This is a genomic window from Micromonospora sp. CA-249363, from assembly GCF_050950185.1.
In the GTDB taxonomy this organism is placed as follows: domain Bacteria; phylum Actinomycetota; class Actinomycetes; order Mycobacteriales; family Micromonosporaceae; genus Micromonospora.
In genome coordinates this window covers 2,333,205-2,444,380 of the sequence record NZ_CP192020.1, presented here as the reverse complement: position 1 = coordinate 2,444,380, position 111,176 = coordinate 2,333,205, and the positions used below count along the sequence as shown (strand labels likewise).

The window sequence follows — 111,176 nt, the reverse complement described above, 5'->3', positions numbered from 1 at the left end:
CGGCCACCCCGGAACGCGCGCACACTCCACCGCACGGCGTGACGACGCCGGCAGGGCAGGGATCAAACGGTCAGCAGGGCATGGACGGGACGCGGCGACAGTCGCTCCCGCGCGCCCAGAAACGCGAGCTCCAAGAGTACGGTGAAGCCCGTCACCGTACCGCCGGCGCGCTCGACCAGGTCCAACGTCGCCTCGGCGGTACCCCCGGTGGCCAGCACGTCGTCGACGACGAGCACCCGGTGGCCGGCGGTGAAGGCATCCTCGTGCACCTCGAGGGTGGCCTCGCCGTACTCCAGGGCGTACGAGACCGAGTGCGCCGGGCGGGGCAACTTGCCGGCCTTACGCACCGGCACGACACCCACCCCGGCGGCGTACGCGACGGCCGCCGCGACGACGAACCCCCGCGCCTCAATGCCGACCACCACGTCGAACGCGTCCCGCCCGTGGTACGCGACGATCCCGTCGACAACCTCGCGGAACGCCTTCCCATCGGCGAAAAGCGGCATCAGGTCCTTGAACAGGACACCGGGCTTGGGAAAGTCCGGCACGTCCAGCACCCGGCTGGCCACGAGTCGGGCGGCCTCCGGGCCGCTGTCCCCGCGCGGGGCGATGCTGTGGGTCTCCGTCACGGCTGTTGCGTTCCCTTCAACGACGACGGCGTCCGGCATGCTGCTCGCACAGCATGCCGGACGCCGTTCGGGCGTTTCCTCCCGGGTCAGGCCCAGGGGCGGTCAGCGACGCTTCACGCCCAGCCCCTGGCCCGGTGGGCACCGGCGCCGATCAGCGACGCCTCGCGCCCAGCCTCTGGCCCAATGGGTGCCAGGCCGATCAGCGACGCTTCGCGCCGAGCCTCTGGCCCGGTGGGCACCAGGGCTGGTCAGCGACGCTTGGCGCCGCCGGGCCGGTTACCGCCGCCGCCGGGGCGACCGCCCCGCGCGCCGGTCGGCCGCTTGCCCGCCGGTCGCGAACCCACCTTGGGGGCCGCGCCGGCCAGCGCTGCGGACTCCGGGTCGATCACGTCGGCCGCGTCCCCACTGACCGGGGTCGGTGCGACCTTGCCGGTGGCCTCGCCCCGACCCGACGCACCGCGACGGGCCTGCACCCGCTTGTTGTGCGCCTGGATGCGCGGATCGTAGTTCTTCAGCAGCGCCAGCAGCGGCGTCGCCACCAGGATGGAGGTCAGGAACGCCACCGCCATACCGACGAACAGCACCAGGCCGAGGTCCTTCAGCGTGCCGGCGCCGAGCAGGCCGGCACCGATGAAGAGCAGACCACCGACGGGCAGCAGCGCCACGACGGAGGTGTTCAGCGACCGCATGAGGCTCTGGTTGACGGCCAGGTTGGCCGCCTCGCCGTACGTCATGTTGTTGTTGGCGGTGATGCCCCGCGTGTTCTCCTGCACCTTGTCGAAGACCACCACCACGTCGTAGAGCGCGAAGCCCAGGATCGTGAGGAAGCCGATGATCGTCGACGGGGTGACCTCGAAGCCGACCAGCGAGTAGATGCCGGCGGTCAGGATCAGGTTCATGAACAGCGACGAGACCGCGGCGACCGCCATCCGCCACTCGAAGCGCAGGATCAGGTAGACCATCACCAGCGCGATGAAGATGACCAGGCCGAGCACGGCCCGCTCGGTCACCTGGCTGCCCCACGCCTCGCTGACCTGGTTGCCGCTGATCTGGCTCGGGTCGATGTTCAGGTCTTCGGCGATCTTGGTCTTCACGGCGTTGGTCTGCTCGGCGCTGAGCTGCGCCGTCCGCAGCTCGTAGGAGTCGCCGCCGGGGCCGCCGACCTTCTGCGCGGTGGCTACCTCGATACCCGTGTTCTCCGCCGCGAGGGCCGAGTTGACCTCACGCTCAGCGTCGTCCAGGGTGCCGACACTGGCCGGCACCTGGAACGAGTTACCGCCGGCGAACTCGATGCCGAGGCTGAAACCGCGGAGCGCGAAGCTGAGGATCGCGACCAGGATCAGGACACCGGCGACGCCGAACCAGACCTTGCGGCGGCCGACGATGTTGAGACCGGCCTCGCCGTTGTAGAGGCGGCTCGCCAAACCGTTTTCAGCCATCTCAGGCCTCCTTGGCGCGCGGGTTGCGGGGCTGAGTCTGCTGGCTGCGGGCCGGAAGTGCCCGGCCCAGCCCGCTGACCCGCGGGGACAGGAACGCCCGGGTCCGGGCGAACATCGTCATGATCGGGTGCCGGAAGAGGAAGACCACGACCAGGTCCAGCACCGTGGCCAGGCCGAGCGCGAACGCGAAGCCCTTGACCGTGCCGACCGAGACCACGTAGAGCACCACCGCGGAGAGCAACGTGATCGCGTTGGCCGAGATGATGGTCCGGCGGGCCCGGAGCCAGGCTCGGGGTACCGCGCTGCGTGGGCTGCGGCCCTCTCTGATCTCGTCCTTGAGTCGTTCGAAGTAGATGACGAACGAGTCCGCCGCCACACCGAGCGAGACGATCATGCCGGCGATGCCGGCGAGGGTCAGCGTGAAGCCGATCTGCCGCCCGAGCACCACCAGCGCGCCGAAGACCAGCAGCGCGGAGAGGATCAGGCTCAGGAAGATGACCGAGCCGAGCAGCCGGTAGTAGAAGAACGCGTAGATGATGACCAGCAGCATGCCGATGCCGGCCGCGAGCAGACCGGCCCGCAGGTGGCTGGCACCCAGGGTCGCGGTGACGTTCTGCGACTCCTGGGGCTCGAAGGTCACCGGCAGCGCGCCGTAACGGAGCTGGCCGGCGAGGGCGCTGGCGTCCTTCTGGGTGAACTGGCCGGTGATCTGCGAGTTGCCGGTCAGCACGCCCTGGATCTCCGGAGAGGAGACGATCTCGTTGTCCAGGACGACGGCGACCCGGCACTTGCCATCCTGACCGAGAGCGGTCGCGTCGCAGGCCTGGCCCTCGTTGTTGAACGACTCACGGGTCAGCGCGGTCCACTTGCCCTGGCCGTCGCCGGTGAAGTCGAGGCTGACCACCCAGGAGTTGGTCTGGTCGAGCACCGCGTCGGCGTCGTCCACGTCGGTGCCCAGCACCTTGGCCTGGTCGAGCAGGTACTTCGACGCGCCGTCCTCGCAGGAGACGACCTGCTGCTTCGGGTCGGAGATCGACGCCGGCGGGCGCTTGTCGAGCTGGGCGCACCCGATCGTCGGCACGTTGAACTGCATCTGCGCCGGCAGCACGGCCACCTCTTGCGGGCTCAGCGTGCCGAACGGCTTGAGCTTGTCGCCCAGCGACGGGTCGGCGCTCAGGTCGGCGGGGGCCTGCAGTCCGCTCGCGGCCTGCCAGGCGGCGGCCCCGACCTTCTGCTCAACGGCCTTGCGCTGCTCCTCGATACTCGCCGGCACCGGCTCGGCGCTGGCGCTCGCCGACGGCGCGGCACTCGCCGACGCCGACGGGGTCGGCGTGGCGCTGGCGCTCGGCGCGGGCGCCATCCCGCCCTGTCCGCCGCTGGCCGACGGGCTCACCTTCGCCGCGCCGGTCGCCGACGGGGTCACCTTCGGCGCGGCGCTGGCCGACGGGGCGCCGGACGGCGGCGCGGCGCTCGGGGTCGGCGCGGCGGCCGGCGGCGCGGCGGCCGTCCCGCTGCCGTCCGCGGCCTTGAGCACCTTGCGGAAGCGCAGCTCGGCGGCGCTGCCCACGTCGGTGAGGTCCCGGTTCTCACCGGGCAGGGAGATGACGATGTTCCGGTTTCCCTCGGTGACCACCTCGGCCTCGGCCACGCCGAACGCGTTGACCCGGCTCTCGATGATCTGGCGGGCCTCCTCGAGGTTCTCCGCCGTCGGAGGCTTGCCGTCGACGTTGTTGGTCGCCTCCAGCGTCAGCCGGGTGCCGCCGATCAGGTCCAGGCCGAGCTTGGGCTCGAGCCGGTCCTTGAAGCTGCCGCTGGCACCGCCCGCGAAGAACACCAGAAGGTAGAGGACGACGAAGATGAACCCGAGCACGGCGAGTTGCCGGCCGGGGCGCATCTGTCCCTGAGGTGGTGCCACGGTTGTCCTGTCTCCCTGTACGGTCGCGCCGCTGCGCGCGGCGGCGGCGGCGAGTGTCGGGCCGGGGGTCCCGGCCAACGGTCTGACCTGGGTCGGCGGCGTGCCGACACAGTGGCCGGACACGCCGGCACGGAGACGCCGACGGCCACGGGAACGTGCCGACGCCCGGCGTCGACCCAACTATCCAGTTTTCACGTCACATCCGCTGCCCCGTCGGGCGCGGCGCCCCGGGGAGTCGGCCGGCCGGCCGTACCGCCGGAGCCGTCGACCCCCTGGGGGGAAGGTCACTCCTTGACGGTGTCCGCGTCCTCGGTGACCGGCTCGTTCGGCAGCTCCGCGCGGGTGACCACCCGGGCGATGGCCGGCCGGGCGTACCGGGTCTGCACGCCCGGAGCGATCTCGAGCAGGACGGCGTCGTCCTCGACGCCGGTGACCGTGCCGTAGAGCCCGCCGATGGTGACGACCTCGTCGCCCGGGCCGAGCGCGGACTGCATGGCCTCGGCTTCGCGGCGACGCTTCTGCTGGGGACGGATCATCATGACGTACATGACGCCGAAGAGCAGGACGATCATCAGGATCGGCGTGAAGCCGCCGGCTCCACCACCCGCTGCAAGGTATTGCACGGTTACTGCCTTCCCATTGGCCCCCTCGCCGGCACGGGGAGTGCCGGAGCGGAGGCGGATTCTCACATCCTGTACAGACCGCGGCGAAGTCTAAACCCTGCACCTGAGAACACCGAATGCGGCACAGATCACGTTCACATTACGGCTGATCGGTATCCACGGAGAACAGATCGGGCACTGCCGGGACATCCGCCCCAAATGTACCATTCGGTGGAGTACGCCCCAGGTGCAGCCAGGCAGCCTCCGTGGCCACCCGCCCCCGAGGCGTACGCGCCAACAGGCCGGCACGCACCAGAAACGGCTCGCAGACCTCCTCGACCGTGTCCGGCTGCTCCCCCACCGCCACGGCGAGGGTGGACAACCCGACCGGACCACCCCGGAACGAGTCCACCAGGGCGGTCAGCACCGCCCGGTCCAACCGGTCCAGGCCGAGCGCGTCGACGTCGTACACCGTGAGGGCCTTGCGGGCGGTGCCGAGGGTGACCACACCGTCGGCGCGGACCTCCGCGTAGTCGCGGACCCGGCGCAACAGCCGGTTGGCGATCCGGGGCGTGCCCCGGGAGCGGCCGGCGATCTCGGCCGCGCCGTCCGGAGTGATCGGCACCCCGAGGATGCGCGCCGAACGATGCAGCAGCGTCTCCAGATCCGCCGGGGCGTAGAAGTCCAGGTGCGCGACGAAGCCGAACCGGTCCCGCATGGGCCCGGTCAACAGACCCGAGCGGGTGGTCGCGCCGACCAGGGTGAACGGCTCGACGTCCAGCGGGATCGCGGTCGCGCCCGGCCCCTTGCCGACCACCACGTCGACCCGGAAGTCCTCCATCGCGCTGTAGAGCAGCTCCTCCGCCGGCCGGGCGATCCGGTGGATCTCGTCGATGAAGAGCACGTCGCCCTCGGCGAGACTGGTCAGGATCGCCGCCAGGTCACCCGACCGTTCGATCGCCGGGCCGCTGGTCACCCGGATGCCCGCGCCCAGCTCGGCGGCGACGATGTTGGCGAGGCTCGTCTTGCCCAGCCCGGGTGGCCCGGAGAGCAGGATGTGGTCCGGCGGCGACCCCCGCCGCATGGCGCCCTGCAACAACAGGTCGAGCTGGTCGCGCACCCGGTCCTGGGCGATGAACTCCGCCAGCCGTCGAGGCCGTACGGTCGCCTCCGCGTCCCGCTCGGCATCGCTGACGTACGCCGAGACGAGCCCCTCGGTCTCGCTCATCGGGTACGGCCCAGCAGCCGGATGGCCTGCTTGAGCAGGACCGGCACGGGCGGGGTGGCCCCGTCGATCGTCTCCGCCACGGCCGCCACCGCCTGGTCCGCCTGCCCGGCCGTCCAGCCCAGACCGACAAGCGCCTGCCGGACCTGGTCGGGCCACGCGCCGCCGGTCACGCCACCGGCCCCGTCGGCGCCGATCGCCACCGGGCCGATGCGGTCACGCAACTCCAGCACCAGGCGCTCGGCGCCCTTCTTGCCGATCCCGGGCACCCGGGTCAGCGCGGCGGTGTCGGCGTTCGCGATGGCCTTGCGCACCGCGTCCGGCGTGTGCACGGCCAGCACGGCCTGGGCGAGGCGCGGGCCGACCCCACTGGCGGTCTGCAACAGCTCGAACAGCGCCTTGGCGTCGTCGTCGGCGAACCCGTACAGGGTCAGCGAGTCCTCCCGGACCACCAGGCTGGTCGCCAGCCGCGCCGGCTGCCCCACCCGCAGCTCGGCGAGCGTCCCGGGCGCGCAGTGCACGGCCAGACCGACCCCGCCGACCTCGATCACGGCCAGATCCGGACCCGTCGCGGTCACCGTGCCGCGCACGCTGGCGATCATCGTGCTCCTCCTCGTCGTGCCCGGTCGGCCGCGGCGGCCAGCTTCGAACGGGTGCCACCGCGCCACACGTGGCAGATGGCCAGGGCGAGCGCGTCGGCGGCGTCCGCGGGCTTCGGCGGCTCGGCCAACCGCAGCAGCCGGGTCACCATCGCGGTCATCTGCGCCTTGTCGGCCTGACCGGAACCGGTCACCGCCGCCTTCACCTCGCTCGGGGTGTACGTCTGCACCGGCAACCCGGCCCGCGCCCCCGCCAGCACCGCAATGCCGCTGGCCTGAGCGGTGCCCATCACCGTACGGACGTTGTGCTGGCTGAACACCCGCTCGACGGCGACACTCTCCGGTTCGTGCTTGGCCACCAACTCGGTCAGTGACCGGTCCAGGTGCAGCAGCCGCAACGCCAGGTCGTCGGCCGGATCGGTGTAGACCACGTAGTAGGCGACCAGCGTGCAGGGCCGGCCGGGCACGCCCTCGACGACGCCCACCCCACAGCGCGTCAACCCCGGGTCGACCCCCAGCACCCGCACGCCGCCCCCTCCCCCAGTACGTGTGTTCGACACCCTAACCCCCACCCTCCCCACCGCCCCCACGGGACACGCCCCACCGTCCCCGCGCCCCGCGCCCCGCGCCCCGCGCCCCGCGCCCCGCGCCCCGCGCCCCGCGCCCCGCGCCCCGCGCCCCGCGCCCCGCGCCCCGCGCCCCGCGCCCCGCGCCCCGCGCCCCGCGCCCCGCGCCCCGCGCCCCGCGCCCCGCGCCCCGCGCCCCGCGCCAAGATCCTCACAACATCAGGGAAGTTGCTGCCTCAGACGCGCCGGAGACAGCAACATCGGTGAAGTTGAGCGGATCTTGGCGGCGCGTGACCCCCCGATGACCGACCCGCAAGGCAGCGGGCAGACGAGCGCCCGGCAGACCTGCCCCGGCACCGCACGGCCTGACCCGCCTCGGCACGACGCGACCGGGGCGCAGCACGACGCGGGCCCAGCGCGAACCGGGCGCAGCGCGACACGGGCCCAGCGCGACACGGGCCCAGCGCGACACGGGCCCAGCGCGACACGGGCCCAGCCCGGCGGAAACCCGCACGGCCAAGGTCAGGCACGGCCACGGTCAGGCACGGCCAAGGTCACGCTAGATCCTGGATGTAGTGGCCTCCTCGACCCGCCGACACCACTACATCCTGGATGCAGCGCGATCTTGCCGACGGCCCAGCGGGCCAGCGGCCCAGCGGGCCAGCGGGCCAGCGGCCCAGCGGGCCAGCGGGCCAGCGGGCCAGCGGTCCAGCGGCCCAGCGGGCCACCGGCCGGCGGCCGGGCGGTCGGGCGGCCCAGCAGCGGACAGCGCAGCCAGCAGACGGGCAGACGTCCCAGACGTGCCTGGCAGGCCCAGCCGGCGGCCAGCCCAGGCGACGAGCGGCAGACGGGCCAGCCAGCGCGGTGGCCAGCCAGCGCGGCAGCCAGTCAGGTGGCGCACTCCGACGGGCGGGCACACAGCTTTGCCCGGGAGTATGTGGCTCCAGCCCATGTGCCGACGGACACACAGCTCGTAACTTCTTGCGCCATGACGGCAGAACCCGTGGCGGTCCCCCACGTCGTACAGGTTGACCTCTCCGGTCGGACCGCCCTGGTCACCGGCGGAGGCAGCGGCATCGGGCGGGCGTGCGCCCTGCGTCTCGGCGCGGCCGGCGCGAAGGTGCTCGTGGTGGACCGCAACCTGGAGGCGGCCAAGTCCGTGGCCGCCCAGGCCGGCGGACGGGCCGAGGGCGTGGACCTGGCCGACGCGGCGGCGGTGGACTCCCTCGACGTGGACGTCGACATCGTGGTGAACAACGCGGGGCTCCAGCACGTGGCGCCGTTGCAGGACTTTCCCGTCGAGCGTTTCGAGTACATCCAGCGGGTGATGGTGGAGGCGCCGTTTCTGCTGATCCGCCGGGCGCTGCCGCACATGTACGCCCGGGGCTGGGGTCGGATCATCAACATCTCGTCGGTGCACGGCCTGCGGGCCTCGCCGTTCAAGGCGGCGTACGTCTCGGCGAAGCACGCCCTCGAGGGGCTCTCGAAGGTGGTGGCGTTGGAGGGCGCCGCGCACGGGGTGACGGCCAACTGCATCAACCCCGCGTACGTGCGGACCGCCCTGGTGGAGAGCCAGATCGCCGACCAGGCGGCCAGCCACGGTATCGAGGAGACCGAGGTCGTCGAGAAGATCATGCTGGCCCGGGCGGCCGTCAAACGGCTGATCGAACCGGAGGAGGTGGCCGAGTTGCTGGCGTACCTCTGCTCGCCGCCGGCGGCCTTCATCACCGGCGCGTCGATCGCGCTCGACGGGGGCTGGACGGCCAACTAGTGGGGCCGCGCACAATGTCGACCATGTCGTCGCCGGTGGAGTTCCTGGAACTGCTCGCCCGCGAGGCCGCCGCGGTGGAGTTCGAGGGCCCGCTGGTGGCCGCGCGTGCCGCGGGTGTGCCGCCGGACCGGCTGGCCGAGTTGGAGCAGGCCAAGACGGTGGCGTTGCGGGTCCGTGCGCTGCTGGAGCGGCGTCGCCGCCGGGAGACCGAGCTGTCCGGCCTGTACGACACGGTCAGCGACCTGGCCGGGCTACGTGACCTGGACGACGTGCTGCGGGCGATCGTGCATCGGGCGCGCAACCTGCTCGGCGCCGACGTGGCGTACATGACGTTGAACGACGACGAGCGCGGCGACACGTACATGCGGGTCACCGACGGGTCCGTCTCAGCCCGCTTCCAGCGGTTGCGGCTGCCGATGGGGGCCGGCCTCGGTGGTCTGGTGGCCCAGTCCGGCGCGCCGTACGTCACCGCCAACTACGGCGAGGACGCGCGCTTCCACCACACCGGGGAGATCGATGCCGGCGTGGGCGAGGAGGGCCTGGTGGCGATCCTCGGGGTGCCGCTGCGGCTCGGCTCCACCTCGATCGGGGTGCTCTACGCCGCCAACCGCTCGGCCCGGCCGTTCGCCCGGGAGGAGGTGGCGTTGCTGGTCTCCCTGGCCGCGCACGCCGCGGTGGCGATCGACACGGCCCGACTGCTGGCCGAGACGCGTTCGGCGTTGGCCGAGCTGTCGGCGGCGAACACCACCATCCGGGCGCACAGCAGTTCGGTGGAGCGGGCGGCGGCGGCGCACGACCGGATGACGGCGTTGGTGCTGCGCGGCGGCGGCGTCGAGGACGTGGCGGCGGCGGTGACCGACGTGCTGGGCGGCGCACTGCTGGCGTTGGACGCCGCGGGTCGTCTGCTGGCGCGGGTCGGCGAGATCGACGAGCCGGAGCGCGCGGACATCGTCGAGGCGGTGGCCGCGTCCCGGACCGAGGGACGCAGCGTCCGTCGCGGTCCACTGTGGTACGCGGCGGTGGTCGCCGGCACGGAGAACCTGGGCGCGCTGGTGTTGCGTCCCAACGACGAGTTGGTCGACGCGGACCAGCGCATCCTGGAGCGGGCCGCGCTGGTGACCGCCCTGCTGCTGCTGTTCCGCCGGACGGTCGCGGAGGCGGAGGGTCGGGTTCGTGGCGAGTTGCTGGACGACCTGATCGCCCGGCCGCTGCGCGACACCGACGCGTTGCGCAGCCGGGCCCGTCGGCTCGGGGTGGACCTGGACGCGCCGCATGTGCTGGTGACGGTGGGCGACGACGCCATCGCGGCGACCGGCTCGGCGCGACAGCGGGTGCTCTCCTGGGCCACCACGTACGCCTCGGCGCGGGGTGGCCTGGCGGCGGCGCGCGACGGTCGGGTGGTCCTGATGCTGCCGGGCCAGGACGCCGGCGGCAGCGCCCGTGCGGTGGCGCGGGACCTGTCGCGGGTGACGGGCCGGCCGGTGACCGCCGGGGCGAGCGGGCCGGCGACCGGGCCCGGGGCGTTGGCGGGGACGTTCCACGAGGCGGACCGCTGCCTGACCGCCCTCGGCGCGCTGGGCCGCGCCGGTCAGGGGGCGAGCACCGCCGAGCTGGGCTTCGTCGGGCTGCTGCTGGGCACGGTGGGTGACCAGGGCGACAAGGACGTGGCGCGGTTCCTCACCAGCACGGTCGGGCCGGTCGTCGACTACGACGCCCGGCGCGGGACGGCGCTGGTGAAGACGCTGGAGGCGTACTTCGGGGTGGGCGGCAGCCTGGCCCGGGCCGCCGAGCAGCTACACGTGCACGTGAACACGGTCACCCAGCGGTTGGAGCGGGTCGGTCAACTGCTCGGCGCGGACTGGCAGCGCCCCGAGCGGGCGTTGGAGGTGCAGTTGGCGCTGCGCCTGCACCGGCTGCGCGCCCCGGCGGGCTGACCCGACGCTCGGTCGAGGCAGCCCGGCCAGGGCGCGGTCGGCTCAGCGGGCGCGGATGCCTTCGAGGACGGCATCCACGACCTGCGCGGGCAGCTTGCGGTCGTCCAGCTCGGGGTTCCACTGGAGTACGCGTTGAATCAGCATCGGCCCGGTGAGCAGCGCCATGGTGACCTCGACGTCGATGTCGGGCCGCAGGAGCCCTTCGTCGATGCCGCGCCGCAGCACCTCGCGCATGAGCTGCCGCCGGGGCTCGATGATGTTCTGGTAGAGCTGGAACTGGTCCGGGCTGCGGTTCACCGCCGGCACCAGGCACGGCATGATCTTCGTCGCGCGGGGGTCGACGTTCTGGCCCACCGCGCCGACCAGCAGGAGCAGGTCGTCACGGACGGAGTGACCGGCCGGCTGCGGCATGATGCCCTTGAGCCGGCGCAGCGCGTCGATCAGCAGCGCGTCCTTGCCGGCCCAGCGGCGGTAGATGGTGGCTTTGCCGACGCCGGCGCGGGTGGCGATCGCCTCGATCGAGAGCGCCTCGATGGTGCTGCCCTCGGCGAGCAGATCGAGGGTCGCCTCGAGGATCGCCTCGTCGGCGCGGATGCTCCGCGGTCGCCCGGGCGACCGCGGAGCATCGGCGGTGGAGGTCATGTCGGACATTGTTCCCGAACCTAGGCCGTGCCGGCCAACTCGGGCTCGGTGGCGGGTGCCGCCGTCGAGGTCGTCAGGGCCGCGCGGCCCGGCATCCAGCGCAGGACCACCAGCATGCCGAGGGCCGCGACGATCGCGGACAGCGCCGCCGCCCAGTGCATGGCCGTGACGAAGGCGTCGTTGGCCGCCGAGATCAGCGTGGGCGCCGCCGGGCCGAGTTGCCCGGCTGCCGCGTACGCGCCGGAGATCGACTCGTTGGCCGCGTCCTGCGCCTGGGCGGGCAGGCCGGTCAGCGCGTCGCCCACGTCGCTGCGGTAGACCGCGCTGAGCACCGAGCCGAGGACCGCCACGCCGAGCGCGCCGGCCACCTGGCGGACGGTGTTGCTCACCGCGGAGCCCACGCCGGCCTTCTCACGTGGCAGCGCCGACATGATGGACTCGGTGGCCGGCGGCATGATGTTGGCCATCCCGACGCCCTGGATGAAGAAGACGACCAGCACGATCCAGATCGGGGTGGAGGCGCCGATGAAGGCGAACGCGGCCAGCGCCACCACGGTCAGCCCCAGCCCGACGGCGGCGACCGCCCGGCCGCCGTAGCGGCGGACCATCGCGGCGCTGCGCGGCGCGAAGATCAGCTGGGCTCCGGCGAAGGGCAGGAAGAGCAGACCGGTCTGCAGCGGGCTGTAGTCGCGGACCAGCTGGAGGTAGAAGGAGCTGAAGAACATCACGCCCATCGCGGCGAAGAACACCAGGCCGACGATGGCCACCGGCGCCGCGAAGCGGGGCACCTTGAACAGGCGGACGTCCAGTGACGGGTGGTCGGAGCTGAGCTCGTGCCGCACGAACCAGGCCAGCACGGCGAGGCCCACCAGGATCGAGCCCCAGGCCACCGGACGGTCGAAGCCGTGCTCGCCACCGTCGATGATGCCGTAGGAGAGGGCCACCAGGCCGACCACGGAGAGCAGAACGCCGAGCAGGTCGACGCGGCCGGGGCGCGGGTCCCGCGACTCGGGTACGAGCAGCGCCACCAGGATCACGCCGGCGACGACCACCGGGACGTTGATCAGGAAGACCGAGCCCCACCAGAAGTGCTCCAGCAGCGTGCCGCCGAGGATCGGGCCGATCGCCACGGCCAGGCCGACCGCGCCGGCCCAGACGCCGATGGCCCGGCCGCGCTCGCGGGGGTCGAAGACGTTGGAGATGATCGAGAGCGTCACCGGCATGATGGCCGCGCCGCCGACCCCCATCAGGGCGCGGGCCGCGATCAGCTGCCCGGGGCTGTCGGCGTACGCCGAGAGCAGCGACGCCAGGCCGAACAGCGCCAGCCCGATCATCAGGAAGCGCTTGCGGCCGGCGCGGTCGCCGAGCACCCCGAAGGTGAACAGCAGGCCGGCGAAGACCAGCGTGTAGGAGTTGATGGACCACTCCAGCTCGCCCTGGCTGGCGCCGAGGCCGTGTACCGGGTCGGCCAGCGTGCGTAGGGCGACGTTGAGAATCGTGTTGTCGAGGACGACGACGAGGAGGCTGATCACCAGCACCCCCAGGATCGCCCACCTCCTCGGGTGTCCCGTGTTGTCGTGCAGCTCCATGCCCGGTTCTCCCCCCGGTTGCACCCGCTCGGCAATACGATACGGGCCAGACTCGTAACGGCGATCAGACTACGGTCGTCATTAACGATACGGAACGGTTTCGTATTGCAAGTGGGCGGCGTCACGTCTCCGCGCGCGGCCGATCCCCCGGTTCCGGCCCACCGAGACAGGCGGCGACGGCCGCCGACAGCACGCTCAGGTGGACCGCGGGCGCGGCGAGCGGTTCGATCCAGCCGGGCCCGGCGCCGTAGACGCGCAGGCCGGGAAAATCGCGGGCGAAACGCACCAGACGGTACGCACGGCCGGTGACCGGGGTCTGCGACCACACCACGACGGTGTACGGATGAGCGCGGCGCACGGCGCTGGTCAGCGCGGACCACGGCAGCGCGGGCCCCAGGTGCAGGCAGCCACGCCCCCGCTCGCGCAGGGCCGCCGCGAGGGCGTGCAGGCCGAGCGAATGCGTCTCCTGCTCGGCGCCGGCCAGCAGCACCCCGCCGGTCGGCAGGGACCGCCCGGGTTCCCGGCGATACACGTCCAGCCCCACCCGGACGCCCTCGGACAGCGCGTGTTCCACGGCGATCTCGGCGGCGTCGCGCCCCGACAGAGACGCCAGCAGCGGCTGGCAGACCTGCTCCCAGAGCGCGGGCGCGCCCCACTCGGCCGCCAACTCCAGCATCAGTGCGGCGACACGGTTACCGTCCAGGTCCTCGGCCGCCAGCGAGACCCGCTTGAGCGCGGTCTGCACGGCGTCGGCCGGCATCGGATCGGTCAGCACAGACGTACCCCCGGGTAGGTGTTCTCTACCCGGGTTTCGCCGCGACCGGGCGCGGCGGATGCGCCCGGCGCGAATTTGCCGGCGGCGGACCGCCGCCGGCCGGCCCCGGCCGCCTTGACCCGACCTCCTAGATTGATGATCCACACAGCCCAGCGGAAGGCCCCACCCCATGCCCGTCGGCTTCACCATGGCGATCGTCCTCGCCGTCGCCCTGGTCGTCAGCGCCGTCGCCGCGCTCGTCGCCCCCGCCCGCTCGCTGAAGCGGGTGGCCGCCCTCGCCGCGCTCGGCTTCCTCACCCTCAGCGTGGTGGTGGGCGTCGCCTCCAGCGCCCACTCGGTGCCGATCCGCTCGGTCGGCATCGTGACCAGCTTCGGCAAGCCCACCGGCGAGGTGACCGGCTCCGGCCTGAAGTGGGTGGCCCCCTGGCAGAAGGTCGGCGAGTGGGACGCCGGCCGGCAGAAGTACGACCACATCGGCGGCAACGACTGCGTCCGGGTCCGCACCGGGACGCTCGCCGACGCCTGCGTCGAGGTGCTCATCGAGTGGCAGGTCAAACCGGAGAACGCCCCCAAGCAGTTCATGGACTACAAGGGGGACTTCGACAGCTTCCGGGGGCAGCGGGTGGGCGTGCAGCTCGACAGCGCGGTCAACGACGCGTTCGCCGCGTACAACCCGCTGGAGAAGATCGACGCCCGGACGGGCGACCTGAACGTCGACCTCAAGCCGTTCGCGGCGAACATCAAGACCAGCGCGGAGACCCGCCTCGCCACGGACGTCGACATCCTGTCGGTGACCATCACGCGGGTCAACCACGACGACAAGACCGAGGGCAACATCAAGGCGTTCCAGGACAAGCTGGCGCAGACCCGCAACCTGGAGCAGGACCGCAAGAACGCCGAGATCTCCAAGCAGATCACCGAGACCAACGCGAAGGTCGACAAGGTGACCCGCTGTCTGGAGATCGCCGAGAAGAACGGCGCCAACCCGGGCCTGTGCATCAACCCCGGCATCGTCACCGGCAAGTGACCCGGTCGACGTCGGGATCGGGGTCAGACCATCCGACGAAGCGCGGCCTCCACGGCGTCCAGCAGCGGGTCACCGTCCGTCGCCGGATGCCGTGCGAGACCGAACTCGACGTCCGGCAGGGCGGGCAGCGCGTGCGCGACGTGGGCGGACATCCCCGGTTCGAGGTTCGCGGGCAGGAGCGCCGCGACGCCGAGCCCGGCCCGGACCGCCGCGAGCACCCCGACGAGACTGTTGCTCTCGAAGGCCACCCGCCACTGCCGATCGACGCGTTCCATCGCCTCGAGCACCGCGGTACGCCAGGAGCACGGCGTCGAGAACAGCACGACCGGTAGCGGATCCGCGGCCACGTCCACACCGTGGCCGACCGCCCAGACCAGCGGTCGACGTACCGTCCAGCGCGGCGGACCGGGTATGTCCGGTACCGCGTCGAGCACGAGCTGGACCCGACCCGCGTCGTAGGCCTCCCGCATCGCGGCCTGCGACAGGCTGAGGACCTCCAGCGTCGCGTGGGGATGCAGCCGGGCGAGGTCGGCGAGGGCCTGCGGAAGCTGCGACGCGGCGAGGTCTTCGAGCAGTCCGACGCCACAGTGGCCGGTGAGCGCCCGACCCGTCTCGGTCAGTGCCTGTCCGGAGAGGGCGAGGATGCGTTCGGCGTACGGCAGGAGCTGCTCCCCTGCCCGGGTGGGCGAGACGCCGGACGGCGAACGGTGTAGCAGCGGATGGCCGACGACGCTCTCCAGCCTGCGCAACTGCTGACTGAGAGCGGGCTGGGTGTGGCCGAGCGCGGTCGCCGCGCGGCTGATGCTGCCGGCGCGCACGGCGGTGACGAACGAGCGCAGCAGGCCGGTTTCCAGATCCCTTGCCATAAGGATCGATAATGCCACCCCCAAGCAGATAACCACTTCTTATGGCTCGCGAGCGGGCCTAGCGTGGCACGGGTGAGCGGTTACCGGCGGGTCCTCGCGGTGCCCGGGATGGCGCCCCTGCTGGGCGTGTCACTGCTGGCCCGCACCGCGATAACGGCCGACGTGACGGCCTTGACGCTGTACGTCGTGCTGAGCCTCGAGTTGGGCTACGTGGCGGCGGGCGCCGTCGCGGCGGCCCTGACCACCGGCGTGGCGCTGGGCGGCCCGCTGCTCGGTCGCCTGATCGACTCGCGGGGTCTGCGCACGGCGCTGCTGGCGACCCTCCTGACACAGGCCGCGTTCTGGCTGTGCGTGCCGCTCCTACGGTACGAGTTCCTGCTGGTCGCCAGCGTCGTGGCGGGCCTGCTGATGGTGCCCGTGCAGGCGGTGAGCAGGCAGGCGATCGCCGCCATGACGAGAGCCGAGCTGCGCCGGGCCGGGTTCGCGCTCGAGTCGGTGCAGGGCGAACTGTCGTACATCGTGGGTCCGGCGGTGGTCATCATGGGCGCGACGGTCGTCTCCCCCGAGGTCGTGGCGTGGGGGGTGGGCGCCACGATCCTGGCGGGTGGGTCCGGCATCGCTCTGCTCGACCCGCCGATGCGCGCCGACGACGAGGCGGACGCCGCCCCGGCGGAACGGCTCCCGCACCGGCGGTGGCTCACCGGCCCGATGATCGCCGCGTTGACGATGGCGCTCGGCACGACGGCGCTGCTCGGCGGTGTCGACCTCGCCATCATCGCCACGCTTCGGGAGGCGGGGCAGGTGTCCTGGGCCGCCGTGGTGATCGTGGTGTTCGGGGTGTCCTCCGTCGTCGGTGGCCTGAGCTACGGCGCGCTGACCCGACCACTGCCCACGTGGTTCCTGCTCGGCGCGCTCGGGCTCGTGACGATTCCCGTCGGACTCGCCGACCACTGGCCCTGGCTGTGCGTGGCCGTCGTCGCCAGTGGACTGCTCACCGCGCCGACCCTCGCCACGGTGGCCGACGCGGTGAGCCGGCTGGCGCCGCCCGGCGTACGCGGCGAGGCGACGGGCCTGCAATCGTCAGCGCAGAGCGCCGGCTTCGCGCTCGGCGCCCCGCTCGTCGGCGTGGTGATCGACCTCTGGGCGCCGGCCGGCGGCTTCGCGGCGGCCGGGCTCGTCGGCCTCGCCGCCGCCCTGTTCGGACGCCTCCTGTCCCGCAACTCACCCGCACGGTCGCTAGGCGTAGTGGAACAGCGGCGGGAAGACCAGGACCACGATCCACGCCCAGGCCGCGTACACCGGTAGGTAGCCGGTCTGCCAGCGTTCCAGCGCCGCGAACGGCGTACGCCGGCGCACGAAGTTCAGCAGGAGCCAGGCCGACCACGCGAGGTTGACCAGCAGGACCACGTTCTCACCGAGGGCCGCCGCCCGGTTGGGCGTACCGCCGTAGTCGTCGGTGATGCGACCGGTGATCTCGAACAGCACCAGCAGGTCGATGGCCAGCGCGCTGAGCACGAGCGCGAGCTGGAGCTTGTCGAACGCGCCGGGCGGGGCCAGCGGATCGCGGGCCGAGAGCGAGTAGAGCAGCAGCCCGAGCACCACGACCAGCAAGAGGTCGAACAGGATCAGCGCCTCGCGTTCGACGTCGATGCCGTGGCTGGTCCAGACGACGGCGACCAGGAAGGCGAGGAGCGCGGCCGTGAACAGCGGGGTGAACAGTCGGGTGAGGACCGGCGCGATGTTCTCGACGACGCTCTGCTTGGCCTCGACCAGCCACCCGGCCACGACGACCGCGGCCGCCGCGCCGCAGGGTAGGAGCCACTGCGAGACGAACGCCTGCGGGACGATGCCGATGGCCTGGAAGGTGTTGAACAGGAAGGCGGCGAGCACCCCGCCGCCGAGGGCCATCAGCACGAAGTAGATGAACCACTCGCCGGTGAAGCGGATGAAGTCCATGCGTCGACGGGTGGAGCGCCAGTCGTCGGCGACGTAGGCCAGCCCGACCACGAGCCAGAGCGCGATCGGCAGGTGGACGCTGGTGACGACGAAGGACTGCGAGTCGCCCGCCAGCGGGTAGACGTTGGCCGCCACCGCCCCGAGCACGAACAACGCGACCAGCGACACGACCACCGCCGGTCGGGCCCTGCGCCGCCAAGCGAGGAACGCCGCCAGCCAGGGCAGCGCGAACAGCGTGAAGTTGCGCGTGTAGAACGAGCCGTCGTCGTCGAAGCTCAGCCCGAACAGCGCCGGCGCCTTGACCGACGCCACCGCGCCGGCCGCCGCGCCGAGCAGCACCCACAGATCCCGCCGGGAGCGCGCGCCGGCGACCGAGGCGGAGGAGTCGCCGGTCAGCACGAGCTGCTTCCAGAGCCGCTCCGAGTGTTCCCGGGCGAACTCCCGGGACAGCTCGTCGAGGCTGCCCATCCGCTTGACGGCGACCAGGAACGCCTCGTCCGGGCTGAGGCCGGCCGCGACGAGCGCGTCGACGGACCCTCGTAGGTGGTCCTCCAGCTCGTCGGCGTCGGCCGGGCTCAGCGTCCCGCGGCGCAGCACGTACTGACGCCACTGCGCGACCTGGGCCTCCAACTCCGGCGGGCCGTCGTGCGCCGTCACGCGAAACCCTCCAACGGACGCGGCGTCAGCGGCGTCCGGTCGTGCCAGACCTCCTTGAGCGCGCCCACGACCGTGTCCCACTGCCGGCGCTGCTCGGCCAGTTCGGCCCGGCCCCGGTCGGTGATGCGGTAGTACTTGCGCCTGCGCTCGCCGGCGACCGCCTGCCAGCTCGACTCCACGAAGCCGAGACGTTCGAGCCGGTGCAGCAACGGATAGAGGAGCCCTTCGGTCCAGTCCAGCTCACCCCTGGACAGCTCGTTGATCCGCCGCAGGATGGCGTAGCCGTAGCTCTCCCCCTCGATGAGGATGCCGAGCACCATCGGCGTCGCCGACGCGGCGACCAGGTCCTTGGCGACCTTCATTGGACCTCCCGTCAAACCCTAGAAGTACGATGCATAGTACTGCTAGGTATCGCGCCCGACGCAACGGTCGGAGCGAAAAATCCGTCGAGCGTCGGTGGTCGATCCCGCGACAATGGCCGACGTGCAGGAGATCGAGGTCGTCGTCGCCCACTCCGAGCGCGCGACCGTACGCGTCGGGAACGTGTTCCTCAAGATCGATTCTGATCCGGATCACGTGGACGTCGAGGTAGCGGCAATGGCGCTGGCCCCCGTGCCGACCCCGGAGGTCCTGTGGCACAACCCGCCCGTGCTCGCCCTCGCCGCCCTGCCCGGGCGGGCACTCGGCCACCTCGGCGAGCCGTCGACCGCGTCGCCGAGAGCATGGGCGGCGGCGGGCGCCGCCGTACGGACGCTGCACGACGCGCCGCTGCCGCCCTGGCCCGGTCGGAGCCTCGACGAGCTGGCCACGCGGCTCGACCAGGAGTGCGCGTGGCTCATCGCCGACGGCGCTCTGCCCGCCGACCTCGTCACCCGCAACCGGCACATCGCCGAGGCGGCGCTCCGGCCGTGGACACCTGTGTTCACGCACGGCGACCTACAGGTGGACCACGTGTTCGTCGACGGTGACGAGGTCACCGGCGTGCTCGACTGGTCCGAGGCGAGCCGGGGCGACGCCCTGTTCGACCTCGCCATCCTGACTCTGGGGCACGAGGAGCACCTCGGCGACGTCGTCGCCGGCTACGGCGCCGACGTCGACCTCGACGTGATCCGGGGGTGGTGGTCGTGGCGCAGCCTGGTGGTGATCCGTTGGCTGGCGGAGCACGGCTTCGACCCCTCGGCGCCCGGCTGCGAGGTCGACGTGCTGCGGGCGCGGATGTGACGTGCGTCAGGGAATGAGGCGGTCGAGCAGCTCGAACCGCTCGTACGGCTGGTCGTAGTCGCCGAAGTGGCCGTCGTCGCGCACGATCTGGGTGCCGCCGAGGCGCTCGAACATCGCCCGCCCCTGCCGGTCGTCACAGCCGTACGGGTCCTTGCGCGAGTTGACGAAGTAGATGTCCCGCACGTGCGACCGGATCGCGGCCCAGTCGTAGCGCTCCTGGAGGACGGGCTCCTCGCTCGTGTTCGGCGGGGTGCAGTAGCCGGCGACCAGGATCGCCTGGGCCACCGTCACGTCGACATGTTCGAGGAGCGCCAGGAGCAGTGCCGCGCCGCCGGAGTGGCCCACCAGCACCGTGTCCTCGTCGAAGCGGTGCCCGTCGAGCACCCTCGGCAGGAACGTGGCGATCGGCTCGACGTTGATGCCCGGCAGGTGCGGCACCTCGACGGCGTAACCCCGGGCCTCCAGCCGCCGCGCCAACCAGCGGTACCAGACGACGTCCGGATTACCGCCGGTCCCGTGGAAGATGATCGCGCTGCGCCCCACCGTGCCCCTCCTCGGCGTCGAAGTGTTTGATCACACCACGACTCAGTCGAGCGTGACGACCCAGCGGGCGCCCTCGCCCCGCGCCAACCTGTCGAACGCGACCGGCGCCTCGTCCAGCGACATCGTGCCGCTCACCAGTACACCCAGATCCAGCGTCCCGTCGGCCAGCTCGGCGGCCAGCACCGGCACCTCCCGGTCCGGGTCGGACGAGCCGTACACCGAGGAGCGCAGCGTACGGGCGGAGTGGAAGATGTCGAGCGCGCCGAGGCTGACCATGTCGTCCTTCGCGCCCATGCCGACCACGGTGACCGTGCCCCCGCGCCGGGTGAGCCGCCAGGCCGCACGGATGGTGGCGGCGCGGCCCACGCACTCGAAGGCGTGGTCGACTCCCCGCCCCTCGGTGCGGGCCCGCACCTCCTTGGAGAGCCGGTCGTCGGAGAGCAGGAAATCGGTGGCTCCAGCAGCCAGGGCCAGGTCACGCTTCGCCTCGGCCACGTCCACGGCGAGGATCGTCGTGGCACCGGCCCGGCGGGCCGCGCTGAGCACGGCGAGTCCGACCCCGCCCAGCCCGACGACGGCGACCGACTCGCCGGACGTGACCCGGGCCGTGTTCCGGACCGCTCCGAGGCCGGTGAGCACCGCGCAGCCGAGCAGCGCGGCCTGCTCGACCGGCAGGCCGACGGGGATCGGTACGACGGCGCTCTCCGGCACCACCACCGCCTCGGCGAGCGCGCCGAGACCGAGCGTCAGGTGCAGTGGGACCCCGTCCTCGGTTTCGCCCCGCGGCACGGTCGGTGCCGTCGTGTCGGCGCAGAGCCACGGCTCACCGCGTCGGCACCACCAGCAGGCCCGGCAGGCGGGTGCCCAGTTGAGCACCACCGGTGTGCCGACCGTCAGCCCGCTGCCCGGCCCGACCTCTGCCACCACCCCGGTCGCCTCGTGCCCGAGCACGAGCGGGAACCTCGCGGCGATGGTGCCGTTCACCATGGACAGGTCGGAGTGGCAGACACCGGCCGCCCGGATCGTCACCTGCACCTCGCCGGGGCCGGGCGCGGGCAGACGTACCCGCTCGACCCGCAGCTCGGCCCCTCGCCCACGCGCGACAAGCGCGCGGACGACGACCGGCGCGGACGCCGGCTCGTCGGTGTCGCCCGGCGCGATCGGAGGCTGCTCGGAGTCGGTCATCGCTGGATCGCCTTTACCTCGCAGAACTCGGCGAGGCCGTGCGTGCCCAGCTCCCGCCCGAGGCCGGACTGCTTGTAGCCGCCGAAGGGAGCGAGGGGGTTGAACGGCGCGCCGTTGATGTCGACCGCGCCGGTGCGCAGCCGCCGGGCCACCGCGAGGGCGGCGTCGGTGTCGGTGGACCAGACCGCGCCGGCCAAGCCGTACCGCGAGTTGTTGGCGATGGCGACGGCCTCGTCGGTGTCGTCGAACGGGATGACCGCGAGGACGGGGCCGAAGACCTCCTCCTGGGCCAGCGCGCTGTCCGGATGCACGTCGGCGAAGACGGTCGGGGCGACGAAGTGCCCCCGCGCCGGAACCGGGGCGTCCGGGCCGCCGGCGACCAGCCGGGCGCCGTCGGCGAGCGCCCGGTCGACGTGGCCGCGAACCCGCTGCGCCTGCGCCGCCGAGACCAGCGGGCCGAGCCGGGTGGCGGGGTCGAACGGGTCGCCGAGGCGGTAGCCGGCCACCGCCGCCGCGACCAGGTCGAGAGCCTCGTCGTACCGGTCGCGGTGCACCAGCATCCTGGTCCACGCCGTGCAGGTCTGCCCGGAGTTGAGCAGGGCGTTGCCGACGCCCACCTTGACTGCGGTGGCCAGGTCGGCGTCGCCGAGGATCACGTTGGCGGACTTGCCGCCCAGCTCCAGCGCGACGCGGGCGATCCGGTCGGCGGCGAGTCGCATGATCCGGGCGCCGGTGGCGGTGCTGCCGGTGAACGAGACCAGGTCGACGTCGGGATGCCCGGCGAGCGCCTCGCCGACCACCGCGCCGGTGCCGGGGACCAGGTTGAGCACACCGGGCGGCAGACCGGCCTCGGCGACCGCGTCGAAGAGCAGGTACGCGGTCAGCGGGGTCAACTCGCTGGGCTTGAGCACGACCGTGCAGCCGGCGGCGAGCGCGGACGCCACCTTGGCCATCACCTGGTGCAGGGGGTAGTTCCACGGGGTGATCGCGCCGACCACGCCGATCGGCTCGCGGACGACGAGGGAGTTGCCGATGCCCTCCTCGACCGGTGGACGGGCGGCCAGCGCGACGTGCTCGCGCAGCACCGTCAGCGGGAGCCCGACCTGCACGCGGGTGGCGAGCTTCAGCGGCGAGCCCTGCTCCACGGCGATGGTGCGGGCGAGGTCGTCGGCACGGGCGGCGAGCGCGGTGTGCAGCCGGTCGAGGTGCGCGGAGCGTTCGGCGGGCGCGGTGGCCGCCCAGCCGGCGAAGGCGGCGCGGGCGGCGGCGACGGCGGCGTCCACATCGGCCGCCGTGCCGGCGGGCACCTGACCGACGGTCTCGCCGGTGCTCGGGTTCTCCACGTCGAGCACGTCGGTGCCGGCGGGAGGCGTCCACTCGCCGCCGATGTGCAGGTGACGCCGGAGGCGCAGGAGGTCGGGAAGCGGCGACGGCGGTGCGGCGAGATCCATGGCGTCCCTTCGGAGGTGGCGACGGGCGGCTCGGCAGCGGGCGGACGGTGAAACTAGCGCTGGGAGTTTGGACGCTACCCGCTGGACCGGCCGGACTCCACCGCACCGCGGGGGCCGACGGCGCGGTCGTACTCGGCGGCGAGGCCGTGCAGCAGCGCGTCCAGGCCGAGGGCGAAGGCGCCCTCGTCGACGCTCTGCTGGTGCTCGGCGAGCCGGTGCGCCTGACGCAGGTGCGGGTAGTGCGCGGCGTACAGCTCGGGATCCTCGACGAAGCCGCGGGCGAACGAGCCGAGCGCCGACCCGGCCACGAAGTAGCGCAGCGCCGCGCCGATGTGGGTGGCCCGGGCCGGTGGCCAGCCGGCGCGGACGAGGCCGCCGTAGACCGCGTCCGCCATGGCGAGGGCGGCTGGACGGCGACCCGGGCCCTGCGCCAGGTGCGGCACGATGTTCGGGTGCGCGGTGAGCGCCCGCCGGTACGACCACGCCCACTCACGCAGGGCGGTCGTCCAGTCCCGGCTGGCGAATCCGCTGGTGTCGACGGCGCCGGTGACCCCGTCGGCGACCGCGTCGAGGATCTCGTCCTTGGTGGCGAAGTGGTTGTAGAGCGAGGGCCCCTGGACGCCCAACGCGGCGGCGAGCCGGCGGGTGGAGAAGGCGGGCAGGCCCTCGGCGTCGATCAGCGCGGTGGCTGCCTCGACGATCAGCTGCCGGGTGAGCCGGGGCTGGCGGGGTCGGGGCACTGCGCTCCTCATTCGGTAGGCGTGGTGGGTCTGGACGCATCAAAACTTACACCGCTAGTTTAGTGGTGACCGGCCGCGCCGACGCCAGGAGGACCATCGTGGACTTTTCGCTCACCGACGAGGAGCGGGCGGTGCGGGACACCGCCCGGTCGTTCATCCAACGCGAGGTGATGCCGCTGGAGGCGGAGGTGCTTCGCCGGGAGCGGGCCCACCAGCCGAGTCTGGACCATTCCGAGGTCCGCGAGCTGCAACTCAAGGCCCGCAAGTTCGGCTTCTGGGGCCTCGCGACCCCCGAGGAGTACGGCGGGATGAACCTGCCGGCCGTACTCCAGTCGTTGATCTGGACGGAGCTGGGCCACACGTTCGTGCCGTTCCGCTTCGGCGGCGAGGCCGACAACATCCTGTTCCACGCCACCGAGGAGCAGAAGCAGGAGTTTCTCGTCCCGACGATCGAGGGCGAGCGCCGATCGTGCTTCGCGATCACCGAACCGGGCGCCGGCTCGGACGCCGCCAACATCCGGCTCTCCGCCCGCCGCGACGGCGACGACTGGATCCTCGACGGCGAGAAGACCTTCATCACCGGCGGTCACGACGCCGACTTCGCCATCGTCGTCGCCGTGACCGACCGGGAGAAGGGCGCCCGCAACGGCGGAGCGACCGCCTTCCTGGTGGACCGGGCCATGGGCTGGCGCTCGGAGTTCATCCAGACCATGGGTGAGGGCGGCCCCGCGTCGCTGATCTTCGACGGCGTACGGGTGCCGCACCGCAACATCCTCGGCGAGATCGGGCAGGGCTTCGCCCTCGGCATGGAGTGGATCGGCAAGGGCCGCTACACCATCCCGTCGCACGCCGTCGGCATCGCCGAACGGGTCCTGCAGATGGCGATCGAGTACGCCAACACCCGGGAGACGTTCGGCGCGAAAATCGGCACCAACCAGGCCATCCAGTGGATGATCGCCGACTCGGAGACCGAACTGGAGGCGGCCCGCTGGCTGATCCTGCGCTCGGCGTGGACCGTCGATCAGGGCCTCGATCCCCGACACGCGTCGTCGATGGGCAAGCTCTACGGCGCGCAGATGGTCAACCGGGTCGTCGACCGGGTGCTCCAGATTCACGGCGGCATGGGCTACACCCGGGAGCTGCCCATCGAGCGCTGGTACCGGCAGGTCCGGCTCTACCGCATCTTCGAGGGTACCGACGAGATGCAGCGGCTCATCATCTCCCGGGACCTGCTGCGCGGGTACACGAAGATCGGCGGTCACCTGGCCTGAGCCCGAATGCCGGTCCGCCGTGAACTCCCGGCCTATGTCGAGCATCTACACCTTCGACAGCTGCCCATCAGCCAACAGGGGGATGCTCATGCACCTACGAATCAGGGCCGTCGCGACGGCGATGGTCGTCGCCACGATCGGCGTCGTCGCGGTTCCGGCCGCGCCGGCGTCGGCCAACGTCAGTCAGGGCTACGTCATGGGGTCCGGCACCTGGACGGACGACTGGGGCGACGAGGGCCCGATCTCCGCGTCGACCCGCTCGTACAACAACGTCGTCGCCATGTGGCAGAAGATCCTGGTGGCCGACGGCTACCTCACCGCCTCCGGTGTCGACTGCCGGTTCGGGCCGGCGACGACGGCCGCGACGAAACGGTGGCAGACCGACCGGGGACTCGTGAGCGACGGCATCGTCGGCCCGAAGACCTTCGCCAAGGCGGCAACCCGCCTCACCACGTACGAGGGTGACGACTGGTTCTACTACGACGGGCTGGGCAGCAACTTCGTCTACTTCGGGCGTCTCGCCGACGGCAGGTGGGACATGAGCCTCGGGCCCGATCTGGAGTGGAAGCCCCTCGCGTACACGTACGCGAGCTTCAGCGTCTGCTCCTGACCGCCGGCCGGCCGTGCCCCACTGCGGGGGCGCGGCCGGCCTTCCGGCCTCAGCCGACAAGCGCCGTCAGCGCCGCGTCCACGTCCGCCTCGGTCGAGTAGAGGTGGAACGAGGCGCGGACGCGGCCGGCCCGGACCGCCGCCCGGATGCCGGCCGCGGCGAGGCGCTGCTCCGCGCCGGGCACGTCGACGGCGACGATGGCGCTGTCCCCCGCCGGCCGGCCCAGGCCGGTCAGGAACCGGTTGGCCAGCGCCACGTCGTGCGCCTGGATCGCCGGTACGCCGATCTCGGCGACCAGTTCCATGGCGGGAGCCGCGCCGACCCAGCTGAACCAGGCCGGTGAGATGTCGAACCGGCGGGCGTCGTCGGCCAGCCGCAACGGCAGGCCGTAGTAGGAGGCGTGCGGGTCCCGACCGGCGAACCAACCGGCCGCGTCCGGACGCAGACGTTCGCGCAGCGCCGGGGCGAGATAGGCGTACGCGGTGCCGCGCGGGTTCATCAGCCACTTGTAGCCGCCCACGGCCACCACGTCGGCCCGGCTGCCGTCGAACGGCAGCCACCCGCACGCCTGGGTCGCGTCCACCACCACCAGCGCACCGTGCGCGCGGGCCGCGGTCACGATCTCGTCGTACGCGGCGACGGCGCCGTCGGACGACTGCACCAGGCTGAACGCGACCACGTCCGTGTCGGCGTCGACCGCGTCGGCCAGCCGATCCGCCGGCACGGTGCGGACGATCACGCCGCGCTCCTCCTGCACCAGCCAGGGGAACAGGTTCGAGGTGAACTCGATCTCCGGAACGACCACGGTGGCCCCGGCCGGCAGGGACGCCGCCACCGGCGCGAGCATCTGGGAGACCGTCGCGCCGACGGCCACGTCGGTGTCGGGCACCCCGATGAGGCCGGCGAACGCGGTACGGGACCGCTGCACCGAGTCGCCCCAGCCCTCCCAGGAGGTGCTGCCGACACGCCACTGGGCCAGGGAGTCCTGCAAGGCCGTCCAGGCCGGCTCGGGCGGCAACCCGTAGGAGGCGGTGTTCAACCAGCCCGGTTCGGGCTTCCACAACTGTTGCGCCTGCGCGATCTCCATGCCACCGACGTTAGGCCTGGTCACCGCAGGTCAGCCACGACCAATCGACGATCGGCGGCCTGCCAGCGGTCCCCAGTCGTGGCCCGGAGGCAGTGGGGGCGACCCGGCCGGCGATACCGACTGTGCACGAGGGACTACGCTGCTCGGGCATGAACGGCGGCAGGCTTGTCAAGGCGAAGAGGCGCATCGATACCGCTACTGGCGGGCATGTCGACCTCAGCGGTCTCGGCCTGAACAGAGACGAACTTGTTGAGCTTCTGCGCGTCAAGCCGGCTCTCGCAGGCGTCACCACTCTCGATCTGGCTCGCAATGACTTGGAGGCTTTGCCGGGCGCCGTCGCTGCCTGGACCTCCCTCACGGCCCTGGATCTGAGCCGCAACCGGCTTAGCGCGCTACCCGACGAAGTCGCCGCCTGGACCGCTCTGACACAGCTCGAATTGAGCGACAACCATCTGAGCGCGCTACCGGACGCAGTCGCTGCCTGGACTTCCCTGACACGGCTCGACATCGATCGCAACCAGCTCACCGCGCTACCGGACGCAGTGGCCGCCTGGACCTCCCTGACACGGCTCGACCTGGACCACAACCAGCTCACCGCGCTACCAGACGCAGTCGCCGCCTGGACCTCCCTGACACGGCTCGACCTGGACTATAACCAGCTCACCGCGCTACCAGACGCAGTCGCCGCCTGGGTTCACCTCAATGTCCTGTACCTGGATTACAACCGGCTCACCGCTCTGCCCGACGCCGTCGCCGGCTGGAACTCCCTCACCGAACTGCATCTGAGCGGTAACAGAATCACCGCCCTGCCCGACGCCGTCGCCGCCTGGACCCCCCTCATCGAGCTCCACCTGGACGGCAACCAGCTCACCGCCCTGCCCGACGCCGTCGCCGCCTGGACCCCCCTCATCGAGCTGCGCATAGACGGCAATCAGCTCGCCACCCTGCCCGACGCCGTCGCGGCCTGGACCTCCCTCACCGAGCTGAACCTGGATAGAAATGTGCTCGCCACCCTGCCCGACGCCGTCGCAACCTGGACCTCCCTCACCGACCTCTACCTGGGAAGCAACCAGCTCACCACCCTGCCCGACAGCGTCGCCACCTGGACCTCCCTCACCAGCCTCTACCTCGAAGGCAACCTGCTCATCGCTTTGCCCGACGCCATCGGTCGGCTCGCAGAGCTGCGGACGCTCGTCGTGGAAGGCAACCCACTTCCGCCCGAGGTTCTCGCCGCCGAGGTGGAGGGCACGGCAGCGCTGCTGGCGTTCCTCCGGGACGTCGCCGCCGACGGGATCCCGATCTCGGAGGCGAAGCTCCTGTTCGTGGGCGCCGGTGAGGCGGGGAAGAGTTCCCTGCTCGGGGCGTTGCGCGGCGAGCCCTGGCGGGATCGCCACCAGACGCAGGGCATGGACATCAAGCCGCTGGTGGTGACCCACGATGGCCGGGAGATCACCCTGAACGGGTGGGACTTCGGCGGTCAGCAGGCCTACCAGCCGGCGCACCAGTTGTTCTTCAGCGCGCCGGCCGTCTACGTCGTCGTCTGGAAGCCACGTCCGGGTGTCGCTGCCGGCATGGTGGAATCCTGGATCGCCATGATCGCCCACCGGGCCCCGGACGCGCGGGTGCTCGTGGTCGCGTCGCACGGCGGGCCGACCTCGCGAGCGGACGCCATCGACGAACAGCACCTCAAGCAGCGCTTCGGCGACCTGATCATCGGCTTCCACGAGGTCGACAGCGCCGTCCCGGACGACCGGCTGGAGGCGCTGCGGGAGGCGATCTCCGTGGCCGCCGGCACGCTCCCGCACGTGCACCGCAACTATCCGGCGAGCTGGCAGCGGACGATCGAGGCGGTCACCGCCGGCGGTCAGCAGGTGATCGACTACCGCGACTTCGCGACGGCGGCCGAGGCGCAGGGACTGACCGCCGCCCAGGCACGGGCGCTGGCCAGCAACGCCCACCACCTGGGGAAGTGGATCTACTACGCGGACGACGACGCGTTGGCCGCGTTCGTGATCCTCCAACCGGACTGGCTCAACGTCGCGATCGCCGCCGTCCTCGACAGTCGGGACGCCGTCGACGCCCTCGGTCTCGTCCCGCACCGCATGCTCGGCCGCCTGTGGGGTGCCGCGCAGGCGCCCGACGGCACGCGCTACACGAGGGAGCAGCAGCGACTTTTCCTGGCGCTCATGGGTCGCTTCGAGCTGACGTACCAGGTCTCGCTCGACGCCTCGCCCGAGCCGGTGAGCCTCATCGCGCAGCTCGTCCCCGCCGCCCAGCCGGACCTGCGCGGAGCGTGGGTCGACTTCCGTCCCGGCGACCGCGAGTACCTGGAGGTGTGCCGGATCTCGGAGGGCCCGGCGGGTCCCGTGGTCATCCCCGAGTCACTGATGTACCGGCTCATCGTCCGGCTGCACCACCAGCGCTACACGGAGCCCGACTCCATGCAGGGCGTGCACTGGCAGCAGGGCGTGGTCCTGGAGAGCCGGTACGGCGCGCGGGCGCTTCTCACGGTGCGTACCGGAGTGGGTGTCCAGGTCCAGGTCCGCGGCCCGGACGCCGTCACCTACCTGCGACAGGTCACCGACGAGATCCGCTACTGCATCGAGCGGTTCTGGCCCGGCCTGACGACCGTCGCCCTCGTCGCCTGCCGGGACGGGTGCGGCCTGCCCACGCCGGGCGCGGGCCTGTTCGACGTCGACAAGCTCGTCAAGCTGCGCGACGCGCACAACCAGAGCGTCGCGCAGTGTCCCGTCTCCAGCTGCGACGCCTTCCCCGCCATCGACGCGCTGCTGGGCGGGTCGCACGCCGGCCACGACGCGCTCGCGGTGCTGCAGGACGGCGTGGCCCTGGTGGACCGGCAGGTCCGCGGACTGAGTCGACGGGTCACCGAACTGAGCGACACCGTCAAGGCCAACCTCGCGGGCGTGAACGCGCAGCTGACGGCCCTGATGTGGCAGCTCAACGACGAGGCCGCGGACGGACCGCGCCTGTTCACCCTCACTCCCGTCGGGGCGTCCCTGCGTAATCCGCAATGGACGTCCATCCGGATGCGGCTGACGTTGTACTGCGAGCACTCGCTCCAGCCCGTGCACATCCTGGAGCCCTCTCGACGCGACGCCGGCGTCTACTCGATAGACGTCTCCCGGGAGTGGTGGGTCCGGGCCGTCCCGCTCCTGAAGGCCACCACCATGCTCCTGAAGCCCCTGCTCGGCGTGGGTGTGGCCGAGCTGAAACTCGAGTTCAGCGACGAGCAGTGGAAGGCCGTGGAGGAGCAGGTCGCGCTGGCGAACGAGACACTGAACGCCGCGGCGGAGGCCACGAGCCACCTCACCGCCGATGATCACAGCGCCGGCCTGACGGAGCAGGCCCCGGGCGCGCCGCCGTCTCCGATCATCGCCGAGGGCGCCGTCCTCCGGACGCTGCACGCCGCGCTGCGTGCCCAGGACGTCACCATCGCCGATCTCCGCAAGGTCGTCCGCCCGGACGGTCGCATCCTCTGGGTCCACCGTCAGTTCGAGCACCGGTACCACAGCGGCCTGCCCGTCATCCCCTGACCGGACCGGCTCACGGCCGCCGGGGAGCGTCGGCGTCCGGGTGGATCCGGGTGAGGCTGTCGGCGAGCCCGGCGAGCCACCTGTCGACCTCCACCAGGTGCCGTACCGCAGCGGAGTCCACGTCGGCGAGCATCGGTTGGAGCCGGTTCACCTCGTCGACGCAGTCGGTGGGTACGGGCATCGGCCCGGCCGCCCGCCTCTGCGTCACCTCGCCGGCCAGGTCGTCGTACGCCGACCGCAGCTGCCCGGCCGTGTCCCGCAGCATTGCCGCTGCCGCCGGCCAGCGGGCCAGGCAGCCGGGCGGATTCCGGCGCAGCAGCGACTCGGCGCCGGGCACCACGTGGTGTCCGGCGCTCAGCGCGGCGTCCCAGTTCAGCTGAACGCGCGGTGGGTCGTGGCGCTCGGAGTGGTACTGGCAGTAGGACGAGTCGACCAGGACCATCCTCCGGCGGACCTCGTCGAAGTCGTGCTCGGGAGGCGGCGCGTCGCCGAGCACCGCCTCGACGGTCCGCTCGACCGCGTCCCCACTCGCCGTCAGGTAGCGGGCGGCGTTGTGCCGTAGGTCGTGGCCGGCCCCGCGCGGCCACATGGCCACCCCGGCGAGCACGCCGATCACCGCGCCGAGCCCGACGTCGACCAGCCGCGCCTCGGCCAGCCGCCAACCCTCGGGGCTGAGCTGGCTGAACACGACGGTCAGCAGCAGGGTGAACAGCGCCTGCTGCCAGACCGGACCGAGCAGGCGGCCGACACCGAACGCCAGGATCAACGAGACGGGCAGCACGACGGCGTACACGACCGGCGTCTGCACGACGAGCACCAGCAGGCCGCTCCCGACCACGCCCGCGACGGTGCCGAGCACGGCGGGTCGTAGCGCGGTGCGGGTGTCGGCGGCCGAGGTGCGCAGAACGGTGAGAGTCGCCAGGAGCACCCAGAAACCGTGGTTGAGGTGCAGCACACCGGCCGCCACCCGGGCGACCGCCAGCGCCACCGCCAGTCGCAGCGCGCTGTGCAGGTGCGCGGAGCGGGGTGCGAGGTGGGCGCGGAACTGTCGCCGGTACAGCGTCCACGTGCTGTGTCGCGCGTACTCGAAGAGCCGGGGGTAGGCGTCGACGTCGACGGTGCGCGCCCCGGCGGCGATCTGGGTGCCGACGGCGAAGATCCGTACCTGGTCGGCGAGGGCCAGCGCGGTCGCGTCCCGACACATCCGGGGTACGTCCGGCGGGCTGGATCCCACCGCGGCCTCGGCCGTACCGATCGCGGCGTCCAGGTCCCGCAGGTCCGTTGGCGGGCCGCCGGGGAACAGGCTGCGGCCGGCCGCCCGGGTCGCGTCGGCGCACGGGCGCAGCAGCCGCGCCGCCGCCAGGTCCGGGATCGACGGCGACGGGACGTCCGCCGCGAGCCGGTCCGCCGTGGCCAGCGCCTCCCGCAGCGCCGCCGCGGAGATCCGCAGCGCGCGGTCCTGGGCCCCGGCCGCCGTGGGTGACGACTCCCGGGGGTTGCGGGCCAAACCGAGTACGCCCACCAGGTCGTACGCCCGCTCGCGCCGCCCGTTCGAAACACCGTGGCCGGGGGCGGTCAGCGCGTCGGCGGCGTCGTCGAGGAGGTCCGCGACGCCGTCCGCCGCCCGGGCGAGCAGCTGCCGGTAGGAGACGGGCACCGGGTCGGGCCAGAGCACCACCTCGGCCGCGGCGAGCAGCACGATCGCGAGGGTGACCCCGCCGAGGCGCTGCGGCAGGCTGCCCGGCTGGTACGGCGGGAAGGACGCCAGGATGTAGAAGAGCTGAAACGCGCTGGCCAGACCCACGAGGCGCGGATTGCCGACCCCGGCGAACGCCACGACGAAGCCGATGACGAGCATCCCGCCGGCCGCCGCCCACGTACTCCAGGCCAGGAGCGTGCCGGCGGCGATCAGCGCCCAGACCGCCGGCAGTGAGGTGACGAGGATCCGCGCCCGCTGTGGGGCCGGGCCGGGCAGCTGCGCGAACGCCCCGGCGGCGATCGTGCCGAACAGCGCGTACGTGGCGAGCACGGGACTGCCCGCGCCGTAGCGGCACGCGTAGAAGAGAAGGGACGCGACGAGGGTGAGTCGGGCCGCGCGTCGCAGCACGGCGCCGTTCGGGTCGCGGCGGCGCAGTCGGCCCAGGAGGCTGGATGCGAGCACGCCTGCTCCCCCGGGTCGTCGCGGCGCCCCTCCCCGGCATCTCATTCTCCACGCCGCCTCCGCGCAGGCGGTGAGTTTCGCGTCGAATGAGCGGCGATGATCGACACGAGGTCGGCGATGTGGGGGTGTCCGGTGCGTTGGATGCCCCCACACCGCCGATCCGGAGTGGATCTAGGTCAGGCCGGCACGCTGGCCGCCTGCTCGTCGGACCGCCGCGGCTCGGGCTCCTCGTCGTCGTGGTCGTCGAGCATGGTCGCCTCGTCGAACGGGTCGTCGCCGCGCAGGACCTCGGCCGCCCGGTCCCGGTCGAACTCACCGGTCCAGGTGCCCACCAGCACGGTCGCCACCGCGTTGCCGGCGAAGTTGGTCAGCGCCCGCGCCTCCGACATGAAGCGGTCGATGCCGACGATCAGGCCCACGCCGTCGACGAGGTCCGGGCGGTGGGACTGGAGGCCGCCGGCCAGGGTGGCCAGCCCGGCGCCGGTGACGCCGGCCGCGCCCTTGGACGCGATCACCATGAACAGCAGCAGCGAGATCTGCTCCCCGACGGCGAGCGGCTTGCCCAGCGCGTCGGCGATGAACAGCGACGCCATGGTCAGGTAGATGGCCGTGCCGTCGAGGTTGAAGGAGTACCCGGTCGGCACGGTGATGCCGACGACCGGCTTGCTGACGCCGAAGTGCTCCATCTTGGCGATCAGGCGGGGCAGCGCCGACTCCGACGACGACGTCGACAGGATCAGCAGGAACTCCCGGCCCAGGTAGCGCAGCAGCGAGAAGATCGAGATCCGGGCCACGAACCAGAGCAGCGCGCCCAGGATCACGAGCACGAAGATCAGGCAGGTGGCGTAGAAGCCGACCATGATCTGGGCGAGGCTCTTGAGGGCGTCCACGCCGGTCGCGCCGACCACGGCGGCCATCGCGCCGAACGCGCCGACCGGCGCCAGCCACATGATCATGGCGAGGACCTTGAAGACCACCCGCTGGATGACGGCGATCGCGCCGAGCACCGGCTCACCGCGCCGGCCCAGCGCCTGCACGGCGAAGCCGACGAGCAGCGCGACCAGGAGCGTCTGAAGCACCTCACCCTCGGTGAGCGCGGAGAACAGGGTCGTCGGGATGACCCCGAGGAGGAACTCCGTCGTACCGCCGGCCTCGTCTCCGGCGGCGGCCTTGCCGGCGCCCGCGAGGTCCTGGCCCAGGTTCAGGCCGGAGCCGGGGTGGATGAGGTTGCCGACGACCAGGCCGATGGCGAGCGCCACGGTCGACATGGTCAGGAAGTAGCCGAGGGCCAGGCCGCCGACCTTGCCGACCTTCGCGGCCTGCCGCACGGACCCGACGCCGAGCACGATCGTGCAGAAGATGACCGGGCTGATCATCATCTTGATCAGGTTGACGAAGCCCGTGCCGATCGGCTTGAGTTCCTTGCCGAAATCGGGGGCGACCAGGCCGACCACGATGCCGGCGAGCACGGCCACGATGACGGCCAGGTACAGGTAACGGGTACGGTCCCGACGAGCCGACGGCTCCGCCGTGGTGGTGGTTGCGGTGGTGTCCATGTCGACAATGTGAAGCGCGTCTCATCCGTTGACAGCCTTGCGGTCATTCTGTTCACCGCTCACGTCGAGAAACCCGAGGAGGTGCTGACGGTGGCCCGACGGCAGTGGAGCATCGCGGGGCAGCTCTTCGCCCTCCAGGCGGTGGTGGTCACGCTGCTCGTGCTGGCCGGCGCGGCGGGCGCCGTCTGGCTGGCCCGCGTCGACTCCCGCCAGGCCGCCCAGGAGGAGGTGCTCGCGGTGGCACAGACCGTCGCCGGCTCCCCCGACGTCCGCGCGGCCCTCACGACCGCCGACCCGGCCCGCATCCTGCAGCCGTACGCCGAGTCGACCCGCAAGGCCACGGGCACCGACTTCGTGGTCGTGATGGCCCCCGACCGCACCCGCTTCTCGCACCCCACGCCGGACCGGATCGGTGAGCCGTTCGTCGGCGAGATCGAGCCCGCCCTGGCGGGCCACGCGTTCACCACCACCAACGTCGGGACGCTCGGCGAGTCGGTGCGCGCGGTCGTCCCGGTGTACGACCAGCAGCGGCACATCGTCGGCCTGGTCTCGGTGGGCATCACCACCCGCGCGATCAACCGCAAGCTGCTGCGCCAGCTCCCCGTGCTGCTCGGCGTCGCGGCGCCGGCGCTCGCGCTCGCCGCGACCGGTTCGTGGCTGCTCAGCCGCCGCCTGCGCCGCCAGACCCACGGCCTGGGACCGACGCAGATGACCCGGATGTACGAGTACTACGACGCGGTCCTGCACTCGGTGCGCGAGGGTCTCGTCGTGCTGACCACCGACCGGCGGATGGCGTTGATCAACGACGAGGGTCGGCGGCTGCTGGGCATCGACGCGGACGATCCGGTCACCGACCAGCCGGTGACGGACGTCGACCTGCCACCGGCGGTGGCCGAACTGCTCGCGTCCGGCCGCGACGCCCTCGACGAGCCTCTGCTGGCCGGTGACCGGGTGCTGGTGGCCAACCAGCGGACCGCCCGCTTCGAGGGGGCGGCGCTGGGCACCGTACTGACCCTGCGGGACCAGACCGAGCTGCGGACCCTGGCGAGCGAGCTGGACTCGGTCCGCGCGCTGACCGAGGCGTTGCAGGCGCAGACCCACGAGTCGGCGAACCGGCTGCACACCGTCCTCACGCTGGTCGAGCTGGGTCGCGCCGACGAGGCCGTCCGGCTCGGCACCCGGGACCTGGCCCTCGCCCAGCAGCTGACCGACCGGGTCGTCGGGGCGGTCACCGAACCGGCCCTGGCCGCCCTGCTGCTCGGCAAGTCCGCGCAGGCCGGCGAGCGTGGCGTGGATCTGGTGATCGAGCCGGACTGCCACCTCGACGATAGCCCGCTGCCGACCAACGACCTGCTCACCGTCGTCGGCAACCTCGTCGACAACGCCCTGGAGGCGGTCGCCGGTACGCCCCCGCCGCGCACCGTGCGGGTCTTCGTCGGCACCGTCGACGACGAACTGGTGGTCCGGGTCGCCGACAGCGGACCCGGGCTGGCGAGGGAGCGGGTGGCGGACGCCTTCCGGCGCGGCTGGTCCACCAAGAGCACCGGACGGGGCCTCGGGCTGGCGCTGGTCGGGCAGGTGGCCCGCCGCCACGGCGGAAGCGCCGAGGTGACCCGCTCGGACGACGGCGGGAGCCTGTTCACCGTACGGCTGCCGGGAACACGGTCATGAACGACATCCGGGTGCTCGTGGTCGAGGACGAGCCGCTGCTGGCCGAGGCGCACGCCGCGTACACCGAGCGGGTGCCCGGGTTCACGGTGGTCGGGGTGGCGCACACGGCACGGGCGGCGATGGCGGCCCTGCGCGCCAACGACGGCGGCGAGGTGGACCTCGTACTCCTGGATTTTCGGCTGCCTGACCTGCACGGCCTGGACGTCTGCCGGGCGCTGCGCGCGGCCGGCAGCAGCGTCGACGTGCTCGCCGTGACCTCCGCGCGGGACCTCGCGGTGGTCCGCACCGCCGTGTCCCTCGGGGTGACCCACTACCTGCTCAAGCCATTCACGTTCGCGGCGTTCCGCGACAAGCTGGAACGCTACGCGGACTACCGCGTCCAGGCGCTCGCCGACGGCGAGGTGGCCGCCCAGCACGACGTGGACCGGATGTTCGCCACGCTGCGCGGCGCGACCGGGCACAGCCTGCCCAAGGGGCTCGACGCGCAGACCCTCACCCGGGTACGCGCGGCGCTGGCCGACGGGTCCACCCCGGAGGCCGGGTTGTCCGCGACCGAGGTGAGCACGGCGACCGGCACCTCCCGGGTGACCGCCCGCCGCTACCTGGAGTACCTGGTGACCGTCGACCGCGCCGTCCGCCAACCCCGCTACGGCACCCCCGGCCGTCCCGAGGTCGAGTACCGCCCCCGCTAGCTTCTTTGCGGTCTCAGGCAGCGCAGGACGTGTGATCAACGACTGCCGTAGCCAGCGAACCTGCTGGTCGACAGATCAGGCGATCTGCCGCAAGTCGTCGCCGTAGTCGAAGATGATCCGCATCCGGGCACCGAGCGCGCGGGCATACCGACTCAGTGTCGCGACCTCGTTGGCCTCCAGATCACCGTTCTCGATCTGGCTGACTCGGCCGGGCGTCACACCCATCAACTCGGCCACCTGCCGCTGGGTCAAACCCAGCCGCTTACGCTCCTCGGCGAGGTGAAACGCGCTGATCCACGCCTCCGTTCGGGCACGTTCGGCGTCGAGCGCCTCATCGTCCCCGTCGTGCAGCTCGGCCCGGATGTCGTTCCAGTCATGGAAGTCGCTCATCAGCCCTCCCTCCGCTTTCTCTCGAAGGCAAGCCAGCCCTCGTACGCGATCTCGGCCCGCGGAATCGCCTTCTCATACCATCGATTCCAATTCCCCGCCTTGTTGCCGGCCACCAGCAGGACGGCCTGAGACCAGGGATCGAAGACGAACAACACCCGAACGGCGACGTCTCGCCCAGACCTCGGTCGAAGCTCCTTGAGGTTGCCGATGGCAGAGCCTCGGAGGGTGTCGACAAGTGGACGCCCGAGGCCCGGCCCGGTCTCCGCGAGCAAGTCGATCGCCACGTTGACCGAGCGGTACGTCGCGGGGTCGGCCTGGCGCAAAGATCGCAACCAGTCCCGAACTTCCGCTGTCGTCTTGATCGCCCAGCGACGTGGCGGCTCATGAGACATGGAGCAACTATAGCCTGGGCTATACACCGATTGTTGCGACCTATCGCGGTGGCGGGGCGGAGATCCGTTGTTAGACTCGGCCCGTTGGGTCAGCGGTACGACCAGGGAGACCAGACATGGCGGGTGACGACGACATCTCCGGGTGAGACCGGACGTGTTCGGCCATCGGTTCGGCGCGCGTGTGCGCGGCCGTCGTGGCCAGGTCGTCGTTGCACCGGTCCCGTTCGTCGTCGGGCGGCTTACGCACGCCCAGCCCACCCTCTGAGGTCACACACCATGTCTGACGCTTTCATCGTCTGCTCGAACCTGTCCTTCTCCTGGCCGGACGACACCCCGGTCTTCTCGGATCTGTCCTTCAGCGTCCCCGGCGGCCGCACCGGGCTGGTCGCGCCCAACGGCGCCGGCAAGAGCACCCTGCTGCGGCTGATCGCCGGGGAGCTGCGGCCCACCGGCGGCAGCATCACCGTCGACGGTCTGCTCGGGTATCTGCCGCAGACCCTGCCGTTGGCCGGTGACCTGGCCGTGTCGCAGGTGCTCGGCGTCGCCGAGCGGATCGCGGCGCTGCACGCCATCGAGGCCGGGGACGCCGGCGAGGCCCACTTCGCCACCATCGGCGACGACTGGGACATCGAGGAGCGCACCCGCTCCGAGCTGGACCGGCTGGGCCTCGGCAACCTGGCGCTCGACCGGCCGCTGCGCACGCTCAGCGGCGGCCAGGTGGTCTCCCTCGGGCTGGCCGCGCAGCTCCTGCGCCGCCCGGACGTGCTGCTGCTCGACGAGCCGACCAACAACCTGGACGTGGCGGCCCGGCACAAGCTCTACGACGTGCTCACCGACTTCACCGGGTGCCTGCTGCTGGTCAGCCACGACCGGGAGCTGCTGGACCGGATGGACCGCATCGCCGAGCTGGAGCGCGGCGAGATCCGCTGGTACGGGGGCAACTTCACCGCGTACACCGAGGCGGTGCGGGCGGCGCGCGAGGTGGCCGAGAGCAACCTGCGCAACGCCGAGCAGGAGGTCAAGCGGGAGAAGCGGGAGATGCAGCAGGCCCGGGAGCGGGCCGACCGGCGGGCCAGCAACGCGTCGAAGAACCTGAAGAACGCGGGTCTGGCCCGGATCGTCGCCGGTGGACTCAAGCGCAGCGCGCAGGAATCGGCGGGCAAGGCCCAGGACACGCACTCCGCGCGCCTCGGTCAGGCCAAGGCCCGGCTCGACGAGGCCGGCCGGGCCGTCCGCGAGGAGGACCGGATCGTCGTGGACCTGCCGGACACCACCGTCCCGGCCGGACGGACGGTCTTCACGGGTACGGGGATGCGGGCCCGGTTCGACGACCGGGACCTGTTCGGCGGCGACGGCGCCGACCTGGTGATCCGGGGACCGGAGCGGATCGCGCTCACCGGAGCGAACGGCGTCGGCAAGTCGACCCTGCTGCGCCTCGTCAACGGTGACCTCGAATCGTCCGGCGGCGAGATCCGCCGCGCCGACGGGCGGATCGCGTACCTGTCACAGCGGCTCGACCTGCTGGACCTCGACCGTACGGTGGCGGAGAATCTCGCCGCGTACGCGCCGAGCCTGCCGGACGCGCGGCGGATGAACCTGCTGGCCCGGTTCCTGTTCCGGGGCAACCGGGTCAACCTGCCCGTCGGGGTGCTCTCCGGCGGTGAGCGGCTGCGCGCCACCCTGGCCTGTGTGCTCTGCGCCGAGCCGGCCCCACAACTGCTGCTGCTCGACGAGCCGACGAACAACCTGGACCTGGTCAGCGTCGCCCAGTTGGAGAGCGCGCTGACCGCGTACCAGGGCGCTTTTGTCGTGGTCAGCCACGACGAGCGGTTCCTCGCCGAGATCGGCGTGCAGCGGTGGCTGCGGCTGGCCGACGGCCAGCTCCGCGAGATCGCGGCCCCCGACCAGGGCTGAGCTGATCGCCCCGACCGGGGGTGGGCCCGGTGGTCCGGCCGGCGCGTGCCGGCCGGACCGAGGCCCAGCTCAGCTCACGTTGGCCGGGCCGAGGACGCTCTTGAGGTCACCCATCAGCGCGGTCGTCGCCGCCACCCGGAACGGCCCCAGCCGCAGGGTGGTGGTACGGCCACCGTTGAGCAGCTTGACGTGCACCTCGGTGTCGCCGGGGTGCAGCACCAGGGTCTCCTTGAGCCGTTCCACCAGCGGTGGCGTGCACCGGTGCACCGGGATGGTGAGGGTGACCGGCTTGTTGGTGGCGCTGGTGCTGACGTCCGGCATGGACATGTCCATCGCCATGATCCGCGGGGTGTCGTCGCGGCGGTCCACCCGGCCCTTGACCACCACGATGGCGTCCTCGGCGATGTACTGGCCGATCACCTCGTAGGTGTTCGGGAAGAACAGCGTCTCCACGCCACCGGCCAGGTCCTCCAGGGTGGCCGAGGCCCAGGCCCGGCCCTGCTTGGTGACCCGCCGCTGCACGCCGGAGAGGATGCCGGCGAGCGTGACGACCGCCCCGTCGGGCACCGCGCCGTCCTCGGCCAGCGAGGCGATGGTGGTGTCGGCCGCCGCGCCCAGGATGTGCTCCAGGCCGAACAGCGGGTGGTCGGAGACGTACAGGCCGAGCATCTCCCGCTCGAAGGCCAGCTTGTCGCGCTTCTCCCACTCGCTGTCGCCGATCACCGGCATCACCGTCGTGCTACCGGTGTCGGCGTCGCCGAAGCCGGCGCCGAACAGGTCGTACTGCCCGACGGCCTCCTTGCGCTTGACGTCGGCGTACGCGTCGATGGCGTCGGCGTGCACCGCGAGCAGACCCTTGCGGGGGTGCTCCAGGGAGTCGAACGCGCCCGCCTTGATCAGCGATTCGATGGTCTTCTTGTTGCAGACCACCGCGTCCACCTTGGACAGGAAGTCGTAGAAGTCGGCGTACTCGCCCTTCTCCTCGCGGCACCGCATGATCGAGGCCACCACGTTCGCCCCGACGTTGCGGACCGCCGCCAGGCCGAAGCGGATGTCCTTGCCGACCGGGGTGAACGGCCCCGCCGACGTGTTCACGTCCGGCGGCAGCACCTGGATGCGCATCCGGCGACACTCGGACAGATAGAGCGCCATCTTGTCCTTGTCGTCGCCGACGGAGGTCAGCAGCCCGGCCATGTACTCGGCCGGGTAGTGCGCCTTGAGGTACGCCGTCCAGTAGGAGACCAGGCCGTACGCGGCGGAGTGCGCCTTGTTGAAGGCGTACCCGGCGAACGGCACCAGGACGTCCCACACGGCCTGGATCGCCTCGTCGGAGTAGCCGCGCTCGCGGCAGCCGTCCCGGAACGGGATGAACTCCTTGTCGAGGATCTCCTTCTTCTTCTTACCCATCGCCCGACGCAGCAGGTCCGCCTGGCCGAGCGTGTAACCGGCGAGGATCTGCGCGGCGCGCTGCACCTGCTCCTGGTAGACGATCAGGCCATGCGTCGGCGCGAGGATCTCCCGCAGCGGCTCCTCCAACTCCGGGTGGATCGGGGTGATCTCCTGGAGGTTGTTCTTGCGCAGCGCGTAGTTGGTGTGCGAGTCGACGCCCATCGGGCCGGGCCGGTACAGCGCCAGGACCGCGGAGATGTCCTCGAAGTTGTCCGGCTTCATCAGCCGCAGCAGCGACCGCATCGGCCCGCCGTCGAGCTGGAACACGCCGAGGGTGTCACCGCGGGCCAGCAGCTCGTACGCGGCCTTGTCGTCGAGCGGCAGGCCCAGCAGGTCGAGCTTCTCGCCGTGGTTCAGCTCGATGTTCTTGACCGCGTCGTCGATGATCGTCAGGTTTCGCAGGCCGAGGAAGTCCATCTTCAGCAGCCCGAGCGACTCGCACGTCGGATAGTCGAACTGCGTGATGATCGCCCCGTCGGCGTCGCGGCGCGTCAGCGGGATGTGCTCGATGATCGGCTCGGCCGACATGATGACGCCGGCGGCGTGCACACCGGTCTGGCGGATCAGCCCCTCGATGCCCTTGGCCGTGTCGATCACCTTGCGGACGTCCGGGTCGGAGTCGTACAGGCCGCGGATCTCGCCCGCCTCCGCGTAGCGGGGGTGCTTCGGGTCGAAGATGCCGGTGAGCGGGATGTCCTTGCCCATCACGGCCGGCGGCATCGCCTTGGTGATCCGGTCGCCGACCGCGTACGGGAAGCCGAGCACCCGCGCCGAGTCCTTGATCGCGGCCTTCGCCTTGATCGTGCCGAAGGTAGCGATCTGGGCGACCTTGTCCTCGCCCCACTTGTCGGTGACGTACTTGATCACCTCACCGCGCCGGCGCTCGTCGAAGTCGATGTCGACATCCGGCATCGAGACCCGCTCGGGGTTGAGGAACCGCTCGAAGATCAGCCCGTGCGGGATCGGGTCCAGGTCGGTGATGCCCAGCGCGTACGCGACGAGCGAGCCGGCGGCCGAGCCACGGCCCGGACCCACCGCGATGCCCTGCTTCTTCGCCCACTGGATGAAGTCGGCGACCACGAGGAAGTACGACGGGAAGCCCATCTGGTTGATGACGCCCAGCTCGTACTCGGCCTGGACGACGTGCCCCTCGGGGATGCCGTTCGGATAGCGGCGGGCCAGCCCGGCGAAGGTCTCCTTGCGGAACCAGGACTCCTCGGTCTCCCCCTCGGGCACCGGGAAGCGCGGCATCAGGTTGTGGAACTCGAACATGCCCTTCGGGTCGACCTTCTCGGCGACCAGCAGGGTGTTGCGGCAGCCCTGCTGCCACAGCTCGGACGAGTCGACCGCGCGCATCTGGTCGGCGCTCTTGACGAAGTAGCCGCCGCCCTCGAAGCGGAACCGGTTGGGGTCGTCGATGTTGCTGCCGGTCTGCACGCACAGCAGCACGTCGTGGGCGGTGGCCTGCGCCTCGTGCGTGTAGTGCGAGTCGTTGGTGACCACCGGCGGGATGTCCAGCTTGCGGGCGATCTCGGTGAGGCCGTCGCGGACCCGGCGCTCGATGTCGAGGCCGTGATCCATGATCTCCAGGAAGTAGTTCTCCTTGCCGAAGATGTCCTGGTAGCTCGCGGCGACCTTGAGCGCCTCGTCGAACTGCCCCAGCCGCAGCCGGGTCTGCACCGCGCCCGACGGGCAGCCCGTCGTCGCCATGATCCCCTCGGCGTGCTCGGCGATCAGCTCCATGTCCATCCGGGGCCACTTGACGTAGTGCCCCTCCATGGACGCGCGCGAGTTGAGGGTGAACAGGTTCTTCAGGCCCTGCGCGTTCTTCGCCCACATGGTCTTGTGGGTGATCGCGCCGTTACCCGAGACGTCGTCGCTCTTCTGCTCCGGGCGACCCCACTTGACCCGCGCCTTGTGGTAGCGCGACTCCGGCGCCACGTACGCCTCGACGCCCAGGATCGGCGTGATCCCGGCCGCCATCGCCTGGTTGTAGAAGTCGTTCGCGCCGTGCATGTTGCCATGGTCGGTGATCGCCACCGCCGGCATGCCCAGCCGGTTGGCCTCGGCGAACAGGTCCTTCAACCGGGCCGCTCCGTCGAGCATCGAGTACTCGGTGTGCACGTGCAGATGCGCGAACGAATCAGCCATGCGTGGCGCCCCCCGGCGGTGTGGATCTAGGTGGTCGGAGCCGACCGGCACCTACCCTACCGAGGTGATCTCAGCGGCTCCACCGTCCGCGCCGAGGGTGGTCCGCGTCTCCTGTCCGCACCGGGCAGGCCTAGGCTCGACGGATGGCCCGGTACTACGACGTACACCCGGAGAACCCGCAGCCGCGCGTGATCCGGCAGGTTGCCGACCTGGTCCGTGGCGGCGGCCTGGTCGCCTATCCGACGGACTCCTGCTACGCCCTCGGCTGCCAACTGGGCAACCGGGACGGCCTGGACCGGATCCGCGCGATCCGTGATCTCGACGACCGCCACCACTTCACGCTGGTGTGCCGGGACTTCGCGCAGCTCGGCCAGTTCGTCCAGATCAGCAATGCGGTGTTCCGGCTGGTGAAGGCGTCCACGCCGGGCAGCTACACGTTCATCCTGCCGGCCACCCGCGAGGTGCCGCGCCGGATGCTGCACCCGCGCAAGCGCACCGTCGGTGTCCGCGTGCCCCGGCACACGGTGACCCAGGCGCTGCTCGCCGAGTTGGGCGAGCCACTGGTGTCCAGCACCCTGACGCTGCCCGGCGAGGACGAGCCGATGACGCAGGGGTGGGAGATCAAGGAACAGCTCGACCACCAGCTCGATGCGGTGCTGGACGCCGGCGAGTGCGGCATGGAGCCCACGACGGTGATCGACCTGTCCGGCCCGGAGCCGGAGATCCTGCGCCGGGGCGCCGGAGACGTGTCCCGCTTCGAATAGCCCGGGTCGGGTGCCGGACCGGACGAGGACGGACCAGCGCCGACGGCCGTACGCTTGAGGATCGGCCACCGGCGAGCATTGGACACCCGGCATGCCCGACTCCGCTGATCTCGACGCCCTGGCCCGCCGCGCCACTCAGGGCGACCCGGCGGCGCTGGACGCCCTGCTGGCCGCGGTGCGTCCGGAGGCGCTGCGGCTGTGCGCCCGATTCCTGCCCAACCTCCAGGACGCCGAGGAAGCCTGCCAGGACACCCTCCTGGCGCTGGCCAACGGCATCAGCCGGTTCGAGGGTCGCTCCTCGTTCCGCACCTGGCTGCACCGGCTGGCCGCCAATCGGGCCCGCTCCACGTACCGCACGCTGCGCCGCCGCTGCCGACTGGAGGCCGGCGGCGTCCCGGTGCCCGAGCAGGCCGATCCCCGAAGGACCAGCGTGGTCGCGGGCACCCGCCTCGATCTGCTCGACGCGTTCGACGCGGTCCACCCCGACCACGCCGAGGTGGTGGCCCTGCGCGACGTGCTCGGGCTGAGCTACCCCGAGATCGCCACCCTGCTCGACCTTCCGGTGGGCACGGTGAAGTCCCGGTTGCACCTGGCCCGGCACCAGGTCCGGCAACGGCTCGGCAGCGGATGAGCCGGTCGTCGTTCCACCGGTTCGCCGTCGTCCTCGCGGCCACCGTGGGGGTCGCGGCCTGCGGCGCCGACGCCGTCTCGCCGCTGCCCGTCCAGCCGCCCGGCCCGACCCCTTCGACGCCGACACCCTCGGCGATCTCCGCGATCCCCGCGCCCACCGCGTCGCCGTCCCGGCCGCCGCCGACCAGCGGGCGCCCGCCCGCACCACGCACGACAAGGGGTACGCCCCGAACGACTCCCCCGTCAACGGCCGCGACCCCGGCCTGTCGGGGCGCGGTCCGCTACGACCTGCCGCTCGCCGAGACCGAGATCGAGCTGCTGCGATCGCTCTGCTTCGCGACCGGTGCGGTCCTGCGGATCCAGGGCATCGGGCCCGGGCTCGTCACGGTGGACCGCCCCGATCTGGTCTCGCAGCAGTACGAGGCGGGCGTGGTGGACATCCGCTTCGTCCGACCCGGCACCGTCGCCGTGACGATCCCCAAGGAGGGCCGGGGAGCACACCATCACCGTGGTGGTCCGCTGACCCGTACACCGGCGAGCAGGGTGTCCACGAACTCGGGCCCGCTGCCCGCCGGCGGGGCGATCTGCACGTACACCAGGGCGGGACCGTCGGGGTGCAGGCCGGCCGACTCGACGATCCGCGGCCGGCCCCGGCCGCAGACATGGAGCACCACCGTCCATTCCACGCCCGCCTGTCGGGTGGTGCGGGCCGGCGCGGGCGCGCAGTCCCCGTGCGTGCGCTCGGCCAGGAATCCGGCCGGCGTGGTGCGTGCCGCCGTGGCGGCCGAGAGGCCGACGAACGCGCCGGGCAATTGGGGGTCGGCGGCCCAGCGGCGGGGTCGCGGTGACATCACCAGGGCCGGTTCGGGTTCGCCGTCGACGCCGTACTGACCGGCCCAGGTCGCCCCCATGGCGGACCAGCCGGGCGGCAACGCCACGGTCAGCGGCCCGGTCGTGTACATGTCGCCACCCGACCGGGCCGACCCGGTGCCGCCCGGCTCGGCGGCCACCTGGCCCACCGCGACGGCGACCACGACGGCCACCCCGGTCAGCAGCGGCCGGCGCGGACGACGCGCCGGCGGCCCCCGCCGTCCCGAACCGGCCGCCGCGACCGGCCCTTTTGAGCTACCCGCCCGCTTCACGGTGACGGGCCGCTCCGCCGGGTCGCAAGCGCGGGTCAGCGCGGCCCGCAGGGCTGCGGCGTCCAGATAGCGGTCGGCCGGGTGGTACGCGGTCGCCCGCGCGAGCACCGCCGCGACCGCCGGTGGCACGTCCTCGCGGAGTCGGAGGTCCGGGGGCTGGCCCGGCCGGGACGGCTGCGCGTCCGTCGGGTCGGCGCCAAGCAGCCGGACGCCGAGCCGGCCGAGCCCGTACACGTCGGCGCGAGTGTCGAGCACCGCGCCCGGGTCGTCCTGCTCGGGAGCCATGTAACCGGGGGTGCCGGCCCGGGCGGTGAGCCCCGAGGCGGCGGCGAGCGCCTTGGCGAGGCCGAGGTCGGCGATCAGCACCTGTTCGGCGTCGGGATCGTCCGGGCCGGCGGAGCGGAACAGGACGTTGCCCGGGGTGAGGTCACGGTGCACGATGCCGTGCCGGTGCAGCACGGCGACCCCGGCGCAGACCTCGCCGAGCAGCCGCAGCGCGGTCGGCGCGGGGATCTCGCCGTCGGCGAGGCGGTCCCGCAGGCTCCCCCGGTCCGCCCAGGCCAGGACCGCGTACGGCCGGCCGTCGGGCAACTCCCCGACGGTGTGCACCCGGACCAACCGCTCGTGCTCCAGACGGCGCAGCAGTCGGGCCTCGTCGAGGAAGCGTTCCCGGACCCGCAGGTCGTGGCTCCAGTTCTCGGCCAGCACCTTGATCGCCACACGCGCGTCGAGCACCGCGTCGTAGCCCAACCAGACCGTCGCGAACGAGCCGACGCCCAGCAGTCGCTCGATGGCGTAGGGACCGATCCGCTGCGGAGCCGTCACCGCGTCACCCCCGGCCAGCTCGGTCCCTTCACAGTAGACCGGCTCGGTCGGGAACCCGACGAACCGCTGACGCCGGCGCGGTGACTAAGAGGACAGGAGACCCGTCACCGAAGGAGCTCACCATGAAGCGTCCCCTGATCCTTCTCACCACTGCCGCGCTGGCGCTCGGCACGCTCGTCCCGATGACCGTCGCCGCCCCGGCGACGGCAGCGCCCCCGGCCGGCGGCGGCACGGCCACCTCGGCGTACGGCCCGCTCGCCGCGACCGGGCACACCCACCCGCAGGTGCTCAGCGTCGGCGGCGCCGGCGTGTACCGGATCGGCGCCAGCCTCGCCGCGCTCACCGCGGCCGGCCGCATCGACTGGACCGCGCCGGGCTGCGGCACGGTGGTGAACGCCGGTGTGACCGGTTCCTGGGCCGGTGTCCTCCTGCTGGCCTTTAAGGACGGGCGACTGGTGGAGGTTGGTACGGCCACCGCGCCGCCGCAGTCGCCCGCCGGGGCCCGGGTCGGCATGTCCTTCGCCGAGTTGGAGGCGATCTACGGCCCGCGCGGGTCGCTGATCCGCAACGACGCGGGAGACGCCGAGGCGTACCTGGTCCGCGTCGGGTCGCGGGTGGAGCTGTTCACCGGGCACCCGATCCGGCCCGGCGTGGGCTACTTCCAGGTCGGCCCGGCCAGCTACGTCGAGCGGAACTTCCGCCAGGGCGTGACCTGCTGAATCCGAGCAGGTGGCGGGGCGTCCGATGTCGACCGGGCGCCCCGCACGTCGGAGCGGCCGCCGTGGGGTTTGGCAAACACGATGATGCACGGTAGACAACAGTGTGTGGCACACAGTATGGTGTGACACATGGTTAGCGAGGACGTTCTACGGACGCATCTGCAGGAGTTGCGTCGAGGCACCGTCGTGGTGGCCAGCCTGGTCGCGCTCCGGCGACCGGACTACGGCTACGCACTGCTGCAACGGCTCACCGACCACGGTTTCCCGGTGGACGCGAACACGCTCTACCCGCTGCTGCGCCGCCTGGAGGACCAGGGCCTGCTGACCAGCGAGTGGAACACCGAGGAGAGCCGGCCGCGCAAGTTCTACCGGACCAGCGACGAGGGCGAGTCGATGCTGAGCCGGCTCCTGGACGACCTCGCCGCCGTACAGACCTCCGTCAACGGGCTGATCCAAGGAGTCGACCGATGAACACCCTGACCGACCGCTACCTGGCCGCCACCCTGCGATCGGTACCCGCCCCGCGCCGCGACGAGATCGCGACCGAGCTACGCGCCTCGATCGAGGACATGATCGACGACCGGACGGGCGGCGGCACGGACTCCACCACGGCCGAGCGAGAGGTGCTCACCGAACTGGGCAACCCCGACCGGCTGGCCGCCAGTTACGCCGACCGCCGCCTGCAACTGCTCGGCCCGACGTACTACCTCATCTGGCTCCGGCTGCTGAAGCTGCTGCTCAGCTTCATCCCGGCGCTCGCCGGCACGGTGGTCGCGGTGGTCGCGGTCGTCGAGGGCAAGGGCTTCGGCGCCATCGGGCCGGGCCTCGTCGTCGCCCTGCACGTGGCGGTGCACATCTGCTTCTGGCTCACCCTGGTCTTCGTCCTCATCGAGCGGTCTCAGTCGCCTGTCGACCTGCCCGACTGGACCGTCGACCAGCTCCCCGACGTCCCCACGCACCGGGACATCTCGCTCGTCGACACCATCGCGACGGTGACGATGCTGGTGGTGTTCATCGGCTACCTGCCCTTGCAGCACTTCCAGTCCTGGGTGCGCGACACCGACGGCGACAACATCCCGCTCCTCGACCCGGCTCTCTGGTCGTTCTGGCTGCCGGCGCTGATCGGCGTGCTGGTCCTCGACGTGGTGTTCGAGATCGTCAAGTACCGGATCGGGCGCTGGAGCTGGCGGCTGTTCGCGACCAAGGCGCTGCTCAACCTGGCGTTCACGGTGCCGGTGGTGTGGCTGGCGTTCTCCGACCAACTGCTCAACCCGGCCCTCGGCGAGCGGCTGGACTGGCTGGCGGTCGCGGAAAACCGCGAGATCCTCGCGGTCATCATCGCGCTGAGCGCCGCCGGGACCGCGGTGTGGGAACTGATCGACACCGCTCTGAAGACCCGCCGCCAGACCACCTGAGCGGCGTACGAGACGGCGGCCCGGCGTGGACCTCACCACGCCGGGCCGTCGTGCGTACGACACCGGACCGCTCGCCGTTCGGTGGCCCGGACCAGGACAAAGGGTTTGGTGTAGGCGCTTGATCAACTCCGGTTCACGGAAGTGGGGGTGTCCCTGTGCGTCGGACACCCCCACTTCCACGATGTCGAGTCGATCACGCGGAACGGCCAGGCACCGGGAAGACTGTCCGCGACCTCCACGCGGTTGCCCTCATTTCCCGGCGGGCCGGGCAGGATCGGCAAGCCGGACGGGAACGGGCCGTCAGGCGTCGACGGCGGCCATCACGTCGTCGCTGACGTCGAAGTTCGCGTAGACGTTCTGCACGTCGTCGCAGTCCTCCAGGACGTCGATCAGCTTGAAGATCTTGCGAGCGCCCTCCTCGTCCAGCGGGACGTTCATGCTGGGGATCAGGGAGGACTCCGCCGACTCGTACTCGATGCCGGCGTCCTGCAATGCCGTCCGCACCGGGATCAGGTCGGTCGGCTCGGAGACGACCTCGAACGCCTCACCCAGGTCGTTGACCTCTTCGGCGCCGGCGTCGAGGACGGCCATCATCACGTCGTCCTCGCTGGTGCCCTCCTTGGGCACGATCACCACGCCCTTGCGGGAGAACATGTACGACACCGAGCCGGCGTCGGCGAGCGAGCCGCCGTTGCGGGTGAGCGCGGTGCGTACCTCGGTCGCCGCCCGGTTGCGGTTGTCGGTGAGGCACTCGATGAGCATCGCCACGCCGTTGGGGCCGTACCCCTCGTACATGATGGTCTGCCAGTCGGCGCCGCCGGCTTCCAGGCCGGAGCCGCGCTTGACGGCGCGGTCGATGTTGTCGTTGGGAACCGAGCTCTTCTTCGCCTTCTGGATGGCGTCGAACAGCGTCGGGTTACCGGCCGGGTCGCCGCCGCCGGTCCGGGCGGCCACCTCGACGTTCTTGATCAGCTTGGCGAACATCTTGCCGCGCTTGGCGTCGATGACGGCCTTCTTGTGCTTGGTGGTCGCCCACTTTGAGTGGCCGGACATCTTCTACCTCCGTCTGTCATTGCACGCCTGCGTCGACTGCCGCACCGATTCCGCGCCGCATCGGCGATCCGGCGGCCGGTCGGCCCCGCGGGAAGTGCCGCGCCGGGCGACGGCCCTGCCGAACCGCGGCAATCTTACCGAGGTCACACCCCGCCGTGTCACACCCGGGACCCGCGCGGGGCGGCGGCGCGGCGTCGGGGCCCGCTCAGACCAACGACCCGGGGGCCCGATCCATGCCCGCGCGACGGCGTCGGCCGCTCAGGCGGTCCGCGCCAGCTCGACGAAGTACGCGTGCAGGCGCAGATCGCCCGTCAGCTCGGGGTGGAAGGAAGTTGCCAGCAGGTTGCCCTGCCGGACCGCCACGATCCGCTCGGTGGCCGGGCCGCCGGTCACCGTGCCGATCACGTCGACGCCCGGGCCGACCCGCTCGACCCACGGCGCGCGGATGAACACCGCGTGGAAAGGGTCGCCCGCCACGCCGGTGATCTCCACCGGCGCCTCGAACGAGTCGACCTGTCGCCCGAACGCGTTGCGCCGTACCGTCATGTCGATGCCGGCGAAACCGCGCTGGTCGGTACGGCCGTCCAGCACCTCGGTGGCCAACATGATCATGCCGGCGCAGGAGCCGTAGACGGGCATGCCGTCGGCGATCCGCTTGTCGATCGGCTCGCGCATCTCGAAGATGTCGACGAGCTTGCTGATGGTGGTGGACTCGCCGCCGGGGATCACCAACCCGTCGACCGCGTCCAACTCCCCCGGACGGCGGACCGGGCGGGCGTCCGCGCCCGCCGCGGTCAGCGCCGCCAGGTGCTCCCGGACGTCCCCCTGAAGCGCGAGAACGCCGATGCTGGGCCGGCTCATCCGCACCGTCCGCTCACCAACCGCGCTCGGCGAGGCGGTGCGGCTGGGGGATCTCGTCGACGTTGATGCCGACCATCGCCTCACCCAGACCGCGGGAGACCTTCGCCAGCACGTCCGGGTCGTCGTGGAAGGTGGTGGCCTTGACGATCGCGGCGGCCCGCTGCGCCGGGTTGCCGGCCTTGAAGATGCCGGAGCCGACGAACACGCCCTCCGCGCCGAGCTGCATCATCATCGCGGCATCGGCCGGGGTGGCGATGCCCCCGGCGGTGAACAGCACGACCGGCAGCTTGCCGCTCTCGGCGACCTCCTTGACCAGCTCGTACGGGGCCTGCAACTCCTTGGCCGCGACGTACAGCTCGTCGGCCGGCAGCGACGACAGCCAGCGGATCTCCTGCCGGATCTTCCGCATGTGCGTGGTGGCGTTCGAGACGTCGCCGGTGCCCGCCTCGCCCTTGGAGCGGATCATGGCCGCGCCCTCGGTGATCCGGCGCAGCGCCTCGCCCAGGTTGGTGGCACCGCAGACGAAGGGCACGGTGAACGCCCACTTGTCGATGTGGTTCGCGTAGTCGGCCGGGGTCAGCACCTCGGACTCGTCGACGTAGTCCACGCCCAACGACTGGAGGATCTGCGCCTCGACGAAGTGCCCGATGCGGGCCTTGGCCATCACCGGGATCGACACCGCCGAGATGATGCCGTCGATCATGTCGGGGTCGCTCATCCGGGACACCCCGCCCTGCGCGCGGATGTCGGCGGGCACCCGCTCCAACGCCATCACCGCGACGGCGCCGGCGTCTTCGGCGATCTTGGCCTGCTCGGCGTTGACGACGTCCATGATCACGCCGCCCTTGAGCATCTCGGCCATGCCCCGCTTCACGCGGGCCGTGCCGACGACGGGGGCGGTACCGGTGGTCGAGGCGGTGGTGTCGGACACGGGTCGGCGCTCCTTGGACGTGCGGCGGGCGGTGGCAGCGAAAATGCTACGCACGGCGCAACGCCGCTCCGACAGCCAATCGGGAGGCCGGTGGCCTGCTCTGTGGCCCGGCTCACGGGCCGTCGGCACCGCTTTCGACCTGGTCAGCCGGCCGGCACGTCCGCCGGGACGACGAGCGTCGGATCGTCGATGTCGAAGTAGCGCGGCCACTCGCGGCCCCGCCCCATCCGCAACAGGCGCACCAGCGGACGGCTACGCGCCGCCCGGGCGTCGCGGACCAGGTCGGTGTGCACCTGACGGGACAACGCGAGCCGCCGACTGGCGGCGATGACCGCCGTACAGTCCGCGTCGGTCGGGTCCAACCGCACCGTGCGCAGTTGTCGGGTCAGGTCGTTCTCCGCCGCCTCCCGCTCGTCCGGCGCGGCGTCGAGCGCGATCCGGGCCGCCGCGTAAAGCTCGACCCCGAACCGCCGCTCCGCCAGCACCGCGGCGGCCGCCGCCCGGCGCAACAGGTGGGCGTCGAGGGCCCGCGCCGCCAGCTCCGCGCGGGCCTGCAGCCGCTCGACCCGGCCGGCGGTCCAGATGAGGTACGCCGCAAGCACCCCCACGAGCACGCTCGCGGCCACCACCCACCACATGTGCGGCATCGTAGTGCTGCTCCGTTTCTCCTCCATTGCGCGCGTCGCCGCCGGTCACGGGCGTCACCAGGCGCACCATCGGTCACTCCGGCTCAGCCCAGCCCCACCCATTCCTGGTCGATGACCCGTCCGTCGGTCGCCTCGATCGCCGCTGCGTATACCTCCAGAACACGGCGGGCAACCATGGGCCAGTCGTAATTCGCCACCACCTGATCACCGCAGGCGGTCAGCGTGGTCCGTGCTGCCGGATCGTCGAGCAACTCGGACAGCGCGTCGCGCAGCCCCACCGCGTCGCCGGTCGGGAACAACCGCCCCGCCCGCCCACCGTCGAGCACGCGGCGGAAGGCGTCCAGGTCGCTCGCCACCACCGTGGTGCCGGCGGCCAACGCCTCGGTGAGGATCATCCCGAACGACTCGCCGCCGGTGTTCGGCGCGACGTACAGGTGCACGCTGCGCAGCATCCGCGCCTTGTCCGCCTCGGAGACCAGGCCGAGGAACGTCACCCGATCCCGCAGCTCGGCGGGGAACTGGTCGTAGAGGTCGTCGGGGTCACCCGGCCCGGCGACCAGCAGCCGCAGTCCCGGGCGGGTCGGCGCCAACGCCACGAAGGCGTCCCGCAGCACCGGGAAGCCCTTGCGCGCCTCCGTGAACCGGCCCAGGAAGCCCAGCGTGCCGCCGGTGCCCGGCCCGCACTCCCCCGGCCAGTCCGGCAACGGCTCGGCGTCGGCGAACTTCGCCACCGCCACCCCGTTGGGGATCTCCACCGCGCCGCCGTCCATGTGCTCGACCTGCACCTTGCGGGCCAGGGCGCTCACCGCGATCCGGGCGGTGATCCGCTCCAGCACGATCTGCAGCACGCCCTGCGCGGCAGCGAGGACCCGCGAGCGGGTCATCGCCGTGTGGAAGGTGGCCACCACCGGCCCGCGCGCCGACAGCACCGCCAGCAGCGACAGGCTCAGCGTCAGCGGCTCGTGCACGTGCAGCACGTCGAAGTCACCGTTGGTGAGCCACCGCCGGACCCGGGCCGTGGAGACCGGGCCGAACGCGATCCGGGCCACCGACCCGTTGTACGGCAGCGGCACCGCCCGACCGGCGGACACCACGTAACCCGGCAGGTCGGCGTCCTCGTCGGCCGGCGCGAGCACGCTGACCTCGTGCCCGAGGCCGATCAGCGTCTCGGCGAGGTCCACGACGTGGTTCTGCACACCGCCGGGCACATCGAAGGAGTACGGGCAGACGATACCGATCCGCATACGTCAGCCACCCCCTTCAGGATCGACCCGAGGCCGGCGCCGACAGCTCCGTGCCCCCCGCGCCGCGCTGGTCCAGCCACATCCGCTGCAACATGTGCCAGTCTTGCGGATGCTGGGCGATGCCCGTCGCCAGACGGTCGGCGATCATCTGGGTCAGCGACCGGACCCGCTCGTCCAGCGGCCCCGCCTCCGGGCCGGGCACCGGCAGCGGGCCGGAGAGCGAGGCGCACGCCGCGTCCGGCTCGTACCACATCGAGGCCACGTAGAGCGGCGCCCCGGTGTGTATCGCGAGCAGCGCGGGCCCGGCGGGCATGCGCGTCTTCGCGCCGAAGAAGTCCACCTCGACGCCGCGCGCCGACAGGTCCCGGTCGGCCAGCAGCGGCACGACCGCGCCCGAGCGCAACCGGTCCAGCAGCACGTCGAACGCCGGACGCGGGCCGCCGTGGGTGGGCAGGATCTCCATGCCCAGCTTTCCGCGGAACGCCACGAAGCGCTCGTAGACGCCCTCCGGTTTGAGCCGTTCCATGACGGTGGTGAGCGGCCAGCCGGTGGCCGCCACCCACGCGCCCGCCGCGTCCCAGTTACCGGCGTGCGGCAGCGCCACCACGGCGCCCCGGCCAGCGGCCACGTCGGCGGCCAGCAGTTCCGCGCCGTCGAGCCGGAACCCGGACAGGATCTGCGCCCGGCTCAACGACGGCAGGCGGAACGCCTCCATCCAGTACCGGGCGTACGAGCGCAGGCCACGCCGCACGAGATCGTCCAGCTCGGCCTCGGGCACCTCCGGGCCGACCACCCGGCGCAGGTTGGCGCGCAGTCGAGCCGTACCCCCGCCGCCGCGGCGGTGCGCGCGGTCCGCGCCCTTCGCGAACGCCGCCGCCACCAGTGGCCGGGGCAGCGCGCGGACCAGCCGCCAGCCTGCGACGTAGCCGAGCTCGGTGAGGTTCACGCGGCCCGGCCGCCGGTCGCGCTCACGCCTGACCGTCCGGCTGGAGCTGCTGGGCCTGGCGGTAGACGTGCGCCATCCGCTGCCCCACCGTGAAGATCGAGATGGCGGCCAGCAGCCAGAGCGCGATCTCCAACGCGGGCTTCACGCCCACGCCGGTGAGGATCCCGCCGACGCCGACGATCAGCAGTCGCTCGGTGCGCTCGGCGATGCCCACGTTGCAGGTCATGCCCAGCCCCTCGGCCCGCGCCTTCACGTACGAGACGAGCCCGCCGGCGGCGAGGCAGAGCAGCGCGGCGGCGACGCCCGAGTGGTCGCCCTGGGTGGCCAGCCAGTACGCGACCGCGCCGAACACGGCGCTGTCGGCGACCCGGTCCATGCTCGAGTCGAGGAACGCGCCGAACCGGGTGGAGCCGCCGCTCATCCGGGCCATCGTCCCGTCGAGCAGGTCGGTCAACGCGAACACGGTCACGATCAACGCGCCCGCGACCAGATGGCCGCGGGCACCGAAGCCGAGCGCGCCGACGAGCACACCGACGGTGCCCGCGACGGTAACGACGTTGGGGGTGACGCCCGCGCGCAGCAGGGCGCGGGCAATCGGCTCGACGACGCGGGTCATCCCCGCGCGGGCCGACACTTGGAAGATCTTCGCCATGGCGGTCCCCACGATAACGGTCCGCGCAGCTCCGGCCATAACGCCGGTCCCGACGACCCGCCCGGGGCAGGCTTGTGCGTGTCCGACAACGGGTGTGAGATCGAGCCGGGAGGTGAGCCAGCTCACCCGTCCGCCCGTTGAGTTCCCCGATCGCAGCAGACCACCGGAGGATATCGCCGCGCACTCGCCCCGGGCCGCATTCACCTCGCGCGGCGGTCGCCACCCACCACCGGCTGAGGGAGGTGCGCCCCATGGCGCAGAAACATCAGGACAAGGGGGCCGCCGGCGGCACGCCGGTGGTGACCGAACCCGCGCGGATTCGCAACGTGGTGCTCGTCGGGCACTCCGGCGCGGGCAAGACCACGCTCGTCGAGGCCCTGCTCGCCGCCACCGGCACGATCAGCCGGGCCGGCAGCGTCGTCGACGGTACGACCGTGGGCGACCACGACCCCGCAGCCGTACGCCAGCAGCGCTCGGTGAGCCTGTCCTGCGCGCCCCTGCTGCACGACGGCATCAAGGTCAACCTGTTGGACACGCCCGGGTACGCCGACTTCGTCGGCGAGCTACGGGCCGGTCTGCGGGCCGCCGACGCCGCGCTGTTCGTGGTCTCCGCCGCCGGCGGCATGGACGCGGCCACCGTGGCCCTGTGGGAGGAGTGCGCGGCGGTCGACATGCCGCGCGCCGTAGCGGTGACCCGCCTCGACGCGCCCCGCGCCGACTTCGACGAGACGGTCGCGCTCTGCCAGCGGGTCTTCGGCGACAACGTGATGCCCCTCTACCTGCCGATGCTCGGCGACGACGGCGTCTCCACCGAGGGTCTGCTCGGCCTGATCACCCGCCGGGTCTTCGACTACACCGCCGGACTGCCCGCCGACGTCCGCGACCCGGACCCGGAGCACCAGCCCGCCATCGACGAGTCCCGCAACGAGCTGATCGAGGGGATCATCGCCGAGAGCGAGGACGAGACCCTCATGGACCGCTACCTCGACGGCGAGGAGATCAGCACCGAGGTGCTCGTCGACGACCTGGAGAAGGCCGTCGCACGGGGCCACTTCTATCCGGCGGTGCCGGTCTGCGCCGAGACCGGCGTCGGCCTGGACGCGCTGCTGGAGGTACTGACCGCGGCGTTCCCGTCCCCGCTGGAACACGAGCTGCCGGCCGTAACCGGGGTGGACGGCTCTCCCCGCCCGCCGCTGACCTGCGACCCGGACGGCCCGCTCGTGGCCGAGGTCGTCAAGACCACCGTCGACCGGCACGTCGGCCGGGTCTCGCTGGTCCGGGTCTTCTCCGGCACGCTGCGTCCCGACGACACGGTGCACATCTGCGGGCACGGCATGGCCGAGCGCGGACACCCCGACCACGACGCCGACGAGCGGGTCGGGCACCTCTACACGCCGCTGGGCGCCACCCTGCGCGAGGTCCCGCACTGCGTCGCCGGCGACATCTGTGCCATCACCAAGTCGCCGACCGCGGAGACCGGCGACACCGTGTCGGCGAAGGCCGACCCGCTGCTGATCGCTCCGTGGGAGATGCCCGAACCGCTGCTGCCGGTGGCGATCGTCGCCCGCAGCCGCGCCGACGAGGACGCCCTCGCCCGCAACCTCGCCCGACTGGTCGCCGGCGACCCCACCCTGCGGCTGGACCGCAACCCGGAGACCCACCAACTGGTGCTCTGGTGCATGGGCGAAGCGCACGCGGACGTGCTGCTGGACCGGCTGCGCTCCGGCGGCGTCGAGCTGGACACCGAACCGGTGCAGGTGTCGCTGCGCGAAACCCTGACGGCCCCCGCGCGGGGCCACGGCCGGCACGTCAAGCAGTCCGGCGGCCACGGCCAGTACGCGGTCTGCGACATCGAGGTCGAGCCACTGCCCCGGGGCGCCGGCTTCGAATTCGTCGACCGGGTCGTCGGCGGCGCCGTCCCGCACAACTACATCCCCTCGGTAGAGAAGGGCGTCCGCGCCCAGATGGAACGCGGACTGGTAGCCGGTCACCCGGTCGTCGACCTACGGGTCACCCTGGTCGACGGCAAGGCGCACAGCGTCGACTCCTCCGACGCGGCCTTCCAGACCGCGGGCGCGCTGGCACTGCGCGACGCCGCCGAGCGCGGCCAACCGGCACTCCTGGAGCCGATCGACGAGGTGACCATCCGGGTGCCGGACGGCTCGGTCGGCGCCGTGCTGGGCGACCTGTCCGGTCGGCGCGGCCGGGTGCTCGGCACCGAACCGGACCCGGACGCCGACGGCCGCACCCTGGTCCGCGCCGAGGTGCCGGCCCTGGAACTGCTGCGCTACGCCGTCGAGCTGCGCTCGATGACCGCCGGCACGGGTACGTTCCGCCGCCACTTCGTCCGCCACGACCCCATGCCGCCCCACCTAGCCGACCAGACCCGCAAAGAACAAACCCCATAACCCCGCGCCCCAAACACCCCGGCCCCACCCCCGCCCCACCCCACCCCGGCCCCACCCCACCCTGCCCTGCCCTGCCCGGCCTCGCCGATCTTGCACTTTGTGTCGACGGTAAGTGGGTTATTGCGGCATTAGTCCCAGCAGAAAGTGCAAGATCGGCGGGGCGGGTGGGGCGAGGGCGAGGCGAGGGCGAGGGCGGGGCAAGGGCGGGGCGGGGGCGGTGGGTTACGGGTGGGTTTGGGGGTGGGTGGGGCGGGGCCAGTGGGGGCGGTCGGCGTCGCGGAGGGCTGCCGTGCGCAGGGCGGCGAGCTGGCGCTCCACCTCGACGAACTGGTCCGCCGGCAGCGGGCCCCGGTGCAGCGCCGCCGCGTTCTCCTCGACCTGCGCGACGGTACGGCAGCCCGGGATCGGGACGGCACGTCCGCTGCGGGCCCAGATCCAGCCCAGCGCACCCTGGGCGAGGGTACGACCGTCGGCGGTCAGCGCGGCACGGACCGCGCCGACCCGGCGCAGCCATTCCGGGGCCGGCCGGCCACCCCGGAACCACTCCAGCCAGCCCGGCGTCAACCCGCGTACGTCGTCGCGGGGCAGTGTCGACGCGGCCGTGTACTTGCCGGTGAGCAGCCCCATCCCGAGAGGCCCCTGGTTGATGCTCGCGAGGTCGTACTTGTCGCAGACGGCGAGCACCTCGGGGGCGTCACGCAGCACCGACAGGGCGTGCTGCACGGCGCCGGCACCCGGGGCTTCCTGCCCGAGGGCGGCGGCCCGGTCGGCGCGGTCGGTGCTCCACCCGTACGCCCGGATCAGGCCCTCGGCGACGAGATCCTCGCAGGCGGCGAACAGTGCCTCCGCCCGGTGCACGGGCAGGTCGCCCAGGTGCAGCTGGTAGAGGTCGATCCGGTCGGTGCCCAACCGGCGCAGCGAGGCGGTGACGGCCCGCCGCAGGTACGCCGGTGACGCGTCCTCGCCGGTGGCCTGCCGGGCCGCCTCGTCGAACGTGTAACCCCACTTGGTGGCGATCACGGCCTCGTCGCGGTGGCCGGCGAGCGCCCGACCCAGCACCCGCTCGCCGTGCCCCGCGCCGTACGTGTCGGCGGTGTCGAACAGGGTCACGCCCAACTCGAGCGCACGGCGTACGGCCCGGACCGACTCGTCGTCGTCGACCGCCCCCCAGCCCAGCGGCTGGCTGCCCTCCGCCCAGGGACCGGCGATCGCCCAGCACCCCATGCCGAGGGCGCTGACCTCGATGCCGCTGCGCCCCAACATCCGTGTCGTGACTGCCATCGGCCGATCGTGCCACCTTCGGCGGGCCGGGGCGTAGCAACCACGGACGCGGAAACGCGGTACGCGCGCGCCGACGCCGTACGGCATGATCGTCGCCATGCGACGGCTGGGCGTGGACATTGGCGGCGTGCTCATCGAGCCGGCCGACGACGACGCCGACACGTCCTTCTTCGGCGCGCACTACCTGCGTACGCCCATGGTCGACGGCGCGTTCGACGCGCTCGCGGCGCTCGGGCCGGCGTTCGACGAGGTGCACCTGGTGTCCAAGTGCGGCGAGTCCACCCAGCGGCGGACCCTCCAGTGGTTGGCCCACCACGACTTCACATCCCGCACCGGGATTCCCGTCGAGCGGGTGCACTTCTGCCGGACCCGTCCGGCCAAGGCACCGATCGCCCGGCGGCTCGGCCTGACCCACTTCGTGGACGACAAGCTGGAGGTGCTGGGTTACCTCGAGTCGGTGCCGTACCGGTTCCTGTTCCGGCCCCGCCCGGCGCAGGTCGCCGCGTACGCCGCGTTGCTGCCGCTCGTACACCGGGTGGAGAGCTGGCCGGAGCTTGTTCCGCTGCTGCGCGCCGACTAGCCGGAGCGGCGCGGACGCCGCGCGGGCGGCGCGGTCAGGACGGCCAGGCGCGGGCGAGCAGGTCGCGGGTGTCGTGCAGGAGCTGCGGCAGCACCTTGGTGCGGCCGATCACCGGCATGAAGTTCGCGTCACCGCCCCAGCGTGGCACCACGTGCTGGTGCAGGTGGGCCGCGATGCCGGCGCCCGCGACGCCACCCTGGTTCATGCCCAGGTTGAAGCCGTGCGCGTTGCTCACCTTGCGGATCACCCGCATCGCGGTCTGCGTGTGGGACGCCAGCTCGACGGTCTCCGCCTCGTCGAGGTCGGTGTAGTCGGCGACGTGCCGGTACGGGCAGACCAGCAGGTGCCCGGGGTTGTACGGGTAGAGGTTGAGCACGACGAAGACGCGCTCGCCGCGGGCCACCACGAGGCTCTCCTCGGCGGGCAGCCCGGGGGCGAGACAGAACGGGCAGCCGGTCGGCTTCTCGTAGCCCTCGGCGGGGCGGTCCTCACCCGAGATGTAGGTCATCCGGTGCGGCGTCCAGAGCCGATCCAGGCCGTCCGCCATGCCGCCGCTGTCCGTGTGTCGCTCCGCCCCTGTCACGAGCCGATCCTACGGAGCCGGGTCGGCGGGCCGCGACACCCGTGACCGGAAACTCGCCGCTGCAACTTCTTGACGGAGTAGAGACTCAGCCCTGAAACTTCCATTCATTCACGTCGTTAGATCGATGGATGGAGCGTTCCATGATCCGTCAGCTCGGCAGAATCCTCGCGGCGCTCGCGCTGGCCGCCGTCACCACGGTGACCGGGGTCACCCTCACCTCCAGCGCCGCGCACGCCGACGGCTGCTACACCTGGGGTCGCACCCTGTCCCAGGGGATGTCCGGCGAGGACGTCCGGCAACTCCAGATCCGCGTCGCCGGCTACCCCGGCTACGCGGCGGTGCTCACGATCGACGGCGCCTTCGGCCCGGCCACGCGGTCGGCGGTGATCCGCTTCCAGCAGGCGTACGGGCTGGGCGCGGACGGGATCGCCGGCCCGCAGACCTTCAACCGGCTCTACGCGCTCCAGGACGACGACTGCACGCCCGCCAACTTCAGCTACGCCGAGCTGAACAACTGCAACAGCACCTGGTCCGGCGGCGCGGTCTCGGCCAGCACCGCCCGCGCCAACGCGCTCGTCTCCATGTGGAAGCTCCAGGCCCTGCGACACGCCCTCGGCGACGTCCCCATCGCGATCAGCAGCAGCTTCCGCAGTTACGCCTGCAACAGCGCGGTCGGCGGGGCGTCGAACAGCCGACACCTGTACGGCGACGCGGTCGACCTGGTCGGCTCACCGTCGTTCTGCCGGCTCGCCCAGCAGGCCCGCTACCACGGCTTCGGCCAGATCCTCGGCCCCGGCTACCCGGACCACAACGACCACACCCACGTCGCGGCGGTCGGCGGCTGGTCGGCGCCCAGTTGCGGCATCTGACGACGGAAAGCCCGCCTCCCGGCTGAAGATCGCGCTCGAACGTGGAAGTAGTGGCCTCCCAGCGTCGGGAGGCCACTACTTCCTGGATCGAGCACGATCATGACGCGCGGCGCGCGACAAGCGAGCGTTACTCCGCGACGGCGGACGGGCCGACGTTGGTGCGGGAGCTGACCACGTCCAGGACGTGGGTCACCGCCTCGGCGATCGGCACCCCGTTGCGCTGGGAGCCGTCGCGGTAGCGGAAGGAGACCGTGCCGGCGGCCACGTCGTCGTCGCCGGCGATGACCATGAACGGAATCTTCTGCTGCTGCGCCGTACGGATCTTCTTCTGCATCCGGTCGTCGCCCGCGTCGACCTGGGCGCGGATGCCCTCGGCGCGCAGCGCCGCCACGAAGCCGTGCAGGTAGTCGGTGTGGTCCTCCCGGATCGGGATGCCGATCACCTGCACGGGGGCCAGCCAGGCGGGGAACGCGCCCGCGTAGTGCTCGGTGAGCACCCCGAAGAACCGCTCGATCGACCCGAACAACGCCCGGTGGATCATCACGGGACGTTGGCGGCTGCCGTCGGCGGCCTGGTACTCCAGCCCGAAGCGCTCCGGCTGGTTGAAGTCGACCTGGATGGTGGACATCTGCCAGGTTCGGCCGATCGCGTCCCGCGCCTGCACGGAGATCTTCGGCCCGTAGAACGCCGCGCCGCCCGGGTCGGGCACCAGGTCGAGGCCGGAGGTCGCCGCGGCGGTGCGCAGCGCCTCGGTGGCCTCCTCCCAGTCCTCGTCCGCGCCGATGAACTTGGGCGAGTCGTCGCGGGTCGACAGCTCCAGGTAGAAGTCGTCCAGACCGTAGTCGCGCAGCAGGTCGAGCACGAAGCTCAGCAGCGTGGACAGCTCACCGGCCATCTGCTCACGGGTGCAGTAGATGTGCGAGTCGTCCTGGGTCAGGCCCCGGACCCGGGTGAGGCCGTGCACGACGCCGGACTTCTCGTACCGGTAGACCGTGCCGAACTCGAACATCCGCAGCGGCAGCTCCCGGTACGACCGCCCGCGCGACCTGAAGATCAGGTTGTGCATCGGGCAGTTCATCGCCTTGAGGTAGTAGTCCGCGCCCTCCAACTGCATGGGCGGGAACATCGTGTCCGCGTAGTACGGCAGGTGGCCGGAGGTGTGGAACAGCTGCGCCTTGGTGATGTGCGGGGTGTTGACGAACTCGTACCCCGCCTCCTCGTGCCGCCGCCGCGAGTAGTGCTCCATCTCCCGACGGATGATGCCGCCCTTGGGGTGGAAGACCGCCAGGCCGGAGCCGATCTCGTCGGGAAAGCTGAACAGGTCGAGGTCCGCGCCGAGCTTGCGGTGGTCGCGCCGGGCGGCCTCCTCCAACAGCTTGAGGTACGCCTTGAGCTCGTCCCGGGTCGGCCACGCGGTGCCGTACACCCGCTGGAGCTGGGGGTTCTTCTCCGACCCGCGCCAGTACGCGGCAGCCGACCGCATGAGCTTGAACGCGCCGATCAGGCGGGTGGTCGGCAGGTGCGGGCCCCGGCACAGGTCCGACCAGCAGACCTTGTCCTCCTTGGCGTCGAGGTTGTCGTAGATGGTCAGCTCGCCGCCGCCCACCTCCATCACCTCGTCGGTGTCCAGGCCCTCGCCCTTGACCTCGATCAACTCCAGCTTGAACGGCTCGTCGGCCAGCTCGGCGCGCGCCTCGTCGAGGCTGCCGAAACGGCGGCGACGGAACCGCTGCCCGGACTTGACGATCTCCTGCATGCGCTTCTCGAGCTTGGCGAGATCGTCCGGCTGGAACGGCTTGTCGACGTCGAAGTCGTAGTAGAAGCCGTTCTCGATCGGCGGGCCGATGCCCAGCTTGGCCTCGGGGAAGACGTCCTGCACGGCCTGGGCGAGCACGTGCGCGGTGGAGTGCCGCAGCACGTTGAGCCCGTCCGGCGAGTCCAGGCTGACCGGCTCTACGGTCGTGTCCTCGGCCGGCGACCAGTCCAGGTCACGGAGCTGGCCCTGCGGGTCGCGGACCACGACGATCGCCTTGGGGCCGTTCGCGGGCAGTCCGGCCGCGGCCACCGCGTCGGCCGCCGTCGTCCCGGCGGCGACGACGACGGGGTCGGCCACGGCGGGGGTACGGGGTGCAGACACGGTGACTCCTCCAAGCGGTACGAAACGGCGCCGATCCTCGGCCCCTGCCGATGCTATCGGTCGCGCCGTCGGCACCTTCCGGACGGCTCGCGTTGAACCTTTCACGCCTCGAATCCGAACTAGGTGGTGTGGCCGGAAACCGGTGCCGGTCGCGCCGAGACGGATGGGGGCACGAGATGGCGAGCACGCACGGCGGTGGCCGCCCGCGGCGGATCGCGGCGGTGACCGCGCTGACCGCGGCCGGGCTGCTCCTCTGGCCCGCTTCGGCGGCGCAGGCCGCGGACGTGACGACCACCCCGACCGAGGCACGGCAGGGCGATGCCGTACGGCTGGAGTTCAGCGTGCCCGAGGAGCGGGCCGGCACGAAGAGCAAGCAGATCGAGATCCGGTTGCCGGCCGACGCGCCGGTGGCCGAGGTCTACCCGATGTCGGTCGACGGCTGGGCGCCCAGGATCGACTCCAAGACCCTGGACAAGCCGGTGGCGGGCATCCACTCCTCGGGGGTGAGCACCGTGACCACTGCGGTGACGTGGGTCCGCGTCGGCCAGGGCGCGACCGGCCCGGCCAAGCTGGCCCTGTCCATGGGCCCGATGCCGCAGGCCGAGCGACTCACGTTCGAGGTCGTCCAGACGTACGCCGACGGCACCGTGGTCCGCTGGACGGACGCCGACGGTGACCACCGCGCGCCGGTGCTGACGCTCCTGCCGGCTGCCCCGGGGGCCGCCGGACCGGCCGTGCACGGCGGCCACGGCGCGCCGGCGGCGGGCACGGCGAACGGTCCCGCCGCAGGGGCGCAGGGCGGTGCCGCAGCGGGCACCTCGGGCGAGGAGTCCGGCAACGCCGACGCGATGCTCGCCGCCGGCCTGCTGGCCGGCCTGGGCGGCGGCGCGGCGATCGGCTGGCTGGTCAGCCGGTGGCGGCGACGCGACCCGGCCGAGGACGCTGCCCTGGCCGAGATCACGGGCGACCCGGCCGACGCAGCGGCACAGGCCGGCGAGACGGCGGCGGCCGGCGCGGCGGCACAGCGCCACACGACGGCGGGCGGCACAGCGGCACGGCCCGACGACACGACGGCGGGCGGCACAGCAGCACGGACCGACACGACGCCTGCCGACGCAGCAGCACGGACCGACGACACGACGGCCGACGCGGCGGCCGACACGGCGGCGGCGGGGGTCGGCGCAGCGGCGCCTGTCGACACGGCGGCAGGGGTCGGCGCAACGGCGCCCGTCGACACGGCGGAGGCAGTCCCCGTCGGCGCTCCCGCCCGCGCCGGCTGAGCGGACGCCTGGCAGAACCCGGCCTCGCCCCATGATCGACACGACATCGCCGATGTCGGGCCATCCCGCCGCTGGGTCACCCCGATATCGGCGATGTGGAGTGGATCAAGCCCGGCACGGCGGGCACGGCACGGCGGGCACGGCGCGGCAAGCACGGCGCGGCACGGTCAGCGGGCACGGCGCGGCACGGTCGGCGGGCACGGCGCGGCACGGCGGGCACGGCACGGCACGGCGGGCACGGCACGGCACGGCGGGCACGGCACGGCACGGCGGGCACGGCACGGTCGGCGGGCACGGCGGGCCGGGTCAGGACGTCAGGGCAGCCAGGTGGGTAGTGGCTCGCGGGCGGCCAGCCACGACTCCGGCACCCCGCCCGGCGTCCCGACACCCGTGTACGCCGCCACCACCGCCCCCGCGATGGCGGCCGTGGTGTCCACGTCGCCGCCGGCGCGTACGCAGGTCCGGATTGCCGCCGGGTAGTCGTCCAGGTGGGTGGCGGCCACCCAGAGCGTGAACGCGACGGTGTCCTGGGCGGTCACGCGGGAGCCGTTGCCGAGCGCGGCCACCACGCGGGACAGCGGGCGGCCGAGCAGGCCGATGCCGCGGTGTACGCCGCGGTGCACCTCGGTGCCCCCGTCCAGCGCGGCGGCGACCCCGGCGAGGAGGCGGGCCGGGGTCGGTCGGTGGCCGTCGAGGCGGGCCCGGGCGGCGAGCGCGGCGGCCACCGCCACGGCGACCGCGCCGGCGATCCCCTCGGGGTGCGCGTGGGTCACCTCGGCCGAGGCGCGGGCCTGCGCCGCCGCGCGGGCGGTGGAGTCGGCGAAGTAGGCGCCCAGCGGCCCGACCCGCATGGCTGCTCCGTTGCCGCAGGAGCCCTGGCCGTCGAAGGCGGACGCGGCGGCCACCGGCCACGGGGTGCCGGTGCGGATCAGCCGCAGGATCAGCAGCGCGCCGGGACCGTAGCCGCGTCGCGCATCGCAGCGCTCGGCGAACGCCAGGGCCAGCCGGTCCCGGTCGACGCCGCCCGACGCGGCCAGTTCGGCGACGACCGAGCAGGCCATCTCGGTGTCGTCGGTCCAGGCCCACGGCGCCGGTGGCAGGATGCCAGCGCCGGGAGCGGCCACGCCCGACGGATCGGCGCCCGCGCCGGGACCGGCCACGCCCGACGGATCGGCGCCCACGCCGGGACCGGCCACGCCCGACGGATCGGCGCCCACGCCGGGGACGTCATCGGAGACGGCGGCCGGGGCCGGCGGGGCGTACCGCTCGCCGAGCGCGTCACCGGTGGAGAGGCCGGCGAGGCTGTCCCGGGCGAGCGCCAGGCGAGCGTCGGCGAACAGGGTGAACGACATCGTCGTACCAGCTTGCCCGCTTCCCAGGTACGTCGCAACGCGATCAACTTGCCAGGCCAAGTACCGTCTTGTCGTGGCCTCCGTGCTCCTGGTCGAAGACGATCACGTCGTACGCGGCGCGATGCTGCGGTCCCTCGCTGACCGCGGGCACGCCGTGCACGCCGTGGGCACCGCCCTGGACGCGCTGCGACGGGTCGCCGCGGAGACACCCGACCTGGTGGTGTTGGACCTGGGCCTGCCCGATCTGGACGGCTCGGACGCGCTGCGGATGCTGCGCGGCATCACCGACATCCCGATCATCATCGCCACCGCGCGCGACGACGAGCAGTCGGTGGTCAAGCTGCTGCGCGCCGGCGCCGACGACTACATGGTCAAGCCGTTCACGGGCGCGCACCTGGACGCGCGCATCACCACGGTCCTGCGGCGCGCCGGACGGGCCAGCCGGACGGTGCAGCCGGCGGTGCACACCGTCGGCGGGCTGCGCGTGGACGTCGGTGAGCGCAGCGCCCACCTCGACGGGGAGCCGCTGGCGCTGACCCGTAAGGAATTCGACCTGCTGGCGTATCTCGCCGCACGACCCGGGCGGGTAGTGTCCCGCCGGGAACTCTTGGAGGAGGTATGGCGGCAGCCATCGGTCGGCGAGGATCAGACAATCGACGTACACCTGTACTGGCTCCGTCGAAAGATGGGCGAGTCCGCGGCGAAGCCGCGCTACCTGCGCACCGTGCGGGGGGTCGGGTTCCGGCTGGTGGCACCGGACTGAGGACGGCGCTGGCCCTGCTCACGGCCGGCATGTGCAGCCTCGTCGCGCTCGCCTTCCTGCTCCCACTCGGGTTGAGCCTGCGGGGGCAGACGCGCGAGGAGGCGATCGCCGAAGCGGCCCGACGCAGCGCGCTGGTGACCGGCGCGTTGGCGGTGAGCACGGAGCGGTCGGTGGTCGAACGGGCCGTCGTGGCCAGCGGCGACGACGTCGCCGTCCGGCCGGTGGTGTACGGGTTGGGGCTGGACGAGTCTGCGGGCCGCGCCGGTGGGGCCGACCTGGACCGGGCTCGCGCCGACCGGCGTTCGCTGGTCACCGACGTCGACGGCGGGGTGGTCCGGCTCGACCCGGTGGTCCTCGGTGACCGGACGGCCGTCGTCGAGGTGTTCGTGCCGGACTCGACGCTGGGCGAGGGCGCCGGTGGCACCTGGTTGCTGCTGTTCGCGGTGGGTGCGGCGATGGTCGGCGCTGCCGTGCTGGTGGTCGACCGGGTGGCCGCCCGCGCGGTGGACGCCACCCAGGGGCTGGTCAAGGCTGCCCTGTCCGTCGGTGACGGCGACTCGGGCGTACGCGTGGAGCCGACCGGCCCCCGCGAGCTGGCGGAGGCCGGATACGCCTTCAACCGGATGGCCGACCGGCTGGACGCGGCCCGGACCGACGAGCGGGAGCTGGTCGCCGACCTGTCGCACCGGCTGCGGACGCCGTTGACCGTGCTCCGGCTGGACGCGGAGGCGTTGGAGTCCGACGACACCAGCGTGGGCTCGTTCAGCCCGGCGGAACTGGACCGGTTGCGGGGTATCCGGCGCATCCGGCAGGCGATCGTCACCCTCGAGGGCGAGATCGACGTGCTGATCAAGACCACCCGCAAGGCGGTGGCGCACGAGGCCGGCCCGGCCATGTGCGACGTCAGTGAGGTGGTCCGGGACCGGATGGTGTTCTGGGCGGCGCTGGCCGGTGACCAGAACCGCCCCCACCGGGTCACCGGCGCACAACTGCGCATCCCCGCGCCGGTGCCGCGGGCCGAGCTGGCCGCCGCGCTGGACGCGGTGATCGGCAACGTCTTCCGCTACACGCCGCAGGGCACCGCGTTCGAGGTGGCCGTGTCGCGCCGCGATGGGTACGTGGCGATCCGGATCGACGACGCCGGCCCGGGCATCGCCAACCCGGATCGGGCGCTGCGACGGGGCGCGAGCGACCAGGGCTCGACCGGGCTCGGCCTGGACATCGCCAAGCGGGTGGCGTTGCAGGCGAACGGCTCGGTCAGCATCGACCGAGCCCGGTTGGGTGGCGCGAGCGTGGTGATGCTGCTCGCCGACCCGGACGCGACGCCCCGGCAGGTCAACCGGTTCGGCCTGGTGGGCCGGATGGCGCGCGACGCCCGGGAACAGAAGAGCAGCGGCCGTCGCTGGCCCCGCCAGCGCCCCACCGACGACGACTGAGCGCCGTCAACGGACGACCGAGCACTGTCGACCGACGACCGAGGACTCCCGGGCCGATCGGTTGCCGGGAGCGCTCCGATCGGCCGAGCGAGCCGGGGCTGTGCGGCGGCACAAGTCTTCCTTAGATCGGGGTTAACGACCGGGGTCAGCCGCTCGCCGGCTGACAGGATCAGTTCACGAACCCACCAGTTCCACCGGCCAGCGCACCGCGCACCCACCGGCCGGTGGAGCCGTGCGCGCGGCGGGAGTCTCAGGTCCCCCCACACCCACGCTCCCGCCGCGCGCCCCGCTCACCCCGTGCCTCAGCCGGCGTTGGCGACGTACGCGTCGATCTCCTCGATGATCCGCTGCTTGCCGATCGGGTCGAGGAAGGACGCGGTCACCGCGTTGCGGGCCAGCGCCGCCAGCTCTGCCGGACCCGCATTGAGCAGTCGGGCGGCCACCGCGTACTCGTCGTTGAGGGTGGTGCCGAACATCGGCGGGTCGTCGGAGTTGATGGTCACCAGCAGCCCGGCGTCGACCAGCCGGGGCAGCGGGTGCTCGTCGAGGTTGGCCACCGCCCGGGTCCGCACGTTCGAGGTCGGGCAGATCTCCATCCCGATCTGCCGCTCGGCGAGGTAGGTGAGCAGCTCCGGGTCCTGCGCGGCGGAGATGCCGTGCCCGATCCGCTCCGCGCCCAGCTCGTGCAGGGCGTCCCAGATGGTCTGCGGGCCGGTGGTCTCGCCGGCGTGCGGCACCGAGCGCAGCCCGGCGGCGCGTGCCTGGTCGAAGAAGGGCCGGAACTGCGGCCGGGGTACGCCGATCTCCGGGCCACCCAGCCCGAAGCTGATCAGGGAGTCCGGCCGTTCGTCGAGGGCGATCCGCAGCGTCTCCTCGGCGGCCGGCAGGCCGGCCTCGCCCGGGATGTCGAAGCACCAGCGCAGGTCCAGGCCGAAGTCGGCGGCAGCGCGCTTGCGGGCGTCCTCGATCGCCTCGCAGAACGCCGGCGCGGGGATCCCCCGTCGGACGTGCGAGTACGGGGTGATGGTCAGCTCCGCGTACCGGACCTGCTGACGGGCCAGTTCCCGGGCCACCTCGTGGGTGAGGAGCCAGACGTCCTCCGGGTCACGGATGAGGTCGACGACGCTCAGGTAGACCTCGACGAAGTGCGCGAAGTCGCGGAACTCGAAGTAGCTGGCGAGGGCGTCCGGGTCGCTCGGGACCGGGGTGTGCCCCTCGTGGCGGGCGGCCAGCTCGGAGACGATCCGGGGCGAGGCGGAGCCGACGTGGTGTACGTGCAGCTCCACCTTGGGCAGACCGGCGATGAAGGTGGTCAGATCGGTCACGGGTTCTCCTGTGCGAGGGCGCCGGTACGGGCGACGACGAAGACACGGCGGAACGGGAAGGGCACCCGACCGTGCCGGACCGGGTAGGCGGCGTTGAGGCGTACCCCCAGCTCGGCCCGGAAGGCCGACCAGCCGGCGGCGTCCAGCGCGGCCCGGACGGGTCGCAGCGCGGTGCCCTCCATCCAGGCCAGCACCGGGTGGTCGGCGGCGGGATCGGCCGGCAGCAGGTGCACGTAGGTAGTCTCCCAGGCGTCCACCGTGCAGCCGGCGGCGGTCAGCAGGTCCGCGTAGTCGGCCGGGTCGTCGACGGGGTCGGCGCGCTGGAGCGGGGCCAGCTCGGTCCGCCAGGCCGGCAGACCGGCGACCTCGCGCAGCGCCCGGTGCGACGGGGCGTCGAAGTTGCCGGGGACCTGCACGGCGAGCCAGGCGTCGGCGGGCAGCTCGGTGGCCCAGCGGCGCAGCAGCTCCTGGTGGCCGGGCACCCACTGCAGGGCGGCGTTGGTGACCACCACGTCCTCGTCGCCGCTCGGACGCCAGTCGCGCAGGTCGGCGACGGCGAACTCGACCGGGGTCGGCAGGGCCCGCGCCCGGTCGATCATCTCGGGCGCGGAGTCGAGGCCGACGACCCGGGCGTCGGGCCAGCGTTCGGCCAGGATGGCGGTGAGATGTCCGGGACCGCAGCCGAGGTCGACCACCGTCCGGGGCCGGGCGGCGGGGATCCGGTGGAGCAGGTCGTGAAAGGGTCGGGAGCGCTCGTCGGAGTAGCGCAGGTACGTCGTCGGATCCCACATCGGCGCCTCCAAACCGTACGTCCGTCTTGTTTACCGTACGACTCGCGTGGCAGCCCGGCAACCCGATCACTAGGCTCGGGGCATGGAACAGCGCAGCTTCAACCGGCTCGGCCGGACCGTCGGAGTCGTCGGCCTGGGCGCCTGGCAGCTCGGCGCCGACTGGGGAACGGTCAGCGAGGCCGACGCCATGGCGGTGCTCACCGCGGCCGTGGACGCCGGAGTCACCTTCCTGGACACCGCCGACGTGTACGGCGACGGCCGCAGCGAGCAGCTGATCGGCCGCTTCCTGCGCTCCCGGCCGGACGCCGGCCTGACCGTCGCCACCAAGATGGGCCGGCGCGTCGAGCAGCGGCCGGAGGCGTACACCCTCGCCAACTTCCGGCAGTGGACCGACCGGTCCAGGGCCAACCTCGGAATGGACACCCTGGACCTGGTCCAGTTGCACTGCCCGCCGACCGCCGTCTTCGCCGACGACGCGGTCTTCGACGCCCTGGACACCCTCGTCGCCGAGAAGGCCATCGCGGGGTACGGCGTCAGCGTGGAGACCTGCGACCAGGCGCTCACCGCCATCGCCCGCCCGGGTGTGGCCAGCGTGCAGATCATCCTCAACGCCGTCCGGCACAAGCCGCTGGAGCAGGTGCTGCCGGCGGCCGCCGAGGCGGGCGTCGGGATCATCGCCCGGGTGCCGCTGGCCAGTGGCCTGCTCTCCGGCCGCTACGACGAGCACACCGAGTTCCCCGCCGACGACCACCGCAACTACAACCGGCACGGGGCGGCGTTCGACGTCGGCGAGACGTTCTCCGGCGTCGACTACGCCCAGGGGCTCGCCGCCGTACGCCGGCTCGCGCCGCTCGTCGACTCCGACCGCACCATGGCGCAGTTCGCGCTGCGATGGGTCCTGGACCAGGCCGGCGTCACCGTCGTCATCCCGGGGGCGCGCGACGCCGAGCAGGCCCGCCGCAACGCCGCCGCGGCGGACCTCTCACCACTCTCGGACGCCCAACTGGCCGGTGTACGCGAGGTCTACGACGAGCTGATCCGCCCGCAGGTGCACGACCGGTGGTGAGCTGCCGACCCCGGGTGCTCGCGTCGCCCTGCCGAGACGACGATGCTGGACGCCCGGGGCGGCGTACCGCCCGGCCTGGCGAGGAGGGTGCGCGATGAGGGGTTGGCTGACACTCACCCTCGGCCTGCTGGCCGTGGTGATCGGTGCGGTGTGGACGGTGCAGGGCCTCGGCTACGTCAGCGGCAGCGTGATGACCGACCAGACGCTCTGGGTGGTGGTGGGCCCGATCGTGGCCTTGGCCGGACTCGTGGCGCTCTGGCTGGGGCTGCGCTCGCGACGCCGACTCTGAGTCCTGACCACGCGCGCCAGCGGCCGACCGGTGGACGTGGAAAGCCCCGCATCCCGGTGCGGGATACGGGGCTTCACTTCAACAAGCCCTGGCCGGCGGGGGCCGACCAGAGGTGTCAGAGGGGGCGGACCTGCTCGGCCTGCGGGCCCTTCTGACCCTGGGCGATCTCGAACTCCACCCGCTGGTTCTCCTCCAGCGTGCGGTAGCCGCTGGTCTGGATGGCCGAGAAGTGGACGAACACGTCAGCACCCCCGCCGTCGACGGTGATGAAGCCGAAGCCCTTGTCAGCGTTGAACCACTTCACGGTTCCCTGCGCCATGTGTATCTCCTTCTAAAACTGGCGGCCGTGCACGCCGTGCGGCCGATTGGCCGTTTTCGAGCAGCGGCGTCTGAGGCGGCCCCCGCGAAGGAGACTTCTCTCAACCCACGCCATCTCGCAACAGCGTGGAACAGCAAATCACGTACGCAAAAAGTCTGCACGACCTGTCCGACGAATTTCTCCGACATGTGACCTGACGGATGCCCGAGATCGCTGGGCGGTGTTGCGAGCCGTGCGAAAGGCCCCCTCCCGTCGATGGGGAAGGGGGGCCTGACATCGATGTCCTGGTCAGTCCGGCCAGTGACCCGTCATCCGACGGACGCCGACCGCTCCGCCCCGGTCCACGGCGGCACGGACCACCGCGAAGATGGCCCCCTGCAACGCCGCGGCAGCCAGGATCTCGCCCCAGCCGCGGTCCTCGTCGGTGGCGCTCGGCGCCTCGCCGTCGCCCGCCGTGACCTTCCAGACCTGCCGGAAGATCGCGCCGGCCACCGTGCCCGCGGCGATACCCAACAACACGCCGACCGGCCGGTACGCGACCTTGCCGATGCTCCTGCTCACCTACGCCTCCCCCGCACGATCATCAGCACCACCACGGTGGCCACCGCGCTGGCGGCGATCGCCGCCCACGGCACCGGGTTACGTCGAACCAACTCGCCCTTCTCGCGGACCAGGCCGCCCTTGTCGTACGCCTGGGCGCGTGCCATTCCGGCGCCGCGCGCGGCCTGCCCGCGAACCCGGGCCACGGTCTGCGCCGCCTGCTCGCGCATCCGCTCCCGCGCCTGCTCGGCGGACTCCTTCAGGCGGGCCTTGACGTCCGCCTTGGCGGCCAACGCCTCCATGGTCTCGCCCAGCTCCACCCGGGTACGGCGGATCTCCTCGCGCAGGGCCTCGGTGTCGCCCGTCCCGTTGCCCGTCATGCCCGTCCCCTGTCCTTCACTGCCGCGGCCACGGTGTCCACGTCGGCACGGAGGCTGCGGACCGTCGCCGCCGGCACCGGCGGGACCGCACGGCTGACCTGCTTCTTGCCCACCAGTGCGAGGATGCCGGCCACCAGGAAGAGCGCCACCGCCACGATCAGCGCGGCGGCCCAGGCGGGCAGCACCAGATCCAGCAGCAGGATCGCCGTGACGACAAGCGCGCCCAGGCCGTAGAACGCCAGCGCACCGCCGCCGCCGAACAGGCCGATCCCGATGCCGGCGTGCTTGCCCTTCTGGGTCAACTCCGCCCGGGCCAGCGCCAGTTCGTCCCGTACCAGACGGGATACCTGCTCGGTGGCCCGCTGCACCAGCTCGGCGGTGGAGGGCTCGCTCCCATTGCGGGATGTGCCGGCATTCGCCACGTCAGCCATGCTGTCCTCCTTTCCTCATCACCGCGCTGTATGCCCGGAGTGGCCGCCCGTCAATCCTAAAACTCGAGGTGCGGCGCACCGTCGTCGTTGTCCGGATGCCGCGCCGACAAGCTGGGTGGGTCACCCCGATCACGGCAGAGACGTCCGGCAGCACATCCCCCGCGCAACCCCAACCAAACCTCCCCAGACCCCACCCCTCCCATTCGCGTCGATCATGAAGTTATTGCCGAACACGCCTAAGCGAGAGGCAACAACTTTCACAAACAACGGAGTGAGGGCCGGGGATGGTGGGGATTAGGGGCGGGATTCTTCGGGGCCCACGAAGGCTTCGCTGCGGGCGTCGCCGTCGTCGCTGCCGCCGAAGACACGGGCGTCGTCGGGCGCCTCGGTGTCGGACGGGCGGCGCACCGGTCGCCTCGGCTGCACCCACTGCCAGGACAGGTTGCTGTTGGCGTCGCCCAGCTCGGTGCGGACGCGGGGCATCGCCGTGGGCCGGTTGTCCCGGATCCAGCCGACCAGGTGCTCGCGGACGAGGGCACGCAGGTCCCACAGGCTGCCCGCGTCGGCGGCGCTGACCAGCGCGCGCAGCCGCACCATCCCGCCGGTGGCGTCGGTGACCTGCAGGACGCAGACCCGGCCGTCCCACAGCTCGGTGCCCTCGACGAGCCGGCGCAGCTCCTCCCGCATGATCTGCACCGGCACGGCCCAGTCGACGTCGAACTCGGCGGTGCCGAGCACGGCCGCCTCGGTGCGGGTCCAGTTCTGGAACGGCTTGCTGGTGAAGTACGAGGTGGGCAGGATCAGCCGCCGGTCGTCCCAGATCTGCACCACCACGTAGCTGAGGGTCAGCTCCTCGATCCGACCCCACTCCCCCTCGACGACCACCACGTCGTCGAGTCGGACCGCGTCACTGAAGGCGAGTTGCAGCCCGGCGAACACGTTGCCGAGCAGGCTCTGGGCGGCCAGGGCGGCCACCACACCGACGACACCGGCGGAGGTCAGCACGCCGGCGCCGATGCCGCGCACGCTCGGGAACGTCATCAGCATCACGCCGATGGTCAGGATGACGATCACCGCGATGGTCAGCCGGCGCAGCATCACCACCTGGGTACGCACCCGCCGGGCGTGCCGGTTGTTGGGCACATCGACCCGGAACCGGGCGAGCGCGGTGTCCTCGACGACGACCAGCAGCGCCGCCACCAGCCAGGCGGCGCTGGCGATCACACAGAGCACCAGCAGGTGCAGCAGGAGCCGGCGCCAGCTCTCGCCGACGGCGTAGCCGGTGGTGAAGCGGGCGGCGAACTGCACCGCGAGGACCGTGGCGGCGACCTGGAACGGGCGGTGCGCGTGGTCGGTCAGCTCGGTCAACAACAGGGACCGGCGGCCGAACCGCCGGGTGATCCGGTGGACGACCTCGACCAGGAAGAGGGCGACCGCCGCCGCGGCGAGCGCGGCGACGGTCGTTTCGAGATAGCTCTGCACGAGTGGGGCGCTTCCCTTCGACCGAGCGGCGGAACTTCGGGCAAAAGCCCAATAGTGCCCGACGTTCTCGGTATCGACCAGTTCAGACCTTGCGGTACCGGGACTGGAGGAAGCAGTAGACGCCGAAGGCGGCGATGCCGAGGGCGACCAGGGTCAGCAGGAGCGAGCCGTACGACTGCTCGCGCAGCGTGTGCAGGGCGGCGTCCAGACCGCGGGCCTTCTCCGGGTCGTACTTCACCGCGGCGACGATGACCAGCAGGCCGGCGATGCCGTACGCGACACCCTTGGCGACGTAGCCGGCGATGCCGAGGCGGCGGGCCAACTGACGGGTCTTGGGGCTCATCTCGCCGGTCTTGAGGTGCTTCTCGAACGTCTTGCGGATGCCGTAGATGACCAGGCCGATGCCGATCGCCGCGACGACCAGCCCGGCCAGACCGACCAGCCAGCGGCCACCGGTGGAGGTCATCAGCTTGCCGCTCAGCGCCTCCTGGCTGTCGGCGCTGTTCGACCCGGCGTCCTTGAACACCTTGAAGGCGGTCCAGGCGAAGTAGAGGTAGACGATGGTCCGGCCGGCCGAGGCCAACCGCTCCATGGCCCGCTCCTTGCCGCGCTCGGCGCGGTGCCCGCCCGCCGCCTCGAGGCCCTGCCAGATCGCCATGGCGAGCAGGCCGACCGCGACGGCGATGACGAGGAACTTACCGAGGGGCTGTTCGGAGAGGGTACGCAGCGCGCCGGACTGGTCGCCGTCGTCGGACGACGTGCCGAACGCGATCTGCAACGCCAACCAGGCGAAGAGGAGGTGGACGATGCCGTAGCCGATGAAGCCGGCCCGGGCGAGAAGTTCCAGCCACCGGCTGTCCGCCGTTCGGGAGGCGGTGGCTTCGGCGCTACGGGTGAGTGACATGGCGTCACAATCTCCGATTACGAAGATTCCCAAACGTCGGCCACCGCCGCCCGCGCGGGTCAGTTGCCCGGGTTGCGGGAAACGCGGATCTTGACCTGCTCGTCGGTGACGCTGTCCACGGTCACCGCGAAGCCGCCGGCCTCGGTGGCCTGCTGGCCGGTGGTCAGGGTGAGCTGCTCGCCGGCGACCTCGACGGTCACCTGGTCGCCCTCGGCGCCGACCAGCTTCGCCTCGACGCCGAGGATGGTGGCGCTCGCCTCGACACCCCGCTCGAAGGTGACCGTGCAGGCGTCCAGCCCGCAGTCGGTGGAGGCGCCCTGGGAGCTGCAACCGGCGAGCAGGGCGAGGCCGAGCGCCACGGCGGCGACCAGGCCGGCGGCACGGCGGACGGGGGGCAGGGGGATGGTGGCGGGTCGGTTCGTCACCCCGCCAAGGGTACGAGACGTCCGCGACGACCGGGCGGGAGCGAGCGTGGCAGGCGTCCCGGCTAGGGTCCGGGCATGGCCTTCGACATCGCCCGCACCCGGGCCGCCTACCCCGCCCTGACCGAGGGCTTCATCCACTTCGACGGCGCCGGGGGCACCCAGACCGCGGCCGGTGTGATCGACGCTGTCACCGACGCCATGCGCGCGGCCGTCGGCAACCGCAGCGCGGCCTTCACCCCGGGTCGTCGCTCGCTGGAGATGGTGGCGCAGGCCCGCTCGGCGGTCGCCGACCTGCTCGGCGCGGAGCCGGACGGGGTGGTGCTCGGGCCGAGCGCGACCGCGCTGACGTACACCCTGGCTCGTACCCTCGGTGCGACCTGGGGGCCCGGCGACGAGGTGGTGGTGTCCCGGCTCGACCACGACGCCAACGTACGCCCGTGGGTGCAGGCCGCGGAGGCGGCCGGCGCGACGGTGCGCTGGGCCGAGGTCGACCGGCACACCGGTGAGCTGCCCAGCGGGCAGTACGCCGACCTGGTGGGCGAGCGGACCCGACTGGTGGCGGTGACCGCCGGCAGCAACGCCATCGGCACGGTGCCGGACGTGCCGGCGATCGCCAAGATCGCACACTCGGTCGGGGCGCTGGTCTGCGTGGACGGCGTGCACTCCGTGCCGCACGGGCCGACCGACCTGGCGTCGCTCGGCGCGGACGTGCTGGTCACCAGCGCGTACAAGTGGTCCGGGCCGCACCTGGCCGCGATGGTCGCCGACCCGAGCCGGTGGGCGGCGCTGCGCCCGGCGAAGCTGGTGCCGTCCTCCGACGCGGCGCCGGACCGTTTCGAGTACGGCACCCCGAGCTTTCCGCTGCTGGCCGGCGTGACCGCCGCGGTGGACCACCTCGCCGCCCTGGACCCGGCCGCGACCGGTGACCGCCGGGCACGGCTGCGGGCCGGACTGGCCGCCGCCCAGGCCCACGAGGAGGCGCTGTTGGAGCGGCTGCTCGCCGGTCTCGCCGAGCGGCCCACCGTCACGGTCTACGGCTCGCCGGCGCGGCGCTGCCCGACGGTCTCCTTCCGGGTCGCCGGGCTGTCGCCGCAGCAGACCCAGCAGGCGCTCGGTGATGCCGGGTTCTGCCTCTCGGCCGGCGACTACTACGCCTACGAGTACTTCCAGACGATGGGTCTGCGCGACAGCGGTGGCGCGGTGCGGGCCAGCATCTACCACTACAACACGGCGGACGAGGTGGACCGGTTGCTCGCCGAACTCGACGTGGTGGCCGCCGGGGCGGGGACAATGGCCCGGTGAGCACCCCCGTCGAGGACAATCCCGCCAAGAACCGATTCGAGATCCTGGTCGACGACGCGTTGGCCGGCTTCACCGCGTACGTCCCCCGTGGGGAGGACGTGCTGGTCTTCACGCACACCGAGGTGGACCCGGGCTTCCAGGGCAAGGGCGTCGGCAGCACGCTGATCCGCGCCACCCTCGACCAGGTGCGCGCCCGGGGTGGCCGCGTGGTGCCGCAGTGCCCGTTCGTGGCGGCGTTCATCGACAAGCATCCCGAGTACGCCGACCTCGTCGCCGAAGCGCCGTAGTGCCGAAGCGGCGTAGTGCCGAAGCGGCGTAGTGCCGAAGCGGCGTAGTGCCGAAGCGGCGTAGTGCCGAAGCGGCGTAGTGCCGTGACGCCGTGGCGTCAGGCGGTCCGGCCGGTCAGCACCTCGGCGGCGGCCTGCCCGCTGGCCCGGGTGGCGCCGTGGGTGGCCAGGTGCACCGCCCCGACGACCAGCTCGGGCACGCCCAGTTCGACCACGACCGCGTCCGGCCGGTTGGCGAGCGCCCGCCGTACCGCCGCGTGCATCCAGTCGTGCCGGTGCAGGTCACGGACGACCAGCACCAGCGGGCGGTCCCCGGCGTCGGCACCCGGGTCGGCGGGCACGTCGTTCTCGGCGTGGCGGACCGTCGTCGTGCCGGGCAGCAGCTCGCCCAGCGGCTCACCGATTCCCCACGGGGTCTCCGCGCCGATGGCGATGTTGCGCGGCGGCTCGAACTCGACCACGTGGGCGACGCGGGTCAGGGGCAGCGCGGTCGGCGCGTCCGGGCCGGTGGTGACCCGGACCGCCCGACGGGCGGCGACCAGGCCGACGTCGGTGGCCCGGTGGCCGGCGCTCGGGCGGGCGGTCCGGGCGGCCACCGTCCAGGCGGCGAGCTGACCGACGCGCTTGGCGGCCTCGGCGAGGCGCTCCTCGGGCAGTTCGCCGGAGACGACGGCGGCCACGATGGCGTCGCGCAGTTCCCGGGCGGCCTCCTCGTCGCTCCGCTCGCCACCGACGCAGATGGCGTCCGCCCCGGCCGCGAGCGCCCGCACGGCCGCGCCCGCGAAGCCGTACCGGTCGGCGACCGCGCGCATCTCCACGGCGTCGGTCACGACCACGCCGGAGAAGCCCAGCTCGTCGCGGAGCAGGCCGCCCAGGATGCGCTGGCTCAGGGTGGCCGGCAGGTCCGGGTCGAGCGCGGGCACCAGCAGGTGCCCGGTCATCATGGCCTGCGCGCCGGCCGCCACGGCGGCACGGAACGGGGCCAGCTCGCAGGCGTCCAGGCGGGCCCGGTCGGCGGTGATGCGCGGCAGGTCGTGGTGGGAATCGACGCGGGTGTCCCCGTGCCCGGGAAAGTGCTTGGCGCAGGCGGCCACACCGCCGCCCTGGAGGCCCCGGATCCAGGCGGCGGTGTGCCGCGCGACCAGCTCCGGGTCGGCCCCGAACGAGCGGACGCCGATCACCGGATTGGCCGGGTTGGAGTTGACGTCGGCGTCCGGCGCGTAGTCGAGGGTCACCCCGGCCGCCGCCAGCTCGACGCCGAGGTCGCGCGCGACGGCCTCGGTCAGCGCCGGGTCGTCGACCGCGCCGAGGGCGTAGTTGCCCGGTCGGGAGCTGCCCCGGCCGGATTCGATCCGGGTGACGTCACCGGCCTCCTCGTCGATCGCCACGATGACGTCCGGCCGCTCGGCGCGCAGCGTCGCGGTGAGCGCCGCCACCTGGGCGGTGTCGACGACGTTGCGGGCGAACAGCACCACCGAGCCGAGCCCTTCGCCGAGCCAGCGGCACACCCAGGGTGGTGGCGTGGTGCCGACGAACCCGGGTTGCAGGACGGCGGCGGCCAACGTCGAGAGGTGTCCGGCCGGCGCGGTCACGCCGTCGCCCCGGAACTGTCGACGTTCCTCGCCGGCGCGGTGACGCCTACCCGCTGGTTGCGCTCGCTCATGCGGCCCCGTACCCCATCTCTCGCGCGCCCTCGGCGCACCGTCCTCGGCAGGCGGTGCTGCCATGGTCACACCGAGCGATTCAATAGTCAATAAACCTTACAGTTGCCCGGTGGGACCGTCCCCGGGAAGAGTGCGGGGATGGACACCGCCCCGCTGGCCGACGCCACGAGCCCGGCCGACATCCCCGGCGTACGCCTGCTCGGCCTGGTGGTCGGCGCTCTGCTGCTGCTCGCCGCGATCCGGGCCATGTTCGGCCGACGCTGACCGATCAGGCCCCGACCCGCCGGTGTGGCCCGGCGCGACCGGGGTACGGCTCTCCCCAACAGCAGGACCGCGCGCCGAAGGGGAAGCGATGAAGATCGGATATTTTCTGTCCAGTGAGGAGTACACGCCGGACGAGCTGCTGGCGCAGGCCCGCGGCGCCGAGACGGCCGGCTTCGAGGCACTGTGGATCTCCGACCACTACCACCCCTGGGTCGACGCGCAGGGGCAGAGCCCCTTCGTCTGGTCGATGATCGGCGCGCTCAGCCAGGTCTGCGCGCTGCCGGTGACCACGGCGGTCACCTGCCCGACCGTACGGATCCACCCGGCCGTGATCGCCCAGGCCGCGGCGACCAGCGCGGTGCTGCACGGCGGTCGGTTCGTGCTCGGCGTCGGCACCGGCGAGGCGCTCAACGAGCACATCTTCGGCGACGCCTGGCCGTCCGCCGACGTGCGGCTGGAGATGCTCGAAGAGGCCGTCGAGATCATGCGCGAGCTGTGGCGGGGCGACTTCGTCAGCCACCGGGGCACGCACTACACGGTGGAGAACGCCCGGATCTACACGCTGCCGGACACCCCGCCGTCGATCTACGTCTCCGGGTTCGGGCCGAAGGCCGTCGACCTGGCCGCCCGGATCGGCGACGGCTACGTGAGCACCATGCCCGACGGTGATCTGGTCCGGCGCTTCCGGGAGAACGGCGGCGGTGACAAGCCCTGCCAGGCCGGATTCAAGGCGGCGTTCGCGGCCAGCGAGGACGAGGGCGCGCGGATCGCGTACGAGCGCTGGCCCAACGCGGGCGTGCCGGGCGAGCTGTCCCAGGTGCTGCCCTCACCCCGCCACTTCGAACAGGCCTCCGAGCTGGTCACGCAGGACATGGTGCGGAAGGCGTTCGTCTGCGGCAACAGCGCCGACGCGCACCTGGAGATGATCGACCAGTACGCCAAGGCCGGTTTCGACGAGCTGTACGTGGCCAACACCGGCCCGAACTTCCAGGGCCTGTTCGACCTCTACCAGCGCGAGGTCCTGCCCCGCCTACGGTGAGACGGAACGCACCCGAGCCCATGATCGCCGCAAGGTGTTTCGGTGGTCATGGGCTCGGGTACCTCCGGCCCTCGATGAAACTGTCCACGCACTCGATGACGTTGCGCCGCGCGGCGAAGAGCCTCTTCGGCTGGAAAGCGCTGCGGCCCAACCAGCTCGCCGCCATGCGCGCGGTGATGAAGCGACACGACGCCCTGGTGGTGCTGCCCACCGGCGCCGGCAAGTCGGCGATCTACCAGATCCCGGCCAGCCTGATCCCCGGCCCGACCGTGGTGATCTCCCCGCTGCTGGCTCTCCAGCAGGACCAGATCGCGGCGCTCAACGAGCGGCAACGTCCCGAGCTGCGGGCGGTGCGGATCAGCTCGAACGAGTCGGCCACGCAACAGGCCCAGGCGATCGCCGAGATCCAGGCCGGGCGGGCGGAGTTCCTGTTCATCACTCCGGAACAGTTGAGCAACCCGGACCGGATGGCCGAGGTCGCCGCGCTGAAGCCGGCACTGGTGGCGATCGACGAGGCGCACTGCATCTCCGCCTGGGGGCACGACTTCCGTCCCGACTATCTGGCGCTGGGCCACCTCATCGAGGGCATCGGCCGACCGCCGGTGGTCGCGCTGACCGCCACCGCCTCCCCGCCCGTACGCGACGACATCATCGCCCGCCTGCGGCTGCGCGACCCGGAGGTCGTGGTCTCCGGGCTGGACCGGCCCAACCTCTTCCTCGAGGTGGCGCACTGTCCCACCGAGGACTACCGGTGGCGACGACTGATCGCCCTGTTGCGCGACGACGAGCGGCCCGGGATCATCTACGTGCCGACCCGCCGCTCGGCCGAGGAGTTGGCCGAGAAGTTGACCAAGGCGGGCTTCCCGGCGCAGTTCTACCACGGTGGGATGCCGGCCGGAGCGCGCAACGACCTGCACGAGGCGTTCCTCGCCGACCAGGTGCCCATCATGGTCGCCACCTCGGCCTTCGGCATGGGCATCGACAAGCCGAACATCGCCTGGGTGGTGCACACGGCGCTGCCGGACTCGCCGGACAGCTACTTCCAGGAGATCGGGCGGGCCGGGCGGGACGGGCAACCGGCCCGGGTGCTGCTGCTCTGGCGGGCCGAGGACGTGGGCCTGCAACGGTTCTTCAGCGGCGGCCTGCCGGACGAGAACGAGCTGCGGGACCTGGCCGCGCTGCTGCGCCGCAAGCCGGCCACCAAGACCGAGCTGCGGGAGGCCACCGGCCTGGGGCCGCGCAAGCTGGGCCAGTACCTGTCGCTGTTGGAGCAGGTGGGTGCCGCGGAACCCCGCGCGCGCCAGCGCATCGGGGCCCCGCGCTACTCCCCCACACCCGTCGACGCGGCGGCGGCGGCCCTGGCCGAGGCGGAACGCCAGCAGGCGGTGACGCGTTCGCGTACCGACATGATGCGGGCCTTCGCCGAGACCACCGCCTGCCGGGGGCAGACCCTGCTGGCCTACTTCGGCGAGCAGATGACCGAGGTCTGCGCGCACTGCGACAACTGCCACCGGGGCACCAGCACGGCCGACGAGGGCGCGGTCGGGCCGTTCCCGGTGCACAGTCAGGTGCGGCACGGCGAGTGGGGGCGTGGCCTGGTGCTCAGCTACGAGGACGACAAGATGACGGTCCTCTTCGACGAGGTCGGGTACAAGACCCTGTCGGTGCGCGTGGTGTCCGAGCAGGGCCTGCTGACCCTGGACTAGCCTGACCCGGGCACCGCACGGGCCCGGTGGATCGACTGAAGCAGCATCGATGACCAGACAGAGCAGGGCGGAAGGGGCATTGCCGTGATCGAGCAGCCGGCGTACACCGGTTTCGGTTTCTCCGACGAGGAGTGGGGGCTGCTGGTCGGCCTGCCGCAGTCGGTGCTGACCGCGGCGAGCGCCGCCGAGTCCGACGGCACCCGTCGGACCATGGCGGAGAACGCGGCCGGTCTGGAGTCCATCGGTGCCGGCCGGGAGTCGGCCAACCCGCTGGTCGCCGCCGTGGCCGGCGAGATCGTGACCCGGGTCGGCGACCCCGAGGCCGGCGAGGAGCTGCCGGTCATCGCGCCCGCCGACCCCCAGGCGTACATCGACGACGTGCTGGTGCGGGCCCGTGAGGCGGCTGTGCTGCTGGCCGCGCGGGTCGACGAGGGCGAGGCCGGCGCGTACAAGCACTGGCTGGTGACCATCGCCGACCAGGTCGTGGGCGCGGCGTCCAGCGGCGGTCTGCTGGGCCTCGGCGGCGAGTCGGTCAGCGACTCCGAGCGGCGGTTCCGCGACCGACTCGCCCACGTGCTCAACGACTGACCGGGGCGGCGTCCGACGGCGACGGTTCGGTCGGCTCGGCGGCCAGCGCCGCGGGGTCGGCCGGCCGGACGCCGCGCAGCGTCAGCAGCGCGGTCACCGCGCCGAGGGCCATCACCACCATGGCGGCGATCGCGGCGAGGTGCAGCCCGTCGGTGAAGGCGAACCGGGCCGCGTGCAGCACCGCGTCGCCGACCTCCGCCGGCAGTCCCCGGGACACGGCGAGCGCGCCGCCCAGGGTCTCGCCGGCCGCGTCCCGGACGCCCGTCGGCAGCCCGGCCGGCAGCTCGTCGAGAACCTCACGGCGGTAGATCGCGGCCCCCACACTGCCCAGGATGGCCATTCCCAGCGCGCCGCCCAGCTCACTGCTGGACTCGGTCAGCGCGGAGGCGACACCCGCCTGCTCCGGAGGCGCCGCGCCGAGCACCAGCTCGGTGACGAGCGACATCACCATCACCAGGCCTCCCGCGTACACGCTCGCGCCGACGAGCAGCAGCCAGAGCGGCGTGTCGGGCGTGACCCGGGTCAGCACCGCGAAGCCGACGACGGCGATCGCGAAGCCGGCGCCGATCAGGTACGCCCGCTCGACGCGCTGGGCGAGCGCGGCGGCGGCCGGCGCGACGCCGCCCACCGCGAGCGACGGGACGAGGCTCCACAGTGCCGCCCGCAGCGGGCTCAGCCCGAGCACCAACTGGAGGTGCTGGGTGGTGAAGATGGCGAACCCGACGAGGGCGAACATCGCGAGCAGGTTGATCGCCAGCGATCCCGCGAAGCCGTGCCGGCGGAACAGCGCCAGGTCGATCATCGGGTACGCCCGGGTCCGCTGCCGGCGCAGGAAGAGCGCCCCGACCAGCAGGCCCGCGACGACCGCCAGCACCCGCCCCGCGCTGACGCCGTCGCGGGCCATCTCCTTGATGCCGTAGATCACCGGCAGCAGCGCGCCGAGCGACAGCGCCGCGCTGACCAGGTCGAACCGGCCGCGCGCCGGGTTGCGGAACTCGGGCACCAGGACCGGGGCGAGCAGGAGCAGCAACAGCATCGCCGGGATGTTGATCAGAAAGATGGAGCCCCACCAGAAGTGCTCCAGCAGGACGCCGCTGAGCACCGGGCCGACGGCGATGCCGCCGGTGAGCGTGGCGGTCCAGATGCCGATGGCGGTGCCCCGCTGCTTCGCGTCGTGGAACATGTTGCGCACCAGGGCGAGCGTGGACGGCATCAGGGTGGCCCCGCCGACGCCGAGTGCGGCCCGCGCGGCGATCAGAGTCGCGGCGCTGTCGGCGTACGCGGCCAGCAGGGACGCCGCGCCGAAGGCGGTGGCGCCCAGCAGCAGGAGCCGACGCCGGCCGATCCGGTCGCCCAGGGCGCCCATGGTGATCAGCAGCCCGGCCAGCACGAAGCCGTAGATGTCGAAGATCCAGAGTTGCTGGGTGGCGCTGGGCCGTAGCTCCTCGCTGATGAACGGGACGGCGAAGTAGAGCACCGACACGTCCATCGAGACCAGCAGCAGCGGCAGCATCAGCACCGCGAATCCGATCCATTCCCGCCGGCCCGCGCGAGGCGCCGGTGCGGTCGTCGCTGTCATGGAGACTCCTTCTGCGTATGACGTACGCTTTAATGCGTAGACCATACGCAGAACTAGGATGGCGGGGCAAGGAGGAAAAGTGGCGGAGACGAAAGACGACAGTGGCCCGGCGCTCCCGCCGGCCATCCAGAGCGCCTGGGGGCTGCGCGAGCGGCCACCGAAGGGCCCCCGGCCGGGCCTCACCGTGGCCGGCATCGTCGACGCGGCCGTCCGGGTCGCCGACGCCGACGGGCTGGCCGCCGTCTCGATGGGCCGGGTGGCCAAGGAACTGGGCGCCGCCACCATGGCCCTCTACCGCCACGTCGGCTCGAAGGACGACCTGCTGACGCTCATGGTGGACGCCGGCTACGGCCCCGCGCCGGGCCCGGCCGCGCGGGGCGGCGACTGGCGTGCCGGCCTGACCCGCTGGGCCTGGGCCGAACACGACGTCCTGCGACAGCGCCCCTGGTTGCTGCACATTCCGATCGCCGGACCGCCCGCCACACCCCAGCAGCTCGGCTGGCTGGAGGACGGGCTGGGTTGCCTCGACGGCGCCCCGCTGCCCGAGAGCGCGAAGATGTCCATCCTTCTGCTGGTCACCGGCTACGTGCGCAACGAGGCGATGCTCACCAGCCAGATCGCCGAGGGCAGCCGGGCCGCCGGTGTCGAGCCCGACGAGATGATGCCGGCGTACGGCGCGATGGTGGCGCGACTGATCGACCCGGTCCGCTTTCCGGCGCTGACGCGGGTGGTCGAGGCCGGCGTCCTCGACCAGGCCGACGACCCGGACGACGAGTTCACGTTCGGCCTGGACCGGATCCTCGACGGCGTCGAGGCCCTGATCGCCCGCCGGACGGCGTGAGGCAGCCCGATGCTACCCAGGAACACGATCGACACCACCGTCCTGCCACCCGCGGAGCGATTCGGAATGTGGCTGGATCTGGTGGCGCGCACCTCCGCGCCGTTGCGGGTCGAGTCCGCGCACGCCGCTGACTTCGCCGCCCGGGCCGACTTCACCGATCTCGGCGCGATCCAGCTCGTCGAGTACCGGTACCCCTCGCTCGACGCCACCCGCACCAACAAACTGATCCGACAGTCGGACCCGGAGCTGTACATCCTCGCCTTCACCACCAGCGGGATCGGCACGTCCAGCCAGGACGGTCGGCGCAGCGAGATTCTGGCCGGCGAGTTCACCTTCTACGACGCCTCGCGCCCGCACGACGTCTGCCACCACGCGAACGAGCCGGGGCGGACCCGGGCCACCTCGATCATCACGCTCATCCCGCACTCCGCACTCCCGCTGCCGCCGAAGCGGATGGCCGCGCTCTACGGCGGCCGGATGTCCGGCAGCGAAGGGCTCGGGGCGCTGCTGGCGCAGTTCCTGATCCAGGTGACCGGGCACCCCGAGCAGTACCACGCCGCCGACGCCGGCCGGCTCGGCACGGTGGGGCTCGACCTGGCCACCACCCTGCTCGGCCGGAACCTGGTCGCCGAGGACGCGGTGCCGACCGAGGTCCGCCGCCGCGCGCTGGTCACGCAGGTGCAGGCGTACGTCCACCGCCACCTGGGCGACGCCACGCTGGGCCCGCAGACCATCGCGGACACCCACCACATCTCGCTGCGTACGCTGCACCGCCTGTTCGAGACCGAGAACACCACCGTGGCGGCGTACATCCGCGACCTTCGGCTGGCCCGGTGCCGGCGCGACCTCACCGACCCGGCGCTGCGGGCCCAGCCCGTGCAGGTCATCGCGGCACGCTGGGGCTTCGGCGACAAGGCCCACTTCAGTCGGGCATTCCGGGCGGCGTACGGGATGAGCCCGCAGGCGTGCCGCGACGGTGACCCGGTTACGGCACGGGACGTCAACGACCTGGCGTCCAGAGTCAACTCCGCCCAGGCAGACTGAGAACCGACGCGGCAGAGGCGGCGCCCGCGTACCCCGGGCCCGCGTCGACCGCGAACGGGGGCCGTGGCGAGGCGCCCGCCGTGGCACGCGGCGGGCGGCCGCCCGGTGTCGCCCCCGGCCGAGGCTCCGGCCCCGTCGCTTCCCCCCCAGGATCGTCGGCGGGGCCGGTCAGGCCTTCTCCAGCAGTTCCAACACGACCCGCTCCACATCCTCGCGGGGGGCGCCCGGGTCGACCGGCACCACCACCCCGTCGTGGTAGAGGTCGACGACCCGTGGGTCCACGTAGGACGTCCGGGCCACCGTCGGGGTGTTGCCCAGCAACTCCGCCACCGCGCGCATCACCGCGGCCACCGCCCTGCGCCGGGCGGTGACCGAACGGGCCGGGTCGGCGGCGGCCAGCTCGGCCGCCGCGAGCACCGTGGCGTGCCAGGTACGGAAGTCCTTGGCGGTCATCTCACCGCCACTGGCGTCGCGCAGGTAGCCGTTGACCTCGTCGCTGCGAACGTCCCGCCACTCCCGACCGTCCCAGTAGCCGAACAGCCGGTCCGCCCTGCGACGACGTCGACGCAGGTTGACCAGAACCTCGCACAACTGCGGGTCGTCGATCCGGCGTACCTGCTCGATGCCGCCCTTGGCCGGGAACTCGAAGACCACGCAGTCACCCCGTCGTCGCGCGTGCTCGGGGCGCAGGGTGGAGACCCCGAACGTCGGATCGTCGCCGGCCGCGTACTGGTCGCTGCCGACGCGGAACATCCCCATGTCGAGCAGGCGGGCCACGGTGGCCAGCACCCGATCGCGGCTCAACCCCCGCCCGACGAGGTCCTGCCCCACCCGCTCGCGCAGCGTCGGCAGCCGTCGGGCCACCTCCAGCATGTGGTCGAACTTCGCCGCGTCCTGCTTCTCCCGCCACACCGGGTGGTAGAGGTACTGCTTGCGCCCCGCCGCGTCGACGCCGGTGGCCTGGATGTGGCCGTTCTCGTGCGGCGCGATCCACACGTCCTGCCAGGCCGGCGGGATCACCAACTCCCGCAGCCGCGCCAGGGTGGCCGGATCGCGCACGACACCACCGCTCGGGTCGACGAAGGTCCAACCCTCGCCGCGCCGACGTCGCCGGTAGCCGGGCCGACCCGGATCGCTACGCCGTAACCGCACCGGAGACCCGCACCACTCTCTCCACCTCGTCCACGGCGGCCAGCACCTCGTCCAGTGGCAGAGCCGTCAATGTCGGGTGGCTTCCTACCCCGTCCCACCTGGGCCAATCCCCCTCGCCGACCCAGAGCGCCCGGTGCCGGGGACGGTCCGGTGGCGGCCCCCACGCCGCCGGCGGCACCGGCCCGAACAGCACCACCGAGGCGGTCCCGTACGCGGTGGCCAGGTGCGCCACACCGGTGTCCCCGCTGACCACCAGCCGCGCGTCGGCGACCAGCGCGGCCAGCGCGCCGAGGTCGGTCCCGCCCGCCAACACGGCGGCCGGCGGCAGACCGGCCGCCCCGGCCACCCTCTCGGCCAACCCGCGTTCATCGGCCGAGCCGGTGACCAGCACCCGGTGCCCCCGCTCGCGCAGCGCCCGGGCCAGCGCCGCGAACCGCTCGGCCGGCCACCGCTTGGCGGGCACGTTGCTGCCCGGGTGCAGCAGCGTCGCGCCGACCGGCAGTCCGGCCACCTCGGGCCGGCGCAGGCCCAGGTCACGGCGGTCGGTCGGGATGTCGTACCAGGACAGCAGCCGGCACCAACGGTCCACCTCGTGCTCGTCGTCGGCCCAGCGCGGGCCGTCGCGGAACCCGGCGTCGGCGTTGGCGAAGGCGACGAGCCGCCCGGGACGGGCGGCGGCCAGCAGTCGGTGTGACTGCGGCCCGCGCCCGTGCAGGTTCACCGCGACCTCCGGGGCGCGGCCCGGCCGCAGCGGTCCGTCCAGCCCGGCGGTGTCCACCAGCCGATCGACGCCGCCGACCAGGTCGACCAGCGGGGCCAGACCGCCGGGCGCGGCGAGCGCCAGCTCCCGATCCGGGTACGCGGCCCGCAGCGCCCGCAGCGCGGGCACCGCGGTCACCAGGTCGCCGACGCCGAGGGCGCGCAGCACGAGGATCACGGGTACGACGTCTCCTGCTCGGCGCACACCACCATCTCCCGTACCGCGCAGCCGGGCGGCTGTCGCAGCGCGAACATGATCGCGGCGGCCGTGTCGACGGGGTCGTTGAGGATGGCGTCCGGGCCCGGCTTGTACTGCGGATCGCGTTCGTCGAAGAACGCGGTGCGCATGCCGCCGGGGATGAGCAGGGTGACCCCGACCTGACCGGCCAGCTCGGCGGCCAGCGCACGGGTGAACCCGACGACGCCGAACTTCGCCGCGCAGTACGCGGTGGCGTCGCTGACCGCCTTGACGCCCAGGGTCGAGGCGACCGTGACGATGCGCCCGGCGGAGGTCTGCAGGAACGGCAGCGCGGCCCGGATCACCGCGGCCGTGGCCAGCAGGTCCACCATGACGATCCGGTCCCACGTCTCCCCCGGGACGTCGGCGAGCTTGCCCGGCACGTCCATGCCGGCGGCCGTCACCACGGCGTCCAGGCCACCGGCCTGCTCGGCGAGGTGCCGGGTGGCCGCCTCGGCGGCGCGGGTGTCGGCGAGGTCGCACTCGGTCCAGTCCACCCCGTCGACTGGCGGCTGCCGGTCCAGCACGAGTGGACGGCCGCCGGAGGCGGCCACCGCCGCGACCACCGCCGCGCCGAGCCCACTGGAACCGCCGGTGACCAGGACGGCGGGTCCGGCGTCGGGTCGTGTGGCGGTCATCGGGTCCGCTCCCCTGTGGTCGAGACCGGTACGGCGACGCCGCCCGGCTGTGGCGGACCGACGGTCGTGCCGGCGGCGGCGCGCGCGATGAGGTCGGTGGTGGAGCGGCCGTCCAGGTAGGGCACGACCACCGTGTTCCCGCCCCACCGGCGCAGCACCTCCGCCTCCGGCAGCGTGGGCGTGTCGCCGGCCCCGCTCGCGTAGTCGCCGCCCTTGACCCAGACGTCCGGACGCACCCAGGACAGCACCGCCTCGGGCGTCGGCTCGTCGAAGACGAGGACGGCGTCGACGCAGCTCAGGGCGGCCAGCAGCCGGGCACGATCGCCCTCGGGCAGCACCGGACGCTGCGGCCCCTTCAATCCGGCGACGCTGGCGTCGGAGTTCACGCAGACGATCAGGCAGTCGCCGAGCTGCCGGGCGGCCTGAAGGGTGGCCAGGTGCCCGGCGTGCAGCAGGTCGAAGCAACCTCCGGTGGCCACCACCGTGCCACCGGCGTCCCGTACCTCGCCAAGGAGCGCGGCGACCGCCGCCACACCCACCCGCTCGGCGCCGACGGCGGGCCGGCGGGCGCCGCGCACGCTGACGACGTCGGCCGGGGCCGGCAGGGCGGTGGCCACTCCCCCACCCGCCACGTACGCGCAGGCCTCGGCGACGGCCGCCTGCACCGCCTCGGAGACGAGCGCGCCCTGGGCCAGCGCGAGGCTGGCAGCGGCGGCGAACCGGTCACCCGCCCCGCAGGTGTCGCCCTCGGCGCTGCCCGAGGTGGGCACCACCAGCGGCGTCGACCCGGCGTGGCAGAGCAACGCGCCGTCCCCGCCCAACGTCACCGCGACCGCGCCCGCCCGCCACCGTCGACGCAGCCCCTGCGCGCCCTGCGAGGCGGTGGCGATCCGGGACGCGCCGGGCAGCGTCGGGACCAGCTCGCGGACCTCCGACTCGTTCGGGGTGGCCAGGTGTACGCCGGGTACCGCCGCCGGCCCACGCGGGTGCGGGTCCCAGACGACCGGCGCGCGCGTGGCGGCCAGCGCGGCGCGCAGCGCGGGCTGCCGGGCGACGCCCCGGCCGTAGTCGCTGACCAGCACCGCCGACGCGGCGGCGAGCACCCGCAGCACCTCGTCGGAGGGCGGGCCGGGCTCACCGGAGGGGCCGCCCCGGTCGTGGCGCAGCAGCACCCGCCCCCGGGCCCGCAGCCGGATCTTCTCCGGCGTCGCCCCGGCGAGGGCCAGCGGATACACCTGCACACCGGCGGCGGCGAGCAGCGCGCTGAGCCGTGCGCCCCCGGCGTCGTCGGCGAGCGCGGTGACCAGCACCACGTCGGCGCCCTGAGCGGCGGCGAAGACCGCCGCGAGGCCCGCGCCGCCGGGCCGGTCGACGGCCGAGGTCTCGTCGAGCACCGGCACCGGGGAGTCCGGGCAGAGGCGGTTCACCACCCCTTCCACGTCCCGGTCGAGCAGGGTGTCCCCGACGACCACCACGGGTCCCCTCACGCTTACCTCCTCATGCTCACGCGTCGATCTGCTGTGCGGTCGGGCCGTCGAGCACCACCTCGACCCCGGTGCGTACCGGCCCGGACGCGAGTCGAGCGGCCGTCGCCGGCTCGGCGGCGGCCAGCGCCGCGGGCAGTTCCCTCTCGAGGTATTCGCAGATCAGGTGACTGGTGACGAGGTGCAGTTCCTGGACGACCTGGGTGTCGGCCGACGACACGGCGAGCACCTCGTCGCAGACGTCCGCGAGGGCGTTGGGGGCGGGTCCGGTGAGCGCCCAGGTGGTCAGCCCGGCGTCGCGGGCGGCGTGCGCGGCGGTGAGCAGGTTGCCGCTGGCGCCGCTGGTGCTGAGCAGCAACAGCACGTCGCCCGGTCGGCCGTGGGCGCGGACCTGGCGGGCGTAGACGTCGCCGTAGCCGTAGTCGTTGGCGATGGCGGTCACCGCGCTGGTCTCGGCGTGCAGGGCGATCGCCGACAGGGGCTGGCGGTCGTCGTGCAGCTTGCCGACCAGCTCGGCGGTGAGGTGCTGAGCCTCGGCGGCGCTGCCGCCGTTGCCGGCGACGAGCAGTCGTCCGCCGCCGGCCAGCCGGTGTGCCAGGTGCGCGCCCCAGCGCGCCAACTGCGGCTCGTACCGGCGGTACGGGTCCAGTGCCGCGGCGAGATTGGTCAGGTGCGTATCGAGCGGGCTGACCGCCGGCATCAGGCCACCACCCGGGTCGGGCGGCGGACGGCGGCGACCTCGTTGTAGACCTCGGTGAGGCGTTCGGCGGTGGCCTCCCAGGAGTACCGCGACCGGGCCCGCTCGCGGGCCGCCGTGGCGTACCGGAAGCGGCGGATCCGGTCGCCGAGCAGGCCCCGGATCGCGGCGGCGAGGGCGTTGGGGTCGCGGGCCGGCACGAGGTCACCGGTCGTACCGTCGACGACGGTGTCGCGGATGCCGCCCACGGCGGTACCGACGACCGGGACGCCGCACGCCATCGCCTCCAACGGGGTCAACCCGAACGGCTCGTACCAGGGGGCGGCGACCAGCAGGTCCGCCGAGCGGTACCAGCGGCCCATCTCCTCACGGGGCACCGCGCCGACCAGGTGCACCCGGTCGGCGACTCCACACGACTCGGCGAGAGCCCGCAGCCGCCGGGCGTACGGGTCGGTCTCCAGCAGCCCCTCGGGCGGGCCGCCGACCACGACGCACTCCGCGTCGGGCACCAGCGCCATCGCGCGGACGACCGTCTGGAAGCCCTTGCGCTCGACCAGCCGGCCCACGGTGAGGATGCGGGCGCGACCCGGCTCCCGGTCGGCGGCCGGCCCGAGCGGGGCGAACGAGGCGAGGTTGACGCCGGAGGGCACCACGGTCATCCGGGACCGGGGCACCCCCATCCGGACCAGCTCGCCGACCTCGTCGCGGCACTGGGCGACCACCCGGTCCACCGAGCGGCCCAGCTCCCGCTCGTAGGCGATGCGCCGGGCCGGGCTGGTGTCCTGCACACCCTGGTAGCGGCGCTTCACCGTGCCCAACGCGTGGTACGTCTGCACCACCGGCACGCCGGTCTGCCGGCCGGCGGTCAGCGCGGCGAGGCCGCTCATCCAGAAGTGCGCGTGGATCACCTCGGGCGTCCAGTCCCCGCTCCGCCACCGCTCGACGAGCCACCGGCTGAACTCGCGCATGTGCGGCAGCAGCGCGTCCTTCGCGACGGGCTCGGCCGGACCGGCCGGGACGTGCACCACGTCGTACCCGTCCGGGGCCCGGACGGTCACCGGCAGGTCGAGGGCGTCGCGGCGGGTGTAGACCCGCACGTCGTGCCCGGCGGCGACGAGCGCGGCGGACAACTCGGCCACGTGCGTGTTCTGGCCGCCGGCGTCCTCCCCTCCGAGGATGGCGAGCGGGCTGGCGTGCTCCGAGATCATCGCGATCCGCATACTTCCTCCTCCAGCAGCCGGTCCCAGTCAGCGAGGAAACGGTCGAGGCCGTATCTGTCGCGCGCGGCGGCCTGGGCCGCCACGCCGGCCTGGCGTGCGGCCGCCGGCTCGGCGATGAACCGGCGGGCGGCGTCGAGCAGGACGTCCATCCGGGTGGCGAGGGCCCCCGCCGCCGGGGGCACCGCGGTGACCGCCTCGGTGGTGGCGAGGGCGACGACCGGCATGCCGATCGCCATCGCCTCGATGAGGCTGAGCCCCAGGCTGGTCCAGCGGCACAGGTGCAGGTACGCCCGCCGGCGGGCCAGCTCGGCGTGCATCCGGTCCTGCGGGACGTCGTCGTGGCTGGTGAGCCGGTCGGCGGGCAGTCCGAGGTGGTCGGCGAGGCCCGCGACACCCATGCCGAACACGTCCAGGGGCGCGATCTCGGCGAACTGGGGCAGCAGGTCGGTGCCGGTGACCCGGCCCCGCCGTACCGGCTCGTTGATGACGACCGCGAGCCGGTCCAGTTCACCCGTGTACGACACCGCCGGCGCGACGATGCCGTGGTCGACGACGGTGGTACGGGTCGCGCCGGTGTCCCAGAAGATCTGGTTGAACCCGGTGACGTGGGCGACGAGCAGGTCGTCGCGGTCGGCCATCGGGTGCCGGGTGTTGGGGACGTCGCCCTTGGGCGTGTTGTGCTCGACGTAGATGGCGGGCAGGTCGCGACCCGGACGCCGGCCCAGCCACTGCTCGGCCAGGTCGACCTCCTCGGGGCGTTGCAGGACGACCACGTCGACGTCGGCGTCCGGCAGGTCGTCGGGCGCCACCTCGACGGCGCTGTCCGGCCACGGGTACGTCCGCGCCCGGCCGAGGCCGTACGGACCCCGGTCGGGCGTGGTGGGGATCAGGTAGCGGTGGCCGCCGTGCACGAAGGACGTCGTCCAGGAGCCGTGCACGTGCCAGAGCAGGATGTTCATCGGACGCCACCACCGCTGGCGGTCAGTGTCCGTACCGCCTCGACCACCTCGGCCGGGTCGACGTCGCTCAGGCACGGGTGGCCCGGGACCGGGCAGCTCGCCGCCCGGGTGTCGCGGCAGGGCGCGTTCGCGTCGCCGAGCCGGACGGTGGGCACGCGGTAGGGACCCCACTGCCCGAAGGGGACGGTCGGCGCGAACAGACTCACCACCGGTACGCCGGCCGCGGCCGCCAGGTGGGCGGGCCCGGTGTTGCCGACCACCACGGCGGCGGCGTCGGTGACGAGCGCGGCCAGCCCGGCCAGGTCGGTCGTACCACCGAGGTCGGTGCCGCCCGCCGCCGCGACCCGGGCGGTGACCGTCCGCTCGTCGGGCCCGCCGGTGACCAGCACGCGATGCCCGGCCGCGCTGAGCGCCCCGGCGATGCGGGCGGCCAGCTCGGTCGGGCAGGCCCGGCTCGACGCGGCCGAGCCCGGGTGCAGCACCACGTAGCCGGGGTCACCGACGGCGGCCGGTCGGGACGCCACGGCGTCGTCGCGGAGCCGCAGCACGGGTTCGTCGCCGGCCGGCAACCGGTGACCGGCCGCGGCGGCGAGCGAGAGCGCGCGCTCGGGTTCGGGGACACCCGCCGGCACCCGGTGGCGGATGTCCACCAGCGCGCCCGGGTAGTCGTCGCTGATCGCGGCGATCCGGGTGATCCCGGCCATGCGCAGCAGCAGCGCCAGCGGCAGGGCGGACTGGTGGAACGAGGTGAACACCACCGCCTCGTCCGCGCCGACGGCGGCGAGGCGGGCGGTCAGCCGTCGCATGTCGTGCGGGTCGACGGGTGTCGGCGCGGGATCGATCCACGGCAGCGGATGCTCGATGATCTCGTCGACGCCGGGCAGCAGCTCGGCGGCGGCACGTCCACGGGGTCCGCAGAGCAGCACCACCCGTCGCGCGCCCGCCGCGACGGCCCGGATCGCCGGCCCGGTGACCAGCACGTCCCCGGCCGAGTCCGAGCGCACCACCAGCGCGGTGCCCACCGGCTCGGCGGTCCGTGCGGGCTGCACGGCCCGCTGGCGGCGCAGGATCTCGTCCACCGCGGACGGCAGGTCCGTCGCCACCCAGCCGGCGGCGGCGATCTCCTCCGGGCGGGTCACCGGCGTGGGCACCAGCACCCCGGCCGCACCGGCGGCCAGCGCCGCGCCCACGTCCCGGCCGATGTCTCCCACCAGCACGCAGCGCGACGCACGCGTACCCAGCTCCCGGGCGGCGGCGTGCACCAGGCCGGGCGCCGGCTTGCGGCAGTCGCAGCCGTCGGCGTCGTCGTGCGGGCAGACCAGCCAGGCGTCGAAGCCGCCCAGCAGCTCCTCGACGCGGGCGTGTACCGCCCGCATCTGCTCCTCGTCGAAGTAGCCCCGGGCCAGGCCGGACTGGTTGGTCACCACCGCGAGGCGCAGACCGGCGGCCCGCAGTCGGTCCAGCGCCGCGCGGACCCCGGGCAGCGGGCGTACCTTCTCCGGGTCGCCGTTGTACGGCACGTCCTCGATCAGGGTGCCGTCGCGGTCCAGCAGGACCGCGTCGTACAGGACGCTCCCGTGGGGTGCGGCAGGCCCGCGACCAACCCGGCCAGCACCGGCGTACACCCGGGCTGACCTGCGCTGATACGGATCCTCCTGGTCCTGTCGCACAGCCGGCGGGTTCCCGGCGCCCGAAGGAGTAAACGTCGTCGTCGGCGCCGTGGGCCAACGCCACCGGCGGTGCCCTGGTCGGCCTTACCCGCCGCTGCGAAGAAGCTAACCCGCCGGCTCGTTAGCCTCCGTCGCCACCCGGGTATGGGAGTCCAGTGGCGATAGTGGAGAAAGTGATCGACGCTCCCCCGCAGCAGGTGTTCGACGTGCTGGCCGACGGGTGGACGTACAGCGACTGGGTGGTCGGTACGGCGCACGTACGCGACGTGGACGACGCCTGGCCGCGGGTGGGCAGCCAACTGCACCACCGGGCCGGCCCGTGGCCGTTCTCGTTGCAGGACGCCTCGACGGTGCTGGTCTGCGAGCCGCCACACCGACTGGTGCTGCGCGCCGGCCTGTGGCCGGCCGGGGAGGCGATCGTGGCGTTCACCCTGGAACCGGTCGACGGGGGCGCCACCCGCGTCCGGATCGGTGAGGACTTCGCGGCCGGTCCGCTGCGCTGGGTCCGGAACAAGGCCAACGACCTCGTGCTGCACCTGCGTAACCGGGAGACGCTGGCCCGGCTCTCCGACATCGCCACCCGGCAGAAGGGCGCGCAGTGACGCGGACGGTGGTGGCCCGCCGCCTGCGCTGAGCGCGCCGTCACCTGCGGGCGGCCCGACCCACGGGGAGCCTTTTCAATCCGGGTCCGGCAACTGGCTACCCTCTGGGGTAGCCGTGTCCGCAAACCGAGGATGTCCGACATGATCGAGCCCGTCCAGCTGCCGTCGCCGTGGCGAGACGTACACCTGACAGTCGTCGTGCCCACCTACAACGAGGCGGGCAACCTGCCGGCGCTGGTCGAGCGGCTGCTCGCGCTGCCGCTGCCGGGGCTGCGCATCCTCGTCGCCGACGACAACTCCCCCGACGGCACCGGCGAGGTGGCCGACAAGCTGGCCATCGAGTACCCCGAGCGGATCGAGGTGATGCACCGGGCCGGCAAGGAGGGCCTGGGTCGGGCGTACGTCGACGGGATGACCCGGGCGCTCGAGGGCGGGGCCGAGTTCGTGGCGCAGATGGACGCCGACCTGTCGCACCCGCCGGAGGCGCTGCCCGGGATGCTGGGCGCGCTGCTCTCCACCCAGGCGGGCGTGGTGATCGGTTCCCGGTACGTGCCGGGCGGCGAGCTGGACGAGAACTGGCCGCTGTACCGCCGGGCGCTCAGCGGCTGGGCGAACCTCTACGTGCACACGTTGCTGCGGGTGCGCATCCGTGACCTGACCGCCGGCTTCAAGATCTGGCGGGCCGACGCGCTGAAGGACATCGGCCTGCACCGGGTGCAGTCCAACGGCTACAGCTTCCAGGTGGAGATGCACTACCTGGCCACCAAGTTGGGGCACACGATCCTGGAGGTCCCGATCCGCTTCGAGGAGCGGCGCGACGGCGTCTCCAAGATGACCACGGCCACCAAGGTCGAGAGCGCGCTGATGCCGTTCCGCCTGCGCAGCAAGCACCGCAACATCACCTCCTGAGCCCACCTCGTCGGCCAGGAGGCTCGCGGCGCGAACCTCCTGGCCGACGGCTCAGTTCGGCGGGTAGACGACCCGGTGGGCCTTCGCGATCGTCGCCGCGTAGGCGGTGCCGGTCAGGGCCCGGTCGCGGGCCAGGGCGGCGCGGGCCGCGTTCGCGCCCGGAGCGCCGTGCACCCCACCGCCCGGATGCGCCGACGAGCTGGCCAGGAAGAGCCGGTCCACCGGGGTGTCCGCACGACCCAGGCCGGGGATCGGGCGCAGGAACAACTGTTGGTACGCGGCGGCGGTGCCCCCGCCGAGCGCGCCACCGACCAGGCTCGGGTCGCCCTTCTCCAGGTCGGCCGGCCCGGCCACGTGCCGACCCACGATGAGCTGCCGGAAACCCGGGGCCGCCGCTTCGAGCACGTCCTCCATGCGCTGCACGTGTCCGGCGATGTCCTCGGCCCGCCAGTTCCGCCGGAACGGCAGGTGGGTGTACGACCAGAGCGACTCGGTGCCCGGCGGCGAGTGGCTGGGATCGGCCACCGACATCTGCCCGACCAGCAGGAACGGGTCGCGGGGCAGCTCACCCCGGGCCAGCTCGCCGGCGTAGCGGGTCAGCCCGTCGAGGTCCGCGCCGAGGTGCACCGTCCCGGCCCCGGCGATCGCCCGGTTGGTCCACGGGACTCCGGCGGAGAGCGCCCAGTCCACCTTCAGCGTCGAGCCGTCCCACCGGAAGTGCGCCAGGTCCTCGACCAGCCGCGACGGCAGGACCGCCGCACCGACGAGGTCGAGGTAGAGCGCCGGCGCCGGCACGTCGGCGAGGACCGCCCGCCGGGCCCGCCAAAGCGTGCCGCCGTCGGTGCGTACGCCCATCGCCCGGCCGCGCGCGGTGAGCACCCGCTCGACGCGCGCGCCGTACAGGATGCGGCCACCGCGTTCGGCGAGACGGTCGACAAGCGCGCTGGTGATCCGCCGCGCGCCGCCGTCGGGCACCGGCCAGCCGACCTGCTGGCCGAGCATGGCCAGCAGCCAGCCGTACACGCCGGAGCCGGCCTCCTCTGGGGACAGGTCGGTGTGCAGGGCGCATCCGGCGAGCAGCGCCGGGCCGCCCTCGCCGTCGAACAGCTCGTCGCCGAGCTTGCGGACCGGCACCACGAGCCGGCGGGCCAGTCGCAGCGCCCCCGCGACCCGCAGCCGGCGCAGCAGACCCAGTCCGCCGCGTACCGGCGGAAACGGCGTGGTGATGGTGGTCAGCATGGGCTCGGCGACGTCGAGCCAGTCCGTGTACGCGTTCAGCCAGCGCTTCCCGTCGCCGGGGGCGAACTGCTCCAACGAGGCGGCCGTCGCGTCCGGGTCCCGGTTGATCACCGCGGCCCGGCCGTCGGGCAGCAGGTGCGCCAGCACGTCCGGGGCGTGCCGCCAGGACAGCCCGTGGCGGCCCAGGTCGAGCCCGTTGAGCACGGGCGAGGCGTACCCGAGGGGGTAGAACGAGCTGTAGAGGTCACTCAGATAGCCCGGCGCGGTGACCTCGGCCGACTGGACGGCGCCGCCGGGTACGGCGGTCGCCTCCAGCACGATCACGTCCCACCCGGCGTCGGCCAGCAGATTCGCCGCGACCAGGCCGTTGTGCCCGGCGCCGATGACGACGGCGTCCGCGCTCTGCGCGCCGGTGGTAGTCATCCGACCCGCCTACCCGGCCCACAACCGGGCGAAACGCGTTTGTCTCGCCGGGACCCGGGCATCCAGCGCCGCATGTACACGGTTGCGCAGCTGGTGGGCGGGGTGTGGGGCGCGGGCGGTTCCGGCGGCGAACTGGTCGTGCGTGATCCGGCGGACGGCGAACCGGTCACCTCGGCGCCGGTCGCCACGGCCGACGAGGTCGGCAAGGCGGCCCAGGCGGCGCGCGAGGCGGCCGACGAGTGGGCGGCGACCGCGCCGGCCGAGCGAGCGGCGGCGCTGCACCGGGCCGCGGACGCGGTCGCGGCGGTCATCGACGAGCTGGCGGCGGCGGTCACCGCGGAGATGGGCAAACCACTCGCGGACGCCCGCGGCGGCGTCGAGGCGGGCATCGGCACCCTGCGACAGTACGCGGAACTCGCGCCGCTGCGCGGCGGGCGGACGTTGCTCGGCGCGACCGGGGCGGTCGACTTCATGACCCCGCAGCCGCGCGGCGTGGTCGCCGCGATCACCCCCTGGAACGACCCGGTGGCGGTGTCGTGCGGGTTGCTCGGCGCGGCCCTGGTCACCGGCAACGTGGTGCTGTACAAGCCGAGCGAGCGGACGCCCGCGACGGGCTGGCTGCTGGCCCGGGCCCTGGACGAGGCGCTGCCGGCGGGCGTGCTGTCCCTGCTCACCGGTGGCCCGGAGGTCGGGGCGGCGCTGGCCGCGCAGGAGGTGGACGTGATCGCCCACGTCGGGGCGACCGCCACCGGGCGGAAGATCGCCGCCGCCGCTGCCGGCACCGGCGCGAAGGTGCTGCTGGAGAACGGGGGCAGCGACCCGCTCATCGTCGACGCCGGTGTCGATCCGGAGTGGGCGGCGCACCAGGCCGCGCTCGGCGCGTTCGCCAACGCCGGGCAGATCTGCGTCGCGGTGGAGCGGATCTACGTGCACCGTGACCTCGCCGACGACTTTCTGGCGGCGCTGGTGGCCAGGGCCGAGGCGTTGCGGGTCGGGCCGGGGCGCGAGCCGGACACCGAGCTGGGTCCGCTCGTCGACCGGCGGCACCGCGACCACGTGCACGGACAGGTGACGGCGGCGGTGGCGGCCGGCGCACGGGTACGCACCGGCGGGGAACTGCCGGACGGACCGGGCGCGTACTACCCGGCCACGGTGGTCGCCGACTGCCGGCACGACATGGCGCTGGTGCGCGAGGAGACGTTCGGGCCGGTCGCGCCGGTGGTGGTGGTCGACTCGTTCGACGAGGCGCTGACCTGCGCGGCCGACTCGCCGTACGGGCTGGCGGCCACGGTGTTGACCGGGTCGATGAGTCACGCGCAGCGGGCCTGGCGGGAGCTGCCGGTCGGCACCGTGAAGGTCAACGCGGTGTTCGGCGGGGCGCCGGGTGGGGCCGCGCATCCGCGCCGGGCCAGCGGTCAGGGCTTCGGCTACGGTCCGGAGCTGCTGGACGAGTTCACGGCCACGAAGGCGGTGCACATCGAGGCGCCCGGCGGCGGGCAGTGGTGAGCGGTCGGCGGTGAGCGGGCCACCGGCGAGCGGCACGGGGCGGACGCAGGGGTGGCGTGTCCGCCCCGTGCCGAGCCTGCACGTGGGTCAGTCGCCGCGAGCCTTGCGGGTCGCCCGGTCGTTGGCCTTCTCGATGGCCGTGACCAGCTCCGACTTGGTCATGCTCGACCGGCCTGGTACGTCCAGCTTGCGGGCCACCGACATCAGGTGGTCCTTGCTGGCGTTGGCGTCCACCCCACCGGCGGTGGGGGCGCGCCGCTCCGGGCCGCCGCCGGCGGCCTGGCGGTCGCTCGGGCCCTTACGACCCTTGGGCTCCCAGTGGTCGCCCACCTTCTCGAACTGGTGCTTCACCGCCGCGAAGGCGGTGCGGTGCGACCGCTCGCCCTCGCCGTAGGTCTCGACCGCCGAGTCGTGTGTCTTCTCCCAGGTGCGCTGCGCCTTGTCCGGGGAGCGTCGCAGCGTGCTGGGCATGTCCTCGCGCCCGGGCATCTCGTCCTCCTCCGCATCGACAGAGTCACTGTGTCGGTTCCCGGCGAGCGCGGCGGTAAACCCTAGCGGCGTCGGCGGGCCGCCGAGCGGGTTTGTCGATTTCCCGCCCTGGGTACCGGCCGGTCCAGGCCAGACCGGACGACCGGTCATCCGGTGGCCGGGGCACAGGGAGCGGGCATGACGACCACGGATCCCGGTACGACGCTCGCCGGTTCGGGGGTACCCCGGCGGATCCGGCAGTTGAGCTGGCGTACGTGGCGCGGGGTGCTGATCCGCAGCGTGCAGAACTTCGTGAACGACAACTGCTCGGACTGGGCCGCCGCGCTCACCTACTACGGGGTCCTGGCGCTCTTTCCGTCCGCCATCGTGGTGGTGGCCCTCGTCGGCCTGGTGTCGTCGGGCGAGCGGACTCTCGACACGGTCGTCGACCTCGCCCGGCAGGTGGGCGCGGGTTCGGTGGTGGCCGACGACGACGGCGGCGTGGTCGGGGTGATCCGCTCGGTGGTCGTCCAGCAGAGCAACGCGAAGGTGCTGCTGAGTTTCGGTCTGCTCGGCGCGCTGTGGTCCGCGTCGGGCTTCATCGGCGCGTTCACCCGCGCCTCGAACGCCATCTACGGGGTGACCGAGGGACGGCCGGTCTGGCGGCTGCGGCCGTTGCAGATCGGCCTGGCCGCGGTGACGCTCGTGCTTCTCGCGGTGGTCGCCCTCGCGCTGATCGTCAGTGGCCCGGTCACCGACGCGGTCGGTGACCTGATCAACGCCGGTGGTCTGGCGCGAACGGTGTGGAGCGTCGCGAAGTGGCCGGTGCTCGCCCTGGTGATGATGGTGCTGCTGTCCCTGCTGTTCTGGATCGCCCCGAACGTGCGCCAACCGCGCTTCCGCTGGCTCACCCCCGGCGGCTTTGTGGCCCTGCTCTCCTGGGCGGTGGTGTCCTTCGGTTTCGGCTTCTACGTCGCGAACTTCGCCACCTACAAGACGACCTACGGCAGCCTGGGCGCGGCGATCGCGTTCCTGGTCTGGCTCTACCTGTCCAACAGCGCCCTGATGCTCGGCGTGCAGATCAACGCCGAGGTGCAGCGCGGCCGGCAGTTGCAGGCGGGCGAGAAGGACGCGGGCGATCCGGTGCTGCCGCCGCGCAAGCCGGCCGACGACTGAAAGGGACCGGATGTCCGGCTCGCGGGCCGGTTCGTGGCCCGGTGCCGGTTTACCTGACGGGGTGCCGGGTAGCGCAGAAGGCATGGAGCGTGGCAACAGCAAGCACGGACCGAGGATCGACGACCAGATGAGCCAGGAGGTCAGCGGCCTCGTGCAGGGGCCGGGGACCGGCGGCTCACGGGTCGACGAGGCCCGGGTGCCCGAGCCGGCCGGTGAGGACCAGCCGGAGGCCACCACGGCCCCGGCGGGTGACCTGCGCACCGGCACCCCGCAGGGGATGAGTTCCACGGACGTGGAGCAGCGCAGCCGGCTCGGCCGGTTCATCTCGATGAGCGCGCTGCCCGGCGACCGGCTGGTGCTCATCGCCAGCGCGCGGGAGAACGAGGCGCCCGACGACATCGTGGCGGCGCTGGAACGGCTGCCCGAGGGCACCGAGTACCAGACGGTCTCCGAGGTGTGGGCCGCGCTCGGCCACAAGAACGAGACAACCCGCTGGTAGGGATCACCCCCCGATCCGACAGCCAGCGGCCGAAGGAGGATTGACCGATGAGTGGCGTTACCGAACACGTCGAGGTTTCCGTACCCGTGCGCACCGCGTACGACCAGTGGACGCAGTTCGAGGAGTTCCCCCAGTTCATGGAGGGCGTGCAGGAGGTCCGGCAGCTCTCCGAGACGATGACCCACTGGAAGGTGGACATCGCCGGCGTGAAGCGCGAGTTCGACGCCGAGATCACCGAGCAGCTCCCCGACGAGCGGGTCGCGTGGCGTTCGACCGGCGGCACCCAGCAGGCCGGTGTCGTGACCTTCCACCGCCTGGACGAGAGCAAGACCCGGGTCACCCTTCAGCTCGAGTTCGAGCCGCACGGTGTGGTCGAGCAGGCCGGCGACAAGCTCGGCATCGTCGACCGGCGCGCCAAGGGCGACCTGGAGCGGTTCAAGACGTTCATCGAGCGGCGCGGTCAGGAGACCGGCGCCTGGCGCGGCACGGTGGACCGCCCGCAGCCGTGATCGGGGCGTACGCGAAAGACGATGGCCGCCGGGTTCCCGGCGGCCATCGTCGTGTTCCGGGCCCCGGAGCACCTGTTTGCGATCATCGCGCCCGGGTACCGCTGATGTCATGACGGACGACAGGGTGTGGCGTGACGAGGAGCGGCTGCCGCTGGAGGAGTTGGAGCGCGCCGTGGCGGGTTCCACCATCGACGGGCAGGCCGACGACGTGACCGGCAACGACGCCGGCGAGGAGGCCGCCTTCGGGCACGGTCCGGCGGCGGCCGACCGGGGTGGTGAGGCGGGCCGGGAGCCGACCGACCCGGACCGCGCCTACCGTCCGTCCACGACCGGCCGTACCGGACCGGACGTCTGACAGCTCTCGCCGGGCGGTCCGGTCCGCCCGGCGTCCCCGGACGGCCGGCGGGCGCCCAGCTCATAGAGCACGATCAGCGCGACGGCGAGCACCACCAGAGCCGGTCCGAGCGCCTGTACCGACACGTTGCTGATCAGCACGCCGAGGCCCGCCGGAACGAGCGCCGCGCCCAGACCGGCGGCGCCGATCTGCAACCCGATGGCGCGGTCCGCGTGCGCCGCGCCGACCCGCTCGGCGGTGGTGAGGGTGAGCAGCGGGAACACCGGCGCGGCGGCGAAACCGAGCACGACCAGGCCGAGTACCGCCAGCACAGCCGAGCCGGGGACGGCGATCAGCGCCGCGCCGACGGCCATGCCGGCGAGGCTCACCCGCAACACCGACCGGGGCCCGAGCCGTTCGGCCACCACCCCCTGCACCACCCGGCCGACGAAGAGGCTCCCCCAGTACGCCGAGACGCAGCCGCCCGCCACCGCGGCGCTCAGGCCGCGCCCCTCGCTGAGCAGCAGGAACGCCCACAGTCCGGCGGACACCTCGATGGCGACGTACAGCGCGAAGGCCAGCGTCCCCGACCAGACGACCGGCAGCCGTAGCGTGGCCAGGACCGGCACCCGGACCGGCGCGGCGGTGTCGGGAGTCCCCGGGTCCGCCCCGGAGGCGGGATCGCGGCGTCGCCACGCTCGTACGGTCAGCGCGAACGCCGTGGCGAGGGCGACCTGGGCGGCGGCCACGATGCCGTACCCCCAGCGCCAGGCGAGTCCGGCGCTCAGCGCCGCTGTCATGATCAGTGGACCGATCGCCACCCCCAGGCCGAAGAAGGCGTGCAGCCAGTTCATGTGGCGTGGACCGAACGCTGCGGCGGCGTACGCGTTGAGCCCGGAGTCGACGGCGCCGGAGCCCAGCCCGAGCAGCAGCGCGCAGCCCACGATCACGGCCAGCCCGGGACTCAGGGCGTAACCGGTCAGCGCCAGGCTGGCGAGCAGGGTGCTCGCGGCGAGCAGCGCGCCCACGCCGATGCGGGCCAGCGTGAACCCGGCCAGCACGCTGGACGTGAGGTAGCCGACGGTGCCCGCGGTGAGCAGCAACCCGACGGCCTCGGTCGGTACGCCGAAGTCCGCCCGGATCGAGGGCCAGCCGACGCCGAGCAGGCCGTCCGGCAGGCCGAGGCTGACGAACGCGAGGTAGGCCAGCAGGAGCAGCGCGGCCCGGGGCGGCGGAGGCGAGGTGGACATGGGACAGCATCCTGCCGCAGCGCACCCTACCGGTGGCGGGGGCCGCTCGCCCGCTGCGACAAGAAGTGGTGTCCGGACGGTCGAGAAAGCGGACAGCTCAGTCAGAATCGGCCGATCGGGGGACGGCAAACGAGCGTGTTCGCGTAAGAATTTCGGGATGCATCAAGGCTCCGGAATCCTCTCCACGCGTCAGCGCCGCCTCGCCTGGCTCGGCTTCCTGCTCGCCGCGCTCCAGGCACCGGTGTCGGCCCGGCTCGTCTCCGACGACTCGTGGCTGTTCAGCGTCTGCGTCGCGCTGATGGTGGCCACCGTGATCATCGCCGACGACGCCGCCCGTCGCCGGCCCGCCAACGCCCCCAGCGAGTAGTCAGCCCTCGCCGGCCGGCCGGGCCTCGTGCCCCGGCTGGCCCCGGCTGCGGCGGCGTTCCTTCATCTCCGCCTCGTAGAGGTGTCGCCGCCCGCCCACCAGTTCGTCGCGGGCCTGCCGGTCCAGCTCCTGGAACAGCGCGTGGTAACCGTCGTCGAAGTCCTCGACGATCTGGAACGTCCACCGGCCGGCGATCACGTTGCGACCCAGCAGCTCGGTGTCGATCCGCTCGGCGATCCGGTGGTGCCCTGCGGCCCGGAACTTCTCCACCGCGTCGTCGAGCATCAGGTCGGCGTGCCCGATCAGCTGGTGCAGCGAGTACAGGTGCCCTCGGGCCCGTTCGACGGACTCCATTGCCTCGCTGAGCTTGCCCAGCGCGGCTACCGTCTCGTCGCTCACCCCGGCCGGCCGCCGGTGCTGCTCGTCCGGCCCGTCCGCCCGCTGCTCCATCGCTGCTCCCACGCTCTGTGCCGTCCTGCGTCGTCGGATGCCTGGTGCCCCGTCTGTGCCGGATCAACCCTCGCGGCCAGCGTCGACTCGTCCGGTGGCACAACCCACAAGCGCCGAGCGGCCGAGGCCGGGCGATCACCGGTCGGTTAGCCTCGGTCACCATGCGTGTGCCGTTCAAGCGGGTCGCCGCCCCGACCGCCGTCGAGTCGGCGCGGTCCACCCTGGCCGCCCTCACCGTGTCCGTGGGCACCGCCGGCCTCGCGGCCGCCGCCGCCCGTCCCGGGCTCCTGGCGCTGGTTGACCAGCACGCCGCCGCCGTCCGCGACAGCCTGGACGGTGACCGGCGGCCGTTGACCGCCGCGACGCTCGCCGGCTACGCCGAGGGGGTACGCGCCGCCGCCCTGGAGTACGGGTGGACCCCGCCGCGCGGGCCGGTGGACTGGAACGCGCCGGAGTGGCCCCTTGCCCGGCTGGTCGCCGTCTGCGCGCTGGCCCGCTCGCTCGACCGGTCCTGAGCGCGCGGAGGGCGCCCACGACTGCGTGGACGCCCTCCTCCTGGCACGGTCACGCCCCGTCAGGGGCGGTACTGCTGGGTCTGGTCGCCCGCGCCGGACTGGTACGTGCCACGCCCACCGGACATCGTCGACTGCTCGTCGACCCGGGGCATGGCCTGGGTCCGGTCGCCGCCACGGTCGGCCATCTGCCGCTCCATGTCACCGCGACCCGCCGAGGTGGCCCGCCGGTGCTCCTGCACCGCCTGGGCTTCCCGGGCGGCCCGGTCCAGCCAGCCGTCCCAGCGCTTCTGCATCGGCTTGACCAGGCCACCGCCGACGCCGACGATCAGGATGCCGGCGACCGTGGCGAGGACCGCGATCAGCACCGGAGTGGTGACCGTGGTGGCGATACCCACCTGGTTCAGGGCGGCGATCACGCCGAGCGCGATGATGAAGATCGCCGTCAGGTCCGCCAGGACCTTGCCGTACGAGAGTCCGCCCAGCGCCCCGGTGACCAGATCCCGGACGGCGTTGGCGATGGCGGCCGCGACCACCACGATGACGATCGCGATGAACGCGCGCGGCAGCCAGGCCACCACGCCGCTGATCAGGTCACTGATCGCGTTGGGCCCCCAGACTCCGAAGGCGAACTGCAGGGTGAACAGCAGGACGGCGTAATACGCCAACCTGGCCAGGATGTCGCTGGCGTCGTACTTCGTTCTCTCGAGTGCCCGTTTGATGCCTCCGCGTTCGACGGCTTCGTCGAAGCGCACCCGTTCCAGCACCGCATCCACGATCTTGAGGACCGCTCTGGCGATAAGCCAGCCGACCACGAGGATGACGATGAAGGCCACTGCCTTCGGGATGAAGAGCAGCACCGACCTCCAGGTGTCGGCGATGGCGTCGCCGATGTCGGCCTGCCGCACCGCGAGGGTTTTCAGCATGATGTCCCTCCTGTCGCGTGGACTGCGCCGGGCGCATACCCGGCCACCGGTACAGCAGTCCGGGCGGCTCACTGCCATTTTTCCGACAAGTCGATAAACAGGGGCCCTGACCTGCCCGAACAGCAACCACGCGGGGGCCGGCCGCGACCCGCGCACATGATCGGATGCGGCTGAGCGACGGCGGGCTAGGCTGCGAACATGCCAGGAACGGTCGGGCGAGTCCCCACGCCAGCAATTCCGGTCCCCGGCGCATCCACCGGGCCCGGGGCGGCAGCCGTGCTGGCCCACGACTGGTCCGCCACCACGCTCGGCCCGCGCGAGGAGTGGGACGCGGCGGTCCGGGCCGTGGTGGGCGTGATCCTGGCCGCCCCGATGCCGATGGCGCTGGCGTACGGCGACGACCTCGTCCTGCTCTACAACGACGGCTACGCCGAGTTGCTGGGCAGCAAGCATCCGAGCGCCCTCGGTCGACCGGCCGCCGAGGTCCACGCCGAGGTCTGGGAGCTGCCCGGCTTCGGTGACGCGATCGAGCGCGCCTACCGGCAGGGTGTGCCGTTCCTGGAGAAGGAGTCCACCCTTCCCCTGATCGGGGAGAGTGGCGCTGTCGAACAGGTGGCCTTCACCCGCAGTCACTCGCCCGTACGCGACAGCGCCGGGCAGATCGTTGGAATCCTGACGGTGGCCGCCGAAACCACTCACGTCACCGAGCAGTTGCGGAGTCTCAGCGAGGTGGCCGCCGCGCTCGCCGGCACCCTCACCCTCGACGACGTGGCCCGGGTCGCGCTGCGTCACACCATCGGAATGTTCGACGCCGACCGGGTGGCGTTCGTGGTCGACGAGGGTGGCGGCGGCTGGCGGATGGTGCGTCGGGTCCGCGGCGAGTTGATGGACGAGGCCGACGAGCGGCTGCCCCCGCTGTGGCGGCGGGCGCCGGCCGACTGGGAGGGTCCGGTCGCGTTGGCGGCCCGGTCGGGCGAGGCCCTGTTCACCCGCGACGGTCAGCCGCTGCGCGACACCGCCGTGGACCGGCACGACCAGAAGATCCGCTCGATGGCCGCGCTGCCGCTGGGCACGTCGGTGGTCCGGGGCGGCCTGACGGTCGGCTACCAGGTGGCGCACTCCTGGTCGGCCGCCGAGCGGGCGCTCCTGGCCGCGTCGGCGGAGCTGATCGGCCAGGCCGCTGAGCGGGCCCGGCGGTTCGAGACCCAGCACGGCACCGCCCAGTTGCTGCAACGCAGCATGCTCCCCGAGCATCTGCCCGACCTGCCGCGGCTGCGGATCGCCGCCCGGTACGACCCGGGGGTGGACGGCAACGCTGCCGGCGGCGACTTCTACGACGCGTTCCTGCTGCCCACCGGCGCGCTCGGCGTGGTGTTGGGCGACGTCGCGGGGCACGACGTCCAGGCCGCGGCGCGGATGGGGCAGGTGCGGGCGGCCCTGCGCGCGCTGGCCCTGGCCGATCCGGCGCCGGACGCGGTGCTGACCGGCCTGGACCGGCTGGTGACCAGCCTCGGCGCGGAGGCCGGCAGCCACGAGCTGTTCGTCACCGTGGCGTTCGGGGTCATCGACGCCGAGCGGCGGGAACTGACCCTGGCCAGCGCCGGTCATCCCGCTCCCCTGATCCGCAGGTGCGCGCCCGACGGCCGCACGCACGCCGAGTACGTGCAGGTGCCGCCCGCTCCCCCGCTGGGGCTGGGCGGGCGGCCGACCACCGTCACCGTCGCGTTCCCGCCCGGCGACACCCTGTTGCTGTTCAGCGACGGGGTGGTGGAGCGGCGCAGGCAGAGCCTGACCGCCGGGATGGACACCCTCGGCGACGCCGTGGCCAAGGCCGGCACCAGCGACCCCCGCGCCCTCTGCGCGGTGGCGACCGCCGCGGTGTCCGGCGGCACCGAGGACGACGTGGCGGTGCTGGCGGTCGAGCACGCCCTCAAGCCGAGCCGGTCGGCGGCGATGGAGGTGCCGGCGGAGCCGACCGCGCCGAGCCGGGTCCGGCACTGGATGACCGGTCAGCTCACCGAGTGGCGGGTGCCCGAGTCGGTGATCGGCGCGGCGGTGCTGTGCACCAGCGAGCTCACGACCAACGCGTTGCTGCACGCCGGCACGGCGGCCCGGGTGGAGATCGACCTCAGCCCCGAGCGCCTGCTCGTCTCGGTCGCCGACTCCGGCACTCGGGGCACCGTGACCCGGGCGCGTACCGACACGTTGAGCAGTCGCGGGCGCGGACTGGGCCTCATCGAGGAGCTGAGCGACGCCTGGGGCACCGACCCGTCGGTGCGCGGCTCGACGGTCTGGTTCGAGATCCTCGTCCCTCCGGGCGAGCCACACTGAGTCGTACCCATCCACGCGGCCGGGGCGAGTCAGCCGATCGCGCAAGGGGTAGGAGTGCGGCCATGGCCAACGAACAACCCCAAGGGGTGCTCTTCGACGTCGACGGAACCCTTGTCGACACCACGTACCTGCACACGGTGAGCTGGTGGGAGGCGCTGCGTCAGGCCGACCGGCCGGTGCCGATGGCGACCGTGCACCGCTCGATCGGCATGGGCTCGGACAAGCTGCTGGATCACCTGCTCGGCCCGGAGCGGGACCGCGACGAGGATCCGAAGCTGCGCGAGGCGCACGACACCCTCTACACCGAGTACTGGGGACGGCTGACGCCCCTGCCTCGTGCGGCGGACCTGCTGCGCGCCTGCGCCGAGCGGGGGTTGCGGGTGGTGCTCGCCACCTCCGCCGCCGAGCACGAGGTCGGCGCGCTGCGTCGGGCGCTGAACGCGGACGACGTGATCGACACCGTCACCTCGTCGGCCGACGCGCAGGAGAGCAAGCCCGCGCCGGACATTCTCGAAGCGGCGCTCGCGCAGTCGGGGCTGGCCGCCGAGCGGGTCGTCTTCGTCGGCGACTCGGTGTGGGACGTCGCGGCGGCCGGCAAGCTCGACATCCCGTGCGTCGGGTTGACCTGCGGTGGCACGAGCCGCGGCGAACTCGCCGGCGCGGGCGCGGTGGCGGTGTACGACGATCCGGCCGCGCTGCTGGCCGAGCTGGCGGACTCCCCCCTCACCCGCCCGAGGTGAAGCCCACTCCGGTTCGCACGGGCGGACACGCTTAGCGGCGAGTCTTCCGGGGCATCTGTGGCCACCTACCCGCACCGTGCGGGTGCGGCGAGAGGGTGGTGTTCGTGGAGCCGGTAGATGTGGCGTTCGCGTTGGTGGGCGTGGGCGCACTGCTCGCGGGCATCCTGCCGAGGGTGTTGGAGCGCCGCCCGCTCTCCATGCCGATCGCGTTCCTCGCCCTCGGCATGCTGGTCTTCGTCCTTCCGATCGGACTACCCACACCGGACCCGCTGGCCCATCCCGAGCTGACCACCCACCTGACCGAGATCGGGGTGATCGTCGCCCTGATGGGCGCCGGGTTGAAGATCGACCGGCCGCTGAGCTGGAGCCGTTGGTCGTCCACCTGGCGGCTGCTGGCCATCGCGATGCCGGTGTGCATCGCGGCGGTGGCGCTGCTCGGCTGGTGGTGGGCCGGCCTGGTGCCCGCCGCGGCGCTGCTGCTGGCCGCCGCGCTGGCCCCGACCGACCCGGTGCTCGCCGCCGACGTGCAGGTCGGCGAGCCGACCGATGTGGAGGACTCCGAGGACGAGGTCCGCTTCGCGCTGACCTCGGAGGCCGGCCTCAACGACGGGCTGGCGTTCCCGTTCGTCTACGCGGCCATCGCGATCGCCTCGACCAGCCTCGCCCCCCGCGCCTGGATGGCCGAGTGGTTCACCGTGGACGTGCTCTGGAAGGTGGGCGTCGGTGTGGGCGGCGGCCTGCTCATCGGCTGGCTGCTCGGCAAGCTGTTCTTCCGGGCGCCCAGCGAGTTGCGGCTGGCCCGGCACGCCGAGGGCTTCCTGGCGCTGGCCGCCACGTTCCTGGCGTACGGGCTGGTGGAGGTGGCCGGCGGGTACGGCTTCCTGGCGGTGTTCGTGGCCGCCCGGGCCATCCGGGCCGCCGAGCGCACCCACGAGTTCCACTCGGTGCTGCACGACTTCGCCGAGCAGGTCGAACGGCTGCTCACCCTGGTGCTGTTGCTGCTGCTCGGCGGCGCGATCGTGGGCGGCCTGCTCGCGCCGCTGACCTGGCCGGCGGCGGCCGTCGGGTTGGCGCTGGTCTTCCTGATCCGGCCGGCCGTCGGCTGGTTGTCGCTGCGCGGCGCGCCCGGCCGCCCGGCGGAGCACTGGGTGATCTCGTTGTTCGGCATCCGTGGCGTGGGCTCGTTCTACTACCTGGCGTACGCCACCACGAAGACGGACTTCCCGCAGGCGGAGCTGCTGTGGGCGACGGTCGGGCTGGTGGTGCTCGTGTCCGTGGTGGTGCACGGCGTCGCGGCGACCCCGGTGATGCAGTTGCTGGACCGCGAGGGTGAGCGCACCGCGGACCCGTCCGAGCGGGAGGCCCAGCCGGTGGCCGCCGCCGGACACCCCTGAACCCGCCGGGACCCTCAGCCGAGGCGGGCGGCGAGTGCGCGACCGAGGTCCCGGCCGGAGCGCCAGGCGCTCTGCACCCGGGGTGCGCCGAACGCGTCGCCGGCCAGGCCGATCCCGTCCGCGTCGAGGTGGTGGGTGACGTCGGTGGGCTCGCCGGTCGGCTTGGCGTACGTCCAGCGGTGCACGTGCACGTCGGCGGTCTCGTCGGGCAGCCCGAGCAGGTCCCGGACGGCCTGCTCGATGGCCGGCCCGGCCGCGGACGGCTGGGCCAGGTACCCGGCGGCGAACTCCGGCACGGTGTGCGCGACCAGCACCGGCGCGTCGTCGCCGCGCCGGTCGCCGTCGTCGCAGACGAGGCTGAGCACCGGGTGGTCGTTGACGAACGCGCCGCGGAAGGTCGGCCAGCGCCGGGACTCGAAGCGCAGCACCGCGGAGAGGGTCGGCGACCAGGTCTGCGCCTGTACGACGCCGGTGGCGTCGGCCAGGGCCGGATCGAGCAGCAGGGCCGCCTGCGGTCCCGGCATGGCCAGGGCGACCGCGTCGTACGCCTCGCCGTCGACCGTCGGCCCGGGTTCGACCGAGAGCACCAACCGGTCCACGGTCACCGGCACCGGTCCGGCCAGGTGCTCGACGAGCGACCGGAGCCCGCGTGGGGCGGCGTAGCGCAGCGGGCCGGGCACCTCGTGACGGCCGTTCGTGTCGTACGCCCAGAAGGTGTCGGTCCACTCCCGGACCAGACCGGCGGCACGCCACTGCTCGAGCACTTCGACGAAGTCCGGGTCGCTGGCGGTGAAGTACGCGGCGCCGATGTCGGCGGGTCGGCCGGCGAAGCGCTTGCTGGCCATCCGACCGCCGCTGACGTGCCCGCGTTCGTGGATCCGCACGGGCACCCCGGCGCGGGTCAGCTCCACGGCGCACGCCACCCCGGCGATCCCCGCCCCGATCACCAGCACACCTGACGAGTTCACGCTCATCCGGTGATCCTAGGGTCTGTTTCATCAGAACTGGCCGGCCTGCGGCGGGCCCGGACGACGACCGGCGGCGTTGCGGTCGCGTCCGGATACAACACCGGTATCCGGACGCCACCGCGCCTTGCCGGATCGCCGCCCGGACTCCGCCTCGGCTCGGCCGCCCTCATGAAACAGACCCCAGCGGCATGAACCGGCGGCGATCGGGGTACTGGCACACCTGTTCGAAGAAAGGGTGATGAGGATGACGGACCGTAGCAACGACCAGGCCGACCCGCGCGGCGCGATCAAGGACCCGGACGAGTGGGTCACCGGCGACGAGCCGCCGACGGCGGCCCAGGAGTCGTACCTGGCCACGTTGGCCCGGGAGGCGGACGCGACGCTCCCGGACGACCTGACCAAGGCCGAGGCCTCGAAGCGGATCGACGAGCTCCAGGCCGAGACGGGCCGGGGTCAGTAGGTCGCGCTGGTCAGCGCCTCGGCAGGGTGTGCAGGCGTACGGACTCCAGGCTCCCCCGGGTCGTCTCGGCCTCCAGGTAGGTGGCGTACGGCTGGGATCGACGGTCGGTGGGCGACCCGGGGTTGAGCAGGCGCAGCCCGTTGGGGGCCACGGTGTCCCAGGGGATGTGCGAGTGCCCGAAGACCAGCAGGTCGACGTCGGGGAAGCGGGCCGCGCACCGCTGTTCCCGGCCGGTGCGCGGGCCCGTCTCGTGCACCACGGCGACCCGTAGCCCGTCGAGGT

Annotated in this window: 105 protein-coding genes and 3 pseudogenes (1 of these 108 only partly in view); 46 read left to right on the top strand and 62 right to left on the bottom strand. The window is 72.7% G+C overall.

What is annotated here, in order from left to right; all coding sequences use genetic code 11:
* Window positions 1-62: 62 nt before the first annotated feature.
* The 7 genes from ACQPZK_RS11250 to ruvC form a co-directional block, all read right to left on the bottom strand.
* A complete protein-coding gene (locus ACQPZK_RS11250; RefSeq protein ID WP_433538230.1) occupies window positions 63-629 on the bottom strand; it encodes an adenine phosphoribosyltransferase in 567 nt (188 codons plus the stop codon).
* A gap of 248 nt (window positions 630-877) precedes the next feature.
* Window positions 878-2,068 carry a protein translocase subunit SecF gene (gene secF, locus ACQPZK_RS11245; protein WP_433538229.1) on the bottom strand — a complete coding sequence of 397 codons (1,191 nt, stop codon included), beginning with the start codon at window positions 2,066-2,068 and terminating at the stop codon, window positions 878-880.
* A gap of 1 nt (window position 2,069) precedes the next feature.
* A complete protein-coding gene (gene secD / locus ACQPZK_RS11240) occupies window positions 2,070-3,983 on the bottom strand; it encodes a protein translocase subunit SecD (RefSeq protein ID WP_433538228.1) in 1,914 nt (637 codons plus the stop codon).
* A 284-nt stretch (window positions 3,984-4,267) separates the two neighbouring features.
* A complete protein-coding gene (gene yajC, locus ACQPZK_RS11235) occupies window positions 4,268-4,555 on the bottom strand; it encodes a preprotein translocase subunit YajC (RefSeq protein ID WP_433539178.1) in 288 nt (95 codons plus the stop codon).
* A 190-nt stretch (window positions 4,556-4,745) separates the two neighbouring features.
* Entirely contained in the window at window positions 4,746-5,813 is a 1,068-nt protein-coding gene (gene ruvB / locus ACQPZK_RS11230; protein ID WP_433538227.1) for a Holliday junction branch migration DNA helicase RuvB, read from the bottom strand.
* Entirely contained in the window at window positions 5,810-6,412 is a 603-nt protein-coding gene (ruvA, locus tag ACQPZK_RS11225; RefSeq protein WP_433538226.1) for a Holliday junction branch migration protein RuvA, read from the bottom strand. Before ruvA ends, ruvB begins: the two co-directional genes overlap by 4 nt.
* Window positions 6,409-6,936 carry a crossover junction endodeoxyribonuclease RuvC gene (ruvC, locus tag ACQPZK_RS11220; protein WP_210821188.1) on the bottom strand — a complete coding sequence of 176 codons (528 nt, stop codon included), beginning with the start codon at window positions 6,934-6,936 and terminating at the stop codon, window positions 6,409-6,411. The genes ruvA and ruvC overlap by 4 nt, the downstream gene beginning before the upstream one ends.
* 1,027 nt (window positions 6,937-7,963) lie before the next feature.
* Between ruvC and ACQPZK_RS11215 the strand changes: the two genes are divergently transcribed.
* Together ACQPZK_RS11215 and ACQPZK_RS11210 are read left to right on the top strand one after the other, a co-directional pair.
* Entirely contained in the window at window positions 7,964-8,746 is a 783-nt protein-coding gene (locus tag ACQPZK_RS11215) for a 3-hydroxybutyrate dehydrogenase (protein WP_433538225.1), read from the top strand.
* A 14-nt stretch (window positions 8,747-8,760) separates the two neighbouring features.
* Complete coding sequence (locus ACQPZK_RS11210; RefSeq protein ID WP_433538224.1) at window positions 8,761-10,680, top strand: helix-turn-helix domain-containing protein; 1,920 nt, start codon at window positions 8,761-8,763, stop codon at window positions 10,678-10,680.
* Window positions 10,681-10,722: 42 nt separating this feature from the next.
* Here the strand turns inward: ACQPZK_RS11210 and ACQPZK_RS11205 are convergent, their stop codons facing one another.
* The 3 genes from ACQPZK_RS11205 to ACQPZK_RS11195 form a co-directional block, all read right to left on the bottom strand.
* On the bottom strand, window positions 10,723-11,331 hold the full coding sequence (locus ACQPZK_RS11205) for a TetR/AcrR family transcriptional regulator (protein ID WP_433538223.1): 609 nt from the start codon (window positions 11,329-11,331) through the stop codon (window positions 10,723-10,725).
* 11 nt (window positions 11,332-11,342) lie between these two features.
* Window positions 11,343-12,911: an MFS transporter gene (locus ACQPZK_RS11200; RefSeq protein WP_433538222.1), complete on the bottom strand. Its 1,569-nt coding sequence runs from the start codon at window positions 12,909-12,911 to the stop codon at window positions 11,343-11,345.
* A 121-nt stretch (window positions 12,912-13,032) separates the two neighbouring features.
* Entirely contained in the window at window positions 13,033-13,686 is a 654-nt protein-coding gene (locus tag ACQPZK_RS11195) for a transcriptional regulator (protein ID WP_433538221.1), read from the bottom strand.
* Between the two features lie 169 nt (window positions 13,687-13,855).
* Here ACQPZK_RS11195 and ACQPZK_RS11190 point away from each other — a divergent pair, with 169 nt between their 5' ends.
* Window positions 13,856-14,713 carry an SPFH domain-containing protein gene (locus ACQPZK_RS11190; RefSeq protein ID WP_433538220.1) on the top strand — a complete coding sequence of 286 codons (858 nt, stop codon included), beginning with the start codon at window positions 13,856-13,858 and terminating at the stop codon, window positions 14,711-14,713.
* A gap of 23 nt (window positions 14,714-14,736) precedes the next feature.
* Here ACQPZK_RS11190 and ACQPZK_RS11185 read toward each other — a convergent pair whose 3' ends face one another.
* Window positions 14,737-15,579, bottom strand: coding sequence for a LysR family transcriptional regulator (locus tag ACQPZK_RS11185; protein ID WP_433538219.1), 843 nt, complete (start codon window positions 15,577-15,579; stop codon window positions 14,737-14,739).
* 72 nt (window positions 15,580-15,651) lie between these two features.
* Here ACQPZK_RS11185 and ACQPZK_RS11180 point away from each other — a divergent pair, with 72 nt between their 5' ends.
* A complete protein-coding gene (locus ACQPZK_RS11180) occupies window positions 15,652-16,884 on the top strand; it encodes an MFS transporter (protein WP_433538218.1) in 1,233 nt (410 codons plus the stop codon).
* On the opposite strand, the gene ACQPZK_RS11175 is transcribed toward ACQPZK_RS11180, so the two are convergent.
* Window positions 16,816-18,192, bottom strand: a complete 1,377-nt coding sequence (locus ACQPZK_RS11175) for a permease prefix domain 1-containing protein (RefSeq protein WP_433538217.1) — start codon at window positions 18,190-18,192, stop codon at window positions 16,816-16,818. The two genes, ACQPZK_RS11180 and ACQPZK_RS11175, sit on opposite strands and share 69 nt — an antisense overlap.
* A complete protein-coding gene (locus ACQPZK_RS11170; RefSeq protein ID WP_433538216.1) occupies window positions 18,189-18,554 on the bottom strand; it encodes a PadR family transcriptional regulator in 366 nt (121 codons plus the stop codon). The genes ACQPZK_RS11175 and ACQPZK_RS11170 overlap by 4 nt, the downstream gene beginning before the upstream one ends.
* Before the next feature lie 112 nt (window positions 18,555-18,666).
* On the opposite strand from ACQPZK_RS11170, the gene ACQPZK_RS11165 reads away from it, so the two are divergent.
* Complete coding sequence (locus tag ACQPZK_RS11165) at window positions 18,667-19,413, top strand: phosphotransferase family protein (RefSeq protein ID WP_433539177.1); 747 nt, start codon at window positions 18,667-18,669, stop codon at window positions 19,411-19,413.
* Between the two features lie 6 nt (window positions 19,414-19,419).
* On the opposite strand, the gene ACQPZK_RS11160 is transcribed toward ACQPZK_RS11165, so the two are convergent.
* From ACQPZK_RS11160 to ACQPZK_RS11145, 4 genes are all read right to left on the bottom strand, one after another.
* A complete protein-coding gene (locus ACQPZK_RS11160; protein WP_433538215.1) occupies window positions 19,420-19,956 on the bottom strand; it encodes an RBBP9/YdeN family alpha/beta hydrolase in 537 nt (178 codons plus the stop codon).
* A gap of 42 nt (window positions 19,957-19,998) precedes the next feature.
* Window positions 19,999-21,141, bottom strand: a complete 1,143-nt coding sequence (locus tag ACQPZK_RS11155; RefSeq protein WP_433538214.1) for an alcohol dehydrogenase catalytic domain-containing protein — start codon at window positions 21,139-21,141, stop codon at window positions 19,999-20,001.
* Entirely contained in the window at window positions 21,138-22,592 is a 1,455-nt protein-coding gene (locus tag ACQPZK_RS11150; protein WP_433538213.1) for an aldehyde dehydrogenase family protein, read from the bottom strand. The genes ACQPZK_RS11155 and ACQPZK_RS11150 overlap by 4 nt, the downstream gene beginning before the upstream one ends.
* A 74-nt stretch (window positions 22,593-22,666) precedes the next feature.
* Entirely contained in the window at window positions 22,667-23,332 is a 666-nt protein-coding gene (locus ACQPZK_RS11145) for a TetR/AcrR family transcriptional regulator (RefSeq protein ID WP_433538212.1), read from the bottom strand.
* 98 nt (window positions 23,333-23,430) lie between these two features.
* On the opposite strand from ACQPZK_RS11145, the gene ACQPZK_RS11140 reads away from it, so the two are divergent.
* Window positions 23,431-24,603 (top strand): acyl-CoA dehydrogenase family protein, encoded by a 1,173-nt coding sequence (locus ACQPZK_RS11140; RefSeq protein WP_433538211.1) that lies wholly within the window; start codon window positions 23,431-23,433, stop codon window positions 24,601-24,603.
* A gap of 88 nt (window positions 24,604-24,691) precedes the next feature.
* On the top strand, window positions 24,692-25,213 hold the full coding sequence (locus ACQPZK_RS11135) for a peptidoglycan-binding domain-containing protein (RefSeq protein WP_433538210.1): 522 nt from the start codon (window positions 24,692-24,694) through the stop codon (window positions 25,211-25,213).
* A gap of 49 nt (window positions 25,214-25,262) precedes the next feature.
* On the opposite strand, the gene ACQPZK_RS11130 is transcribed toward ACQPZK_RS11135, so the two are convergent.
* Window positions 25,263-26,300 carry an aminotransferase class V-fold PLP-dependent enzyme gene (locus ACQPZK_RS11130; protein WP_433538209.1) on the bottom strand — a complete coding sequence of 346 codons (1,038 nt, stop codon included), beginning with the start codon at window positions 26,298-26,300 and terminating at the stop codon, window positions 25,263-25,265.
* A 149-nt stretch (window positions 26,301-26,449) separates the two neighbouring features.
* On the opposite strand from ACQPZK_RS11130, the pseudogene ACQPZK_RS11125 reads away from it, so the two are divergent.
* A pseudogene (locus ACQPZK_RS11125) lies at window positions 26,450-26,695 on the top strand (hypothetical protein); the annotation flags it as partial.
* Between the two features lie 42 nt (window positions 26,696-26,737).
* A complete protein-coding gene (locus ACQPZK_RS11120) occupies window positions 26,738-29,854 on the top strand; it encodes a COR domain-containing protein (RefSeq protein ID WP_433539176.1) in 3,117 nt (1,038 codons plus the stop codon).
* 10 nt (window positions 29,855-29,864) lie between these two features.
* Here the strand turns inward: ACQPZK_RS11120 and ACQPZK_RS11115 are convergent, their stop codons facing one another.
* Together ACQPZK_RS11115 and ACQPZK_RS11110 are read right to left on the bottom strand one after the other, a co-directional pair.
* Window positions 29,865-32,015 (bottom strand): FUSC family protein, encoded by a 2,151-nt coding sequence (locus ACQPZK_RS11115; protein ID WP_433538208.1) that lies wholly within the window; start codon window positions 32,013-32,015, stop codon window positions 29,865-29,867.
* A 176-nt stretch (window positions 32,016-32,191) separates the two neighbouring features.
* On the bottom strand, window positions 32,192-33,571 hold the full coding sequence (locus ACQPZK_RS11110) for a cation:dicarboxylate symporter family transporter (protein ID WP_433538207.1): 1,380 nt from the start codon (window positions 33,569-33,571) through the stop codon (window positions 32,192-32,194).
* A 90-nt stretch (window positions 33,572-33,661) separates the two neighbouring features.
* On the opposite strand from ACQPZK_RS11110, the gene ACQPZK_RS11105 reads away from it, so the two are divergent.
* Both ACQPZK_RS11105 and ACQPZK_RS11100 read left to right on the top strand, forming a co-directional pair.
* Window positions 33,662-35,242, top strand: coding sequence for an ATP-binding protein (locus ACQPZK_RS11105; RefSeq protein ID WP_433538206.1), 1,581 nt, complete (start codon window positions 33,662-33,664; stop codon window positions 35,240-35,242).
* A complete protein-coding gene (locus ACQPZK_RS11100) occupies window positions 35,239-35,934 on the top strand; it encodes a response regulator (protein ID WP_433538205.1) in 696 nt (231 codons plus the stop codon). Before ACQPZK_RS11105 ends, ACQPZK_RS11100 begins: the two co-directional genes overlap by 4 nt.
* A gap of 75 nt (window positions 35,935-36,009) precedes the next feature.
* Here the strand turns inward: ACQPZK_RS11100 and ACQPZK_RS11095 are convergent, their stop codons facing one another.
* Together ACQPZK_RS11095 and ACQPZK_RS11090 are read right to left on the bottom strand one after the other, a co-directional pair.
* Window positions 36,010-36,324 (bottom strand): transcriptional regulator, encoded by a 315-nt coding sequence (locus tag ACQPZK_RS11095; RefSeq protein ID WP_121654474.1) that lies wholly within the window; start codon window positions 36,322-36,324, stop codon window positions 36,010-36,012.
* Complete coding sequence (locus ACQPZK_RS11090; RefSeq protein ID WP_433538204.1) at window positions 36,324-36,716, bottom strand: type II toxin-antitoxin system RelE/ParE family toxin; 393 nt, start codon at window positions 36,714-36,716, stop codon at window positions 36,324-36,326. Before ACQPZK_RS11090 ends, ACQPZK_RS11095 begins: the two co-directional genes overlap by 1 nt.
* A gap of 276 nt (window positions 36,717-36,992) precedes the next feature.
* Here ACQPZK_RS11090 and abc-f point away from each other — a divergent pair, with 276 nt between their 5' ends.
* A complete protein-coding gene (abc-f, locus tag ACQPZK_RS11085) occupies window positions 36,993-38,630 on the top strand; it encodes a ribosomal protection-like ABC-F family protein (protein ID WP_433538203.1) in 1,638 nt (545 codons plus the stop codon).
* 69 nt (window positions 38,631-38,699) lie between these two features.
* On the opposite strand, the gene dnaE is transcribed toward abc-f, so the two are convergent.
* Entirely contained in the window at window positions 38,700-42,230 is a 3,531-nt protein-coding gene (gene dnaE, locus ACQPZK_RS11080) for a DNA polymerase III subunit alpha (RefSeq protein WP_433538202.1), read from the bottom strand.
* A gap of 143 nt (window positions 42,231-42,373) precedes the next feature.
* On the opposite strand from dnaE, the gene ACQPZK_RS11075 reads away from it, so the two are divergent.
* Window positions 42,374-42,994, top strand: a complete 621-nt coding sequence (locus ACQPZK_RS11075) for an L-threonylcarbamoyladenylate synthase (RefSeq protein WP_433538201.1) — start codon at window positions 42,374-42,376, stop codon at window positions 42,992-42,994.
* A gap of 91 nt (window positions 42,995-43,085) precedes the next feature.
* Window positions 43,086-43,625: an RNA polymerase sigma factor gene (locus ACQPZK_RS11070; protein WP_433538200.1), complete on the top strand. Its 540-nt coding sequence runs from the start codon at window positions 43,086-43,088 to the stop codon at window positions 43,623-43,625.
* 502 nt (window positions 43,626-44,127) lie between these two features.
* Here the strand turns inward: ACQPZK_RS11070 and ACQPZK_RS11065 are convergent.
* Window positions 44,128-45,591 carry a serine/threonine-protein kinase gene (locus ACQPZK_RS11065; RefSeq protein WP_433538199.1) on the bottom strand — a complete coding sequence of 488 codons (1,464 nt, stop codon included), beginning with the start codon at window positions 45,589-45,591 and terminating at the stop codon, window positions 44,128-44,130.
* Window positions 45,592-45,713: 122 nt separating this feature from the next.
* On the opposite strand from ACQPZK_RS11065, the gene ACQPZK_RS11060 reads away from it, so the two are divergent.
* The 3 genes from ACQPZK_RS11060 (at window position 45,714) to ACQPZK_RS11050 (ending at window position 47,725) form a co-directional block, all read left to right on the top strand.
* Window positions 45,714-46,310 (top strand): hypothetical protein, encoded by a 597-nt coding sequence (locus ACQPZK_RS11060; protein WP_433538198.1) that lies wholly within the window; start codon window positions 45,714-45,716, stop codon window positions 46,308-46,310.
* Window positions 46,311-46,439: 129 nt separating this feature from the next.
* Window positions 46,440-46,781 carry a PadR family transcriptional regulator gene (locus ACQPZK_RS11055; RefSeq protein WP_433538197.1) on the top strand — a complete coding sequence of 114 codons (342 nt, stop codon included), beginning with the start codon at window positions 46,440-46,442 and terminating at the stop codon, window positions 46,779-46,781.
* A complete protein-coding gene (locus tag ACQPZK_RS11050) occupies window positions 46,778-47,725 on the top strand; it encodes a permease prefix domain 1-containing protein (RefSeq protein WP_433538196.1) in 948 nt (315 codons plus the stop codon). The genes ACQPZK_RS11055 and ACQPZK_RS11050 overlap by 4 nt, the downstream gene beginning before the upstream one ends.
* A gap of 300 nt (window positions 47,726-48,025) precedes the next feature.
* Here the strand turns inward: ACQPZK_RS11050 and ACQPZK_RS11045 are convergent, their stop codons facing one another.
* The 7 genes from ACQPZK_RS11045 to pgsA all read right to left on the bottom strand — a co-directional run bounded on the left by ACQPZK_RS11045 (window position 48,026) and on the right by pgsA (window position 54,059).
* Window positions 48,026-48,778: a YebC/PmpR family DNA-binding transcriptional regulator gene (locus tag ACQPZK_RS11045; RefSeq protein ID WP_355053461.1), complete on the bottom strand. Its 753-nt coding sequence runs from the start codon at window positions 48,776-48,778 to the stop codon at window positions 48,026-48,028.
* Window positions 48,779-49,036: 258 nt separating this feature from the next.
* Window positions 49,037-49,639: a pyridoxal 5'-phosphate synthase glutaminase subunit PdxT gene (gene pdxT, locus ACQPZK_RS11040; RefSeq protein ID WP_433538195.1), complete on the bottom strand. Its 603-nt coding sequence runs from the start codon at window positions 49,637-49,639 to the stop codon at window positions 49,037-49,039.
* Between the two features lie 13 nt (window positions 49,640-49,652).
* Window positions 49,653-50,570 carry a pyridoxal 5'-phosphate synthase lyase subunit PdxS gene (gene pdxS, locus ACQPZK_RS11035; RefSeq protein WP_433538194.1) on the bottom strand — a complete coding sequence of 306 codons (918 nt, stop codon included), beginning with the start codon at window positions 50,568-50,570 and terminating at the stop codon, window positions 49,653-49,655.
* 143 nt (window positions 50,571-50,713) lie between these two features.
* Window positions 50,714-51,217, bottom strand: a complete 504-nt coding sequence (locus tag ACQPZK_RS11030) for a hypothetical protein (protein WP_433538193.1) — start codon at window positions 51,215-51,217, stop codon at window positions 50,714-50,716.
* Between the two features lie 83 nt (window positions 51,218-51,300).
* Window positions 51,301-52,461, bottom strand: coding sequence for a glycosyltransferase family 4 protein (locus ACQPZK_RS11025; protein ID WP_433538192.1), 1,161 nt, complete (start codon window positions 52,459-52,461; stop codon window positions 51,301-51,303).
* Window positions 52,462-52,477: 16 nt separating this feature from the next.
* On the bottom strand, window positions 52,478-53,407 hold the full coding sequence (locus ACQPZK_RS11020) for a phosphatidylinositol mannoside acyltransferase (RefSeq protein ID WP_433538191.1): 930 nt from the start codon (window positions 53,405-53,407) through the stop codon (window positions 52,478-52,480).
* 22 nt (window positions 53,408-53,429) lie between these two features.
* The gene (gene pgsA / locus ACQPZK_RS11015) at window positions 53,430-54,059 is read right to left on the bottom strand and encodes a phosphatidylinositol phosphate synthase (protein WP_433538190.1); all 630 of its coding nucleotides are present in this window, start codon (window positions 54,057-54,059) and stop codon (window positions 53,430-53,432) included.
* A gap of 251 nt (window positions 54,060-54,310) precedes the next feature.
* Here pgsA and ACQPZK_RS11010 point away from each other — a divergent pair, with 251 nt between their 5' ends.
* Window positions 54,311-56,467, top strand: coding sequence for an elongation factor G-like protein EF-G2 (locus ACQPZK_RS11010; RefSeq protein ID WP_433538189.1), 2,157 nt, complete (start codon window positions 54,311-54,313; stop codon window positions 56,465-56,467).
* A 222-nt stretch (window positions 56,468-56,689) separates the two neighbouring features.
* On the opposite strand, the gene ACQPZK_RS11005 is transcribed toward ACQPZK_RS11010, so the two are convergent.
* Window positions 56,690-57,748, bottom strand: a complete 1,059-nt coding sequence (locus tag ACQPZK_RS11005; protein WP_433538188.1) for an aldo/keto reductase — start codon at window positions 57,746-57,748, stop codon at window positions 56,690-56,692.
* Between the two features lie 97 nt (window positions 57,749-57,845).
* Between ACQPZK_RS11005 and ACQPZK_RS11000 the strand changes: the two genes are divergently transcribed.
* Window positions 57,846-58,328: a hypothetical protein gene (locus tag ACQPZK_RS11000; protein WP_433538187.1), complete on the top strand. Its 483-nt coding sequence runs from the start codon at window positions 57,846-57,848 to the stop codon at window positions 58,326-58,328.
* 34 nt (window positions 58,329-58,362) lie between these two features.
* Here the strand turns inward: ACQPZK_RS11000 and ACQPZK_RS10995 are convergent, their stop codons facing one another.
* The gene (locus ACQPZK_RS10995) at window positions 58,363-58,875 is read right to left on the bottom strand and encodes an HIT family protein (protein ID WP_433539175.1); all 513 of its coding nucleotides are present in this window, start codon (window positions 58,873-58,875) and stop codon (window positions 58,363-58,365) included.
* Window positions 58,876-59,051: 176 nt separating this feature from the next.
* Here ACQPZK_RS10995 and ACQPZK_RS10990 point away from each other — a divergent pair, with 176 nt between their 5' ends.
* Window positions 59,052-59,780, top strand: a complete 729-nt coding sequence (locus tag ACQPZK_RS10990; RefSeq protein ID WP_433538186.1) for a D-Ala-D-Ala carboxypeptidase family metallohydrolase — start codon at window positions 59,052-59,054, stop codon at window positions 59,778-59,780.
* 127 nt (window positions 59,781-59,907) lie between these two features.
* Here ACQPZK_RS10990 and thrS read toward each other — a convergent pair whose 3' ends face one another.
* Window positions 59,908-61,917: a threonine--tRNA ligase gene (gene thrS / locus ACQPZK_RS10985; protein WP_433538185.1), complete on the bottom strand. Its 2,010-nt coding sequence runs from the start codon at window positions 61,915-61,917 to the stop codon at window positions 59,908-59,910.
* A gap of 176 nt (window positions 61,918-62,093) precedes the next feature.
* On the opposite strand from thrS, the gene ACQPZK_RS10980 reads away from it, so the two are divergent.
* Window positions 62,094-63,197: a DUF1775 domain-containing protein gene (locus tag ACQPZK_RS10980; protein ID WP_433538184.1), complete on the top strand. Its 1,104-nt coding sequence runs from the start codon at window positions 62,094-62,096 to the stop codon at window positions 63,195-63,197.
* Between the two features lie 314 nt (window positions 63,198-63,511).
* On the opposite strand, the pseudogene ACQPZK_RS10975 reads toward ACQPZK_RS10980, so the two are convergent.
* Both ACQPZK_RS10975 and ACQPZK_RS10970 read right to left on the bottom strand, forming a co-directional pair.
* Window positions 63,512-64,441 (bottom strand): annotated as a pseudogene (locus ACQPZK_RS10975) (ADP-ribosylglycohydrolase family protein); the annotation flags it as partial.
* A 6-nt stretch (window positions 64,442-64,447) separates the two neighbouring features.
* Window positions 64,448-64,549 (bottom strand): annotated as a pseudogene (locus ACQPZK_RS10970) (ADP-ribosylglycohydrolase family protein); the annotation flags it as partial.
* 73 nt (window positions 64,550-64,622) lie between these two features.
* On the opposite strand from ACQPZK_RS10970, the gene ACQPZK_RS10965 reads away from it, so the two are divergent.
* Complete coding sequence (locus ACQPZK_RS10965) at window positions 64,623-65,312, top strand: response regulator transcription factor (RefSeq protein WP_074318485.1); 690 nt, start codon at window positions 64,623-64,625, stop codon at window positions 65,310-65,312.
* A gap of 29 nt (window positions 65,313-65,341) precedes the next feature.
* Window positions 65,342-66,748: a HAMP domain-containing sensor histidine kinase gene (locus ACQPZK_RS10960; protein WP_433538183.1), complete on the top strand. Its 1,407-nt coding sequence runs from the start codon at window positions 65,342-65,344 to the stop codon at window positions 66,746-66,748.
* Window positions 66,749-67,050: 302 nt separating this feature from the next.
* Here ACQPZK_RS10960 and ACQPZK_RS10955 read toward each other — a convergent pair whose 3' ends face one another.
* Together ACQPZK_RS10955 and ACQPZK_RS10950 are read right to left on the bottom strand one after the other, a co-directional pair.
* Window positions 67,051-68,073: an adenosine deaminase gene (locus tag ACQPZK_RS10955; protein WP_433538182.1), complete on the bottom strand. Its 1,023-nt coding sequence runs from the start codon at window positions 68,071-68,073 to the stop codon at window positions 67,051-67,053.
* Window positions 68,070-68,864 (bottom strand): trans-aconitate 2-methyltransferase, encoded by a 795-nt coding sequence (locus tag ACQPZK_RS10950; protein WP_433538181.1) that lies wholly within the window; start codon window positions 68,862-68,864, stop codon window positions 68,070-68,072. Before ACQPZK_RS10950 ends, ACQPZK_RS10955 begins: the two co-directional genes overlap by 4 nt.
* An 82-nt stretch (window positions 68,865-68,946) precedes the next feature.
* Between ACQPZK_RS10950 and ACQPZK_RS10945 the strand changes: the two genes are divergently transcribed.
* Both ACQPZK_RS10945 and ACQPZK_RS10940 read left to right on the top strand, forming a co-directional pair.
* Window positions 68,947-69,930 (top strand): aldo/keto reductase, encoded by a 984-nt coding sequence (locus ACQPZK_RS10945; protein ID WP_433538180.1) that lies wholly within the window; start codon window positions 68,947-68,949, stop codon window positions 69,928-69,930.
* 94 nt (window positions 69,931-70,024) lie between these two features.
* Window positions 70,025-70,219 (top strand): hypothetical protein, encoded by a 195-nt coding sequence (locus ACQPZK_RS10940; protein WP_433538179.1) that lies wholly within the window; start codon window positions 70,025-70,027, stop codon window positions 70,217-70,219.
* Between the two features lie 115 nt (window positions 70,220-70,334).
* Here ACQPZK_RS10940 and ACQPZK_RS10935 read toward each other — a convergent pair whose 3' ends face one another.
* The 7 genes from ACQPZK_RS10935 to ACQPZK_RS10905 form a co-directional block, all read right to left on the bottom strand.
* Window positions 70,335-70,538, bottom strand: a complete 204-nt coding sequence (locus tag ACQPZK_RS10935) for a cold-shock protein (protein ID WP_011905669.1) — start codon at window positions 70,536-70,538, stop codon at window positions 70,335-70,337.
* A 288-nt stretch (window positions 70,539-70,826) separates the two neighbouring features.
* Window positions 70,827-71,099 carry a DUF4235 domain-containing protein gene (locus ACQPZK_RS10930; RefSeq protein ID WP_421475776.1) on the bottom strand — a complete coding sequence of 91 codons (273 nt, stop codon included), beginning with the start codon at window positions 71,097-71,099 and terminating at the stop codon, window positions 70,827-70,829.
* A complete protein-coding gene (locus ACQPZK_RS10925; RefSeq protein ID WP_433538178.1) occupies window positions 71,096-71,458 on the bottom strand; it encodes a DUF3618 domain-containing protein in 363 nt (120 codons plus the stop codon). Before ACQPZK_RS10925 ends, ACQPZK_RS10930 begins: the two co-directional genes overlap by 4 nt.
* Window positions 71,455-71,889, bottom strand: a complete 435-nt coding sequence (locus ACQPZK_RS10920) for a phage holin family protein (protein WP_433538177.1) — start codon at window positions 71,887-71,889, stop codon at window positions 71,455-71,457. The genes ACQPZK_RS10925 and ACQPZK_RS10920 overlap by 4 nt, the downstream gene beginning before the upstream one ends.
* 294 nt (window positions 71,890-72,183) lie before the next feature.
* Complete coding sequence (locus ACQPZK_RS10915) at window positions 72,184-73,371, bottom strand: mechanosensitive ion channel family protein (RefSeq protein WP_433538176.1); 1,188 nt, start codon at window positions 73,369-73,371, stop codon at window positions 72,184-72,186.
* 82 nt (window positions 73,372-73,453) lie between these two features.
* Window positions 73,454-74,275, bottom strand: coding sequence for a DUF1206 domain-containing protein (locus ACQPZK_RS10910; RefSeq protein ID WP_433538175.1), 822 nt, complete (start codon window positions 74,273-74,275; stop codon window positions 73,454-73,456).
* A gap of 59 nt (window positions 74,276-74,334) precedes the next feature.
* On the bottom strand, window positions 74,335-74,700 hold the full coding sequence (locus ACQPZK_RS10905) for a hypothetical protein (RefSeq protein WP_433538174.1): 366 nt from the start codon (window positions 74,698-74,700) through the stop codon (window positions 74,335-74,337).
* A 75-nt stretch (window positions 74,701-74,775) separates the two neighbouring features.
* Here ACQPZK_RS10905 and ACQPZK_RS10900 point away from each other — a divergent pair, with 75 nt between their 5' ends.
* Both ACQPZK_RS10900 and ACQPZK_RS10895 read left to right on the top strand, forming a co-directional pair.
* The gene (locus ACQPZK_RS10900; protein ID WP_433538173.1) at window positions 74,776-76,002 is read left to right on the top strand and encodes a cysteine desulfurase-like protein; all 1,227 of its coding nucleotides are present in this window, start codon (window positions 74,776-74,778) and stop codon (window positions 76,000-76,002) included.
* Entirely contained in the window at window positions 75,999-76,289 is a 291-nt protein-coding gene (locus ACQPZK_RS10895) for a GNAT family N-acetyltransferase (RefSeq protein ID WP_433538172.1), read from the top strand. Before ACQPZK_RS10900 ends, ACQPZK_RS10895 begins: the two co-directional genes overlap by 4 nt.
* A 98-nt stretch (window positions 76,290-76,387) precedes the next feature.
* Here ACQPZK_RS10895 and ACQPZK_RS10890 read toward each other — a convergent pair whose 3' ends face one another.
* Window positions 76,388-77,881 (bottom strand): glycoside hydrolase family 3 protein, encoded by a 1,494-nt coding sequence (locus ACQPZK_RS10890; protein WP_433538171.1) that lies wholly within the window; start codon window positions 77,879-77,881, stop codon window positions 76,388-76,390.
* A 210-nt stretch (window positions 77,882-78,091) separates the two neighbouring features.
* Here ACQPZK_RS10890 and ACQPZK_RS10885 point away from each other — a divergent pair, with 210 nt between their 5' ends.
* The 4 genes from ACQPZK_RS10885 (at window position 78,092) to ACQPZK_RS10870 (ending at window position 81,550) form a co-directional block, all read left to right on the top strand.
* Window positions 78,092-78,217 carry a hypothetical protein gene (locus tag ACQPZK_RS10885; protein WP_355053401.1) on the top strand — a complete coding sequence of 42 codons (126 nt, stop codon included), beginning with the start codon at window positions 78,092-78,094 and terminating at the stop codon, window positions 78,215-78,217.
* A gap of 88 nt (window positions 78,218-78,305) precedes the next feature.
* Window positions 78,306-79,256: a TIGR03557 family F420-dependent LLM class oxidoreductase gene (locus ACQPZK_RS10880; RefSeq protein ID WP_433538170.1), complete on the top strand. Its 951-nt coding sequence runs from the start codon at window positions 78,306-78,308 to the stop codon at window positions 79,254-79,256.
* A 74-nt stretch (window positions 79,257-79,330) separates the two neighbouring features.
* Complete coding sequence (locus ACQPZK_RS10875) at window positions 79,331-80,962, top strand: RecQ family ATP-dependent DNA helicase (protein ID WP_433538169.1); 1,632 nt, start codon at window positions 79,331-79,333, stop codon at window positions 80,960-80,962.
* A gap of 84 nt (window positions 80,963-81,046) precedes the next feature.
* Window positions 81,047-81,550, top strand: a complete 504-nt coding sequence (locus ACQPZK_RS10870) for a hypothetical protein (RefSeq protein WP_421475758.1) — start codon at window positions 81,047-81,049, stop codon at window positions 81,548-81,550.
* On the opposite strand, the gene ACQPZK_RS10865 is transcribed toward ACQPZK_RS10870, so the two are convergent.
* Window positions 81,540-83,174, bottom strand: coding sequence for an MFS transporter (locus tag ACQPZK_RS10865; protein WP_433538168.1), 1,635 nt, complete (start codon window positions 83,172-83,174; stop codon window positions 81,540-81,542). The genes ACQPZK_RS10870 and ACQPZK_RS10865 overlap by 11 nt on opposite strands.
* A 34-nt stretch (window positions 83,175-83,208) precedes the next feature.
* Between ACQPZK_RS10865 and ACQPZK_RS10860 the strand changes: the two genes are divergently transcribed.
* Window positions 83,209-83,970: a TetR/AcrR family transcriptional regulator gene (locus tag ACQPZK_RS10860; RefSeq protein ID WP_433538167.1), complete on the top strand. Its 762-nt coding sequence runs from the start codon at window positions 83,209-83,211 to the stop codon at window positions 83,968-83,970.
* Window positions 83,971-83,979: 9 nt separating this feature from the next.
* Window positions 83,980-85,014 carry a helix-turn-helix domain-containing protein gene (locus ACQPZK_RS10855; protein ID WP_433538166.1) on the top strand — a complete coding sequence of 345 codons (1,035 nt, stop codon included), beginning with the start codon at window positions 83,980-83,982 and terminating at the stop codon, window positions 85,012-85,014.
* A 168-nt stretch (window positions 85,015-85,182) separates the two neighbouring features.
* On the opposite strand, the gene ACQPZK_RS10850 is transcribed toward ACQPZK_RS10855, so the two are convergent.
* Genes ACQPZK_RS10850 through ACQPZK_RS10815 form a run of 8 tightly spaced genes read right to left on the bottom strand, consistent with a single transcriptional unit; the run spans window position 85,183 to window position 93,831 of the window.
* Window positions 85,183-86,166 carry a DNA topoisomerase IB gene (locus ACQPZK_RS10850; RefSeq protein ID WP_433538165.1) on the bottom strand — a complete coding sequence of 328 codons (984 nt, stop codon included), beginning with the start codon at window positions 86,164-86,166 and terminating at the stop codon, window positions 85,183-85,185.
* Window positions 86,150-87,103 carry a glycosyltransferase family 9 protein gene (locus tag ACQPZK_RS10845; protein ID WP_433539174.1) on the bottom strand — a complete coding sequence of 318 codons (954 nt, stop codon included), beginning with the start codon at window positions 87,101-87,103 and terminating at the stop codon, window positions 86,150-86,152. Before ACQPZK_RS10845 ends, ACQPZK_RS10850 begins: the two co-directional genes overlap by 17 nt.
* On the bottom strand, window positions 87,100-87,801 hold the full coding sequence (locus tag ACQPZK_RS10840) for an SDR family oxidoreductase (protein ID WP_433538164.1): 702 nt from the start codon (window positions 87,799-87,801) through the stop codon (window positions 87,100-87,102). The genes ACQPZK_RS10845 and ACQPZK_RS10840 overlap by 4 nt, the downstream gene beginning before the upstream one ends.
* A complete protein-coding gene (locus tag ACQPZK_RS10835; RefSeq protein ID WP_433538163.1) occupies window positions 87,798-89,288 on the bottom strand; it encodes a PfkB family carbohydrate kinase in 1,491 nt (496 codons plus the stop codon). Before ACQPZK_RS10835 ends, ACQPZK_RS10840 begins: the two co-directional genes overlap by 4 nt.
* A gap of 16 nt (window positions 89,289-89,304) precedes the next feature.
* Window positions 89,305-89,988 (bottom strand): D-sedoheptulose-7-phosphate isomerase, encoded by a 684-nt coding sequence (locus ACQPZK_RS10830; protein WP_433539173.1) that lies wholly within the window; start codon window positions 89,986-89,988, stop codon window positions 89,305-89,307.
* Entirely contained in the window at window positions 89,985-91,202 is a 1,218-nt protein-coding gene (locus ACQPZK_RS10825) for a glycosyltransferase (protein WP_433538162.1), read from the bottom strand. Before ACQPZK_RS10825 ends, ACQPZK_RS10830 begins: the two co-directional genes overlap by 4 nt.
* Window positions 91,187-92,161: a glycosyltransferase gene (locus tag ACQPZK_RS10820; RefSeq protein ID WP_433538161.1), complete on the bottom strand. Its 975-nt coding sequence runs from the start codon at window positions 92,159-92,161 to the stop codon at window positions 91,187-91,189. Before ACQPZK_RS10820 ends, ACQPZK_RS10825 begins: the two co-directional genes overlap by 16 nt.
* Window positions 92,158-93,831, bottom strand: coding sequence for an HAD-IIIA family hydrolase (locus ACQPZK_RS10815; protein WP_433538160.1), 1,674 nt, complete (start codon window positions 93,829-93,831; stop codon window positions 92,158-92,160). Before ACQPZK_RS10815 ends, ACQPZK_RS10820 begins: the two co-directional genes overlap by 4 nt.
* A gap of 155 nt (window positions 93,832-93,986) precedes the next feature.
* On the opposite strand from ACQPZK_RS10815, the gene ACQPZK_RS10810 reads away from it, so the two are divergent.
* Both ACQPZK_RS10810 and ACQPZK_RS10805 read left to right on the top strand, forming a co-directional pair.
* Entirely contained in the window at window positions 93,987-94,433 is a 447-nt protein-coding gene (locus tag ACQPZK_RS10810; protein WP_433538159.1) for an SRPBCC family protein, read from the top strand.
* A 141-nt stretch (window positions 94,434-94,574) separates the two neighbouring features.
* The gene (locus tag ACQPZK_RS10805) at window positions 94,575-95,342 is read left to right on the top strand and encodes a polyprenol monophosphomannose synthase (protein ID WP_396802498.1); all 768 of its coding nucleotides are present in this window, start codon (window positions 94,575-94,577) and stop codon (window positions 95,340-95,342) included.
* Between the two features lie 51 nt (window positions 95,343-95,393).
* On the opposite strand, the gene ACQPZK_RS10800 is transcribed toward ACQPZK_RS10805, so the two are convergent.
* On the bottom strand, window positions 95,394-97,004 hold the full coding sequence (locus ACQPZK_RS10800) for a phytoene desaturase family protein (protein WP_433538158.1): 1,611 nt from the start codon (window positions 97,002-97,004) through the stop codon (window positions 95,394-95,396).
* A 72-nt stretch (window positions 97,005-97,076) separates the two neighbouring features.
* Here ACQPZK_RS10800 and ACQPZK_RS10795 point away from each other — a divergent pair, with 72 nt between their 5' ends.
* The gene (locus ACQPZK_RS10795; protein ID WP_433538157.1) at window positions 97,077-98,510 is read left to right on the top strand and encodes an aldehyde dehydrogenase family protein; all 1,434 of its coding nucleotides are present in this window, start codon (window positions 97,077-97,079) and stop codon (window positions 98,508-98,510) included.
* A gap of 87 nt (window positions 98,511-98,597) precedes the next feature.
* Here ACQPZK_RS10795 and ACQPZK_RS10790 read toward each other — a convergent pair whose 3' ends face one another.
* The gene (locus ACQPZK_RS10790) at window positions 98,598-98,999 is read right to left on the bottom strand and encodes a ChaB family protein (RefSeq protein WP_421475737.1); all 402 of its coding nucleotides are present in this window, start codon (window positions 98,997-98,999) and stop codon (window positions 98,598-98,600) included.
* Between the two features lie 177 nt (window positions 99,000-99,176).
* On the opposite strand from ACQPZK_RS10790, the gene ACQPZK_RS10785 reads away from it, so the two are divergent.
* From ACQPZK_RS10785 to ACQPZK_RS10770, 4 genes are all read left to right on the top strand, one after another.
* The gene (locus ACQPZK_RS10785) at window positions 99,177-100,154 is read left to right on the top strand and encodes a YihY/virulence factor BrkB family protein (RefSeq protein ID WP_433538156.1); all 978 of its coding nucleotides are present in this window, start codon (window positions 99,177-99,179) and stop codon (window positions 100,152-100,154) included.
* Window positions 100,155-100,236: 82 nt separating this feature from the next.
* Window positions 100,237-100,653, top strand: a complete 417-nt coding sequence (locus ACQPZK_RS10780; RefSeq protein WP_433538155.1) for a DUF2795 domain-containing protein — start codon at window positions 100,237-100,239, stop codon at window positions 100,651-100,653.
* A 47-nt stretch (window positions 100,654-100,700) separates the two neighbouring features.
* Window positions 100,701-101,162: an SRPBCC family protein gene (locus ACQPZK_RS10775; RefSeq protein WP_433538154.1), complete on the top strand. Its 462-nt coding sequence runs from the start codon at window positions 100,701-100,703 to the stop codon at window positions 101,160-101,162.
* A 109-nt stretch (window positions 101,163-101,271) separates the two neighbouring features.
* A complete protein-coding gene (locus ACQPZK_RS10770; protein WP_433538153.1) occupies window positions 101,272-101,517 on the top strand; it encodes a hypothetical protein in 246 nt (81 codons plus the stop codon).
* Here ACQPZK_RS10770 and ACQPZK_RS10765 read toward each other — a convergent pair.
* Complete coding sequence (locus ACQPZK_RS10765; RefSeq protein WP_433538152.1) at window positions 101,475-102,746, bottom strand: MFS transporter; 1,272 nt, start codon at window positions 102,744-102,746, stop codon at window positions 101,475-101,477. The two genes, ACQPZK_RS10770 and ACQPZK_RS10765, sit on opposite strands and share 43 nt — an antisense overlap.
* A gap of 157 nt (window positions 102,747-102,903) precedes the next feature.
* Between ACQPZK_RS10765 and ACQPZK_RS10760 the strand changes: the two genes are divergently transcribed.
* The gene (locus ACQPZK_RS10760; protein ID WP_355053423.1) at window positions 102,904-103,113 is read left to right on the top strand and encodes a hypothetical protein; all 210 of its coding nucleotides are present in this window, start codon (window positions 102,904-102,906) and stop codon (window positions 103,111-103,113) included.
* On the opposite strand, the gene ACQPZK_RS10755 is transcribed toward ACQPZK_RS10760, so the two are convergent.
* Window positions 103,114-103,563 (bottom strand): hypothetical protein, encoded by a 450-nt coding sequence (locus ACQPZK_RS10755; protein ID WP_433538151.1) that lies wholly within the window; start codon window positions 103,561-103,563, stop codon window positions 103,114-103,116.
* A gap of 161 nt (window positions 103,564-103,724) precedes the next feature.
* On the opposite strand from ACQPZK_RS10755, the gene ACQPZK_RS10750 reads away from it, so the two are divergent.
* Entirely contained in the window at window positions 103,725-104,078 is a 354-nt protein-coding gene (locus ACQPZK_RS10750) for a DUF6401 family natural product biosynthesis protein (protein ID WP_433538150.1), read from the top strand.
* Window positions 104,079-104,137: 59 nt separating this feature from the next.
* Here ACQPZK_RS10750 and ACQPZK_RS10745 read toward each other — a convergent pair whose 3' ends face one another.
* Entirely contained in the window at window positions 104,138-105,001 is an 864-nt protein-coding gene (locus ACQPZK_RS10745) for a mechanosensitive ion channel family protein (protein ID WP_433538149.1), read from the bottom strand.
* 198 nt (window positions 105,002-105,199) lie between these two features.
* On the opposite strand from ACQPZK_RS10745, the gene ACQPZK_RS10740 reads away from it, so the two are divergent.
* From ACQPZK_RS10740 to ACQPZK_RS10730, 3 genes are all read left to right on the top strand, one after another.
* Window positions 105,200-107,332 carry a SpoIIE family protein phosphatase gene (locus ACQPZK_RS10740; RefSeq protein WP_433538148.1) on the top strand — a complete coding sequence of 711 codons (2,133 nt, stop codon included), beginning with the start codon at window positions 105,200-105,202 and terminating at the stop codon, window positions 107,330-107,332.
* Window positions 107,333-107,394: 62 nt separating this feature from the next.
* A complete protein-coding gene (locus ACQPZK_RS10735; protein WP_433538147.1) occupies window positions 107,395-108,072 on the top strand; it encodes an HAD family hydrolase in 678 nt (225 codons plus the stop codon).
* A 104-nt stretch (window positions 108,073-108,176) separates the two neighbouring features.
* A complete protein-coding gene (locus tag ACQPZK_RS10730; RefSeq protein WP_433538146.1) occupies window positions 108,177-109,466 on the top strand; it encodes a cation:proton antiporter domain-containing protein in 1,290 nt (429 codons plus the stop codon).
* Window positions 109,467-109,480: 14 nt separating this feature from the next.
* On the opposite strand, the gene ACQPZK_RS10725 is transcribed toward ACQPZK_RS10730, so the two are convergent.
* Window positions 109,481-110,419 (bottom strand): NAD(P)/FAD-dependent oxidoreductase, encoded by a 939-nt coding sequence (locus tag ACQPZK_RS10725; RefSeq protein WP_433539172.1) that lies wholly within the window; start codon window positions 110,417-110,419, stop codon window positions 109,481-109,483.
* A gap of 259 nt (window positions 110,420-110,678) precedes the next feature.
* Here ACQPZK_RS10725 and ACQPZK_RS10720 point away from each other — a divergent pair, with 259 nt between their 5' ends.
* Window positions 110,679-110,894 (top strand): DUF3072 domain-containing protein, encoded by a 216-nt coding sequence (locus ACQPZK_RS10720; RefSeq protein ID WP_357119772.1) that lies wholly within the window; start codon window positions 110,679-110,681, stop codon window positions 110,892-110,894.
* Window positions 110,895-110,904: 10 nt separating this feature from the next.
* Here ACQPZK_RS10720 and ACQPZK_RS10715 read toward each other — a convergent pair whose 3' ends face one another.
* Window positions 110,905-111,176, bottom strand: partial view of a metallophosphoesterase family protein gene (locus ACQPZK_RS10715; protein WP_433538145.1) — the 3' portion only. The gene runs 229 nt beyond the window's last position; 272 of the gene's 501 nt are visible here — the last part of the coding sequence; the start codon falls outside the window, past its right edge — the gene reads right to left on this strand; its stop codon occupies window positions 110,905-110,907.

What these genes read in the sequence shown, in the direction of transcription:
- ACQPZK_RS10805 (WP_396802498.1), top strand. Translation starts at nt 94,575, where the DNA reads ATGATCGAGCCCGTCCAGCTGCCGTCGCCGTGGCGAGACGTACACCTG.
- ruvA (WP_433538226.1), bottom strand. Translation starts at nt 6,412, where the DNA reads ATGATCGCCAGCGTGCGCGGCACGGTGACCGCGACGGGTCCGGATCTG.
- ACQPZK_RS10750 (WP_433538150.1), top strand. Translation starts at nt 103,725, where the DNA reads ATGCGTGTGCCGTTCAAGCGGGTCGCCGCCCCGACCGCCGTCGAGTCG.
- ACQPZK_RS10790 (WP_421475737.1), bottom strand. Translation starts at nt 98,999, where the DNA reads ATGCCCGGGCGCGAGGACATGCCCAGCACGCTGCGACGCTCCCCGGAC.
- dnaE (WP_433538202.1), bottom strand. Translation starts at nt 42,230, where the DNA reads ATGGCTGATTCGTTCGCGCATCTGCACGTGCACACCGAGTACTCGATG.
- ACQPZK_RS11215 (WP_433538225.1), top strand. Translation starts at nt 7,964, where the DNA reads ATGACGGCAGAACCCGTGGCGGTCCCCCACGTCGTACAGGTTGACCTC.
- ACQPZK_RS10720 (WP_357119772.1), top strand. Translation starts at nt 110,679, where the DNA reads ATGACGGACCGTAGCAACGACCAGGCCGACCCGCGCGGCGCGATCAAG.
- ACQPZK_RS11110 (WP_433538207.1), bottom strand. Translation starts at nt 33,571, where the DNA reads ATGGACACCACCGCAACCACCACCACGGCGGAGCCGTCGGCTCGTCGG.
- ACQPZK_RS10760 (WP_355053423.1), top strand. Translation starts at nt 102,904, where the DNA reads ATGCATCAAGGCTCCGGAATCCTCTCCACGCGTCAGCGCCGCCTCGCC.
- ACQPZK_RS11075 (WP_433538201.1), top strand. Translation starts at nt 42,374, where the DNA reads ATGGCCCGGTACTACGACGTACACCCGGAGAACCCGCAGCCGCGCGTG.
- ACQPZK_RS11000 (WP_433538187.1), top strand. Translation starts at nt 57,846, where the DNA reads ATGCGACGGCTGGGCGTGGACATTGGCGGCGTGCTCATCGAGCCGGCC.
- ruvB (WP_433538227.1), bottom strand. Translation starts at nt 5,813, where the DNA reads ATGAGCGAGACCGAGGGGCTCGTCTCGGCGTACGTCAGCGATGCCGAG.
- ACQPZK_RS11190 (WP_433538220.1), top strand. Translation starts at nt 13,856, where the DNA reads ATGCCCGTCGGCTTCACCATGGCGATCGTCCTCGCCGTCGCCCTGGTC.
- ACQPZK_RS11200 (WP_433538222.1), bottom strand. Translation starts at nt 12,911, where the DNA reads ATGGAGCTGCACGACAACACGGGACACCCGAGGAGGTGGGCGATCCTG.
- ACQPZK_RS11030 (WP_433538193.1), bottom strand. Translation starts at nt 51,217, where the DNA reads ATGCCGCACATGTGGTGGGTGGTGGCCGCGAGCGTGCTCGTGGGGGTG.
- ACQPZK_RS10855 (WP_433538166.1), top strand. Translation starts at nt 83,980, where the DNA reads ATGCTACCCAGGAACACGATCGACACCACCGTCCTGCCACCCGCGGAG.
- yajC (WP_433539178.1), bottom strand. Translation starts at nt 4,555, where the DNA reads ATGATCGTCCTGCTCTTCGGCGTCATGTACGTCATGATGATCCGTCCC.
- ACQPZK_RS11130 (WP_433538209.1), bottom strand. Translation starts at nt 26,300, where the DNA reads ATGGAGATCGCGCAGGCGCAACAGTTGTGGAAGCCCGAACCGGGCTGG.
- ACQPZK_RS10960 (WP_433538183.1), top strand. Translation starts at nt 65,342, where the DNA reads ATGTGCAGCCTCGTCGCGCTCGCCTTCCTGCTCCCACTCGGGTTGAGC.
- ACQPZK_RS11155 (WP_433538214.1), bottom strand. Translation starts at nt 21,141, where the DNA reads ATGACCGACTCCGAGCAGCCTCCGATCGCGCCGGGCGACACCGACGAG.
- ACQPZK_RS11055 (WP_433538197.1), top strand. Translation starts at nt 46,440, where the DNA reads ATGGTTAGCGAGGACGTTCTACGGACGCATCTGCAGGAGTTGCGTCGA.
- ACQPZK_RS11205 (WP_433538223.1), bottom strand. Translation starts at nt 11,331, where the DNA reads ATGTCCGACATGACCTCCACCGCCGATGCTCCGCGGTCGCCCGGGCGA.
- ACQPZK_RS10945 (WP_433538180.1), top strand. Translation starts at nt 68,947, where the DNA reads ATGGAACAGCGCAGCTTCAACCGGCTCGGCCGGACCGTCGGAGTCGTC.
- ACQPZK_RS11010 (WP_433538189.1), top strand. Translation starts at nt 54,311, where the DNA reads ATGGCGCAGAAACATCAGGACAAGGGGGCCGCCGGCGGCACGCCGGTG.
- ACQPZK_RS11095 (WP_121654474.1), bottom strand. Translation starts at nt 36,324, where the DNA reads ATGAGCGACTTCCATGACTGGAACGACATCCGGGCCGAGCTGCACGAC.
- ACQPZK_RS10990 (WP_433538186.1), top strand. Translation starts at nt 59,052, where the DNA reads ATGATCCGTCAGCTCGGCAGAATCCTCGCGGCGCTCGCGCTGGCCGCC.
- ACQPZK_RS10820 (WP_433538161.1), bottom strand. Translation starts at nt 92,161, where the DNA reads ATGAACATCCTGCTCTGGCACGTGCACGGCTCCTGGACGACGTCCTTC.
- ACQPZK_RS11210 (WP_433538224.1), top strand. Translation starts at nt 8,761, where the DNA reads ATGTCGACCATGTCGTCGCCGGTGGAGTTCCTGGAACTGCTCGCCCGC.
- ACQPZK_RS10785 (WP_433538156.1), top strand. Translation starts at nt 99,177, where the DNA reads ATGACGACCACGGATCCCGGTACGACGCTCGCCGGTTCGGGGGTACCC.
- ACQPZK_RS10925 (WP_433538178.1), bottom strand. Translation starts at nt 71,458, where the DNA reads ATGACGGGCAACGGGACGGGCGACACCGAGGCCCTGCGCGAGGAGATC.
- ACQPZK_RS10910 (WP_433538175.1), bottom strand. Translation starts at nt 74,275, where the DNA reads ATGTCACTCACCCGTAGCGCCGAAGCCACCGCCTCCCGAACGGCGGAC.
- ACQPZK_RS11060 (WP_433538198.1), top strand. Translation starts at nt 45,714, where the DNA reads ATGAAGCGTCCCCTGATCCTTCTCACCACTGCCGCGCTGGCGCTCGGC.
- pgsA (WP_433538190.1), bottom strand. Translation starts at nt 54,059, where the DNA reads ATGGCGAAGATCTTCCAAGTGTCGGCCCGCGCGGGGATGACCCGCGTC.
- ACQPZK_RS10795 (WP_433538157.1), top strand. Translation starts at nt 97,077, where the DNA reads ATGTACACGGTTGCGCAGCTGGTGGGCGGGGTGTGGGGCGCGGGCGGT.
- ACQPZK_RS10935 (WP_011905669.1), bottom strand. Translation starts at nt 70,538, where the DNA reads ATGGCGCAGGGAACCGTGAAGTGGTTCAACGCTGACAAGGGCTTCGGC.
- ACQPZK_RS11070 (WP_433538200.1), top strand. Translation starts at nt 43,086, where the DNA reads ATGCCCGACTCCGCTGATCTCGACGCCCTGGCCCGCCGCGCCACTCAG.
- ACQPZK_RS10885 (WP_355053401.1), top strand. Translation starts at nt 78,092, where the DNA reads ATGGACACCGCCCCGCTGGCCGACGCCACGAGCCCGGCCGACATCCCC.
- ACQPZK_RS10800 (WP_433538158.1), bottom strand. Translation starts at nt 97,004, where the DNA reads ATGACTACCACCGGCGCGCAGAGCGCGGACGCCGTCGTCATCGGCGCC.
- ACQPZK_RS11090 (WP_433538204.1), bottom strand. Translation starts at nt 36,716, where the DNA reads ATGTCTCATGAGCCGCCACGTCGCTGGGCGATCAAGACGACAGCGGAA.
- ACQPZK_RS10900 (WP_433538173.1), top strand. Translation starts at nt 74,776, where the DNA reads ATGGCCTTCGACATCGCCCGCACCCGGGCCGCCTACCCCGCCCTGACC.
- ACQPZK_RS11100 (WP_433538205.1), top strand. Translation starts at nt 35,239, where the DNA reads ATGAACGACATCCGGGTGCTCGTGGTCGAGGACGAGCCGCTGCTGGCC.
- ACQPZK_RS10865 (WP_433538168.1), bottom strand. Translation starts at nt 83,174, where the DNA reads ATGGTCTACGCATTAAAGCGTACGTCATACGCAGAAGGAGTCTCCATG.
- ACQPZK_RS11170 (WP_433538216.1), bottom strand. Translation starts at nt 18,554, where the DNA reads ATGAAGGTCGCCAAGGACCTGGTCGCCGCGTCGGCGACGCCGATGGTG.
- ACQPZK_RS10950 (WP_433538181.1), bottom strand. Translation starts at nt 68,864, where the DNA reads ATGTGGGATCCGACGACGTACCTGCGCTACTCCGACGAGCGCTCCCGA.
- ACQPZK_RS10940 (WP_433538179.1), top strand. Translation starts at nt 70,025, where the DNA reads ATGAGGGGTTGGCTGACACTCACCCTCGGCCTGCTGGCCGTGGTGATC.
- ACQPZK_RS10840 (WP_433538164.1), bottom strand. Translation starts at nt 87,801, where the DNA reads ATGACCGCCACACGACCCGACGCCGGACCCGCCGTCCTGGTCACCGGC.
- ACQPZK_RS11165 (WP_433539177.1), top strand. Translation starts at nt 18,667, where the DNA reads ATGGCCGACGTGCAGGAGATCGAGGTCGTCGTCGCCCACTCCGAGCGC.
- ACQPZK_RS10880 (WP_433538170.1), top strand. Translation starts at nt 78,306, where the DNA reads ATGAAGATCGGATATTTTCTGTCCAGTGAGGAGTACACGCCGGACGAG.
- pdxT (WP_433538195.1), bottom strand. Translation starts at nt 49,639, where the DNA reads ATGAGCCGGCCCAGCATCGGCGTTCTCGCGCTTCAGGGGGACGTCCGG.
- ACQPZK_RS10745 (WP_433538149.1), bottom strand. Translation starts at nt 105,001, where the DNA reads ATGCTGAAAACCCTCGCGGTGCGGCAGGCCGACATCGGCGACGCCATC.
- ACQPZK_RS11025 (WP_433538192.1), bottom strand. Translation starts at nt 52,461, where the DNA reads ATGCGGATCGGTATCGTCTGCCCGTACTCCTTCGATGTGCCCGGCGGT.
- ACQPZK_RS10825 (WP_433538162.1), bottom strand. Translation starts at nt 91,202, where the DNA reads ATGCGGATCGCGATGATCTCGGAGCACGCCAGCCCGCTCGCCATCCTC.
- ACQPZK_RS10875 (WP_433538169.1), top strand. Translation starts at nt 79,331, where the DNA reads ATGAAACTGTCCACGCACTCGATGACGTTGCGCCGCGCGGCGAAGAGC.
- ACQPZK_RS11185 (WP_433538219.1), bottom strand. Translation starts at nt 15,579, where the DNA reads ATGGCAAGGGATCTGGAAACCGGCCTGCTGCGCTCGTTCGTCACCGCC.
- ACQPZK_RS11135 (WP_433538210.1), top strand. Translation starts at nt 24,692, where the DNA reads ATGCACCTACGAATCAGGGCCGTCGCGACGGCGATGGTCGTCGCCACG.
- ACQPZK_RS10770 (WP_433538153.1), top strand. Translation starts at nt 101,272, where the DNA reads ATGACGGACGACAGGGTGTGGCGTGACGAGGAGCGGCTGCCGCTGGAG.
- ACQPZK_RS10920 (WP_433538177.1), bottom strand. Translation starts at nt 71,889, where the DNA reads ATGGCTGACGTGGCGAATGCCGGCACATCCCGCAATGGGAGCGAGCCC.
- ACQPZK_RS10735 (WP_433538147.1), top strand. Translation starts at nt 107,395, where the DNA reads ATGGCCAACGAACAACCCCAAGGGGTGCTCTTCGACGTCGACGGAACC.
- ACQPZK_RS11150 (WP_433538213.1), bottom strand. Translation starts at nt 22,592, where the DNA reads ATGGATCTCGCCGCACCGCCGTCGCCGCTTCCCGACCTCCTGCGCCTC.
- ACQPZK_RS10755 (WP_433538151.1), bottom strand. Translation starts at nt 103,563, where the DNA reads ATGGAGCAGCGGGCGGACGGGCCGGACGAGCAGCACCGGCGGCCGGCC.
- ACQPZK_RS10980 (WP_433538184.1), top strand. Translation starts at nt 62,094, where the DNA reads ATGGCGAGCACGCACGGCGGTGGCCGCCCGCGGCGGATCGCGGCGGTG.
- ACQPZK_RS10775 (WP_433538154.1), top strand. Translation starts at nt 100,701, where the DNA reads ATGAGTGGCGTTACCGAACACGTCGAGGTTTCCGTACCCGTGCGCACC.
- secF (WP_433538229.1), bottom strand. Translation starts at nt 2,068, where the DNA reads ATGGCTGAAAACGGTTTGGCGAGCCGCCTCTACAACGGCGAGGCCGGT.
- ACQPZK_RS10740 (WP_433538148.1), top strand. Translation starts at nt 105,200, where the DNA reads ATGCCAGGAACGGTCGGGCGAGTCCCCACGCCAGCAATTCCGGTCCCC.
- ACQPZK_RS11045 (WP_355053461.1), bottom strand. Translation starts at nt 48,778, where the DNA reads ATGTCCGGCCACTCAAAGTGGGCGACCACCAAGCACAAGAAGGCCGTC.
- ACQPZK_RS10765 (WP_433538152.1), bottom strand. Translation starts at nt 102,746, where the DNA reads ATGTCCACCTCGCCTCCGCCGCCCCGGGCCGCGCTGCTCCTGCTGGCC.
- ACQPZK_RS10995 (WP_433539175.1), bottom strand. Translation starts at nt 58,875, where the DNA reads ATGGCGGACGGCCTGGATCGGCTCTGGACGCCGCACCGGATGACCTAC.
- ACQPZK_RS10780 (WP_433538155.1), top strand. Translation starts at nt 100,237, where the DNA reads ATGGAGCGTGGCAACAGCAAGCACGGACCGAGGATCGACGACCAGATG.
- ACQPZK_RS11050 (WP_433538196.1), top strand. Translation starts at nt 46,778, where the DNA reads ATGAACACCCTGACCGACCGCTACCTGGCCGCCACCCTGCGATCGGTA.
- abc-f (WP_433538203.1), top strand. Translation starts at nt 36,993, where the DNA reads ATGTCTGACGCTTTCATCGTCTGCTCGAACCTGTCCTTCTCCTGGCCG.
- ACQPZK_RS11005 (WP_433538188.1), bottom strand. Translation starts at nt 57,748, where the DNA reads ATGGCAGTCACGACACGGATGTTGGGGCGCAGCGGCATCGAGGTCAGC.